The sequence below is a fragment of the Microvirga sp. HS2 genome (assembly GCF_055792805.1).
This window is the reverse complement of sequence record NZ_JBVVAJ010000001.1, coordinates 283,831-393,670: the sequence shown is the minus strand read 5'-3', so window position 1 is coordinate 393,670 and position 109,840 is coordinate 283,831. Positions and strand designations below refer to the sequence as shown.

Annotated in this window: 113 protein-coding genes (2 of these 113 running past the window's edge); 45 read left to right on the top strand and 68 right to left on the bottom strand. The window is 65.1% G+C overall.

All coding sequences use genetic code 11. The features are described from left to right. From ACS5Q0_RS01865 to leuD, 3 genes are all read right to left on the bottom strand, one after another. On the bottom strand, positions 1–69 hold the 5' end (the start) of the coding sequence (locus ACS5Q0_RS01865) for a LysE family translocator (RefSeq protein WP_473124890.1). The gene continues 555 nt to the left of window position 1, outside the view; the window shows 69 of its 624 coding nt (coding positions 1–69); its start codon is at positions 67–69; its stop codon lies beyond the left edge, outside the window. A 4-nt stretch (positions 70–73) separates the two neighbouring features. Next, complete coding sequence (locus tag ACS5Q0_RS01860) at positions 74–1,264, bottom strand: lytic murein transglycosylase (protein ID WP_473124889.1); 1,191 nt, start codon at positions 1,262–1,264, stop codon at positions 74–76. 209 nt (positions 1,265–1,473) lie between these two features. Then, complete coding sequence (gene leuD / locus ACS5Q0_RS01855; RefSeq protein WP_473124888.1) at positions 1,474–2,076, bottom strand: 3-isopropylmalate dehydratase small subunit; 603 nt, start codon at positions 2,074–2,076, stop codon at positions 1,474–1,476. Between the two features lie 288 nt (positions 2,077–2,364). Here leuD and ACS5Q0_RS01850 point away from each other — a divergent pair, with 288 nt between their 5' ends. Then, positions 2,365–2,538 (top strand): hypothetical protein, encoded by a 174-nt coding sequence (locus tag ACS5Q0_RS01850; RefSeq protein ID WP_473124887.1) that lies wholly within the window; start codon positions 2,365–2,367, stop codon positions 2,536–2,538. Here ACS5Q0_RS01850 and ACS5Q0_RS01845 read toward each other — a convergent pair. Beyond that, on the bottom strand, positions 2,533–2,940 hold the full coding sequence (locus tag ACS5Q0_RS01845; RefSeq protein WP_473124886.1) for a metallopeptidase family protein: 408 nt from the start codon (positions 2,938–2,940) through the stop codon (positions 2,533–2,535). The genes ACS5Q0_RS01850 and ACS5Q0_RS01845 overlap by 6 nt on opposite strands. A gap of 4 nt (positions 2,941–2,944) precedes the next feature. After that, a complete protein-coding gene (locus ACS5Q0_RS01840) occupies positions 2,945–3,208 on the bottom strand; it encodes a hypothetical protein (protein WP_473124885.1) in 264 nt (87 codons plus the stop codon). 123 nt (positions 3,209–3,331) lie between these two features. Between ACS5Q0_RS01840 and ACS5Q0_RS01835 the strand changes: the two genes are divergently transcribed. Continuing rightward, on the top strand, positions 3,332–3,625 hold the full coding sequence (locus ACS5Q0_RS01835) for a hypothetical protein (protein WP_473124884.1): 294 nt from the start codon (positions 3,332–3,334) through the stop codon (positions 3,623–3,625). A gap of 78 nt (positions 3,626–3,703) precedes the next feature. Here the strand turns inward: ACS5Q0_RS01835 and leuC are convergent, their stop codons facing one another. The 4 genes from leuC to ACS5Q0_RS01815 form a co-directional block, all read right to left on the bottom strand. Continuing rightward, complete coding sequence (leuC, locus tag ACS5Q0_RS01830; protein WP_473124883.1) at positions 3,704–5,110, bottom strand: 3-isopropylmalate dehydratase large subunit; 1,407 nt, start codon at positions 5,108–5,110, stop codon at positions 3,704–3,706. Between the two features lie 228 nt (positions 5,111–5,338). Next, a complete protein-coding gene (gene rplS, locus ACS5Q0_RS01825; protein WP_473124882.1) occupies positions 5,339–5,722 on the bottom strand; it encodes a 50S ribosomal protein L19 in 384 nt (127 codons plus the stop codon). Positions 5,723–5,929: 207 nt separating this feature from the next. Then, on the bottom strand, positions 5,930–6,256 hold the full coding sequence (locus ACS5Q0_RS01820; protein ID WP_473124881.1) for a hypothetical protein: 327 nt from the start codon (positions 6,254–6,256) through the stop codon (positions 5,930–5,932). Positions 6,257–6,306: 50 nt separating this feature from the next. Then, entirely contained in the window at positions 6,307–6,984 is a 678-nt protein-coding gene (locus tag ACS5Q0_RS01815; RefSeq protein WP_473124880.1) for a winged helix-turn-helix transcriptional regulator, read from the bottom strand. A gap of 113 nt (positions 6,985–7,097) precedes the next feature. On the opposite strand from ACS5Q0_RS01815, the gene ACS5Q0_RS01810 reads away from it, so the two are divergent. Further along, positions 7,098–8,051: a PLP-dependent cysteine synthase family protein gene (locus ACS5Q0_RS01810; RefSeq protein ID WP_473124879.1), complete on the top strand. Its 954-nt coding sequence runs from the start codon at positions 7,098–7,100 to the stop codon at positions 8,049–8,051. A 6-nt stretch (positions 8,052–8,057) separates the two neighbouring features. On the opposite strand, the gene trmD is transcribed toward ACS5Q0_RS01810, so the two are convergent. From trmD to ACS5Q0_RS01780, 6 genes are all read right to left on the bottom strand, one after another. Further along, positions 8,058–8,741: a tRNA (guanosine(37)-N1)-methyltransferase TrmD gene (trmD, locus tag ACS5Q0_RS01805; protein ID WP_473124999.1), complete on the bottom strand. Its 684-nt coding sequence runs from the start codon at positions 8,739–8,741 to the stop codon at positions 8,058–8,060. Next, positions 8,741–9,172: a hypothetical protein gene (locus ACS5Q0_RS01800; protein WP_473124878.1), complete on the bottom strand. Its 432-nt coding sequence runs from the start codon at positions 9,170–9,172 to the stop codon at positions 8,741–8,743. The genes trmD and ACS5Q0_RS01800 overlap by 1 nt, the downstream gene beginning before the upstream one ends. A 3-nt stretch (positions 9,173–9,175) precedes the next feature. Next, a complete protein-coding gene (gene rimM / locus ACS5Q0_RS01795; protein ID WP_473124877.1) occupies positions 9,176–9,883 on the bottom strand; it encodes a ribosome maturation factor RimM in 708 nt (235 codons plus the stop codon). 5 nt (positions 9,884–9,888) lie between these two features. Then, positions 9,889–10,242, bottom strand: a complete 354-nt coding sequence (rpsP, locus tag ACS5Q0_RS01790) for a 30S ribosomal protein S16 (RefSeq protein WP_473124876.1) — start codon at positions 10,240–10,242, stop codon at positions 9,889–9,891. A gap of 67 nt (positions 10,243–10,309) precedes the next feature. Continuing rightward, positions 10,310–11,857: a signal recognition particle protein gene (gene ffh, locus ACS5Q0_RS01785; protein WP_473124875.1), complete on the bottom strand. Its 1,548-nt coding sequence runs from the start codon at positions 11,855–11,857 to the stop codon at positions 10,310–10,312. 2 nt (positions 11,858–11,859) lie between these two features. Next, complete coding sequence (locus tag ACS5Q0_RS01780; protein ID WP_473124874.1) at positions 11,860–12,075, bottom strand: glutathione S-transferase; 216 nt, start codon at positions 12,073–12,075, stop codon at positions 11,860–11,862. 345 nt (positions 12,076–12,420) lie between these two features. Between ACS5Q0_RS01780 and ACS5Q0_RS01775 the strand changes: the two genes are divergently transcribed. Next, the gene (locus ACS5Q0_RS01775) at positions 12,421–13,485 is read left to right on the top strand and encodes an MBL fold metallo-hydrolase (protein WP_473124873.1); all 1,065 of its coding nucleotides are present in this window, start codon (positions 12,421–12,423) and stop codon (positions 13,483–13,485) included. On the opposite strand, the gene ACS5Q0_RS01770 is transcribed toward ACS5Q0_RS01775, so the two are convergent. Both ACS5Q0_RS01770 and ACS5Q0_RS01765 read right to left on the bottom strand, forming a co-directional pair. Further along, positions 13,442–14,113 (bottom strand): HAD family hydrolase, encoded by a 672-nt coding sequence (locus ACS5Q0_RS01770; RefSeq protein ID WP_473124872.1) that lies wholly within the window; start codon positions 14,111–14,113, stop codon positions 13,442–13,444. The two genes, ACS5Q0_RS01775 and ACS5Q0_RS01770, sit on opposite strands and share 44 nt — an antisense overlap. Positions 14,114–14,122: 9 nt before the next feature. Next, a complete protein-coding gene (locus ACS5Q0_RS01765; RefSeq protein ID WP_473124871.1) occupies positions 14,123–14,920 on the bottom strand; it encodes a GyrI-like domain-containing protein in 798 nt (265 codons plus the stop codon). 186 nt (positions 14,921–15,106) lie between these two features. Here ACS5Q0_RS01765 and dapF point away from each other — a divergent pair, with 186 nt between their 5' ends. After that, a complete protein-coding gene (gene dapF / locus ACS5Q0_RS01760) occupies positions 15,107–15,991 on the top strand; it encodes a diaminopimelate epimerase (protein WP_473124870.1) in 885 nt (294 codons plus the stop codon). After that, positions 15,991–17,244: a tRNA (N(6)-L-threonylcarbamoyladenosine(37)-C(2))-methylthiotransferase MtaB gene (gene mtaB / locus ACS5Q0_RS01755; protein WP_473124869.1), complete on the top strand. Its 1,254-nt coding sequence runs from the start codon at positions 15,991–15,993 to the stop codon at positions 17,242–17,244. The genes dapF and mtaB overlap by 1 nt, the downstream gene beginning before the upstream one ends. Before the next feature lie 128 nt (positions 17,245–17,372). Here the strand turns inward: mtaB and ACS5Q0_RS01750 are convergent, their stop codons facing one another. Next, positions 17,373–18,074: an RluA family pseudouridine synthase gene (locus ACS5Q0_RS01750; protein ID WP_473124868.1), complete on the bottom strand. Its 702-nt coding sequence runs from the start codon at positions 18,072–18,074 to the stop codon at positions 17,373–17,375. 179 nt (positions 18,075–18,253) lie between these two features. Here ACS5Q0_RS01750 and ftsY point away from each other — a divergent pair, with 179 nt between their 5' ends. Together ftsY and ACS5Q0_RS01740 are read left to right on the top strand one after the other, a co-directional pair. Further along, entirely contained in the window at positions 18,254–19,618 is a 1,365-nt protein-coding gene (gene ftsY, locus ACS5Q0_RS01745) for a signal recognition particle-docking protein FtsY (RefSeq protein WP_473124867.1), read from the top strand. Next, positions 19,615–20,211: a septation protein A gene (locus ACS5Q0_RS01740; RefSeq protein ID WP_473124866.1), complete on the top strand. Its 597-nt coding sequence runs from the start codon at positions 19,615–19,617 to the stop codon at positions 20,209–20,211. Before ftsY ends, ACS5Q0_RS01740 begins: the two co-directional genes overlap by 4 nt. Here the strand turns inward: ACS5Q0_RS01740 and ACS5Q0_RS01735 are convergent. Further along, positions 20,208–21,548, bottom strand: coding sequence for an adenylate/guanylate cyclase domain-containing protein (locus ACS5Q0_RS01735; RefSeq protein ID WP_473124865.1), 1,341 nt, complete (start codon positions 21,546–21,548; stop codon positions 20,208–20,210). The genes ACS5Q0_RS01740 and ACS5Q0_RS01735 overlap by 4 nt on opposite strands. A 100-nt stretch (positions 21,549–21,648) precedes the next feature. Between ACS5Q0_RS01735 and ACS5Q0_RS01730 the strand changes: the two genes are divergently transcribed. Continuing rightward, positions 21,649–22,137 (top strand): YaiI/YqxD family protein, encoded by a 489-nt coding sequence (locus tag ACS5Q0_RS01730; protein WP_473124864.1) that lies wholly within the window; start codon positions 21,649–21,651, stop codon positions 22,135–22,137. Here the strand turns inward: ACS5Q0_RS01730 and ACS5Q0_RS01725 are convergent. From ACS5Q0_RS01725 to ACS5Q0_RS01715, 3 genes are read right to left on the bottom strand one after another with little or no spacing between them, the layout of a single operon-like run. Further along, complete coding sequence (locus tag ACS5Q0_RS01725) at positions 22,103–22,678, bottom strand: DsbE family thiol:disulfide interchange protein (RefSeq protein ID WP_473124863.1); 576 nt, start codon at positions 22,676–22,678, stop codon at positions 22,103–22,105. The genes ACS5Q0_RS01730 and ACS5Q0_RS01725 overlap by 35 nt on opposite strands. Beyond that, complete coding sequence (gene ccmD, locus ACS5Q0_RS01720) at positions 22,671–22,826, bottom strand: heme exporter protein CcmD (protein ID WP_473124862.1); 156 nt, start codon at positions 22,824–22,826, stop codon at positions 22,671–22,673. The genes ACS5Q0_RS01725 and ccmD overlap by 8 nt, the downstream gene beginning before the upstream one ends. Beyond that, the gene (locus tag ACS5Q0_RS01715) at positions 22,826–23,566 is read right to left on the bottom strand and encodes a heme ABC transporter permease (protein WP_473124998.1); all 741 of its coding nucleotides are present in this window, start codon (positions 23,564–23,566) and stop codon (positions 22,826–22,828) included. The genes ccmD and ACS5Q0_RS01715 overlap by 1 nt, the downstream gene beginning before the upstream one ends. A gap of 481 nt (positions 23,567–24,047) precedes the next feature. Between ACS5Q0_RS01715 and ACS5Q0_RS01710 the strand changes: the two genes are divergently transcribed. Further along, the gene (locus ACS5Q0_RS01710; RefSeq protein WP_473124861.1) at positions 24,048–25,040 is read left to right on the top strand and encodes a M23 family metallopeptidase; all 993 of its coding nucleotides are present in this window, start codon (positions 24,048–24,050) and stop codon (positions 25,038–25,040) included. On the opposite strand, the gene ccmB is transcribed toward ACS5Q0_RS01710, so the two are convergent. Continuing rightward, positions 25,041–25,709, bottom strand: a complete 669-nt coding sequence (gene ccmB, locus ACS5Q0_RS01705; RefSeq protein ID WP_473124860.1) for a heme exporter protein CcmB — start codon at positions 25,707–25,709, stop codon at positions 25,041–25,043. Beyond that, positions 25,709–26,332 (bottom strand): heme ABC exporter ATP-binding protein CcmA, encoded by a 624-nt coding sequence (gene ccmA, locus ACS5Q0_RS01700; protein ID WP_473124859.1) that lies wholly within the window; start codon positions 26,330–26,332, stop codon positions 25,709–25,711. The genes ccmB and ccmA overlap by 1 nt, the downstream gene beginning before the upstream one ends. Before the next feature lie 229 nt (positions 26,333–26,561). Between ccmA and acnA the strand changes: the two genes are divergently transcribed. Further along, a complete protein-coding gene (gene acnA, locus ACS5Q0_RS01695) occupies positions 26,562–29,267 on the top strand; it encodes an aconitate hydratase AcnA (protein WP_473124858.1) in 2,706 nt (901 codons plus the stop codon). A 182-nt stretch (positions 29,268–29,449) separates the two neighbouring features. Here acnA and ACS5Q0_RS01690 read toward each other — a convergent pair whose 3' ends face one another. After that, positions 29,450–31,672, bottom strand: a complete 2,223-nt coding sequence (locus tag ACS5Q0_RS01690; RefSeq protein WP_473124857.1) for a calcium-binding protein — start codon at positions 31,670–31,672, stop codon at positions 29,450–29,452. A gap of 333 nt (positions 31,673–32,005) precedes the next feature. On the opposite strand from ACS5Q0_RS01690, the gene ACS5Q0_RS01685 reads away from it, so the two are divergent. Both ACS5Q0_RS01685 and ppa read left to right on the top strand, forming a co-directional pair. Further along, entirely contained in the window at positions 32,006–32,512 is a 507-nt protein-coding gene (locus tag ACS5Q0_RS01685) for a GNAT family N-acetyltransferase (RefSeq protein WP_473124856.1), read from the top strand. Positions 32,513–32,700: 188 nt separating this feature from the next. Continuing rightward, positions 32,701–33,231, top strand: coding sequence for an inorganic diphosphatase (gene ppa, locus ACS5Q0_RS01680; RefSeq protein ID WP_473124855.1), 531 nt, complete (start codon positions 32,701–32,703; stop codon positions 33,229–33,231). Positions 33,232–33,325: 94 nt separating this feature from the next. Here ppa and ACS5Q0_RS01675 read toward each other — a convergent pair whose 3' ends face one another. Both ACS5Q0_RS01675 and ACS5Q0_RS01670 read right to left on the bottom strand, forming a co-directional pair. Continuing rightward, positions 33,326–35,791 carry a hypothetical protein gene (locus ACS5Q0_RS01675; RefSeq protein WP_473124854.1) on the bottom strand — a complete coding sequence of 822 codons (2,466 nt, stop codon included), beginning with the start codon at positions 35,789–35,791 and terminating at the stop codon, positions 33,326–33,328. Positions 35,792–36,000: 209 nt separating this feature from the next. Continuing rightward, positions 36,001–37,263 (bottom strand): ubiquinone biosynthesis hydroxylase, encoded by a 1,263-nt coding sequence (locus ACS5Q0_RS01670; RefSeq protein ID WP_473124853.1) that lies wholly within the window; start codon positions 37,261–37,263, stop codon positions 36,001–36,003. A 168-nt stretch (positions 37,264–37,431) separates the two neighbouring features. On the opposite strand from ACS5Q0_RS01670, the gene tesB reads away from it, so the two are divergent. The 3 genes from tesB (at position 37,432) to ACS5Q0_RS01655 (ending at position 40,517) form a co-directional block, all read left to right on the top strand. After that, entirely contained in the window at positions 37,432–38,292 is an 861-nt protein-coding gene (gene tesB / locus ACS5Q0_RS01665; RefSeq protein ID WP_473124852.1) for an acyl-CoA thioesterase II, read from the top strand. Positions 38,293–38,800: 508 nt separating this feature from the next. Beyond that, positions 38,801–39,139: a P-II family nitrogen regulator gene (locus ACS5Q0_RS01660; RefSeq protein WP_473124851.1), complete on the top strand. Its 339-nt coding sequence runs from the start codon at positions 38,801–38,803 to the stop codon at positions 39,137–39,139. A 37-nt stretch (positions 39,140–39,176) separates the two neighbouring features. After that, positions 39,177–40,517: an ammonium transporter gene (locus ACS5Q0_RS01655; protein ID WP_473124850.1), complete on the top strand. Its 1,341-nt coding sequence runs from the start codon at positions 39,177–39,179 to the stop codon at positions 40,515–40,517. A gap of 190 nt (positions 40,518–40,707) precedes the next feature. On the opposite strand, the gene ACS5Q0_RS01650 is transcribed toward ACS5Q0_RS01655, so the two are convergent. From ACS5Q0_RS01650 to ACS5Q0_RS01640, 3 genes are read right to left on the bottom strand one after another with little or no spacing between them, the layout of a single operon-like run. After that, positions 40,708–41,304 carry an SCO family protein gene (locus tag ACS5Q0_RS01650; RefSeq protein ID WP_473124849.1) on the bottom strand — a complete coding sequence of 199 codons (597 nt, stop codon included), beginning with the start codon at positions 41,302–41,304 and terminating at the stop codon, positions 40,708–40,710. Between the two features lie 12 nt (positions 41,305–41,316). Beyond that, positions 41,317–42,264, bottom strand: a complete 948-nt coding sequence (locus ACS5Q0_RS01645) for a copper chaperone PCu(A)C domain-containing protein (RefSeq protein WP_473124848.1) — start codon at positions 42,262–42,264, stop codon at positions 41,317–41,319. 45 nt (positions 42,265–42,309) lie between these two features. Beyond that, the gene (locus tag ACS5Q0_RS01640; RefSeq protein ID WP_473124847.1) at positions 42,310–42,855 is read right to left on the bottom strand and encodes a hypothetical protein; all 546 of its coding nucleotides are present in this window, start codon (positions 42,853–42,855) and stop codon (positions 42,310–42,312) included. An 18-nt stretch (positions 42,856–42,873) separates the two neighbouring features. Between ACS5Q0_RS01640 and ACS5Q0_RS01635 the strand changes: the two genes are divergently transcribed. The 4 genes from ACS5Q0_RS01635 (at position 42,874) to ACS5Q0_RS01620 (ending at position 49,693) form a co-directional block, all read left to right on the top strand. Then, positions 42,874–45,465: a DNA translocase FtsK gene (locus ACS5Q0_RS01635; RefSeq protein WP_473124846.1), complete on the top strand. Its 2,592-nt coding sequence runs from the start codon at positions 42,874–42,876 to the stop codon at positions 45,463–45,465. 96 nt (positions 45,466–45,561) lie between these two features. Further along, on the top strand, positions 45,562–46,494 hold the full coding sequence (locus ACS5Q0_RS01630; protein ID WP_473124845.1) for an outer-membrane lipoprotein carrier protein LolA: 933 nt from the start codon (positions 45,562–45,564) through the stop codon (positions 46,492–46,494). A gap of 218 nt (positions 46,495–46,712) precedes the next feature. Next, on the top strand, positions 46,713–47,528 hold the full coding sequence (gene xth, locus ACS5Q0_RS01625; RefSeq protein ID WP_473124844.1) for an exodeoxyribonuclease III: 816 nt from the start codon (positions 46,713–46,715) through the stop codon (positions 47,526–47,528). Positions 47,529–47,611: 83 nt separating this feature from the next. Further along, positions 47,612–49,693 carry a methyl-accepting chemotaxis protein gene (locus ACS5Q0_RS01620; protein ID WP_473124843.1) on the top strand — a complete coding sequence of 694 codons (2,082 nt, stop codon included), beginning with the start codon at positions 47,612–47,614 and terminating at the stop codon, positions 49,691–49,693. A 43-nt stretch (positions 49,694–49,736) separates the two neighbouring features. Here ACS5Q0_RS01620 and ACS5Q0_RS01615 read toward each other — a convergent pair whose 3' ends face one another. After that, positions 49,737–50,228, bottom strand: a complete 492-nt coding sequence (locus ACS5Q0_RS01615) for a cyclic nucleotide-binding domain-containing protein (protein WP_473124842.1) — start codon at positions 50,226–50,228, stop codon at positions 49,737–49,739. Positions 50,229–50,234: 6 nt separating this feature from the next. Next, positions 50,235–50,921, bottom strand: coding sequence for a response regulator transcription factor (locus ACS5Q0_RS01610; protein ID WP_473124841.1), 687 nt, complete (start codon positions 50,919–50,921; stop codon positions 50,235–50,237). A gap of 217 nt (positions 50,922–51,138) precedes the next feature. On the opposite strand from ACS5Q0_RS01610, the gene ACS5Q0_RS01605 reads away from it, so the two are divergent. Continuing rightward, a complete protein-coding gene (locus tag ACS5Q0_RS01605) occupies positions 51,139–51,672 on the top strand; it encodes a L,D-transpeptidase family protein (RefSeq protein ID WP_473124840.1) in 534 nt (177 codons plus the stop codon). Positions 51,673–51,940: 268 nt separating this feature from the next. On the opposite strand, the gene ACS5Q0_RS01600 is transcribed toward ACS5Q0_RS01605, so the two are convergent. Beyond that, positions 51,941–52,891 (bottom strand): DNA-methyltransferase, encoded by a 951-nt coding sequence (locus ACS5Q0_RS01600; protein ID WP_473124997.1) that lies wholly within the window; start codon positions 52,889–52,891, stop codon positions 51,941–51,943. Between the two features lie 95 nt (positions 52,892–52,986). After that, positions 52,987–53,670 (bottom strand): YggS family pyridoxal phosphate-dependent enzyme, encoded by a 684-nt coding sequence (locus ACS5Q0_RS01595; protein ID WP_473124839.1) that lies wholly within the window; start codon positions 53,668–53,670, stop codon positions 52,987–52,989. A gap of 127 nt (positions 53,671–53,797) precedes the next feature. Between ACS5Q0_RS01595 and leuS the strand changes: the two genes are divergently transcribed. Genes leuS through holA form a run of 3 tightly spaced genes read left to right on the top strand, consistent with a single transcriptional unit; the run spans position 53,798 to position 57,966 of the window. After that, a complete protein-coding gene (leuS, locus tag ACS5Q0_RS01590; protein WP_473124838.1) occupies positions 53,798–56,419 on the top strand; it encodes a leucine--tRNA ligase in 2,622 nt (873 codons plus the stop codon). After that, positions 56,406–56,942 (top strand): LPS assembly lipoprotein LptE, encoded by a 537-nt coding sequence (lptE, locus tag ACS5Q0_RS01585; RefSeq protein WP_473124837.1) that lies wholly within the window; start codon positions 56,406–56,408, stop codon positions 56,940–56,942. The genes leuS and lptE overlap by 14 nt, the downstream gene beginning before the upstream one ends. Positions 56,943–56,946: 4 nt before the next feature. Beyond that, positions 56,947–57,966 carry a DNA polymerase III subunit delta gene (gene holA / locus ACS5Q0_RS01580; protein ID WP_473124836.1) on the top strand — a complete coding sequence of 340 codons (1,020 nt, stop codon included), beginning with the start codon at positions 56,947–56,949 and terminating at the stop codon, positions 57,964–57,966. A gap of 198 nt (positions 57,967–58,164) precedes the next feature. Here holA and ACS5Q0_RS01575 read toward each other — a convergent pair whose 3' ends face one another. The 5 genes from ACS5Q0_RS01575 to mnmE all read right to left on the bottom strand — a co-directional run bounded on the left by ACS5Q0_RS01575 (position 58,165) and on the right by mnmE (position 64,180). Next, positions 58,165–59,043, bottom strand: coding sequence for a ParB/RepB/Spo0J family partition protein (locus ACS5Q0_RS01575; protein ID WP_473124835.1), 879 nt, complete (start codon positions 59,041–59,043; stop codon positions 58,165–58,167). A gap of 18 nt (positions 59,044–59,061) precedes the next feature. Continuing rightward, the gene (locus tag ACS5Q0_RS01570; RefSeq protein WP_473124996.1) at positions 59,062–59,898 is read right to left on the bottom strand and encodes a ParA family protein; all 837 of its coding nucleotides are present in this window, start codon (positions 59,896–59,898) and stop codon (positions 59,062–59,064) included. After that, positions 59,898–60,524 (bottom strand): 16S rRNA (guanine(527)-N(7))-methyltransferase RsmG, encoded by a 627-nt coding sequence (gene rsmG / locus ACS5Q0_RS01565; RefSeq protein WP_473124834.1) that lies wholly within the window; start codon positions 60,522–60,524, stop codon positions 59,898–59,900. Before rsmG ends, ACS5Q0_RS01570 begins: the two co-directional genes overlap by 1 nt. Then, complete coding sequence (gene mnmG / locus ACS5Q0_RS01560) at positions 60,521–62,422, bottom strand: tRNA uridine-5-carboxymethylaminomethyl(34) synthesis enzyme MnmG (RefSeq protein ID WP_473124833.1); 1,902 nt, start codon at positions 62,420–62,422, stop codon at positions 60,521–60,523. The genes rsmG and mnmG overlap by 4 nt, the downstream gene beginning before the upstream one ends. Before the next feature lie 447 nt (positions 62,423–62,869). Further along, entirely contained in the window at positions 62,870–64,180 is a 1,311-nt protein-coding gene (gene mnmE / locus ACS5Q0_RS01555; RefSeq protein ID WP_473124832.1) for a tRNA uridine-5-carboxymethylaminomethyl(34) synthesis GTPase MnmE, read from the bottom strand. Between the two features lie 133 nt (positions 64,181–64,313). Between mnmE and ACS5Q0_RS01550 the strand changes: the two genes are divergently transcribed. Next, a complete protein-coding gene (locus tag ACS5Q0_RS01550; RefSeq protein ID WP_473124831.1) occupies positions 64,314–66,338 on the top strand; it encodes a thioredoxin domain-containing protein in 2,025 nt (674 codons plus the stop codon). Positions 66,339–66,344: 6 nt separating this feature from the next. Here ACS5Q0_RS01550 and ACS5Q0_RS01545 read toward each other — a convergent pair whose 3' ends face one another. After that, complete coding sequence (locus ACS5Q0_RS01545; protein WP_473124830.1) at positions 66,345–66,854, bottom strand: Lrp/AsnC family transcriptional regulator; 510 nt, start codon at positions 66,852–66,854, stop codon at positions 66,345–66,347. 126 nt (positions 66,855–66,980) lie between these two features. Between ACS5Q0_RS01545 and ACS5Q0_RS01540 the strand changes: the two genes are divergently transcribed. Continuing rightward, positions 66,981–67,910, top strand: coding sequence for a DMT family transporter (locus ACS5Q0_RS01540; RefSeq protein ID WP_473124829.1), 930 nt, complete (start codon positions 66,981–66,983; stop codon positions 67,908–67,910). A gap of 198 nt (positions 67,911–68,108) precedes the next feature. On the opposite strand, the gene rho is transcribed toward ACS5Q0_RS01540, so the two are convergent. From rho to hemE, 4 genes are all read right to left on the bottom strand, one after another. Beyond that, positions 68,109–69,374 (bottom strand): transcription termination factor Rho, encoded by a 1,266-nt coding sequence (rho, locus tag ACS5Q0_RS01535; RefSeq protein ID WP_473124828.1) that lies wholly within the window; start codon positions 69,372–69,374, stop codon positions 68,109–68,111. Positions 69,375–69,586: 212 nt separating this feature from the next. Continuing rightward, the gene (locus ACS5Q0_RS01530; RefSeq protein WP_473124827.1) at positions 69,587–70,315 is read right to left on the bottom strand and encodes a hypothetical protein; all 729 of its coding nucleotides are present in this window, start codon (positions 70,313–70,315) and stop codon (positions 69,587–69,589) included. A 12-nt stretch (positions 70,316–70,327) separates the two neighbouring features. Continuing rightward, entirely contained in the window at positions 70,328–70,750 is a 423-nt protein-coding gene (hemJ, locus tag ACS5Q0_RS01525; RefSeq protein ID WP_473124995.1) for a protoporphyrinogen oxidase HemJ, read from the bottom strand. A 7-nt stretch (positions 70,751–70,757) separates the two neighbouring features. Then, on the bottom strand, positions 70,758–71,795 hold the full coding sequence (gene hemE / locus ACS5Q0_RS01520; RefSeq protein ID WP_473124826.1) for a uroporphyrinogen decarboxylase: 1,038 nt from the start codon (positions 71,793–71,795) through the stop codon (positions 70,758–70,760). Between the two features lie 379 nt (positions 71,796–72,174). Here hemE and ACS5Q0_RS01515 point away from each other — a divergent pair, with 379 nt between their 5' ends. From ACS5Q0_RS01515 to dnaQ, 5 genes are read left to right on the top strand one after another with little or no spacing between them, the layout of a single operon-like run. Further along, positions 72,175–73,008, top strand: a complete 834-nt coding sequence (locus ACS5Q0_RS01515; protein WP_473124825.1) for a pyruvate, water dikinase regulatory protein — start codon at positions 72,175–72,177, stop codon at positions 73,006–73,008. 3 nt (positions 73,009–73,011) lie between these two features. Then, complete coding sequence (locus ACS5Q0_RS01510; RefSeq protein WP_473124824.1) at positions 73,012–73,629, top strand: Maf family protein; 618 nt, start codon at positions 73,012–73,014, stop codon at positions 73,627–73,629. Positions 73,630–73,641: 12 nt separating this feature from the next. Next, positions 73,642–74,490, top strand: coding sequence for a shikimate dehydrogenase (locus ACS5Q0_RS01505; protein ID WP_473124823.1), 849 nt, complete (start codon positions 73,642–73,644; stop codon positions 74,488–74,490). After that, on the top strand, positions 74,487–75,101 hold the full coding sequence (coaE, locus tag ACS5Q0_RS01500) for a dephospho-CoA kinase (protein ID WP_473124822.1): 615 nt from the start codon (positions 74,487–74,489) through the stop codon (positions 75,099–75,101). The genes ACS5Q0_RS01505 and coaE overlap by 4 nt, the downstream gene beginning before the upstream one ends. Before the next feature lie 2 nt (positions 75,102–75,103). After that, positions 75,104–75,829: a DNA polymerase III subunit epsilon gene (gene dnaQ / locus ACS5Q0_RS01495; protein WP_473124821.1), complete on the top strand. Its 726-nt coding sequence runs from the start codon at positions 75,104–75,106 to the stop codon at positions 75,827–75,829. Positions 75,830–75,899: 70 nt separating this feature from the next. Here dnaQ and secB read toward each other — a convergent pair whose 3' ends face one another. After that, positions 75,900–76,385 (bottom strand): protein-export chaperone SecB, encoded by a 486-nt coding sequence (secB, locus tag ACS5Q0_RS01490; protein WP_473124820.1) that lies wholly within the window; start codon positions 76,383–76,385, stop codon positions 75,900–75,902. Positions 76,386–76,648: 263 nt separating this feature from the next. Between secB and ACS5Q0_RS01485 the strand changes: the two genes are divergently transcribed. From ACS5Q0_RS01485 to ACS5Q0_RS01465, 5 genes are all read left to right on the top strand, one after another. After that, positions 76,649–77,371, top strand: coding sequence for a Tim44/TimA family putative adaptor protein (locus ACS5Q0_RS01485; protein WP_473124819.1), 723 nt, complete (start codon positions 76,649–76,651; stop codon positions 77,369–77,371). 50 nt (positions 77,372–77,421) lie between these two features. Continuing rightward, the gene (gene mltA / locus ACS5Q0_RS01480) at positions 77,422–78,534 is read left to right on the top strand and encodes a murein transglycosylase A (RefSeq protein WP_473124818.1); all 1,113 of its coding nucleotides are present in this window, start codon (positions 77,422–77,424) and stop codon (positions 78,532–78,534) included. A gap of 10 nt (positions 78,535–78,544) precedes the next feature. Next, the gene (locus ACS5Q0_RS01475; RefSeq protein ID WP_473124817.1) at positions 78,545–79,120 is read left to right on the top strand and encodes a Smr/MutS family protein; all 576 of its coding nucleotides are present in this window, start codon (positions 78,545–78,547) and stop codon (positions 79,118–79,120) included. A gap of 4 nt (positions 79,121–79,124) precedes the next feature. Then, the gene (locus tag ACS5Q0_RS01470; protein WP_473124816.1) at positions 79,125–79,532 is read left to right on the top strand and encodes a helix-turn-helix domain-containing protein; all 408 of its coding nucleotides are present in this window, start codon (positions 79,125–79,127) and stop codon (positions 79,530–79,532) included. 71 nt (positions 79,533–79,603) lie between these two features. Next, positions 79,604–80,605 (top strand): adenosine kinase, encoded by a 1,002-nt coding sequence (locus tag ACS5Q0_RS01465; RefSeq protein ID WP_473124815.1) that lies wholly within the window; start codon positions 79,604–79,606, stop codon positions 80,603–80,605. A gap of 116 nt (positions 80,606–80,721) precedes the next feature. Here the strand turns inward: ACS5Q0_RS01465 and ACS5Q0_RS01460 are convergent, their stop codons facing one another. After that, positions 80,722–81,240 (bottom strand): YidH family protein, encoded by a 519-nt coding sequence (locus ACS5Q0_RS01460; protein ID WP_473124814.1) that lies wholly within the window; start codon positions 81,238–81,240, stop codon positions 80,722–80,724. A gap of 116 nt (positions 81,241–81,356) precedes the next feature. Between ACS5Q0_RS01460 and ACS5Q0_RS01455 the strand changes: the two genes are divergently transcribed. Beyond that, a complete protein-coding gene (locus ACS5Q0_RS01455; RefSeq protein ID WP_473124813.1) occupies positions 81,357–81,857 on the top strand; it encodes a hypothetical protein in 501 nt (166 codons plus the stop codon). Positions 81,858–81,866: 9 nt separating this feature from the next. On the opposite strand, the gene coaA is transcribed toward ACS5Q0_RS01455, so the two are convergent. From coaA to hisB, 8 genes are all read right to left on the bottom strand, one after another. Further along, complete coding sequence (gene coaA / locus ACS5Q0_RS01450) at positions 81,867–82,841, bottom strand: type I pantothenate kinase (RefSeq protein ID WP_473124812.1); 975 nt, start codon at positions 82,839–82,841, stop codon at positions 81,867–81,869. 33 nt (positions 82,842–82,874) lie between these two features. Beyond that, complete coding sequence (locus tag ACS5Q0_RS01445) at positions 82,875–83,195, bottom strand: phosphoribosyl-ATP diphosphatase (RefSeq protein WP_473124811.1); 321 nt, start codon at positions 83,193–83,195, stop codon at positions 82,875–82,877. 7 nt (positions 83,196–83,202) lie between these two features. Then, positions 83,203–83,952, bottom strand: coding sequence for a type I methionyl aminopeptidase (gene map / locus ACS5Q0_RS01440; RefSeq protein ID WP_473124810.1), 750 nt, complete (start codon positions 83,950–83,952; stop codon positions 83,203–83,205). Positions 83,953–84,001: 49 nt separating this feature from the next. Then, on the bottom strand, positions 84,002–84,805 hold the full coding sequence (gene hisF, locus ACS5Q0_RS01435) for an imidazole glycerol phosphate synthase subunit HisF (RefSeq protein ID WP_473124809.1): 804 nt from the start codon (positions 84,803–84,805) through the stop codon (positions 84,002–84,004). Further along, the gene (hisA, locus tag ACS5Q0_RS01430; RefSeq protein ID WP_473124808.1) at positions 84,805–85,557 is read right to left on the bottom strand and encodes a 1-(5-phosphoribosyl)-5-[(5-phosphoribosylamino)methylideneamino]imidazole-4-carboxamide isomerase; all 753 of its coding nucleotides are present in this window, start codon (positions 85,555–85,557) and stop codon (positions 84,805–84,807) included. Before hisA ends, hisF begins: the two co-directional genes overlap by 1 nt. Continuing rightward, complete coding sequence (gene hisH, locus ACS5Q0_RS01425; protein WP_473124807.1) at positions 85,545–86,195, bottom strand: imidazole glycerol phosphate synthase subunit HisH; 651 nt, start codon at positions 86,193–86,195, stop codon at positions 85,545–85,547. Before hisH ends, hisA begins: the two co-directional genes overlap by 13 nt. After that, on the bottom strand, positions 86,192–86,686 hold the full coding sequence (locus ACS5Q0_RS01420) for a DUF2628 domain-containing protein (RefSeq protein WP_473124806.1): 495 nt from the start codon (positions 86,684–86,686) through the stop codon (positions 86,192–86,194). The genes hisH and ACS5Q0_RS01420 overlap by 4 nt, the downstream gene beginning before the upstream one ends. A 135-nt stretch (positions 86,687–86,821) precedes the next feature. Next, positions 86,822–87,409, bottom strand: a complete 588-nt coding sequence (hisB, locus tag ACS5Q0_RS01415; protein ID WP_473124994.1) for an imidazoleglycerol-phosphate dehydratase HisB — start codon at positions 87,407–87,409, stop codon at positions 86,822–86,824. A gap of 164 nt (positions 87,410–87,573) precedes the next feature. On the opposite strand from hisB, the gene hslV reads away from it, so the two are divergent. The 4 genes from hslV (at position 87,574) to ACS5Q0_RS01395 (ending at position 90,930) form a co-directional block, all read left to right on the top strand. Then, positions 87,574–88,104 (top strand): ATP-dependent protease subunit HslV, encoded by a 531-nt coding sequence (gene hslV / locus ACS5Q0_RS01410; RefSeq protein WP_370439231.1) that lies wholly within the window; start codon positions 87,574–87,576, stop codon positions 88,102–88,104. Between the two features lie 92 nt (positions 88,105–88,196). After that, positions 88,197–89,507 (top strand): ATP-dependent protease ATPase subunit HslU, encoded by a 1,311-nt coding sequence (hslU, locus tag ACS5Q0_RS01405; protein ID WP_473124805.1) that lies wholly within the window; start codon positions 88,197–88,199, stop codon positions 89,505–89,507. Between the two features lie 110 nt (positions 89,508–89,617). After that, entirely contained in the window at positions 89,618–90,358 is a 741-nt protein-coding gene (locus ACS5Q0_RS01400) for an endonuclease III domain-containing protein (RefSeq protein ID WP_473124804.1), read from the top strand. Between the two features lie 110 nt (positions 90,359–90,468). Further along, positions 90,469–90,930: a BA14K family protein gene (locus ACS5Q0_RS01395; protein WP_473124803.1), complete on the top strand. Its 462-nt coding sequence runs from the start codon at positions 90,469–90,471 to the stop codon at positions 90,928–90,930. A gap of 94 nt (positions 90,931–91,024) precedes the next feature. Here the strand turns inward: ACS5Q0_RS01395 and ACS5Q0_RS01390 are convergent, their stop codons facing one another. Beyond that, positions 91,025–92,446: a M10 family metallopeptidase gene (locus tag ACS5Q0_RS01390; RefSeq protein WP_473124802.1), complete on the bottom strand. Its 1,422-nt coding sequence runs from the start codon at positions 92,444–92,446 to the stop codon at positions 91,025–91,027. A 93-nt stretch (positions 92,447–92,539) separates the two neighbouring features. Continuing rightward, positions 92,540–92,890: a RidA family protein gene (locus tag ACS5Q0_RS01385; RefSeq protein ID WP_473124801.1), complete on the bottom strand. Its 351-nt coding sequence runs from the start codon at positions 92,888–92,890 to the stop codon at positions 92,540–92,542. Between the two features lie 183 nt (positions 92,891–93,073). Between ACS5Q0_RS01385 and ACS5Q0_RS01380 the strand changes: the two genes are divergently transcribed. Further along, positions 93,074–93,577, top strand: coding sequence for a DUF4142 domain-containing protein (locus ACS5Q0_RS01380; protein ID WP_473124800.1), 504 nt, complete (start codon positions 93,074–93,076; stop codon positions 93,575–93,577). Positions 93,578–93,587: 10 nt separating this feature from the next. Here the strand turns inward: ACS5Q0_RS01380 and ACS5Q0_RS01375 are convergent, their stop codons facing one another. Beyond that, positions 93,588–94,202 carry a pyridoxamine 5'-phosphate oxidase family protein gene (locus tag ACS5Q0_RS01375; RefSeq protein ID WP_473124799.1) on the bottom strand — a complete coding sequence of 205 codons (615 nt, stop codon included), beginning with the start codon at positions 94,200–94,202 and terminating at the stop codon, positions 93,588–93,590. A gap of 200 nt (positions 94,203–94,402) precedes the next feature. On the opposite strand from ACS5Q0_RS01375, the gene ACS5Q0_RS01370 reads away from it, so the two are divergent. Continuing rightward, positions 94,403–95,335, top strand: coding sequence for a DMT family transporter (locus ACS5Q0_RS01370; RefSeq protein WP_473124798.1), 933 nt, complete (start codon positions 94,403–94,405; stop codon positions 95,333–95,335). Between the two features lie 304 nt (positions 95,336–95,639). Here the strand turns inward: ACS5Q0_RS01370 and mbfA are convergent, their stop codons facing one another. From mbfA to rpsO, 4 genes are all read right to left on the bottom strand, one after another. Further along, the gene (gene mbfA, locus ACS5Q0_RS01365; protein WP_473124797.1) at positions 95,640–96,623 is read right to left on the bottom strand and encodes an iron exporter MbfA; all 984 of its coding nucleotides are present in this window, start codon (positions 96,621–96,623) and stop codon (positions 95,640–95,642) included. A gap of 404 nt (positions 96,624–97,027) precedes the next feature. After that, positions 97,028–97,420, bottom strand: coding sequence for a hypothetical protein (locus tag ACS5Q0_RS01360; RefSeq protein WP_473124796.1), 393 nt, complete (start codon positions 97,418–97,420; stop codon positions 97,028–97,030). An 88-nt stretch (positions 97,421–97,508) separates the two neighbouring features. Continuing rightward, entirely contained in the window at positions 97,509–99,683 is a 2,175-nt protein-coding gene (pnp, locus tag ACS5Q0_RS01355; RefSeq protein ID WP_473124795.1) for a polyribonucleotide nucleotidyltransferase, read from the bottom strand. A gap of 289 nt (positions 99,684–99,972) precedes the next feature. Then, positions 99,973–100,242 carry a 30S ribosomal protein S15 gene (gene rpsO / locus ACS5Q0_RS01350; protein WP_473124794.1) on the bottom strand — a complete coding sequence of 90 codons (270 nt, stop codon included), beginning with the start codon at positions 100,240–100,242 and terminating at the stop codon, positions 99,973–99,975. A gap of 297 nt (positions 100,243–100,539) precedes the next feature. Between rpsO and ACS5Q0_RS01345 the strand changes: the two genes are divergently transcribed. Continuing rightward, positions 100,540–101,085, top strand: coding sequence for a ferritin-like domain-containing protein (locus ACS5Q0_RS01345; protein ID WP_473124793.1), 546 nt, complete (start codon positions 100,540–100,542; stop codon positions 101,083–101,085). A gap of 121 nt (positions 101,086–101,206) precedes the next feature. On the opposite strand, the gene truB is transcribed toward ACS5Q0_RS01345, so the two are convergent. The 7 genes from truB to rimP all read right to left on the bottom strand — a co-directional run bounded on the left by truB (position 101,207) and on the right by rimP (position 109,196). Then, on the bottom strand, positions 101,207–102,139 hold the full coding sequence (truB, locus tag ACS5Q0_RS01340) for a tRNA pseudouridine(55) synthase TruB (RefSeq protein ID WP_473124792.1): 933 nt from the start codon (positions 102,137–102,139) through the stop codon (positions 101,207–101,209). Positions 102,140–102,146: 7 nt separating this feature from the next. Beyond that, positions 102,147–102,578, bottom strand: coding sequence for a 30S ribosome-binding factor RbfA (rbfA, locus tag ACS5Q0_RS01335; protein WP_473124791.1), 432 nt, complete (start codon positions 102,576–102,578; stop codon positions 102,147–102,149). Beyond that, a complete protein-coding gene (locus ACS5Q0_RS01330) occupies positions 102,571–103,140 on the bottom strand; it encodes a YcxB family protein (protein WP_473124790.1) in 570 nt (189 codons plus the stop codon). The genes rbfA and ACS5Q0_RS01330 overlap by 8 nt, the downstream gene beginning before the upstream one ends. Positions 103,141–103,247: 107 nt before the next feature. Continuing rightward, on the bottom strand, positions 103,248–106,241 hold the full coding sequence (gene infB, locus ACS5Q0_RS01325) for a translation initiation factor IF-2 (protein WP_473124789.1): 2,994 nt from the start codon (positions 106,239–106,241) through the stop codon (positions 103,248–103,250). After that, complete coding sequence (locus tag ACS5Q0_RS01320; RefSeq protein WP_473124788.1) at positions 106,238–106,909, bottom strand: RNA-binding protein; 672 nt, start codon at positions 106,907–106,909, stop codon at positions 106,238–106,240. Before ACS5Q0_RS01320 ends, infB begins: the two co-directional genes overlap by 4 nt. 31 nt (positions 106,910–106,940) lie before the next feature. After that, positions 106,941–108,560 carry a transcription termination factor NusA gene (nusA, locus tag ACS5Q0_RS01315; protein ID WP_473124787.1) on the bottom strand — a complete coding sequence of 540 codons (1,620 nt, stop codon included), beginning with the start codon at positions 108,558–108,560 and terminating at the stop codon, positions 106,941–106,943. A 12-nt stretch (positions 108,561–108,572) separates the two neighbouring features. Next, the gene (gene rimP, locus ACS5Q0_RS01310) at positions 108,573–109,196 is read right to left on the bottom strand and encodes a ribosome maturation factor RimP (RefSeq protein WP_473124786.1); all 624 of its coding nucleotides are present in this window, start codon (positions 109,194–109,196) and stop codon (positions 108,573–108,575) included. Between the two features lie 230 nt (positions 109,197–109,426). Here rimP and ACS5Q0_RS01305 point away from each other — a divergent pair, with 230 nt between their 5' ends. After that, positions 109,427–109,840: the beginning of an efflux RND transporter periplasmic adaptor subunit gene (locus ACS5Q0_RS01305; protein ID WP_473124785.1), read on the top strand. Its footprint extends 585 nt past the window's final position; 414 of the gene's 999 nt are visible here — the first part of the coding sequence; its start codon is at positions 109,427–109,429; its stop codon lies off the right edge, out of view.

Sequence of the window (109,840 nt, the reverse complement as noted above, 5' to 3'; positions counted from 1 at the left end):
GTTGGGCCCGAACGCCATGTTGAGCGCGAAGCACGCGGGAACGAACAGCAGCAAGGCCCCCGGCGTCACGGCTTCATCCCCTCAGTGCTTCCAGCACCTTGCCGCCGGGACGTCCGCGCGGCTCGAGACCGATCCGGCGCTCCACGTCCTTGATGGCCTCGCGGGTCTTGGAGCCGATCTTGCCGTCCACCTCGCCGATGTCGTAGCCGCGGGCGGCGAGCAGACTCTGCAGCTCGCGGCGCTGGGCGCGGGAGAGCGGCGGATCGTCCGTCGGCCACGTGGCCTGGATCCCCGGCAGGCCCTTCAGACGGTCGCCCAGGAGCGCGATGGCGAGCCCGTAGGATTCGGCGGCGTTGTAGGAATAGACCGCATCGAAGTTCTTGGTGACGAGGAAGGCCGGGCCGTTGACGCCCGCCGGAATGATGATGCCGGCCTGGTAACTGCCCGAGAGCGGGCGTCCGTCGATACGGGTCACGCCCATGGAGGCCCAGGAGGACAATGGGCGCTTGCTCTTGCGGCCGGCGAGCTTCGGGTTGAAGTTCTGCGGCAGGCGCACCTCGTAGCCCCAGGGAAGGCCCTTCACCCAGCCCGCCTTCTTGAGGAAGTTGGCGGTGGAGTGAACCGCGTCCGGCACCGAGGCCATGATGTCGCGCCGGCCGTCGCCGTCGCCGTCGACGGCAAGGCGCTGGAAGGTGGACGGCATGAACTGCGTATGGCCGAAGGCCCCGGCCCAGGAGCCGCGTAAGAGCGCGGGATCCATGTCCCCGTCCTGCACGATCTTGAGCGTCGCCATCAGCTCGCCCTTGAAATACTCGTTCCGCCTCGGCGCGTAGCAGACGAGGGTCGAGAGCGACTGCACGAGGGGACGCCCGCCGATGTCCTTGCCGAAATTGGATTCGACGCCCCACACACCCGCGATCGCATGGCGGTCGACGCCGAAGCGCGCCTCGGCCGAGGCCAGGGCCTGTCCCCATTGCCGCATGGCGGCCTTGCCGTCCTGCACGCGCTCGTCGTCCACGAGGGCGGAAAGGTAGTCCCAGATCGGCGTCTTGAACTCCGGCTGGTTGCTCATCAGGTCGAGGATCGACAGGTCCGGCTCAATGCCGCGGGTCGCGACGTCGAAGGCCTGGCCCGAAATGCCCTTGGCGGCGGCCTGGGAGCGCAGGGACGACAGGCACGAGCGGAAATCAGACTGGGCCGAGGCCGATGAAGCGGCGGCCAGCGACAGCACGCCGAGGATCGCGGAAGTCAGGATTCGTTTCATGCCCGCGACCTTGCAGGCAATTTGGTTAAACTTATGGAAACGGGGCCGAGGCCGCCGCGATGTCATCCCGGTTCCTGCCCGTCATCCCCGGCCTTGTGCCGGGGATCCCCGTCTTTGACCCGGTGCGGCTCGTGAAGACGTGGATGGCCGGGTCAAGCCCGGCCATGACGGGAGAAGGCCATGACGAGGGAAGACGGAATGCGGGACCCTCAGGCCCAGGCGCGCTCGGCGAGCTTCTGTTCGAAGCTGTCGATCGTCGAGGCCTTTTCGAGGGTCAGGCCGATGCCGTCGAGGCCGTTGAGCATGCAGTGCTTCTTGAAGGCGTCGATATCGAACTTGATCGATCCGCCGTCGGGGCCGCGGATCTCCTGGTTCTCGAGATCGACCGTGAGCGTGGCGTTGGCGCCGCGGCTGGCGTCGTCGAAGAGCTTTTCGAGATCCTCGGGGCTCACCTTGATCGGCAGGATGCCGTTCTGGAAGCAGTTGTTGTAGAAGATATCGGCGAAGCTGGTGGAGATCACGCAGCGGATGCCGAAATCGAGCAGCGCCCAGGGAGCATGCTCACGCGACGAGCCGCAGCCGAAATTGTCGCCGGCGATCAGGATCTGGGCGTTGCGGTAGGCGGGCTGGTTGAGCACGAAATCCGGGTTCTCGGAACCGTCCTCGCGGTAACGCATCTCGGAGAAGAGCCCCGTGCCGAGACCTGTGCGCTTGATGGTCTTCAGGTACTGCTTGGGGATGATCATATCGGTGTCGATATTGATGATCCGCAGCGGCGCCGCGACGCTTTCCAGCACGGTGAACTTTTCCATGGTCTAAAACTTCCTTCAGGCGGCAAAGGGCTATTGTGAAGTGCCTCTTAGCAAAGGCGTCGCGAAACGACTAGCCTCGCGATGGTCGCGCTGGGCAAACATTTTGTCGTCGGGCGGGTGCTGGGCGCAATGTTCTGACAGAGACCGAAAAGCGGGCGGGACATCCGTCCCTCGTTCGCGCTTGCTTCGAAGCCCTCTGTTTGCAATGTTATTTCGATTAAGTCGTGCTTGAGCAGAATCCTTTCCGCTGTCCTGGAGGAGATCGCTGTCCGGTTGATCGGGATAACCATGCTTTTCACATGGCTCCTGGCGCTCGGCCTGGCGGGAAAGTGCTTTCCGCTCTTCGCGCCGCAGTCGCTTTTCCTTTCCCTCATGAGTGTCGCCGCACTTGCCCTGGCCGCCCCGGTTCTTGCGCTCTGGCGATACCTGCAGAAGGAATCCTCTAAAAATTCGGGCTCATGAAGCCTCCGCCTCGATGGCCTCCATGTCCTCGTCCGAGAGGCCGAAATGGTGGCCGATCTCGTGCACCAGCACATGGGTGACCAGCGCCCCGAGGCTCTCTTCGTGCTCGGCCCAGTAATCGAGGATCGGGCGGCGGTAGAGCCAGACCATGTTGGGGAACTGGCCCGTCTGCATCATCGCGCCTCCCTGGGCGAGGCCGATTCCGCGAAAGAGGCCCAGAAGATCGAAGGGTGTTTCGCAGCCCATCTCTTCCAGCGTCTCGTCGTCGGGAAAATCCTCGACCCGGATGACGAGGCCTTCGCACAGCGCGCGGAATTCCCGCGGCAGGCGGGCATAGGCCGCTTCGGCCAGAGTCTCGAGTTCAGCGAGGGAGGGAGCGTGGAGGGAAGCCCAATCGGTCATGGGATCAGATCATGCCAAGCTGGATCAGAAGCCACAAGCCGAGCACGACGACGCCGACCAGCGACAGCGCGCGGCCGATGCGCCGCCCCCAGAGTTCGATGGGATCCGTGCCGCCGTCCTCGCCGGCCCCGATGGCATCGCGGCCGCTGAAATGCTCCTGCGCCTGCCGGCTCATGCGGGCGAGCGCCGAGGAGCCCACGGATTCCGTGTCGCGGCGTACGCGCTCCAGGGCCTCCCGGGCTTCGCGCTGGCGCTCCTCATCGTTCATGACCGGTCCTTTCCGAGGTAATAATTCCGAAACCATAAGCTCAGGTGCGGCTCCCCTCAATGGAACGCCTTGTGGGCTTTGCCGTTGATGCTCTCGGAATAGGTAACTCGAAACGAGGCAACAATGGGTAAGTTTCTCGGTATCCTGGCCGTGGCCGGGCTGACGGTCCTCGGCGCCGGTACGGCATCGGCTCAGGGAGTTGGCGTGCATGTCGGCCCATCCGGCGTTCACCTGACCCAGGACCGTCCGGTCTATCGCGAGCGCGTGGTCGAGCGCCGCTACGTGCGTCCCGCCCGCGCCCGGACCGTCTGCCGCACGGAATACCGTGAGCGCGTGCGTCCCAACGGCGTCGTGGTGCGCCGCCCGGTGGAGATCTGCCGCCGCGTGGTCGGTGGCCGCCGGGTCTATGTCGATTAAGCGTCCCGCTCACCGGGCATGAAGAAGGCGGCGGACCGCAGGGCCCGCCGCCTTTTCTTTGACCTTGAGAAATCGCTGTCAGCCGAAAGTGCGGATATCCACGAACCGGCCCGCGATCGCCGCCGCCGCCGCCATGGCGGGGGAGACCAGATGCGTGCGGCCCTTGAAGCCCTGACGGCCTTCGAAGTTGCGGTTCGACGTGGACGCGCAGCGCTCGCCGGGAGCGAGGCGGTCCGCGTTCATGGCCAAGCACATGGAGCAGCCGGGCTCGCGCCAGTCGAAGCCCGCCGCCCTGAAGATCTTGTCCAAACCCTCGGCCTCGGCCTGCATCTTCACGATGCCGGAGCCGGGCACGATCATGGCGTTGACGCGCTCGTGCACCGTCTTGCCCTCGACCACCTTCGCCACGGCGCGCAGGTCCTCGATGCGGCCGTTGGTGCAGGAGCCGATGAACACGCGGTCGAGCTCGATGTCGGTGATCTTCGTGCCGGGGGTGAGGCCCATATATTCCAGCGCGCGCCACTTGGAGAGACGCTTGTTCTCGTCCTGGATGTCGTCCGGATTCGGAACGACGCCGGCGACCGAGATCACGTCCTCAGGGCTCGTGCCCCAGGTCACGATGGGCGGGAGATTGGCGGCGTCGAGCCTGATCTCGGTGTCGAAGAAGGCGCCTTCGTCCGTGCGCAGGGAATCCCAGTAGCGCACGGCGGCGTCCCAGGCCTCGCCCTTCGGGGATTTGGGGCGGTCCTTCAGATAGGCGTAGGTCTTCTCGTCCGGCGCGACCATGCCCGCGCGCGCGCCGCCCTCGATGGTCATGTTGCAGACCGTCATCCGCCCTTCCATCGACAGGGAGCGGATCGCCTCGCCGGCAAATTCGATCACGTGGCCGGTGCCGCCCGCCGTGCCGATCTCGCCGATGATGGCGAGGATGATGTCCTTCGCCGTGACGCCGGGGGGCAGCTGCCCGTCCACCATCACGCGCATGTTCTTGGCCTTCTTCTGGATCAGCGTCTGTGTGGCGAGCACGTGCTCGACCTCAGACGTGCCGATGCCGTGGGCGAGCGACCCGAAGGCGCCGTGAGTGGAGGTGTGGCTGTCGCCGCAGACGATGGTCATGCCCGGCAGGGTGAAGCCCTGCTCCGGGCCCACCACGTGGACGATGCCCTGGCGGGTGTCGAGCTCGTTATAATATTCGACGCCGAATTCCTCGGCGTTCTGGGCGAGGGTCGCGACCTGGGTCGCGGATTCGGGATCCTCGATGCCTTGCGAACGGTCCGAGGTCGGCACGTTGTGGTCGACCACCGCGAGGGTCTTCTGCGGCTGGCGCACCGTGCGGCCGGCCGTGCGCAGTCCCTCGAAGGCCTGCGGGCTCGTTACCTCGTGGACGAGGTGACGGTCGATGTAGAGAAGGCACGTCCCGTCATCCTGCTGATCGACGACGTGGTCGTCCCAGATCTTGTCATAGAGGGTGCGGGCTTTGGCCATGGGTATCTTCCAGCAATGAAAAAGGTCTTTGAGCGTCTTCTAACGGCACCCGCGCGGGAGGAAAAGGTGTCCCGAACGCACACCGCTTTGAAAGTATCGCATAGCTGATTGGCCGCGCTGCGCAATAATATTTTTGACTATGCGCTCGCCACAGCAAGGGCTCGTCGCCATAAACAAAAAGCGCGGCTTTGACACCGCGCCTTTCTCAAAACGTACTGAACGGAAGCCTTACTCGGCGGCAGCCGGGGCTTCGGTCTTCTTCTCGGCGCGCTCGGCGATACGGGCCGACTTACCGCGACGGTCGCGCAGGTAGTAGAGCTTGGCGCGGCGGACGGCGCCGCGGCGCACGACCTTGATGGAATCGACGTTCGGCGAATAGATCGGGAACACGCGCTCCACGCCTTCGCCGTAGGAAATCTTGCGGACCGTGAAGCTCTCCTGGAGGCCGCCGCCGGAACGGGCGATGCAGACGCCCTCATAGGCCTGCACGCGGCTGCGCTCGCCTTCCTTCACCTTCACGTTGACGATGACGGTATCGCCAGGCTGGAAGTCCGGGATGTTCTTGCCGAGCTTGGCGATCTGCTCCTGCTCGAGCTGCTGGATGATGTTCATCGATCTTACTCCTGCCGTTGCATGACCTCGGGGCTCGCCCCGGACCTGCGGGATTTCGGCGTCCTGTTTTAAGTTGAGGCGGGCGCTATACAGCAGTTTTGGGAAATTGTCGAGCGCCGCAAGCCTTGGTGGCCTCATCTGACGGGGCAACGCGCCGCCGTGACCGTGAACGGGTCACGGCGGCGTTCACGGACGCGATCCATCGGGTTACTTGGTGGCAGGCGGAGCCATGGCACCGATTCTGGTCGCCATGTCCATGCATTCGGCTTCTTTTCCCTGCTGATCCAATTGCTTGGCCTGCTCGATCATCTGTATGGCCTGACGGTCGCTTTGGCTGCGAGCCGTGACGTTCACGCCCTGCCCCTGGGTTATGGCTCCCGTCGTCGCAGGGGTGTCCACCGCGGGCCCGCCCCCCTCCTGCTTCGCCAGAAAGGATTTCTCCAGAGAGGCGAGCCGCTCCGTGCAGGGCCCGGCGAAGCTCGGGCTGGACAGAATGAGTGCAAGCGCTGTGCCGAGAAGGATTTTGCCGACCATCTCGATCTCCTATGATCGAAGGCCCCGCCCTATCAACCCGCCCGTTCGGATCAACGTTCCGCCTGCGCGGCCGGGTCGATATGAGCGAAGAGATATCGGTCGAACCAGGTCGGAAAGGCCCGCGCGAGCTCCTTCGGGCCTTCGACGGTCAAACCCATCCGCTGGGCCTCGGCAAAGCTGACATCGCCTCGCCACCAAGCGGCCAGGACCGGCAGACCGGCCCTGACGCGGAGGGGTTCGGGAAAGCCTGGATTATGCGTGCACAGGGCGGTTTCTCCTGCCTTCAGCAGCATGAAATGCGGCTTCGGCTGACCGGCGATGTCGACGCGCACCACCATGGGCTCCTCGGGCAGAGCCTCTGACCGGACGCGCCGCTGCATGTCGACGAGCAGAGGCTCCGGGTCGAGATCCTCGGATTGCGCCTGCCGCGGCAGCCAGCGCTGGCCCCAGCTTCCCAGGGCGCTCACGAGGCCCGCGAGGTCCCGGCCGGCTTCGGTCAGGTGATATTCGGGCCCGTGCTCCCCGTCCATCCGCTCCACGGCGCCGACATGGACGAGCTCCTGCAGCCGTTCCGAGAGCATGGTGCGGGAAATGCGCGGAATGCCGCGGCGGATATCGTTGAAGCGCCGGCTGCCGCACAGAAGCTCGCGTACCACGAGCAGAGTCCAGCGACCGCCGATGGCTTCGTGGGCGCGCGCAACCGAACAGAACTGACCATAGCCGGACATGCCTGAGCGCTAGCACGACCTCGGGCGAGAGAGAAGTCCGGATTCTGGACCGGACAGACGGAACGCCTTGGACTATTCATGGCGTCAGAGCCCATGACGACATGAGACTGGCCATGAACGAGACGCAGCGGAGCATTCTGGACCGCATCGGCAACACCTCCCTCATCGCCTTGCGGAAGGTGGTGCCCGCGAACGGCGCGCGGATCCTGTTGAAGCTCGAAAACGAGAACCCCACGGGAAGCATGAAGGACCGCATGGCGCTCGCCATGATCGAGGCGGCGGAAGCGGACGGGCGCCTCCCGGACGGAGGCTCCGTCGTCGAATATACCGGCGGCAGCACGGGCGTGTCCCTGGCGCTCGTCTGCGCCGTGAAGGGGCATCCTCTCCATGTCGTGACGTCGGATGCCTTCGCGAGGGAGAAGCTCGATCACATGAGGATTCTCGGCGCGACGCTGCAGGTTCTCGTCAGCGACAGCGGGCGCATGACGGAAAAGCTCACCAAGGACATGATCGAGGCGGCGGGTGTCGTCGCTCGCGAGACCGGGGCCTTCTGGACCGACCAGATGAAGAACCGGGACCAGCTCGCAGCCTATCACCGGATGGCCGATGAAATCTGGGTCCAGACCGGCGGCGGGATCGACGGCTTCGTGCAGAGCGTGGGCACGGCGGCTTCCCTGCGCGGCATCGCGGAAGGGCTGCGGCTGCACGGGAAAAGCATTCGCATCGCCGCCGTGGAGCCCGCCGAATCCGCCGTGCTCTCGGGCGGGCCGACAGGCGCGCACAAGATCGACGGAATCGGCGCGGGCTATGTGGTGCCGCTCTGGCGGACGGACATCGCCGACGAGATCGAACGGGTTTCGACAAAGGACGCCATGGAGATGGCCTTCCGGCTGGCGCGCGAGGAAGGCCTCTTCGCCGGAACGTCCACGGGAGCCAACGTCATCGCCGCCCTGCGGCTCGCCGAGCGCTTGGGGCCTCACGCCACCATCGTCACCGTGATGTGCGACACGGGCATGAAATATCTCAGGACATATGGAGCAAAGCTCGACGAAAACGCCACGTTCTGAGCGCCCTTACGTACGCTCCAGAAGATCCGGCCTTCTCTCGCGCGTGATGCGCTCCGATTCCTCCCGCCGCCACCGCTCGATGGCGGCGTGGTTGCCCGAGAGCAGCACGTCGGGAATGGTGCGGCCCTCCCATTCGCGGGGGCGCGTGTAATGCGGGTATTCGAGACGGTTCGTCTCGAAGCTCTCCTCCGTCCCCGAGGCCTCCTTGCCCATGACGCCCGGGAGCAGGCGCACGCAGGAATCGAGCACGATCATCGCCGCCATCTCGCCGCCGGAGAGCACGTAATCGCCGATGGAGACTTCCCTGAGGCCGCGCGCCTCGATCACGCGTTCGTCCACGCCTTCGAAGCGGCCGCAGACGATCACGACGCCCGGACCGGCCGCGAGTTCGCGCGCATAGGCTTGCGTGAGCGGCTTGCCGCGCGGGCTCATGAGAAGTTTCGGACGCGGATCGTCAGGCCTTACGGCGGCGTCGATGGCCTGGCCCAGCACGTCGCAGCGGATCACCATGCCCGGTCCGCCGCCGGCGGGCGTATCGTCGACCGCGCGGTGACGGCCGAGGCCATGATCGCGGATGTTCCTGGCCTCCAACGACCACACGCCTCGCGCCAGCGCATCGCCGGAGAGCGACAGGCCCAAGGGTCCTGGGAACATCTCGGGGTAAAGGGTGAGGATGGTGGCGGAGAACATCACGAGACAAGCCTTTTCACCCGGAGCCCTCGCCACAGAAGACGCGGAATCCATTTAGGGCGACGCTTCAATGGTCCCGGTGAGACGGTCACCTGCCACAGGTCAGAGTTATAGAAAGAGAAAGAGACCGTTCGAGGATCAACGATGCGAAGGTCGTGCAGGCGACCTGTCGCATAGGGACGTGCAATAGACTTCACATCCAGTAAACATCCCGTTGAGGAGAGAAGAATAATGTTCAGCCCCTCTTCATAAGGACGATCATCCGTCGAGAGAACGAGATAATCTCCATCCGAAGAGCGAAAGGCCGCTTCGGGCCATGCACCAGGCAGCCACGGGTTGATCACCTCGCCCGCTAAAGCGATCTGCATGATCGGCTGTTGATCAGCTCCGTCGATCCGCTGAACCAAGTCCGGGGTGCCGAGCCGATCCATGGGCTAGGCCTCGTCAGGTTCGGGCTTGCCAACTTCGAAGAAGTCGTCGGGAAGCGCCGCCACGACGCGCTTTCCGGAGATGTCGACCACGGGCACGAAAGCCTTCGTGAAGGGCAGAAACGCCGTCGGGCCCTTTTGCGCGGGCGCGATTTCGAGAAGATCGCCGCCGCCGTAATTCGGTACGGCAACGACAGTACCGACGATCTCGCCCTCCTCCGTCTGGACGGTAAGCCCGATCAGATCCGCGAGCAGGAACTCGTCTTCCTCGTCAGGCGGCGAAAGCCTGTCGCGCTCGACATGGAGCTGCACGCGGTTGAGGGCTTCGGACGCCTCGCGCGTGGTGATGCCCTCGACGATGGCGATCAGGAGATCCGGCGCGCCGCCGGGAGCAGGACGGACGGATTTGAGGGAATAGCTTTTGCCGTTCGATCCGAGGAGCGGCCTGTAATCGGCGATCGCCCGGGGATCGCCGGTATGGGCTTTCAGCCGCACCTCGCCTTTCAGGCCATGGGCGCGCCCGAACTCGCCCACGAGGACGAGGTCGTTTCTGACAGGTGCTGCCCTGCCCTCCTCCCCCTTGTGGGGAGGAGATGGAGGTGGGGGTGTAAGCGCACCCTTAGGCTGGCTTGCGCTGGCACCCCCACCCCTACCCTTCTCGTTTTTTGAGAAGGGAGAAGTGGAGCGCTGGTTGAAGCGCTCCTTCTTCGTCATGGTGCTTACGCAGCCTCGCCTTCACCGGCAGCGGCAGCCTTCTCGGCGGCACGCTCCTGGGCCTTCTTGCCCGGAACCGCCTTCTGCGGGTTGTTGCGGGCCGGACGCTTCAGGAGGCCGGCGGCGTCGAGGAAGCGCAGGACGCGGTCGGTCGGCTGGGCGCCCTTGGCGAGCCAGGCCTGGATCTTCTCGACCTCGAGAATGACGCGGCCGGCATCGTCCTTCGGCTTCATCGGGTCGTAGGTGCCGACCTTCTCGATGAAGCGGCCATCGCGCGGGGAGCGCGAATCGGCCACGACGATGCGGTAGTAGGGACGCTTCTTCGCACCACCACGGGTGAGACGGATCTTCAGGGACATGGGGAACTCCTTGTTGTGTCCTGTGATCAAACCTTGCGCTGGTCCGGACCGGCCGGACCGGCGAAACCTATTTCTTCTTCCCGAACGGGAAGCCTCCGAGGCCGGGAAGGCCCGGGACCTTGCCGGCGCCGAGACCCGGCAGGCCCTTCGGCATCGGAGGCAGAGCGCCGCCTGCGCCGCCCGGGAAATCGGGGAGCTTGCCGCCCATCTGCTTCTGCAGCGCCTCGATCTGCTCCGGCGTCGGCTGAGGCATGCCGCCAGCTCCGCCGCCCAGCCCGAACATCTTGCCGAGCGCGCCCGCCATGCCCTTGCCCTTGCCGCCGCCCATCATCTTCATGACGTCGGCCATCTGGCGGTGCATCTTGAGGAGCTTGTTGATGTCCTCGACCTTCGCGCCGGAACCGGCCGCGATGCGCTTCTTGCGCGACGCCTTCAGGATATCCGGATTGCGGCGCTCGGCGGGGGTCATGGAATCGATGATGGCGCGCTGGCGCTTGATGACCTTGTCGTCGATATTCGCGTTCTCGAGCTGCGACTTCATCTTGGCGATGCCGGGCAGCATGCCGAGCATGCCGCCGATGCCGCCGATCTTCTCCATCTGGGCGAGCTGGTCGCGCAGGTCTTCGAGGTCGAACTTGCCCTTGCGCATCTTGTCAGCCATGCGCTGGGCTTTTTCGGCATCGAAATTCTCGGCGGCCTTCTCCACGAGCGAGACGATGTCGCCCATGCCGAGGATGCGGTTGGCGACACGCGAGGGATGGAATTCCTCCAGCGCGTCGACCTTTTCGCCCGTGCCGATGAGCTTGATCGGCTTGCCGGTCACGGCGCGCATCGACAGGGCCGCGCCGCCGCGCGCATCGCCGTCCATGCGGGTCAGCACGATGCCGGTGACGCCGAGACGCTGGTCGAAGGCGCGGGCGGTGTTGACCGCGTCCTGGCCGGTGAGCGCGTCGGCGACGAGCAGGACCTCGTGCGGGTTGGTGGCGGCGCGCACTTCGGCGGCTTCCACCATGAGCGACTCGTCCACGGTCACGCGGCCCGCGGTGTCGAGCATCACCACGTCGTAGCCGCCGAGCCGTGCGGCCTCCATGGCGCGCCGGGCGATCTGCACCGCCGTCTGGCCCGCCACGATGGGAAGCGTATCGACGCCCACCTGCTTGCCCAGCACCGCGAGCTGCTCCATCGCAGCCGGACGGCGGGTATCGAGCGAGGCCATGAGGACGCGGCGGTTTTCGCGGTCCTTCAGACGCCGGGCGATCTTGGCGGTCGTCGTCGTCTTACCAGAGCCCTGGAGACCGACCATGAGGATGCCGACGGGCGGAACCGCGTTGAGGCTGATCACCTCCGCGTCCGAGCCCAGCATCTCCACGAGCTGGTCGTGGACGATCTTCACCACCTGCTGGCCGGGAGAGACCGACTTGACGACCTCCGCGCCGACCGCGCGGGCGCGCACCTTGTCCGTGAAGGAGCGCACGACCTCGAGCGCCACGTCGGCCTCGAGCAGCGCCCGGCGGACTTCACGCAGGGCGGCGTTCACGTCCTCTTCCGTCAGCGCGCCCCGGCGCGTGAGCGAATTGAGGATCGTGGAGAGCTTGTCGGAAAGGCCTTCGAACATGATCAATCAATTCCTTTTGCGATGAGAGGAACATCGCGATCCGCAATGGCCTTTTCAAAGTGATGGATTGCCGCCTCGAACTTGTCGCGGCAGCCGGGATTGCAGAAGCCGACGACTTCTCCGCGATAGAGGGTGAGCGAATCCGCCGCGATCGGCTTTCCCGACCACGGGCAGGTCTCGTTGACCGCGTCCTCGATGCGCAATGCGTCTTCCGACATCCATCCATCCTCATTCGTCGCGACCAGGCTTGAATGACGGCCATCCAGCTCCTTCAAGCACGAGGCGAAGGCGTGGATGGCCGGAACAAGCCCGGCCATGACGGGCGAGAGAAAGACCCAAAGAGAAACGCGCCCGAGGGCGCATCGCGCTGTCGGACGTTGACCTCCAGCCTCTCGGGCTGGTCGGCGGCTCAAAGGGCTCGCTCTACAGATTTGCGGTCAGGCGATAGAGGAAAGGGAGCGCAGAGTCAAGAAAAGAGCAGAAAAGCCCTGGTTCCGGCAGGACTTGCCGCAGGAAATCTCGATCCCCATGCTTTAAGAGCTCCGCCTGCATCAAAGATGATCATGAATCGCCGCAGCCTGCTGAGAACATTGAGCGTCCCCGCCCTCGCGGCCTCCGGGATCGTCGGCTGGATGACGGCGGCCCGCGCCACGAACCGCTATTACCAGGGACCCGTCACCGACCATTTTGACGGGGTGCGGTTCTTCTCGCCCAGCCAGCCTCAGGACAAGGGCTTCGTCGAATTGCTGCGCTGGCAGCTCGGCGGCGGCAGGAAGGAATGGCCGGAGACCTTTCCGAGCCCCTTTCGGGACCAGCCTCCCGCCGCGGTCAAAGGCCTGCGGACGGTCCTCATCGGCCATGCCTCGTTCCTGATCCAGGTGGCGGGCCTGAACATTCTCATCGATCCGGTCTTCTCGGAGCGGGCGAGCCCGGTTTCCTTCTCGGGGCCGAAACGGGTCAATCCGCCCGGCATCGCGTTCGAGGATCTGCCGCAGATTCACGCGGTGCTGATCACCCACAATCATTACGACCATCTCGACATCGACGCTCTCGGACGGCTCTGGCACCGTCACCGGCCCCGCTTCGTCGCGCCGCTCGGCAACGATGCGGTGATCCGGGCGGGCCATCCGGAGATCGTCGTCGAGACCCGGGATTGGGGCGGGTCGGTGGATCTCGGCCATGGCGTTGTCGCGCATCTGGAGCCCGCCTATCACTGGTCGGCGCGCGGCATCAACGATCGCCGCATGGCGCTCTGGTGCGCCTATCTGCTCACGACGCCCGAGGGCACGATCTACCATATTGGCGACACGGGCTTCGGCGACGGCCGGATCTTCCACGCGGTCCGCGAGCGTTTCGGCCGCATTCGCCTCGCCCATTTGCCCATCGGCGCCTATGAGCCGCGCTGGTTCATGGAGCCGCAGCACATGAATCCCGAGGACGCGGTGAAGGTATTCCGGATCATCGAGCCGAACCAGGCGTTCGGCCACCATTGGGGCACCTTCCGCCTCACCAACGAGGGCATCGACGAGCCGCCGCAGGAACTGGCGGCGGCTTTGCGGGCGGTGGAGCTTCCCGAGGATCGGTTCAGGCCTCTTCGGCCCGGCGAGGCGTGGATTCCATCAGGGTGACGATCGCCTCTTCGAGATCTCCCGGCTCGTCCACCAGGCGGGCAACTCCGGCCTTGAGCAGCTCCTGCCGCGATCCATAGCCCCAGGTGACGCCGATGGCCGGAATACCGTTGCTCCGCGCGCCGATGGCATCGTGCTCGCGATCGCCGATCATGACCGCTTCCGCTGGCTCGAAACGCTCCCTGTCGAGGATGTGCCGGATCAGGTCACGCTTGTCGGCGTTGCGGTTGTCGAGTTCGGAGCCGTAAATTTCGCAAAAGAACCGCGACAGCCCGAAATGCTCCGCGATCCGCCTTGCGAAGACATGGGGCTTGGATGTGGCGACGAAGAGACGGATGCCCGCATCCCGGAGCACCTCGAGCGCGGCCGGGATGCCTGGATAGACCTCGTTCTCGAACAGCCCGACATCGCTGAAGCGCTCGCGATAGAGACGCAAAGCCTCGGGAGCCTCCTCGGCTCCGCCGAGAAGCGTCGTGAAGCCGGATATCAGCGGCGGCCCGATCATCCATGTCAGCGCATCCGCTTCGGGAACGGGGCGCCCCAGCCTTTCGAGCGCATATTGGATGGAGCGGGTAATGCCTGCCTTAGGATCGGTCAGGGTCCCGTCCAGATCGAAAAGAGCGATCATCGATAGCAATCACTTCGGCTGAACGTAGATGTTCACCTCGAAATCAGTGTTCTGCGCGTCCGTGAAATCGCTCACGTATTCCTCGATGAAGGCGTCCTTGGCGACGATTTCCTTGATGTCGAGATAGGCCGTGATCGTCTCGTAGGTGCCGTCGATCTCATCATAGGCGTCCTTGTGCACGAAGCGGAGCGCCTTGCCCTCCGGCGTCTTGCCGAACTTGATCTCGGGGGTCAGCTCGGCCTTGCCCTCCGGGGCCTGGGCGATCGGGATCATGGCCTCGTATTTGAAGCCATTGTCGTCCGTGTCGATGAAGATCGCGATGGGGCGGCCTGCGGGCGCGATTCCGGCCTTCTTCAGTTCGCCGTCGAGCTTGGCCACGGCGTTCTTGAGATTGGTGAAGGCCTCGTCCCACGTGCTGGTGCCGGACAGCACCACCGCGGGCTTGGCGACCAGAACGCCCTCTTCCACGCCCGTGGCGTCGCTCGGATTGGGGAAGAGCGTCGTGCGGGCCGCCTGCTGGGCCGGTGCGGGCGCAGACGGGCTCGCCGGAGCCGGCGTGGGCGCAGGTTGCGCCGTTGCGGGGGGCTGAGGCTGAGCCGGCGTTTCCGGGGCGGGGGCGGCCGGAGCGGCTTGAGGAGCCGGGCTCGCGGGCGCCGTCTCTGGCTTCGCGGGGGCCGCGGGAGCCGCGGGAGCCGCCGGGGCGGGGGCCGGATCGGCCGAAGGCGTGCTCGCGGGCGGCGTCTGCGCCAGAGCCACGCCCGAGCAGAGGGCAAGCACGAGAACGATGGTGGAGGAGCGCAGCCGCATGGGAAAGTGCCTTAAGCCTCGAATCACGAAGGGATCACGAGCTGGAGCATAGGAGGGTTTTGGTCCGGTCGCGAGAGCGTCCGGAGGCCTCTGTGGAGGACGGATGGTAGCAGCCCGATATCCCCCTCTCGCGGTTTTCCGCGTTTTCAGCCATATACGGCCCATGAGCGTCCGCATGAGTGTCCCATGAGCCCCCTCGCGAACCACCGCTTCCTGAAGATGAACGGTCTCGGCAACGAGATCACCGTGCTGGATCTGCGCGGCTCGGCCCATGTGGTCAGGGCGGCGGAAGCTCGCGCGATTGCGGCCGATCCGCGCTCGCATTTCGACCAACTCATGGTGCTCCACGATCCGGTTTCCCCTGGAACGGACGCGTATATGCGCATCTACAACACGGACGGCTCGGAATCCGGCGCCTGCGGGAACGGCACCCGCTGCGTCGCCTGGGCCATGCTGACCGATCCGATCATGAACCGCCCGGCGGACAGGGGGCTGGTGCTCGAAACCAAGGCGGGCCTTCTGCCCGTGACGCAGGTTTCCGAGACGGTGTTTACCGTCGACATGGGCCCGCCGCGCCTCGACTGGACCGAGATTCCCCTGCGCGACCCTTATCCCGATACCCGCGCCATCGCGGTGGACGCGCATCTGCCGGGACACCCCGAGCTCAAGACCCCCTCGGCCGTCGGCATGGGCAACCCGCACGCCATCTTCTGGGTCGAGGATGCCGCAGCCTACGATCTCGCCGCCATCGGCCCGATCCTGGAGCACGACCCGGTCTTCCCGGAGCGCGCCAACATCTCCCTCGCCCAGGTGGTGAGCCCGGACCATGTGATCCTGCGCGTGTGGGAGCGCGGCACGGGCGCGACCCGCGCCTGCGGCTCCGCCGCCTGCGCCACCCTCGTAGCGGGAGCCCGCAAGGGCCTGACGGGCCGCAAGGCCACGATCTCCCTTCCCGGTGGGGATCTCGTGATCGAATGGCGCGAGGAAGACGACCATGTGCTCATGACCGGCGATACGGAGCTCGAGCACGAAGGCTTTTTCTCCCCTGCCCTCTTCGCGGGAGCCGCCTGATGAGCGTCGAGGTCGTCACCTTCGGCTGCCGCCTCAACACCTATGAGTCGGAGGCGATGCAGCGCCATGCGGAGGATGCGGGCTTAGGCGAGGTCATCATCGTCAATACCTGCGCCGTCACGTCCGAGGCGACGCGCCAGGCGCGCCAGTCGATCCGCAAGATCGCCCGCGAGAAGCCCGACGCGCGCATCATCGTGACGGGCTGCGCCGCGCAGGTAGAGCCCGAGACCTTCGCGGCCATGCCGGAGGTGTCCCAGGTCGTCGGCAACCACGAGAAGATGAAGGCCGAAACCTGGACCGGCATGCGCGATTTCGGCGTCGGCGCATCCGAAAAGGTTCTCGTCAACGACATCATGGCGGTGACGGAAACCGCCGTGCATCTCATCGACGGCATGCGCGGGCGCACCCGCGCCTTCGTGCAGGTGCAGAACGGCTGCGACCACCGCTGCACCTTCTGCATCATCCCCTACGGCCGCGGCAATTCGCGCTCCGTCCCCATGGGCGCGGTGGTGGAGCAGGTGCGCACCCTGGTGGAGCACGGCTCGCGCGAAGTGGTGCTCACCGGCGTCGACATCACGAGCTACGGCAAGGACCTTCCCGGCGAGCCGAAGCTCGGCACGATGGTGAAAAGCCTGTTGCGCCACGTGCCGGAGCTGGAGCGCCTGCGCATCTCCTCGATCGATTCGGTGGAGGCGGACGACGACCTGCTCGACGCCATCGCCAACGAGAGCCGCCTGATGCCGCATCTGCACCTCTCGCTCCAGGCGGGCGACGACATGATCCTGAAGCGCATGAAGCGCCGCCATCTCAGACGCGACGCCATCGCCTTCTGCGAGCAGGTGAAGCGGCTGCGCCCCGACATGGTGTTCGGCGCCGACATCATCGCGGGCTTTCCGACGGAAACGGAAGAGATGTTCTCCCGCTCCCTCGACATCGTCGAGGAATGCGGCCTCACGCATCTCCACGTCTTCCCCTTCTCGCCCCGTCCCGGCACGCCCGCCGCACGCATGCCGCAGGTTCAGCGCGATCTCGTGAAGGACCGCGCCCGCCGCTTGCGCGAGAAGGGCGAGGCTGCGCTGCTCAAGCATCTCGGTGAAGAAGTCGGCGCGCGCCGCAACGTGCTGATCGAAACCGACCAGCTCGGCCGCACGGAAGGATTCACCCTCGTGCGTTTCACAGACGAGGTGAAGCCCGGAGAGATCGTTCCCGTCACCATCGCGGGCCATGACGGCAAGGAATTGCTGGCGGCGTGATTTTGGTTCTTTCGACTCCAGCGTCTCCTGTCATGGCCGGTCTCGTCCCGGCCATCCCTGTCTTGAGAACCGCAGCGGAATGAAAAACGTGGGTCCCCGGCACAAGGCCGGGGATGACGTGAAAGGCATTATTCCGGATCGGCCCCGCCGTCCGGGACGACGCCGCAGAGCCTCACCCGCTCGCGCATATGCTCCGGCACCGGCGCCTCCACGACGATCGGCGGCTTCTTCGGATAGAGCGGCACGCTCACGCTGCGGGCGTGGAGATGCAGGCCCGGGCCGTGGAAGCGCGGGGCCGTGCCGTAGATCGGATCGCCCAGGATCGGGAAGTTCATGGCCGCGCAATGGACGCGAAGCTGGTGGGTGCGGCCCGTGACGGGGCGCAGTTCGAGCAGGGCGAGCCCTTCCGCGCGCCCCAGCACCCGCCACTTGGTCAACGAAGGCTGGCCCTTCGGGTCCACCTTCATCCACCAGCCGCGATCCGGCGATTTCGGGGCCAGTGGGAGATCGATCTCGCCCTCCTCCGCCTCGGGCCCGCCCTCGACGACGGCCCAATAGACCTTGTCGACTTCGTTCTTGCGAAAAAGCTCATTGAGGCGGGCGACGGCCTTCGGGTGCCGCCCCAGGATGAGGCAGCCGGAGGTGTCCTTGTCGAGGCGGTGCGCGGCTTCCGGGCGGCGGGGCAGGCCGAAGCGGAGGGCGTCGAGGTGACGAAACAAAGTTTCCCCGCCCTTCGGGCCGGGATGCACCGGCAGACCGGCGGGTTTGTCGATCACGAGCATCAAGGCATCGCGATACAGCAAACGGCTCACTATCTCTTCCGCATTCATGATGCCTCGGCTAGAGCATCGGACCCAAAAGTGGAACCCACTTTTGGGATTGATCCGATGCTTACGCTTCATGTTGGCGCATCGTTCGGGGCGGAAAACCGAATCCACTTTTCCGCACGATGCGCTAAGGAGGCAAAGGCACTAAATCAAGCACAGCATTCACGAGGCAGCTCAGACCCATGGCCGAAACGAAGCCCGACAAGCCCGGATTTTTCTCCCGTCTCTTCGGGCGTAAAGGCGAAACCGCCCCTGAGGCCGCGCCGCAAACGCCCCAGGCCGGGGGCGAGCCCGAGGCCATGCCCTCCCCGCCCGCGACGGGGGCGGATGATTTGACGGCGGCTCCGCCCACGGTCACCACGGCCTCTCCGGACACTCCCGAAGAGAACAAGACCGCCCCAGAACTTGCCGGAGCCGATCTGCAGCCTGTCGAGACGGTGGAGCCCGAGGGCGGCAATCCGAAGGAGCCGATCCCGCGCATCGAAACCGAGGCGGGTCCCGAACCCCGGCCGGACGTGGTGGAGGCGGAAGCTGACAGGCCTGCCCCGACCCCTCTCGTTGAAGCCAAGCCTGTCGAATCCATGCCGGCCCCGGCGGAGAACATGCCCGCCCCAGTCGAGAAGCGCGGCTGGTGGCAGCGCCTGACGGAGGGCATGCGCCGCACCTCCTCGTCCCTGTCGGACAGCGTCACGGGTCTTTTCACCAAGCGCAAGCTGGACGATGCGACCCTGCAGGATCTCGAGGACGCGCTCATCCAGGCCGATCTCGGCGTACCGACCGCCATGCGGATCACCGAAGCGATCTCGGCGGGCCGCTACAACAAGGAGATCTCACCGCAGGAGGTGAAGACGATCCTGGCGAGCGAAGTCGAGAAGACGCTGCAGCCCGTCGCACGGGCTCTCGATATCGACCGCGCGAAGAAACCCTTCGTGATCCTCATGGTCGGCGTGAACGGCGCCGGCAAGACCACAACCATCGGCAAGCTCTCCCAGAAGTTCCGGCAACAGGGCCTCAAGGTGATGCTGGCGGCGGGCGACACCTTCCGCGCGGCCGCCATTGAGCAGCTCAAGGTCTGGGGCGAGCGGGTCGGCGCCCCGGTTCTCGCCCGCGAGCAGGGCTCGGACGCGGCGGGCCTCGCCTTCGACGCACTCCAGGAGGCCAAGGCCAACGGCACGGACGTGCTGCTCATCGACACGGCGGGCCGGCTGCAGAACAAGGCCGGGCTCATGGCCGAGCTGGAGAAGATCGTGCGCGTGGTCAGGAAGTTCGACGAGAGCGCGCCCCATGCCACCCTCCTCGTGCTCGACGCCACCGTAGGCCAGAACGCGGTGAGCCAGGTCGAGCTGTTCCAGAAGGCGGCGGGCGTGACCGGCCTCGTAATGACCAAGCTCGACGGCACGGCGCGCGGCGGCATTCTGGTGGCCCTTGCCGCCAAGTTCGGCCTGCCGGTCCACTTCATCGGCGTCGGCGAAGGCGTGGAGGACCTGGAGCCTTTCACCGCAGGGGATTTCGCAAAAGCCATCGCCGGGATAGAAGCAACCTCATGACCGACGAAAAGCGCCTCCCGCCTCTTCTCAAGCTCGCCCTCGAAATGGGGCCGCTCGCCCTTTTCTTCGTCGCGAACGCCTATGCGGACAAGTTCGGCTTTTTGGAGAGCCAGCGCATCTTCGTGGCGACCGCCCTCTTCATCGCCGCGACAATCGTCGCGCTTGGCGTTTCCTATGCGCTTCTGCGCAAGCTGCCCATCATGCCCCTGGTGTCGGGCGTCGTGGTGGTGGTGTTCGGCGGGCTGACGCTCTTCCTGCACGACGAAACCTTCATCAAGCTCAAGCCGACCATCGTGAACACGATGTTCGGCCTGATCCTTCTGGGCGGGCTTTATTTCCGCAAGCCGCTGCTCGAGATCGTCCTCGACAGCATGTTCGAGCTGACGGAGGAGGGCTGGCGCAAGCTTACCTTGCGCTGGGCGCTCTTCTTCTTCGCGCTCGCCGCGCTCAACGAGATCGTCTGGCGCACCCAGACCACGGATTTCTGGGTGAGCTTCAAGGTCTTCGGCATCATGCCGCTGACCATCGCCTTCGCGCTGGCCCAGACGCCGCTGCTGTTGAAGCACGAGGTCAAGAAGGCCGAAGAGGCTTAAACAGGCCTCATCAGAACCACGTTGCGGGTGACGCCGGGCAAGGGCTCGTGCGCGATCTCGGCCCAGAGGACTTCCTCCCCCGCCTCCCGCACCGTCTCGATGGAGGCCAGCATGTCACAGCCCGCATTCTTCGTGGCCTGCTCGATGCGGGACGCGATGTTGACCGTCTCGCCCACGACGGTGAATTCCAGGCGGCTTTCATCGCCCACGACGCCGCAGAAGACCTCGCCCGAGTGAATGCCGATCCCGACGCGCACGGGCGGGTCGAAGCGCCGCTTGGCGTTCCAGCGTTCGATCAGCTCCAGCAAGGTGCGCCCGCAGGCGAGCGCCCGTCCCGCGTCACCGTCCTGCGCGCCCGGCACACCGAACAGGATCAGCGCGCCGTCGCCGGTGAATTTGTCGATCACGCCGCCATGACGGCTCGCGGCCCGCAGCACGCGCCGGCGGAACGAGGTGATGAACACGGCCAGCCGCGTCGGATCCATGGTCTCGCCGAACGAGGTGGAGGCGCGCATGTCGACGAACAGCACGGTGATGCGGGTGCGCCGCCCCTGTCTCAAGGATGCGAAGGATTCCTCGGTCAGAACGGGCGCGAGCTCGCGCGGCAGGTAGCGGGTGAGATTGAGGCGAAGGGTGGTCTCGCGCACCGCCCGTTCCAGGAGCACCCGGCTCTGCCGCGCCACGAGAATCAGGATCATCGCGAGCGACAGCACCATGGCGATGCGCACCATGTTGGCCTGCTCGGAGAACAGCCCGGAGAGTTCCGACAGGTCCCGCTGGCGCTGCGCGGGGGTGAGAGAGCCGCCGCCATAGGCGAGGAGCGACAGGCCGGTGACGTAGATCAAGGCCACGAAAGCCTGAAGGCGCGGCTGATAATGAATGGCCGCCGCCGAGATGGTGATGGGCACCACCCAGGCGGCTGGAAAGGCCGCGAAGAGGTTGCCGGGAATGCCCAATCCCCAATGGCTGTAGGCGAGATTGCCGAGGATCAGCAGGGCGTCGAGCACGGCCGTGATGATGGGCAGCCTGTCCACGGCGATCCGCCTGGACGCGAGCCAGGCTCCGCACCATCCGAGCGTCCCGAACAGAGTCAAGGTGAGCTCCGCGATCCAGATCTGCCTGACCGCGACGGGATTGGTGACCTCGATGCCGCCGGTCACGGCGATGACGGTCAGGAGCAGCAATCCCGCCACCACCATGCGCACCAGTCCGGCCCGCTGGAGGGCTCCGGCATCGGCCTCGCGGATCAGCCGGTGAGTGGTCTCGCTCAGCTCCCGCGATCTCCGGCGGTTGCGGAACGAGACCCAGGCGGAGCGGAAGCGCGAAGGTTGGTCCACGGGTTCTCTTCGTCCGATCTCGGGGTTATCAACGGCAAGCCCGGAAGAGCGGATCGGTTCGCCCTTTCAGAACAGATCATGCCGAAGGAATAAATGGCTCATGACCGAGACCTCTCAAGCCATCGCGATCTATGTGGATGCGGATGCCTGCCCGGTGAAGAACGAGGTCTACAAGGTCGCGGAACGCCACCACGTCAAGGTCTTCGTGGTGTCGAACAGCTTTCTCATGGTGCCGCAGAGCCCCCTGTTCGAACGCGTGGTGGTGAGCGCCGGTTTCGACGCGGCGGACGATTGGATCGCCGAGCGCGCGGACCGCGGCGCCATCGTGATCACCGCCGACATCCCGCTCGCCCATCGCTGCGTGACGGCGGGCGCGACCGTGATCGGCCCGACCGGCAAGCCGTTCACGGAAGCCTCCATCGGCATGGCGCTCGCCACGCGCAACCTGATGGAGGACCTGCGCGCCATGGGCGACGTCACCGGCGGGCCGAAGCCGTTCTCGCAGAAGGACAGGTCGGCGTTTCTCTCGGCGCTGGACGTGGCGATCAACCGCCTCAAGCGCGCGGGATTTGGCGGAGCTTCTCCTTGAAGCTCTCGAGATTCTCAGGCGTCAGCGGCCCGATATGCTTGTGGCGGATCATGCCATCCGGCCCCACGATGAAGGTTTCCGGCACGCCGTAGACGCCCCAGTCGATGGAGGCGCGGCCTTTCGGATCGACGCCGACGGCGGAATAGGGATTGCCGAGCGCGCCGAGAAAGCGGCGGGCGTTGTCGGGGTCGTCCTTCTGGTTGATGCCCACCAGCCGCACGGACGGATCCTTCGCCAGCTCCACCAGGAGCGGATGTTCCTGGCGGCAGGGAGCACACCAGGAGGCGAAGACGTTCACGATGGTGACGCGGCCCTTCAGGTCCTCGTTGGAGAAGCCCGGCACGGGCTTGCCCTCGGCGACGAGGCCCTCCAGCGGCGCGAGATTGAAGGTGGGCACGGGCTTGTTGATGAGGGCGGAGGGCAGGTCCGACGGGTTCCGGCCCGAGGTGAGCTGCAGGAAGAACAGCACCGCCAGCACGACGAAGACGAGAACAGGCAGGATGAAGATCAGCCGCGGGCGCGGCGCGGTTGCCTCAGCCACGGCGCGACCTCCTGCCGATGCCGCGGGATTCGAGCTCGGCCAAGGCGCGGACCTGGGCGCGGTGATCGATCACGGCGCGAAGAACGAGGCCCGCGACCACCAGGGCCGTGACCGCATAGGAAAAGGCGATGAAGAAGGTGTGCGTCATCAGGCGGCCTGTGCATCGAGGCGCTCGGCCTCGAGAAGGTTGAGCGTGCGCACGCGGCGGCGCAGGATTTCCGTGCGGATGCCCGAAAGATGCAGCGCCACGCCCACGAGCGTGAAGGCGACCGCCATGACGAGCAGCGGCACGAGCATGGAAGGATGGATCGTCGGCCCGCCGAGGCGGAACACGGAGGCCGGCTGATGGAGCGTGTTCCACCAATCGACGGAAAACTTCACGATCGGCACGTTCACCGCCCCCACGAGGGTGAGGATCGACACGGCGCGGGCGGCCCGGTTCGGCTCCTCGATGGCGCGCCAGAGAGCCAGAATGCCGAGATAGATGAGCAGCATCACCAGCATCGAGGTGAGGCGCGCGTCCCATTGCCAGTAGGTGCCCCACATGGGCTTGCCCCAGAGCGAGCCGGTGACGAGGCAGATCAGCGTGAAGGCCGCGCCGATGGGAGCCGCCGCCTTCTGCGACACGTCCGCCAGCGGATGCCGCCAGACGAGGGTGCCGAGCGCGGAACTCGCCATGATCACGTAGAAGAACAGGGACAGCCAGGCCGCCGGCACGTGGATGTACATGATCTTCACCGTCTCGCCCTGCTGGTAGTCGGCGGGCGCTACGAACCAGACCAGGTAGAGGCCGATGGCGAGCGACAGCACGGCCAAGCCCGTCACCCAGGGCAGCAGGCTGCCGCTGTAGCTCATGAAACGGGACGGGTTGGCAAGCTCACGGATCATACGCACGATGTAGCGGCCTTCGCTCACGCCTGCAACGAGGAGCGGCTTTTCCGCTCAATAACGATTTCGCCAGGGCGGCCGTTCTCTAGCGGCGAAAAGGACGGCCCGGCACTCCGATATTGTCCGTAAGACACCATTGTCCGCAACACAACTCGGACTTCGTCGCGCCTTGTCCCGTCCCCTCGCGGGCAGGGATGGTGCGACCACGTGAGACCTCAAACCCGTGGAGCGCCGACTCGACCTCTCCCTGCGGGAGAGGTCGGACCCATAGGTTCGGGTGAGGGGTTACAGCCATCTCCGGAAAGGTCTCACCCCCCTCACCCCCGCTGCGCTCGACCTCTCCCCGGCGGGGAGACGTGACCCTCACCCCCGCTGCGCTCGACCTCTCCCCGGCGGGGAGACGTGAGAGGTGGAGCCGCCGCGCCTTTCAATCGCCATGGGAGGGATTATGGTGATGCGCATCTTTGTTGCGGAGCAAGCCATGCGCCTTCCTGCCCTCCTCCTGATTGCCCTCGGCCTGTCCGGGGCCACCTCCGCGCAGGAGATGTCTCTCCGCCTGCCCGTCGCCTGCGAGATCGGGCGCACCTGCTTCGTCCAGCACTATGTGGACCATGATTCCACGCCGGAGGCCCACGATTATCAATGCGGGACTCTGACCTATGACGGGCATGACGGAACGGATATCCGCATTTCGACCATGGCGGCGCAGAAGGCCGGCGTCGATGTGATCGCTGCGGCGGACGGCAAGGTCCTGCGCACCCGGGACGGGATGGAGGACATCTCTGTCGCGGGCCAGGGCCGCGGCAGCGTGGCCAATGCCGAATGCGGCAACGGGGCGGTCGTCGATCACGGCAACGGCTGGCAGACGCAATATTGCCACATGGCCAAGGGCAGCCTGTCCGTGAAGCCGGGCGACGTTCTCAAGGCGGGCGACAGGATCGGTCGCGTCGGCCTGTCGGGCATGACGGAATTCCCGCATCTGCACTTCACCGTCCGCAAGGACGGAAAGGTCGTCGATCCGTTCACCTCCGGCCCTGCGACCCAGGCCTGCGGCACGAAGCAGACGGCCTCCCTCTGGGAGCCGTCCACGTTTCGCGGTCTCGGCTACGCGGCGGGCAGCGTGCTGAACAAGGGTTTCGCGCCCGGGCCCGTCACGATGGAAGCCATCGAATCGGGCGCCGCGGAACAGAACCCGCCCGCGACCACCTCCCCCGCCCTCGTGGCCTATGTGCGGGCCATCGGGCTCAAAGGCGGCGATGTTCAGACGCTCACCCTGTTCGACGCGGACGGAAAGCCGGTGGCCCGGAACACGGCTCCGCCCCTCGACCGCGACAAGGCGCAATGGATGATGTTCGCCGGGATCAAGCAGCCCACGGGCGGCTTCCGCCCCGGCCTCTACCGCGCGATCTATCGTGTCGAGCGGGAGGGCAAGCCCGCCATCGAGCAGGCCTTCGGGGTGAGCCTGAGGCCGTGATCATTCCCCCGACCGCAGGGCCGCCGCCGCTCCGACCGTGCCGACCACGGCGGCGATGAGCGACAGAGCGATGAGGATGAGGAAGGGCGTCGCGAAGGGAATCGTGCCGCCGAGCGCCGCATTCGCCGCCGAGACCCCGAAGATGAGCGTGGGGATCATGAAAGGCAGCACCAGGATCGCGAGGATCAGGCCGCCGCGCCGCAGCGAGGCGGTGAGCGCCGCCCCCACCGCGCCGATGAAGGTGAGCGCGGGCGTGCCGACGAGAAGGGTCGCCACCATGGCGAGCATGCCCTCCGGCGAAAGCGCGACGAGGAGCCCAAAGAGCGGCGTCGCGATGGCGAGCGGCAGGCCGGTGGTCAGCCAATAAGCCAGCACCTTGGCGAGCACGATGACTTCGAGGGGCGCGGGCGAAAGCCGGAGAAGCTCCAGGGAGCCGTCCTCCTGGTCCGCCTGGAACAGGCGGTCGAGGCCGATGAGGGTCGCGAGCAGGGCCGCGATCCAGAGGATGGCCGGGCCGATTCGCGACAAAAGGTTGAGATCGGGACCGAGCGCAAAGGGAATCAGCGTCACGATCATCAGAAAGAAGATGAGCCCCATGACGCCCGAGCCGCCCACGCGGGCGGCGAGCTTCAGGTCGCGGATCAGGAGCGCGCGAAAGGAGCGGAACATCACGCGGCCCCCCAGGCACGAAGAGAGGCGCGCTCGATCCGGATTTCCTTCGGTTCGGACAGGAACAGGGGCGAGTGGGTCGTGGCGGCGATCATGCCGCCCTTGGCGCGATGATCCTCCAGGAGCCGGCGCAGGGTCTCCTGAGAGGCGGCGTCCAGCGCCGAGGTCGGCTCGTCGAGAAGCCAGAGAGGGCGATGGGCCACGAGCAGGCGGGCGAGCGCCACGCGATGGCGCTGCCCCGCCGAGAGATAACCCACCGGCAGCCGGGCCGCATGGGCGAGCCCCACCGCCTCCAGCGCCTCGGCGGCGGACAAGGCCGGTTGTCCGAGAAAGTCGCGCGCGAAGTCCAGATTCTCCTGCGCCGTCAGCGCGCTTTTGAGCGCATCCCGGTGGCCGACATAATGGAGGCACTCGGGCAGGCTGCGCTCGCCGGCCCCCTCCCACAGGATCTTTCCGCCAGCGGGCGTCAGCCGTCCGGCGAGGAGTTCGAGCAGGGTCGATTTTCCGGCTCCGTTGCGGCCGGTGATCACTAAGGCCTCGCCGGATTGCAGCGTGAAGGACACGCCGTCGAAGATCCGGCGGCCGCCCCGCTCGCATGCCAAATCGTTAACGCTCAGACGCAAACCTTGCCCCAAACTCGGCCCCTGCCCTCATTGCACCCCAGAATGGTTCTAAACCGTGTAGCGGGATGGTTGGAAATGATCTATAGCACCCTCGGCTGCGCCGCGCGCCAAGGCGTCCAATCCGCCTCGCGCGCTTTTCCCCTGTCCGGGCGCCCCCGGAGCGGCGCGCGCTTATCGCGCTTTCGGCCGAACAACCTGTTCGTAACCCAAATGCACGCGAGGATTCGCCGTGACGCTCACCAACAGCTTCAACGCCCGCCAGACCCTTAAGGTCGGCGACAAGACCTATACCTATTACTCCCTCGCCGAGGCCGAGAAGAACGGTCTCAAAGGAGCCTCGAAGCTGCCCTTCTCCATGAAGGTGCTGCTCGAGAACCTGCTCCGCTACGAGGACGGCCGCACGGTCACCAAGGCCGATATCGAGGCCGTGGCCGCCTGGCTCGACAACAAGGGCAAGGACGAGAAGGAAATCGCCTATCGCCCCGCCCGCGTCCTGATGCAGGACTTCACCGGCGTTCCGGCCGTGGTGGATCTCGCCGCCATGCGCGACGCCATGAAGAACCTCGGCGGCGACCCGCGCAAGATCAACCCGCTGGTGCCCGTCGATCTCGTGATCGACCACTCGGTGATCGTGGACGAGTTCGGCACGCCGAAGGCCTTCGACCGCAACGTCGAGCTGGAATACCAGCGCAACGGCGAGCGCTACCGCTTCCTGAAATGGGGCCAGACCGCGTTCGAGAACTTCTCGGTCGTTCCTCCCGGCACCGGCATCTGCCACCAGGTGAACCTGGAATTCCTCTCCCAGACCGTCTGGACCCGCAAGGACGCGGCTTCGGGCACGGAAGTGGCCTATCCCGACACCCTCGTCGGCACCGATTCGCACACCACCATGGTCAACGGCCTCGCCGTTCTCGGCTGGGGCGTGGGCGGCATCGAGGCCGAGGCCGCCATGCTCGGCCAGCCGATCTCCATGCTGATCCCCGAAGTCATCGGCTTCAAGCTCACCGGCAAGCTGAAGGAAGGCATGACCGCCACCGACCTGGTGCTCACCGTCACCCAGATGCTGCGCAAGAAGGGCGTGGTCGGCAAGTTCGTGGAATTCTACGGCCCCGGCCTCACCGACATGTCCGTGGCCGACCGCGCCACGATCGGCAACATGGCTCCCGAATACGGCGCCACCTGCGGCTTCTTCCCGATCGACCAGAAGACCGTCGACTACCTCAAGACCACCAGCCGCACCGACGAGCGCGTGGCCCTCGTCGAGGCCTATGCCAAGGCGCAAGGCATGTGGCGCACGGCCGACACGCCGGACCCGGTCTTCACCGACTCCCTCGAGCTCGACCTCGGCGACGTGGTTCCCTCGCTCGCGGGCCCCAAGCGTCCGCAGGACCGCGTGACCCTCGACACTTCCAAGACCTCCTTCGCCGACGCCATGGAGAAGGAATTCCGCAAGGCTGGTGAAACGGCCAAGCGCGTGAAGGTGGAGAACGCCAATTTCGATCTCGGCCACGGCGACGTGGTGATCGCGGCGATCACCTCCTGCACCAACACCTCGAACCCCAGCGTGATGATCGGCGCAGGGCTCCTCGCCCGCAACGCGGTGAAGAAGGGCCTCAAGTCCAAGCCATGGGTGAAGACCTCGCTCGCGCCCGGATCGCAGATAGTCGAGGAATACTTCAAGAAGGCCGGCCTCCAGGAGAGCCTGGATGCGCTGGGCTTCAACCTCGTCGGCTTCGGCTGCACGACCTGCATCGGCAATTCGGGCCCGCTGCCCGAGAACGTGTCGAAGGCGATCAACGACAACGACCTCGTGGCCGTGTCGGTGCTCTCCGGCAACCGCAACTTCGAAGGCCGCGTGAACCCGGACGTGCGCGCGAACTATCTCGCTTCGCCTCCGCTCGTGGTGGCCTACGCGCTCGCAGGCTCGATGCTGGTGGACCTGACGAAGGATCCGCTCGGCACGGGTTCGGACGGCCAGCCGGTCTATCTGAAGGACATCTGGCCCTCCTCGGCGGAAGTGCAGGAGTTCATCGACCGCACGATCACCAGCGAGCTGTTCAAGAGCCGCTACTCCGACGTGTTCGCGGGCGACGAGAACTGGAAGAAGGTCACCTTCGAGCCGGGCCTCACCTATGAGTGGCCGGCCGGTTCGACCTATGTGCAGAACCCGCCTTACTTCGAGGGTATGACCAAGGAGCCGCAGCCGGTCACGGACATCGTGAACGCCCGCATCCTCGGCCTCTTCCAGGACTCGATCACCACCGATCACATCTCGCCCGCAGGCAATATCCGCGCCGCTTCGCCGGCCGGTGAATACCTGCAGTCGCATCAGGTGCGCGTCGCCGACTTCAACCAGTACGGTACCCGTCGCGGCAACCACGAGGTCATGATGCGCGGCACCTTCGCCAATATCCGCATCAAGAACCAGATGGTGAAGGACGAGAGCGGGCACGTGGTCGAGGGCGGCTACACCATCCACCAGCCGAGCGGAGAGCGGATGTACATCTACGACGCCGCCATGCGCTACAAGGCCGAGGGCGTTCCGCTGATCGTTCTCGCCGGCAAGGAATACGGCACCGGCTCGTCCCGCGACTGGGCGGCCAAGGGCACGAACCTGCTGGGCGTCCGCGCCGTCGTCGCGGAGAGCTTCGAGCGCATTCACCGCTCGAACCTGGTCGGCATGGGCGTCGCCCCCTTCGTGTTCCAGGGCGAGGATTCCTGGGCGTCTCTGGGCCTGAAGGGCGACGAGACCATCACCATCAAAGGCTTGTCCGGCGACCTGAAGCCGCGTCAGCGCATGGAGATGGAGGTCACCTCCCCCGACGGTTCGGTGAAGCGCATTCCGGTGCTCTGCCGTATCGATACGCTGGAAGAGGTTGAATACTTCCGCAACGGCGGCATCCTCCAATACGTGCTGCGCCAGCTCGCGGCTTAAGGCGAAAGCAAAACACCCGCTCTTCGTTGGAAGAGCAGGGTCAGCCTGGCGAAAGAAGCCTGGGCGATGGATCCATCGCCCAGGCTTTCTGCTGAATGGGGTGCTTCACGCCATGGGAGAGAGGAGTCGCAGCGGAGTTGTGAGCGAAAGCCGCATTGTCGGCTGCGGCTGCTCGCCCCTCCTCAGACGATGATGAACTCCGCGTAGGTGAGCGCGGCCTTGTTGGTGAACTGGGCGATGAGCACCGGGGCGCCCGCGCCCGAACCGTCCGCATCGTAGTAGAGCTTGCCTGTCGAGCGGTCGTAGATCAGGTGATCGTTGGCATCCAGTGCCTTGGGGCCCACGACGAATTTGGAGCTGCTCAGGCGGTCCGCCGCCCCCAGCTTCGCCATGTACCTGTTGTCGAGCTGGATCGTGTCGTAGGTCTTGTTGTAATCGGTGATCTTGTCCACGTTGCCGGTCTTGCTCAGGCGGTCCTTGAACACGAAGATATCCCGGCCCGAGCCGCCCGTGAGGATGTCGTTGGCGTAGCCGCCATCGAGCGTATCGTTGCCGGAGCCTCCGTTGAGCGTGTCGTTCCCCGACCCGCCCGTGATCCTGTCGTTGCCGGAATTTCCAGAAAGCCTGTCTCTGCCGCTGCCGCCAACGAAGGTGTCATTGCCAGCAGTGCCTGAGGTGACTTCGGCTGCGACATTGCCGACTTGAATGACGATGTTCTTGATGACGGTCAGGCCACCTGAATCCTTGGCCTCCACCTGAATGGTATGGGAGCGAAGCTGCTCGTAATCGAGCAACGTGCCTTTGGCGACCAGGATGGACCTGCCGTCGGCGCTGAGCTTGAAGCGGCCTCCTGCATCGTCGAGAAGCGTGTAAGTGAATGTATCGCCCTGATTGATGTCGGTCGTCATGAGATCGCCGACCTTGGTGTCAGTGGCGGCCAGTTCAGCGGCCGTGAACCGATCGAGGGTCACATCTGTCGGCGCTCGGTTGACGTTCACCTCGATGACAGCATTGGTCCGCCGTCCTCCCGCGTCCGCCACGGAGAGGTCGATCGTGCGGATCCCACCTTCGCTTTCACCGCTGCTGGTGTACGTCAGGGCGCGGATGAGCCGTTCGACACGTGCGGTGGTTGCATCCTGGTTGAACGCGATGAACAGGACGGAATCGTCAAAGCCGGTCGAATTGGTTGCGCCGATTTCGACACCGTCGACACTGATGCTGCGCTGGCCGGAATCCGACGGGGGAGACAGCGCGATTCCTGTCGATGTGTCGATCCCAATCAACTCCTGGGCGGTTCCCTGTCGAATGGATACGAACAGGCTCCTCATCAGGCCTTCGTCGGACTCCAGCACCGCGTCCTGGCCGGAATCGAGGAACACCGTATCTCCAACATTGACCGCAACCCGAGCTTCTCCGAAGGCCGTGATTTCCGGTGCCGTGTGGACCGTCGTCACGCCGCCTGCTGTGACTTTGTCGATGCCCTGTCGATGGAGGGCCAATCGCTGCTCGGGCGTCAGCGCGCCGGTGACGAAGATGAGTTCGTCGTTTGCAGCCGCCTCACCATGGATCAGGTTGGCGAGTGCCAGGTCATTGTTGTCGGCCGCATCTTGTAGCGTGATCAGAGCTCCGTCCGTGGAGAATTCGATGCGGACAATGCTTGTGATCGTCTTGCCCCTGAAATCGAAATGGCCTCCCGTCAGTCTCAGCTGGTCGTAGCCACCGCCCCCGTCGAAATGCGTTACGCCAGCCCATTGGCTCGCCCCGATGATGATCGTGTCCGACGCGCTGCTGCCCCGGATCGTCTCGATGCCGGCAAGCTGCGCCATCTGATCCAGGTCGAATTGACCGCCGCCGGTCAGCGCGAGCGTATCGTCACCGATGCCGCCGTCCAAGACATCGCCCCAGCCGATAAGATCTTCGGATACGGTAAAGGTGTCGCTGCCGTCCGTGCCCTGGACGTTGTCGCCGATGGGAAGGTCGACCCAGTCTGCCTGGTCGCCTGTGTCATCCAAACGGAGCCCCAGGGCCCGGTCTTGGGAGAACCCGGTTCCGATGAACAGGTCTTTGCAGGTCAACGCGCGGATGAGGGTCTCCACATGCTCGGGCGTGGCCGCGGCATTGAAGGAAAAGAGGAGCTGGGATGAGATGTTCGCCCCCGCAACCGTTCCGATGTGAAGTCCGCCGACCATGATTCTCGCGCCCGCGACCAGGCCGTCAGGCAGCTCGACACCGCCTTGCTGGACACGCACCCCGAGTTCGACCGTGTTTCCGCGGGCGTAAAATGAGAGGGACTGGAGCGGGTGGTCACCCGGCAGCACCTGCGCGTTTTGATCTCCGTCGATGAGGGCTTCCTGGTTGGGGATTCTTGTGAAGGAGCTCAGGTTCAGGATCTGTGGGCCGGCCATTCCGCACCGCCTTTGTGTGATGAAATATTATATCATGCTACAGAGAGGCATGCTTTCCTTCAAGGGCTCCGGACACCCGCAGTGCGGCCGACACGTCTCCAGACACGGACGACACTCCAGCCCGTTCCCCGGAGCCTCCGACGATCATGGGATTTGATCTGCGCCGCTCCAATCGGGCCCAAGCGTTGCGGCGTTTTGCCCATGCCGCACGGCTCCCGGGTGGCCTAAAGAAGCCCATGCCTTGCCGGAGCGGTTTCTCGCGCCCGTTAACGGCTCATTAACCATAACCCGGCGAAGCTCCTGTCATTGCTTCCAAAGACATTGCCGAAAGCCATGAGCGACCTTCTCGTCAGTATCCGTCACGCCAAGCCCGATGATGCCCCCGCCTTGTCCAGGGTGTTCGACGCCGCCTGGCGCGAGGCCTATCTCGGCATCATTCCCGGGGTGACCCTGGACAAGATGTTCGCCCGCCGGGGCGAGCGCTGGTGGCGCTCCACGGTGACGCGGGGCCGTCCTCTCGTGGTGCTGGATATCGGCCAGGGGATCGCCGGCTATGCATCCTACGGCCGCTGCCGGGACCGCTCGCTTCCGGCGGAGGGCGAGATCGACGAGATCTACCTGCTGCCGGAATACCAGGGGATCGGATTGGGACGTCGCCTGTTCAAGGCCGTTCTCAACGACCTGCGCCACAGCGACATGCCGCGGGTGGCCGTGTGGGCCCTGGCCGAGAACGCCCGCGCCTGCGCGTTCTACGAAAGCCTCGGCGGACGCAGCATCGCCCGCGTCGAGGAACGCATCGGCGGCACACCACTGGCGAAAGTTGCCTATCTCTTTCGCTGAAAACCGATTTTTGGTTCTTGTTGCGGACGCCCAGTCCGGCTAGTGAAGCGCCAAAGCCTTGCAGGGCGGTCCGGCGAGCCATCCGGCTCCGGCCGTTCGAGAAGGCTTCATTTTGCTGCATTGATCGGTGAAACAGCCCTATCTTCACCGAGGTCGATGCCTCAAGCCTTGTTCCGGAGAACAGCTCTATGCGCCTTGACGCGATTCCGACTGGAAAGAACCCGCCTGAGGACGTGAACGTCGTCATCGAAGTGCCGCTCGGCGGCGAGCCCATCAAGTACGAGATGGACAAGGAGTCGGGTGCTCTCTTCGTCGACCGGTTCCTGTATACCGCCATGCGGTATCCCGGGAATTACGGCTTCATCCCCCATACCCTGTCCGGCGACGGCGACCCCTGCGACGTTCTCGTCGCCAACACCCGCGCCATCGCGCCGGGCGCGGTCATGAACGTGCGCCCCGTGGGCGTGCTCGTGATGGAGGATGACGGCGGCCAGGACGAGAAGATCATCGCGGTCCCGTCGAGCAAGCTGACCCAGCGCTACGACCGGGTGCAGAACTATACCGACCTGCCCGAAATCACCCTCAAGCAGATCGAGCACTTCTTCGAGCACTACAAGGATCTCGAGCCCGGCAAATGGGCCAAGATCATCCGCTGGGGCGATGCGGCGGACGCTCGCCGCCTGATCAATGAAGGCATCGAGCGGGCCAAGCAGAAATAAGCCTGCGCCTCGACAGAATCGGCTGGAGGAGCCCTCCGACCGTCGTGGTTGGAAAGCCCGGCTCACACGAGCCGGGCTTTTTGTTTCGGCTTCGTCAGAAGATAATGAAGTCGTTGTAGGTCAGGCTCAGGTTCTTGCCGATGATGGCGAACTGAACCGCTTTTTCCTTGCCGGTTCCATCCGGATCGTAGAACAGGGCGCCGGCCGATTTGTAGTAGATGATCCGATCATACTTGTCCTTCACCTGGTTGCCCACCACGAAGGCGTTGGACGACAGGGTACCCCGCGCGATCTTGGAGAAGATCGCATGCGACAGCCTGATCGTGTCGTCGGAAGGCTTGAAGTCGGCGATGAAATCCATGTTCGAACCCGCCGGAGACGCGTTGAACACGAAGCTGTCCCTGCCGGTGCCGCCGTAAAGGGTATCGTTGCCGGTGCCGCCATAGAGGATGTCGTCGCCGTCGCCGCCATGGAGCGTGTCGTTGCCGGCGCCGCCATAGAGCGTGTCTTTGCCGGTTTCGGTCAACCCAGCGCCGGACGTTCCATCACCGCCGATGACGAAATCATTTCCGGCGCCGCCATCGAGGAGATCGTTGCCTTTGCGGCCGAAGACCTGGTCGTTTCCGCCGAGACCATAGACCCTGTCGTCGCCGTATTCGCCGACGACCTGCTCGCCCGCATTCGTTCCGCTGCGGATGACGGCCGCATCCTCGTATTCGTTGACGATCGTGACCACCACGTCTCTCGTGGCGGTGCCCGTCGTGGCGCCGTCGCTGAGGTTCTTGAGGCCGTCGCTCACCGTCACATGGAGCGTGTAGGTGGCGGTCAGGTGGCCGTTGCTCAGGGTTTCGAAGTTCAGAAGGTCCTTGTTCTTGACGCGAATGGTCTTGCCGTCGTCATCGAGCTTGAAGAGGTCGTTCTCCTGCAGGCTGAAGGTCAGCGCATCGCCGTCGGCATCGATTGCGGAGAGAACGCCGACGACGGCGCCGTTGGCGCTGTTCTCCCGGATGCCGGTGCCCGAAATGCTCACCATGGTCGGAGCCGCGGAATTGGTGAGGGCGTAGATCTCGTCGTCGGTGGTGATGGTGTCATTGCCGAGGAACTTCAGCAGGCGGATGCCCTTGAGGCTGTCCTCGCCACCCGTTCCGCCCTCGACCGTATCGTTGACGGTATAGGACGTCTCTTCCGTGCCGGTCGTCACCGAGACGAGATAATTGTTCCTGGAGCCCGAGAAGACCGCCATGTCGTTGCCGTCTCCACCTTCCAGCGTATCGTTGCCGTCGCCGCCCCAGAGGGTGTCGTTGCCGGCATCGCCGACGAGTTTATCCGTGCCCGCGCCGCCAACGAGGCTGTCATGCCCAAGGCCGCCATTGAGGCTGTCGTTGTCCGCGCCGCCGTCGAGCGTGTCGTTGCCGTCCCCACCTTCGAGCGCGTCGGCGCCGCCATGGCCAGCGAGGCTGTCGTTGCCGGCCCAGCCCCAGATCTTGTTGGCGCCGTCGCTGCCGTCGATGGTGTCCCAGTTGCTGCCGCCGTTGACATTCTCGATGTCCTTCAACGTCTCCCAGCCGGAGCCGAAAGTGTTCTGGGACACACCGTTGAGCCTGAGGTCGACCTTGACCGCGGCCGTTCCGAAGTAATTGGCCGTATCTTCGCCCTCGCCGCCGTCGAGCGTATCGTTCCCAGCGCCTCCTTCGAGCGTGTCGCTCCCGGCGCCGCCCTGAAGCACGTTGTCGGCGCTGTTGCCCTTGATCCAATCGTTGTTGCCGCCGCCGACGATGTTCTCGATATTCGTCAGCGTATTGGGGTCGAAGCCGCCGCCGATGAACTGTTGGCCCGTCTGCGACAGGTCGACGGTGATGCCGCCCGTCGTGCCGCCCGGAGGAGACGAGTAATCGACTGTGTCGCTGCCCGCGCCACCATCGTAGAAATCATTTCCCTTTCCGCCGACGAAGACTTCGGAACCCGCGCCGCCATAGGCCCTGTCGTTGCCGTCGCCGAGCACGATCTTGCCGATGGTCGTGCCGCCGCTGCCATCGTAGATGTCGTCGCCGTTCCCTAAGTCGATCGCGACTCCCTCAGCGCCCGTGGAGCGGATCAGGCCGGCATTGACGACTTTGTCGCCGGCGGCACCGCTCACGATGGCTGCTCCAGAGGTGATGATCGTGCCCGTGTTCAGCACCTCGAGCTTGCCATCGGCATCCATCTTGACGCCGTTGACGCCGGTGATGGTGCTCTGGTTGGTGACGAGGCCGTCCCCGCCGGCGGAGAAATGGATCGCAGCGCCCGCGACGGAGGAGATGAAGCCGCCGCCGTTGAAGATCCGGTTCGGTTTGGTCTCGGAGCCGGTCGCCGCAAAATTGATGCCGTCGTTCTGGCCGAAGATGGTCACCCCGGGAATGACGGTGATGTCCTGGGCCCCGATGGCGTTGATCGCATTGTTGCCTGCGGTGCGATTGCTGATCGTCACGCCGACGAAGGCGGTCCCCAGATCCAGGGTTACGCTCCCGTCGGTGCCGATGGTCGGGAGATTGTTCGGATCAAAATAATAGTTTTCGGCCATGAGTCTCTTCCAAAGAGCAAGGGATCGATAGCCGAATTCGATACGTTATTTCGTCAAAAACGAAAAGGGTCCGCATCGGATATTTACGCCGCCTCTCCGCAGAGGGATTGCGACGAGCCGGAAAAACCGCTCCTGCGCGTTAACAGAGGGTTAAACGACCCTCTCCCCTTGAACGCCCAGCCCGCCTTTGGACGAGCGGCCCTTGCCCTTCAGAGCGCCTCGCCCCTGAGAAGCCGCGGTGCGTCGTCTCGCCTCAGGCCTGCCGCCTCGCGGATGAAGAACCGCTTCAGGCCCGGCATCCGGTCGACCAGGCCGAGGCCGAGATCGCGGATCAGGCGCACCGGCAGCATGTCGTTGGAGAACAGCCGGTTCAGGCCGTCGGTCATGATCCCCATGGCGGTAATGTCCGCCCGCCGGGCGCGCTCGTATTGCATGAGCACGTCGGCGCTGCCCGGATCCATGCCGAGCCGCATCGAATCGGCGATGATTTCCGCCAGGACCGCCACGTCGTGGAGGCCGAGATTGAGGCCCTGACCGGCGATCGGGTGGATGAGATGGGCCGCGTCGCCCAAGAGCGCGAGGCGCTCGCCCACGAAGGAGCGCGCCACGCCGAAAGCCAGGGGATAGGCCTGGGGCTTCGTCTCGAAGGCGATCTTGCCGAGTTGCAGGCCGAAGCGCTTCTCGAGCTCGGCCAGCAGATCCTCCGGATGGGATTCGAGCAGGGCGGGCACGTTCTCGCTGCGCTCGCTCCAGACGATGGAGGAGCGGTGCTGCACGGACCCGTCGGCCCGGACCTCGTCCTTCAGGGGCAGGATCGCGAAGGGGCCCGCGGGAAGGAAATGCTCCACCGCCCTGCCCTCGTGGTCGCGCTCATGCGCGATCGTGGCGACGATGCCGGATTGATTGTAGGGCCAGGAGATCCAGCCGATGCCCGCCTGCTCCCGCAGGCGCGAGCGCGCGCCGTCGGCGGCGACGAGAAGCGCGGCGGAGAGCGTCTCGCCGCCGGTCAGCGCGACGTCGGTATGCCCGCCCTGCGCGGAAAAGCCCTTCACGCCTTCCGGCCTTAAGCTCACGCCGCCGGACCGGCAGGCGTCGACGAGGACCCCCGTCAGGTCGCCCGAGGTGACCATGTGGGCGAAGGGTTCGCCATCCACCGCGCCCTCGAAGGTCAGGAACGTCGGTCGCACCGGGTCCTGCAGGCTGGAATCGGTGATCACCATGTCGAGGATCGGCTGCGCCTTGGCGGCCACTTCCTCCCAGAGCCCCAGCGCCTCGAACATCCTTCGCGCCGCCGCGGCGATCGCGAAGGAGCGCCGATCCCCGTGCGGATCGCGGGCCAGCGCCGGGTCGCACATGACCACGTCGACCCCGTCGGCCAGGGCGCGCTTGAGCGCCAGCGCGAGGGACAGCCCCGCCAGCCCGCCGCCTGCGATGACAATCCGCGACCGCTCCGTGCCCGCTGCTGCTGCCATGGGGTTCTCCTCTGCTTCTCGAAAACGGCCTGTGGGCGCACCGCTTCGCCGTCCGCTGCGTTGACCCTATTCATGTGGGTGTCAGCGATCCATCCGCCAGCGTCAAGCTTGACCTTCGCGCGGCCCTCGCCGATGGATGATGCTTTCCCGTTGGAGGACGACCGATTCATGTCCCGCGCCGTGACAGACCTTCTCTCCATTCTCGACCTCGAACAGCTCGAGGTGAACCTGTTTCGCGGCCAGAGCCCGAAGAGCGGCTGGCAGCGGGTCTTCGGCGGGCAGGTGATCGGCCAATCCCTGGTCGCCGCCACCCGCACGGCGGACGGGCGCCATCCCCATTCCCTCCATTGCTACTTCATGCTGCCGGGCGACCCCAAGGTCCCGATCATCTATGAGGTGGACCGGATCCGTGACGGCAAGAGCTTCACGACCCGCCGCGTGGTGGCCACCCAGCACGGGCAGGCGATCTTCGCCATGTCGGCTTCGTTCCAGGTCGATGAGGGCGGGTTCGGGCACCAGGCCGAGATGCCGAAAGTGCCCGGCCCCGACGAGCTTCCCTCGGAGGAGGAGGTGAAAGGCGGCCTGCTGCTGCAGATGCCCGAACCCATGCGCACCTATTACGAGCGCGAGCGCCCTCTCGAGATCCGCCCCGTGGAGATCAAGCGCTACACCTCGCGAGAGCCGGGCGAGCCGCGCTTCCATGTCTGGATCAAGACCACGGGCCAGCTGCCGGACGATCCCGCCATCCACCAATGCGTTCTCGCCTATGCGTCGGACATGACGCTGCTCGACACGTCGCTCATTCCCCATGGCCGGACGGTGTTCGATCCGACGATCCAGGCGGCGAGCCTCGACCATGCCATGTGGTTCCACCGCCCGTTCCGGGCCGACGAGTGGCTGCTCTACGCGCAGGACACGCCCAACGCCTCGGGCGCGCGCGGCTTCTCCCGCGGCCTGATCTTCAAGCAGGATGGCACCCTCGTGGCCTCGGTCGCCCAGGAAGGCCTCATCCGCGACCGCAGCGCTTGACGGGTGGCCTCGAAACAGAGCGCAGCTTCCCTCCCTTTTGCGGGAAGGGAGCAAGGATGGTGTACGCCAGGTCAAAGGGTGAGTGACTTCGGAAGGCACAACAACCATAATACGACGTCATGGCCGGGCTCGACCCGGCCATCTCCGTTTTCGGAACCACAGCGCCGATAAGACGTGGGGTCCCCGGCACAGGGCCGGGGATGACGTGAGAGCAGTGAGTTAGGCTCCCTCTCACCCGCCTATCCTCGGGGCTCGGGGAGAAGAAGGCTGCCCGCGCCTTTCGAAAGCGCCTCAGGCTCCTGCCCAAGAGTTCATCAATCAGAACGTTTTCTGACCATTTCACGGCTGCCCAGGGAAGAGGCAGGACGGCTGCGCCCTGCCGCGCGGACGCGGCACGAAACTTGGCACGATAATTGCTTAACCCCTTCCGACACCTGCCTTGAGAGGCGGGTTCGTTTCGAAACCATGGCCCGAGACACCGGGCCGGCGTCTCAAAGGGGGCCAACCCATGAAAATCGTGATGGCGGTCATCAAGCCATTCAAGCTGGAGGAGGTGCGCGATGCACTCACCGCCCTCGGCGTGCACGGTCTCACCGTGACGGAAGTGAAGGGATACGGGCGGCAGAAGGGCCACACGGAAATCTATCGCGGCGCGGAATACGCCGTGAGCTTCCTGCCGAAGCTCAAGATCGAGGTGGCCGTGGCGTCCGAGCTGGTCGCCCAGGTGATCGACGCGATCACCGCGGCCGCGCGCACGGGCCAGATCGGCGACGGCAAGATCTTCGTCACGTCGCTCGAGAAAGCGGTCCGCATCCGCACGGGCGAGACCGATGCCGACGCCCTCTGATTCCCATTTTCCAGCCGTTTTCCGGAGTTCTGATCCGATGAAGTTCCGTCATCTCCTTCCGCCCGCACTCGGTGCGCTGGCTCTCGGCCTCGCCGCCGCACCCGCTCTCGCCCAGGGCGCGGCCGCCGCTCCCACCGTCGACAAGGGCGACACGGCCTGGATGCTCGTGTCGACGATCCTCGTGATCCTCATGACGATTCCGGGCCTCGCGCTGTTCTATGGCGGCCTCGTGCGCACCAAGAACATGCTGTCCGTGCTCACGCAGGTCTTCGCGGTGTTCAGCCTCGTGGCCATCCTGTGGGTGACCTACGGCTATTCGCTCGCCTTCACCTCCGGCGGCGAAGGCGCGCTCGGCGCCGTCATCGGCGGCTTCTCCAAGGCCTTCCTGGCCGGCGTGAACGGCGATTCCACCGCCGACACCTTCACCAAGGGCGTGGCGATTCCGGAATTCACCTTCATCGCCTTCCAGCTCACCTTCGCAGCCATCACCCCCGCGCTGATCGTCGGCGCCTTCGCCGAGCGCATCAAGTTCCCGGCCGTCATGCTGTTCACCAGCCTCTGGCTGACCTTCGTCTACCTGCCGATCGCCCACATGGTGTGGTTTTCGGAAGGCTATCTCTTCGGCCTCGGTGCCCTGGACTTCGCCGGCGGCACCGTGGTGCACATCAATTCCGGCGTCGCCGGCCTCGTCGGCGCGCTCCTCGTCGGAAAGCGCATCGGCTATGGCCGCGACCTGATGGCCCCGCACTCGCTCACTCTTACCTTCGTCGGCGCCTGCCTCCTGTGGGTCGGCTGGTTCGGCTTCAACGCCGGCTCCAACCTCGAAGCCACCGGCGGCGCGGCCCTGGCGCTTCTCAACACCATCGTGGCGCCCGCCGCGGCAGGCCTGGCCTGGATGACCGTCGAGGCCATGGGCAAGGGCAAGGCCTCGCTACTCGGCATCGCCTCGGGCGCGGTCGCCGGTCTCGTCGCCATCACGCCGGCCGCCGGTCTCGCGGGCCCCATGGGCTCCATCGTGCTCGGCCTCGTGGCCGGGGCGGTCTGCTACTTCGCCGTGACGGCCGTGAAGAACGCCCTCGGCTATGACGATGCGCTCGACGTCTTCGGCATCCACGGAGTCGGCGGCATCGTCGGCGCCGTCGGCACCGGCATCGTCGCGGCTCCCTCGCTCGGCGGCACAGGCGCAGCCGATTTCAGCATCGGGGGCCAGCTCGTCACTCAGGTCGTCGCAGTCATCATCACCCTGGTGTGGACCGGCATCGGCTCCGTGGTCCTCTTCAAGGTCACGGACATGATCACCGGACTGCGCGTGACGCAGGATGCCGAGCGCGAGGGCCTCGATCTCGCCGATCACGGTGAGCGCGCCTACAATTACTGAGCCGATAACCCGCATCGCCCGGCGGAAACCTGGCCGCTGGGCGATGCGACAACGAAGCCTTCCAGAGGCTCGAAAAGAAAAGCCCCGGTCCTGAAAAGGCCGGGGCTTTTCTCATTGAAGCGAATTGCCTTCACGCTCTCCGCCGTCATCCCCGAATCAAGTCCGGGGATGGTCATGACGAAGACAGGTATTACCCGTTCTTGATCAGCTGCTTCAGCTTGGAGCGTCTGATCTCGGCGCTCTCCTGGAAGTTCGAGGTTCCGTAGAAGTCGCCCTTGCTGTCCATGAGAAGGATCGTGGCCGAGTGATCCATCGTGTAGCCGGTATCGGTGGGCACCTTGCGGTAATAGATCTTGTACGCCTTTGCGACGGCGGCGATCTCCTCCGCGGTTCCGGTGAGGCCGACGATGCGCGGATCGAAAGACGAGAGATAGGTCTTCATCAGCTCCGGCGTATCCTGCTCGGGATCGACCGTGATGAAGGCGACGCGCAGCCGGTCCGCGTCGCTCCCCAGGGATTCCAGATCCTGCGAGAGATCGTAGAGGGTCGTCGGGCACACCTCCGGACAATGGGTGAAGCCGAAAAACACCGCGAAGGGCTTGCCCTTCAGGTCCGCGTCCGTGAACGGCTTGCCCTCGTGCGACGTCAGCCGGAACGGCCCGCCGATGGGCACGCGCGAGGCGTTCTGCTGCTGCGGCTGGAAGATGAACAGAGCGGTGACGAGAAGAACGCAAAGGCCGGTGAGGAACACCGCCAGCGGGATAAGAAGGGAGCGCTTGAGAGCCATCGTTCAGCCTCCTCAGTGCTTGTGCTCGACGGGGGCCGGCGCGTCGCCGCCGAGGCCGCGCACGGCGTATTCGACCTCGACCTTTCCGGCCCTTTCGAACGTGAGCGTGCCCTTCACGGTCTGACCTTCCTTAAGGGGCTCCTTCAGATCCATGAACATGAGATGATAGCCGCCGGGCTTCAGTTCGACCGTGGCGCCCGGCTTGATCTCGAGCCCACCCTGGACCGGCTTCATGCGCATGATGTCGCCGTCCATCGTCATCTCGTGCACCTCGACGCGCGACGCGCCCGGGAAGGTGCCGCCGGTCAGGCGGTCCGCCTCCGGCCCGCTATTGGTGATGCGCACATAGCCGCCGCCCACCTTGGCGCCGCCCGGGGTGGCGCGCGACCAGGGCTGGTCGATGGTGAGCGTTCCGATCTTCTGCGCGACGGGCGAGGCATTTGCGGCCGCCACGATCTTCACGCCCGGCGCGGGCGCGGCGAGACCCTGGGGATCTTCGCCGGCGGCGGGGACCTGCACCCATTCCTGGGTGCCCTTGTCGCATTCCTGCACCACGGGGAAATACACGACCGCGCCCGGTTGGAAGGCATCGGTGAAGCGCGCCTGGAAGACGAACTCGTCATAGAAGGAATCGTCGAGCGAGCCCGACCACACGATATCGGTCACGCCTTCCGAGACGGTCTCGCCGTTCACCTTGTAGGCGCGCACATAGGAGCCCTTGGCGGTCTCCAGCTTCCAGCCTGCCTTCGGCATGGGCTTGACGGCCACGACGCCCTCGGGAATGCGCACGCGCACCTTCAGGGTCGGCTGGCCGTTGCAGCCGTGTGACACACGCAGGACCGCCTTGTAGGTCGCGTTGGGAATGGTCTGGGCCGTCTCGAACGAGACATGGGCGAAGGCGGGCGTGGAAACGGCGAGAAGAACGGCGGCGAGCGCACCGCGTGGGTATAACGACGACATAGGTCGGATTCCTATCGAGAGTTCGGTTGATCGGCGAAGGAGCAATCAGCCGAGGTGCGGCGGCGCGCGCGACCCGACGGGAAGGACGTTCGAGAAGCGATGCGCGGCCGAAGAAACGATCGGGGTGTCCCGGGCAGGCATGACGGGCGGACGGCGCTCGATCGATACGACATCGGGCGCGGGTCCCGCCGGTCCCTTGCCGTGGCAGGTCAACGTGCAGCACAGCCCGTCATGGGCTTTGGCCGGGGCCTGATCGGGCCGGGAGGAGCTGCCCGGAAGGCAGAGCACGCCCTGTGCTCCGGCGAAATCAGCGGCATGGGCGGCCGTGCCGAGGGAGGCGAGCAGGGTCTGCAGCGCGAGCGCATAGGCCATCAGCGCCGTCAGAACGGCGCGCTTCCAGCCGGTGATGGAGGCCCTGCGCATCATGGCCGGGACACTGGTCCGTCCGGCCTGATCCGTCAACAGCGCAAAATGCCCGGAACCCGGAGCCTCCGGTGGAGCGGTGGGCTCCCTTCCCCGCTCTCCCGTCAGGGTTAATGGGCCCTTAACCCGCGCCTCATACATTCCGGGCACGATAGTCTCGATCGACATGGTTTTCAGAGTGGTTTGATGCGCACCGCACGCCGTTCCTCCTCTTCCGCCTATGACGGCCTCTTCAGCGGCTTGCGCGCGTTTCTCGCCCGCCGGACGCAGGAGCTGACGGGTCTTTGCCTGATCGCGGTCGCGGGTGCGATGGCCGTGGCGCTCGCCACCTGGTCGGTGGACGATCCGAGCCTCAACAACGCCACGGACCTGCCCGTGCACAACATGCTGGGATGGCCCGGCGCCATCGTCGCGGACCTGCTGATGCAATTGCTGGGCCTCGGGGCCATCGCGGCCCTGCTTCCCCTCGCGCTCTGGGGCTGGCGGCTCATGAAATCGGGCGAGCTCGGTCGCCTGCAGCTGCGGTTCGCGCTCTGGGTGATCGGCACGGGCGCCGCGACGGCGCTCGCCAGCGCCATGCCCGCCACCGACCGCTGGCCCCTGCCGACGGGACTCGGAGGCGTCGCCGGCGACGCGGTCCTCACGGGCGCCAAGGCCGTCACGGGTCTCTCCAGCGGCTCGGCCAGCGCCGTTCTGGGCTTCCTGTTCGCCGGCATTGCCATCCTGAGCCTCACCGCGGCCTGTGGCCTCAGCCCCAACGAGGAGCGCGCCTACGAGGAACTGGAGGAAGAAGAGGCGTCCCGCCCGGCGAGACGCCGCCAGATCGCCGATCCTGACGAAGCCGAGGACGCCACTCACGACGAGCCGGGCTGGGGCATCGTGTCCCTCGGCGCGCTCGCGCACGGCCTCATGAGCCTTCGCGCGACCGCGCAGCGCTGGCGCGAGGGACGCCGTGCTCCCGAGGAGGACGAGGATCTCGAACCCTCCCCGCAGCCCCGACGGACCGGCCGGACCGGCGGCGGCGTACGCCGCGAGCCGGTGCTCGATTCTCCCCCGGCCCGCCCGTCGCGGACGGTCGCCGCGCCGGCCTACGACGACGAGGACGAGGCCTACGAGGACGAGCCCATGGCGCAGCCGGTGCCCCGCGCCGCGATGCGGCCGGAGCCGGTCTCACCGCGCGTCGGACCCGCGCCCGCCGCGCCGAAGCCCGGCAGGCGCATGGCGCGCGAATCGCAGCCTTCGCTGCTCGACGGCGACAAGTACCAGCTGCCGCAGCTGAATCTCCTCGCCGAGCCGAAGAAATCGGCCGTTCCCCTGATCTCGTCGGAAGCGCTCGAACAGAACGCCAATCTGCTCGAGAGCACGCTGGAGGATTTCGGCGTGCGCGGCGCGATCACCAAGGTCAGCCCCGGCCCCGTCGTGACGCTGTACGAGCTGGAGCCCGCCCCCGGGACGAAGTCGTCGCGCGTGATTTCGCTCGCCGACGACATCGCTCGTTCCATGAGCGCGGTTTCCGCCCGCGTCGCCGTGGTCCAGGGCCGCAACGCGATCGGCATCGAGCTGCCCAACCACAAGCGCGAGACCGTGTACCTGCGCGAGCTTCTCGCCTCGCAGGATTTCGAGACCACCAAGCAGAAGCTCGCCCTGTGCCTCGGCAAGACCATCGGCGGCGAGCCGGTGATCGCCGATCTCGCCCGCATGCCGCACCTGCTGGTCGCCGGCACCACCGGCTCGGGCAAGTCGGTGGCGATCAACACCATGATTCTCTCCCTCGTGTACCGGCTCACCCCCGCCGAGTGCCGCCTGATCATGGTCGATCCCAAGATGCTCGAACTCTCCGTCTATGACGGCATTCCGCACCTGCTCACCCCCGTGGTCACCGACCCCAAGAAGGCGGTGGTGGCGCTCAAATGGGCGGTGCGCGAGATGGAGGACCGCTATCGCAAGATGTCGAAGCTCGGGGTCCGCAACATCGACGGCTTCAACGCCCGCGTGAGCGAAGCCCAGGCCAGGGGCGAGACCATCACGCGGACCGTGCAGACCGGCTTCGACCGCGAGACCGGCGAGGCGATCTACGAAGACGAGGTGATGGATCTCGAACCGTTGCCCTACATCGTGGTGATCGTGGACGAGATGGCCGACCTGATGATGGTGGCGGGCAAGGATATCGAAGGAGCGATCCAGCGTCTGGCCCAGATGGCGCGCGCCGCCGGCATCCACGTGATCCTGGCCACGCAACGCCCCTCCGTGGACGTGATCACCGGCACGATCAAGGCGAACTTCCCGACCCGCATCTCGTTCCAGGTCACCTCCAAGATCGACAGCCGCACGATCCTGGGCGAGATGGGCGCCGAGCAGCTCTTGGGCCAGGGCGACATGCTCTACATGGCCGGCGGCGGGCGCATCACCCGCGTCCACGGCCCCTTCTGCTCCGACGAGGAAGTGGAGCACGTGGTGGCGCATCTGAAGCGCCAGGGCCGCCCGCAATATCTGGAAGCGGTCACCGCCGAGGAGGACGAGGGTTCGGGTTCCGATACGGCGGTCTTCGACCAGGGCGAGTTCGGCTCGCCCAGCGGAGATCTGTACGACCAAGCGGTGGCGGTGGTTCTGCGCGACAAGAAGGCGTCGACGAGCTATATCCAGCGCCGGCTGCAGATCGGCTACAACCGCGCCGCCTCGCTCATGGAGCGCATGGAGCAGGAGGGCATCGTCGGGCCCGCCAATCACGCCGGCAAACGCGAGATCCTGCTTGAAAGTCCTCACGGAGGAGAGGATTAGCGCATAAGCGGAACCTTAACCGCAGCCCCGCGTCATTCCTGGGCGCTTTGGAAAAAGCGCGGCTGCGGTCATACTGGTTCCGAAAGGATGGTTTCGATGCGCCCTGTCAGCATGGTCGGTCTGGTGACCGTGGTGTCCGCTCTCGCGGGCCCGCTTCCGGCTGCCGCGCAGGTGCTGCCCATGGACATGATCCTGCCGCCCAAGCACCCGACCACGGAGGGATTCGCCGCCTCGGCGCGATCGCTGCCGACCTCGTTCTTCCATCTGGCCTCGACCGCCGCTCCCGCCGAGGCTGAGGCGCAGCCGGCCCGTCCCGCCGCCCGGCCGGTCAACGCCGAGCAGGTCCTGGCGGCGACCGCGCCCCTCCCTCCCGCCCGGCCGACGATGGCCGAGGCGCCGAAGTCCGACGAAGCGAATCCGGTCGAGATCGCGCCCAAGCCCATCGTCACGGCCGCGATGGGGCCGGTCGGCCAGGGACAGCCCCTGCCGAACAGCGCGATCGTGGAGCGGGCGAACGCCTATTTCACCAATCTCAACACGCTCGTCGCCGATTTCACGCAAGTGGGCGGGGACGGGCGGCGGATGGGCGGCACGCTCTATCTCCAGCGCCCCGGCAAGGTGCGCTTCGAATACGATCCCCCGGCAACCCTCCAGGTGATCGCCGACGGCCGCTCCGTCGCCGTGCGCGACCGCAACCTCGCCACCCAGGACCTCTATTCGATCTCGCAGACGCCCCTGAAGTTCCTGCTGCGCGAGCGGGTCAATCTCGGCCAGGACATCAAGATCACCGGTATCTCGAGCGAACCCAACGCGGTCCGCATCAATCTGGAAGACACCAGCACGCTCGGCGGCACGTCGCGGATCACCCTGTTCTTCGACCCGGAGGTGCAGAACCTCAATCAATGGCGCATCCTGGATGCCCAGGGGTTTCAGACCGTGGTCGTGCTGAACCAGGTCCAGAAGGGCCGCCGGATCGACCAGGACATGTTCCGGATCCAGTACGAAGAGCTCCGAGACAACAACAGGTAGCTTTCAGGACCTCTCGTGGCTCCGGCCATTCCTTTGCCGGAACGGTCTTACGCCCTTCCCTCCGGCGAGAATCTGTCGTAGCCCGGAACGGTCTGAGCATCGGCCCCGAAAGTGGCCTCCACTCTCGGGATCCGCCGCTGCTCCACTTTCTTCAAGGAGCGCATCGTTCATGCGGCCCTTTCGGGTCCGCAGGATGCGCTGTCGAGGGGCTGTTTTCCGTGAAACTCACCGTCTCCACCTGGAACATCAATTCCGTCCGCCTGCGCATCGACCAGGTCGCCCGCTTCCTGAAGGACCGGCGTCCCGATATCCTGTGCCTGCAGGAGACCAAATGCCCCAACGACAAACTGCCCCTGAAGGAGCTGCAATCCTTCGGCTATCCCTTCGTCGTTCATATGGGCCAGAAGGGCTATAACGGCGTGGCCGTGCTCTCGCGCTACCCCTTCTCGGAAACGAGCGTGATGGAGATGTGCGACCGCCAGGACGCCCGCCACATCACCGTGACCCTGAGCCCGCAGGCGAAAGCCGCGTCCGGCATCACGATCCATAATTTCTACGTGCCCGCGGGCGGCGACATTCCCGACGCGGAGCTTAACGAGAAATTCCGCCACAAGCTGGATTTTCTGGCAGAGATGCGCGCCTGGGGCGCGAAGGCGAAGCCCACCTCCGGCCCCGCGATCCTCGTGGGCGATCTCAACGTCGCCCCGCTCGAGCACGACGTGTGGAGCCACAAGCAGCTCCTCGACGTGGTGAGCCACACGCCGGTCGAAACGGCGGCCCTGGAGGAGCTGCGCCAGGAGGCGGGCTGGACCGACGCCATGCGCCATCTCCGCCCGGAGCCCGAAAAGATCTATTCCTGGTGGAGCTACCGCTCTCCCGACTGGGCGGCCGCCGACAAGGGCCGCAGGCTCGACCACATCTGGGTCTCGGACGGATTGAGGGATTCGTTGCGCTCCGTCGACGTGACACGTGACACCCGCAGCTGGGAGCGCCCCTCCGACCACGCGCCGGTGACGGTGGAGCTGGAGCTTTGACCCCCTGAGCCGATCGCAAGCCAGGCACAAGCCAGCCGTCGTAGAGGCGAGGAGACTCAACTCGCCATGCCTCGGGGGCACGAATGGTTCTTAAACTGCGTTCGATCAAAAGCCGCGTCCTGCTGCTGGCAGGGGCGGGTTTCATAGGCGCCTGCACGATCCTGACCTTTGCGGGCACCCAGATCATGATGAGCTCGGGGCGCAGCGAAGCCATCGATACCGCGAAAGCCATGCTCAACGAGTACAAGGGACTCGTGCAGGCGGAGATCGGCCGGGCTGTCTCGGCCGCGGCGATCACGCGGTCGACGGCGGAAGCCATCGTTTACGACTACAAGGTGGAGCGCGGCGAGCTTGCGGAGATCCTCGCCAGATCCGTGGAGAGCCAGCCCAGCCTCATCGGCATGACCCTCGCCTTCGAGCCGGATGCCATGGACCGGCAGGACAAGAGCTATCTGGCCGACACCTATTCGGACCCGAGTGGCCGTTTCGCTCCCTATTTCTACTGGACCAAGGACAGAAAGGTCGCTGTCGAGCCGATCGACCTGACCAGCAAGCCTGAGACGATCGCGAACTGGTACACCAAGCCGCTGCGCGACAACCGCGATCAGATCGTTCCCGCCTACAATTACCAGATCGAGGGCGAGGACGTTCTGCTGTCCACCGTGAGCGCCGTCATCCGCCGCGACACCGTGCCCGTCGGCATCGTCACCGCCGATATGCGCCTCGACTCGATCTCAAAGCGGATCGGCGCGCTCAGGCCCTTCGGCGCAGGAACCGTGAGCCTCGTCGGCGCGGGGGGATTGTGGGTCGCCAACCAGAACGCGGAACTGCTCGGAAAGCCCGCCGATGACAAGATCATCGCCGAACTGAAGGCGAAGGCCGAAGCCTCGCAGGACGATTTCGCGGATTCGATGATCGAGGACGCTCGCGGCGGGACCATCTATCGCGCCGTCGTTCCGGTCGCCTTCCCGGGCATCCAGGAACCCTGGCTCCTGGCCATCTCGGTTCCCGCCGATGCGATGATCGCGCAGGTCATCGAGGCGCGCAATCTGATGCTGGCCGTGGCGGCCGGTCTTCTCATCCTCGCGCTGATCGGCGCCTGGTGGGCGGCCCGTTCCCTGGCCACGCCGATCTCGCGCATGACGGCGACCATGAAGACCCTGGCTCAGGGCGATACGAGCGTTCAGGTCACCGATACTGACCGCGCCGACGAGATCGGCGCGATGGCCGGCGCTGTGCAGATCTTCAAGGAAGCGCTGATCGCCAAGCGCGAAGCCGATGAGGCTGCCGCCGTCGAAGCGGATGCGAAGATGCGCCGCGCGCAGGTCCTCGACCAGCTCACCAGGCAGTTCGAGGCCAATGTCTCCGTGCTCACCAGCAGCCTTTCCGCTGCGGCGACCGAGATGGAATCGACCGCGCAGTCGATGGCGTCCGTGGCCGATCAGACCACGAACCAATCGGTGAGCGTCGCCTCCGCCGCGGAGCAGACCTCCGCCAACGTGCAGACGGTGGCCGCCGCGACGGAGGAACTGTCGATCTCCATCCGCGAGATCGCGGCCCAAGTGGGCCAGTCCTCGCGCATCGCCGAGCAGGCGGTGTCGGACGCCCAGCACACCAACGAGACGGTGCAGGCCCTCGCGGCCTCCGCCGAACGCATCGGCGACGTGGTGCAGCTCATCAACACCATCGCTTCGCAGACGAACCTCCTGGCGCTCAACGCCACCATCGAGGCGGCGCGCGCCGGCGAGGCCGGCAAGGGCTTCGCAGTCGTGGCCTCCGAGGTGAAGAACCTCGCGACGCAGACCTCGAAGGCCACCGAGGAAATCTCGACCCAGATCGGCTCGGTGCAGCAGGCGACCGCCGAAGCGGTGCAGGCGATCCAGAACATCGCCCGCACCATCGGCGAGATGTCGCAGATCTCGGTGTCGATCTCGGCGGCCATGGAGGAGCAGGGCGCGGCGACGGCCGAAATCTCGCGCAACGTGCAGGAAGCCGCGCGCGGCACGGAAGCCGTGACCGGCAACATCAACGACGTCCGCCAGGGCGCGGGCGAAACCGGCACGGCGGCCTCGCAGGTGCTCAGCTCGGCGCAGGAGCTGGCCCGTCATTCCGACACGCTCACCCGCGAGGTCAGCTCGTTCCTCTCGGGCGTGAAGGCGGCGTAAGGCCAAAAAGCCTAAACGAAAGCGGGGCGAGGGCGCGAAGCCCTCACTCGCTGTCGGGCTTCTTTGCCGGGCTCTCGCCGTCGATGGCGATGAGTTTCTGGCGCACCTGCTCCAGACCTTGCGTCAGTCGGTCGAGCTCTGCGGCCATGGCCTCGTGCATGGCGGCTGCGGCGGCGGGGAATTCCTCCAGGACGCGGCGCATGAGGCTCGGCGTCACGCGGATCACCGTGGAGGCCTCCTGCGCCTTCGCGGTCGCGGGCCGGACGATGCGGGCGAAAAGGGCGGCCTGCCCGATCAGGGACCCGGGCCCGGCCACGAAGGCCGCCGGCGAGCCGTCGTCGTTGGCGTCGAGCGCAATCGCTCCCCGGCTGACCACATAGCCTCCGTCCGAACGGTCCCCCTTGCGGAAGAGCACGTCGCCCTCGCGGAGGGACCGGCTTTCCGAGGCGAAGGCCACGAGACGCAGGGCGTCCCGCTCAAGCAGGTTGAACAGGGGAGCCTGGGAGAGAACTGCGATGTCGTCGTCGAGCGCCATGGGGTTTTACGGGATCAGCTTGTAGCCGCCCGGCTCCGTGACGAGGATGCGGGCATTGGACGGGTCCGCCTCGATCTTCTGGCGCAGGCGGTAGATGTGCGTCTCCAGCGTATGCGTCGTCACGTTGGAATTGTAGCCCCAGACCTCGGTAAGGAGCGTGTCGCGCCCTACCACCGCCTGACCGGCCCGGTAGAGATAGCGCAGGATCGCTGTTTCCTTTTCCGTCAGCTTGAGCTTCGAGCCCTTCTCGTTGGTGAGCAGCTTCGAGCCCGGACGGAAGGTGTAGGGGCCGATCTGGAACACCGCGTCCTCGCTCGCCTCGTATTGGCGCAGCTGCGCACGGATGCGGGCGAGCAGCACGGCGAACTTGAAGGGTTTCACCACGTAATCGTTGGCGCCCGCTTCCAGACCCATCACGGTGTCGCTGTCGGACCCCTGCGCGGTGAGCATGATAATCGGACTGCGGAAGCCGTTCTGGCGCATGACCTTCACCGCCTCGCGCCCGTCCATGTCGGGCAGGCCCACATCCATGATGGCGAGATCGATCCGGTCGCCCTTGACCGCGTCGATCGCGGCCCCGGCCGTGTCCACGGTCGTCACTTGGAATTCCTCGTGCAGCCCCAGCTGCTCGGCCAGGGTGTCGCGCAGGTCCTGATCGTCGTCCACGACGAGGAGGCGGCTGGCATTCGACATCTCAAACCCTTCAAACGGTGAACAGCAAAGCAATGGGGCGGATTTCAGGAGGCGGAACCACGATCTCCTCCTTGTTTCGCGCATGATCGTCAAGTCGAGCGGCCGGATTCTTCAGGTCCGGCCGAAGCCCGGCCTCCTACTTTCGGATCACGCCCGTTGCTTTAGAGTAGTCATTCCCAGCTTGACAACAAGGGGCAGTCCCTACCCTTCCACGGCTATGAAACGGACCAGCGTCGATGTCATCCGCGTCCATCGCTCCCCGCTCGACCACCGGCGGGGATGGCTGAAGGCCGGCAATCTCACCCTGCCCTGCGCCCTCGGGCGCTCGGGGACGCGCCACGCGAAGCGCGAAGGCGACGGCGCTTCCCCCATCGGACGCTTTCGCCTCCTGCAGGCCTTCTACCGGGCCGATCACGGTCCCCGCCCCCGCACGGGCCTGACGCTGAGACCGATCCGTCGCCACGACGGCTGGTCGGATGACATTCGCGACCGGCGCTACAACCGCCTCGTGCCGCTCCCCTGCCCGACGAGCCACGAGACCCTCTGGCGGGACGACCGTCTCTACGACGTGGTGATCGACATCGCCTGGAACCGGGGCCCCATCGTCAAAGGCCGGGGCAGCGCCATCTTCCTCCACCTCGCCCGCCCGGACTTTTCACCGACCGAAGGTTGCGTGGCGGTGGAGCCGCGCATGATCCGCCGCCTCCTGGAACGGATCGGACCGAAGACGCGCATCGAGATCGTGGGATAGGGAGGAAAGTCGTCCCCTCACTTCGTGGGGATCGAACCCAACATCGAGGACGAGGTGGTCTCCCAGCGCGCAGAGACGCGCGAGATGTCCTTGCAGCTCGCTCTTCGCCGTCGCCCTATTGCGCCCGATCAGTAACAGCATTGCGCCGATCAGTGATCGACTCGTCATTGAACCAAGTCCCCCATTGAAGAGGCAGGATGGTTCTCCTCTCCGCTGGCCCGGCGCGACCCGTTTTCTGTGACGAAGTTGCAAAAAATGGCAACAAGGCTCAGCCCTCGTCCCGCAGCCGCCTCCGGGCCGTCTCCACATAGGCCCTGTCGGCCTCGAAGCCGATGAAGCGGCGGCCCAGCTCTCTGGCGGCGACCAGGGTCGTGCCGCTGCCGCAGAAGGGATCGAGCACGATCTGGCCTTCCTGCGTGGTGAGTTCGATCAGCGCCCGCATCAGGCGAACGGGCTTCTGGGTCGGGTGCAGACCGCCCTCCTTCGGCAGGAAGCCCAGGTCGAGCACGTTCTCAGGGTTGGAGACGTATTTCATGAGCGCCTCCTGGTTGTAGGCCCCGACCCCGTGGATCAGCGCGTTGTCGGCCAGCGTCGCGCCGATCCTGTAGGGCTTGGTGAGCCACAGGATCGGCTCGAAGGTCGGGCGCAGGTTGCCGACGCGCCAGCCGTCCCAGGCGTTTGCCGCACCCGCATCGCCGCGCCGTTCGTACACGGCGCTCAGGCGCTGCGCCCGGTGCGGCGCGCGGGCGCGCATCCAGGCGAGCATGTCTTTGTAGGAGAAGCCCGAATCCTCCATCGCCGCGATGCAGCGATGGGCGAGGCGGCGGCCGGCGAAGACGAGGGCCGAGCCTCCGGGCTTCAGGACGCGCAGCCATTCCGGCGCCCATGTGAGGCACCATTCGTAATATTCGCGCGGAATGGCGCGGTCGGCCTCCGACCAGCCGTTGATGGGCTTGCCGCGCTTCTTGAACACCGCGCCCGCCTTCGTCTGCGCGGGGCTGGCGCCGAGATAGGCGGAGTTGGTGTTGGTGTGCAGCACGTCCCAATCCTCCGCGCCGATGCCGTAGGGGATGTCGCTGAGGATCAGATGCACGCTCTCGGACGGCAGGGATTTGACCCGTTCGACCGAGTCGCCGGCGAGCACGTCGTCGAGCGGCAGCGCGCGTTCCTCGGCCGTCTCGACCGGAACAATGCGGCGGCGATTGGCTGTTCTGTGCATCACGTCAAACCACTTCGGACCCGACCGAAGCCTACGGAAGCGGGACAGATGCCGAAAGCGCGGAACGGCGTTCGCCCTCTCCGCTCCACATCATTTCAATCCTTGGGCTTCGCCCGCCCCCCGAAGATTGCGCTTCCCACCCGCACATGGGTCGCGCCGAGCTGGATCGCCTCGTCGAAATCCGCGCTCATGCCCATGGAAAGCATTGTCAGGCCGTGCCGCTTCGCGATGGTGTTGAGGAGCGCGAAATGGGGGGACGGCGGGTCATCGGCCGGGGGAATGCACATGAGGCCCTCGATCTCCAGGCCGTATGTGGTGCGGCAGGCCTCCAGGAAGGCGTCGATCTCACTCGGGATCACCCCGCCCTTCTGCGGCTCCTCGCCCGTATTGACCTGGACGAGCAGGCGCGGCTTTCGGCCCTGCTTAGCAATCTCTTTGGCGAGCGCCTGGGCGAGGGACGGCCGGTCGAGGGTATGGATCACGTCGAAGAGCTCCACCGCGTCCTTCGCCTTGTTGGACTGGAGCGGCCCGATCATGTGAAGCTCCACGTCCGGATAGCGCTGCTGCAGCTCCGGCCACTTGGCCTTCGCCTCCTGGACGTAGTTTTCGCCGAAAACGCGCTGTCCCGCGGCCAGAACCGGCTCGATGGCCTCTGCCGGGAAGGTCTTGGAGACGGCCACAAGGATGACCTCCGAGGGGTCGCGCCCGTAATCCGAAGCGGCGCGGCGGATTGCCTCCCGCACCTCTCTCAGGCCTTCGACCGCATTGTTCTCGCTCATGGGACCCTCTCAAAGCCGTCTTCGCGTGCGCGAGACCGTTGACCGCGCGGGAGAGCTGTGTCCTAGTCCGCCGCAACGTGGCGGCGCAAGCCGCTTGAATCTCCAAACCACGGATGACTTAGGAAAAATGAGGCCCGAGCGCTACAACGCCAAGGAAGCCGAGCTGAAATGGCGGAAGGTCTGGAACGACCGCAACCTGTTCAAGACCGACAACGACGACCCGCGTCCGAAATACTACGTGCTTGAGATGTTCCCCTACCCGTCCGGGCGCATCCACATGGGTCACGTGCGCAACTACACCATGGGCGACGTGGTGGCGCGCTACAAGCGGGCCAGGGGCTTCAACGTCCTCCATCCGATGGGCTGGGACGCCTTCGGCATGCCGGCCGAGAACGCGGCCATGCAGAACAAGGTCCACCCGAAGGAATGGACCTACGCCAACATCGCCACCATGCGCTCGCAGCTGCAATCCATGGGCCTGTCGCTCGACTGGAGCCGCGAGATCGCCACCTGCGATCCCAGCTACTACAAGCATCAGCAGCGTATGTTCCTCGATTTCCTCGAGGCGGGTCTCGTCGACCGCAAGACCGCCAAGGTGAACTGGGACCCGGTGGACCATACGGTGCTCGCCAACGAACAGGTGATCGACGGGCGCGGCTGGCGCTCCGGCGCCCTCGTGGAGAGCCGCGAGCTGACCCAGTGGTTCCTGAAGATCACGGATTTCGCGCAGGATCTCGACGACAAGCTCGCCACCCTCGACCGCTGGCCGGAGAAGGTGCGCCTGATGCAGCACAACTGGATCGGCCGCTCGGAAGGTCTGCTGGTGCGCTTCGCCCTGAAGCCGGAGACCGCCCCTAACGGCGAGACCGAGCTCGAGATCTACACCACCCGTCCGGACACGCTCTTCGGCGCCAAGTTCATGGCAGTCGCCCCCGACCACCGGCTGGCGAAGGCCGCTGCTGCGAAGAATCCCGAACTCGCCGCGTTCATCGAAGAATGCAAGCGCGTCGGCACGGCGCAGGAGGCCATCGAGAAGGCCGAGAAGCTCGGCTTCGACACGCGCGCGCGCGCGGTGCATCCGTTCGATCCGAACTGGACGCTGCCGGTTTACGTCGCCAACTTCATCCTGATGGAATACGGCACCGGCGCGATTTTCGGCTGCCCGGCGCACGACCAGCGCGACCTGGACTTCGTCAACAAATACGGCCTGGGCAACACGCCGGTCGTCTGCCCGCCGGATCAGGACCCGGCCTCCTTCGTCATCACCGACGAGGCCTATGACGGCGAAGGCCGGATGATCAATTCCCGCTTCCTCGATGGCCTCACCATCGCACAGGCGAAGGAAGAGGTGGCCAAGCGCCTCGAAGCGGAGACCCGCAGCAACCGTCCGGTGGCCGAGCGCAAGGTGAATTTCCGCCTTCGCGACTGGGGCATCTCGCGCCAGCGCTACTGGGGCTGCCCGATCCCGATCATCCATTGCGACGATTGCGGCGTGGTGGGCGTGCCGAAGGACCAGCTGCCCGTCGTGCTGCCGGATGACGTCTCCTTCGACGTGCCGGGCAATCCGCTCGACCGCCACCCCACCTGGAAGCACGTGGATTGCCCGAAATGCGGCAAGGCGGCCCGCCGCGAGACGGACACCATGGACACCTTCGTGGATTCGTCCTGGTATTTCGCCCGCTTCACGGACCCGACCCTCGAAGACAAGCCGACCGACCGCGCCACGGTCGATTCCTGGCTGCCGGTCGATCAATATATCGGCGGCATCGAGCACGCGATTCTGCACCTGCTCTATTCGCGCTTCTTCACCCGCGCGATGAAGAAGACGGGACACGCAGGCCTGGACGAGCCTTTCGCGGGCCTGTTCACGCAAGGCATGGTGGTCCACGAGACCTATAAGGATGCCAACGGCGCCTGGGTGCTGCCGAGCGACGTGCGCTTCGAGACGCAGGGCAACGCCCGCAAGGCCTTCCATGTGGAAAGCGGGGCGCCCATCGCGATCGGCTCGATCGAGAAGATGTCGAAGTCGAAGAAGAACACAGTCGATCCGGACGAGATCATCGCGTCCTACGGCGCGGATACCGCCCGCTGGTTCATGCTCTCCGACTCCCCGCCCGAGCGCGACGTGATCTGGACCGAGGAGGGCGTGCAGGGCGCGGGCCGATTCGTGCAGCGCGTCTGGCGCCTCGTGGGCGAGATCGCCGACCGCATCGGCAGCGGCGACGGCGCGGCCTCGCAGGGACCGATCGGCCTTGCCGTCCGCAAGGCGGCGCACAAGGCGCTCGCCGCCGTCGAGGACGACGTGGAACGCCTGCGCTTCAACCGTTGCGTCGCGCATCTCTACGAGCTGGCCAACAGCCTGCAGGATCTGGCGAACCAGGCCAAGACCGCCAACGAGGCGGGACTGTCCACCGCTTTCACGGAGGCCGTCCGCATCTTCGTGCAGCTCCTGGCTCCGATGATGCCGCACCTAGCGGAGGAATGCTGGGAAGCCCTTGGCCAGCAAGGCCTTGTGACCGACACCGCCTGGCCGGCGCTCGACCGCTCGCTCCTGGTCGAGGACACGATCACCCTGCCCGTTCAGGTCAACGGCAAGAAGCGCGCCGACGTGACCGTGGCGCGGAATGCGGATCAGGCGGCGGTCGAGGCGGCTGTGCTCTCGCTTGAGGCCGTGCAAAAGGCTATGGAAGGAAAGCCTGCCCGCAAGATCATCGTCGTTCCGCAAAGGATCGTGAATGTCGTCGCTTAAGATCAAGAGCCTGGCCCGCCTCGCCGTCGTGGCGGGCCTTACCTTCGGCCTGTCCGCCTGCTTCAAGCCGCTCTACGGCCCCACGGCCTCCGGCGAATCGCTCCAGACGGTTCTTGCCGCCATCGACGTTCCCGAGATCAGCTGGCCGGACAACCAAGCGGTGATCGGCCATTACCTGCGCAGCGAGCTGATCTATGCCCTGAACGGCTCCGGCTCCGACACGCCCAAGCGCTACGTGCTGAAGCTCGCCCTCACCAAAACGCTCTCCACGCCCATCGTGGATACGGAAACCGGACGTGCGAGCTCGGCCATCGTGAGCGGCACGCTCACCTATACGCTGACGAATCTCGACGGCACGAAGATCCTGACCCAGGGATCGGCCACCTCCTCGACGAGCTACGACCGCTATCAGCAGCGTTTCGCCACCCTGCGCGCCGGCCGCGACGCGGAAATCAGGCTGGCCAGGGTCTTGGCCGAGCAGGTGAAAACCAGACTGGCGGCAACGCTCTCCGCCGGCAGCTGATCCGATGGTTGCCGTCAAGGCCGGCGATGTGGAAGGGGTGCTGCGCCGCCCCGATCCGCGCATCGGCATCTATCTGTTCTACGGTCCCGACATGGGCCTCATCAACGAACGGGCCCGCGCGGTGGCGGAACGCTCCGTGGACGACCCCTCCGATCCGTTTCAGCTCATCCGGATCGACGGCGACGACATCGCCTCCGATCCGGGGCGCCTGGCGGACGAGGCCGGCACCATGGGCCTGTTCGGCGGCAAACGGGCGATCTGGGTCAAATCCACCTCGCGCAACATCGCTCCCGCGGTCGATGCCGTGCTCAAGGGCATCCTGCAGGATACGGTGATTGTCATCGAAGGCGGTGACCTGCAGAAATCCTCTCCCTTACGCACCCTCTGCGAGCGTTCGCAGAAGGCCCTTGCCCTGCCCTGCTATGCCGATACGGGCCGCGATCTCGGGGCCGTTGTCGACGAGACCTTGAAAAGCAACGGGTTTTCGATCAGCCGCGATGCGCGGACGGCGCTGATCGCGAGCCTCGGCGGCGACCGTCTCGCAACCCGGGGCGAGCTCTCGAAGCTCATGCTCTACGCGCATGGGAAGAGAGAAATCACCCTTGAGGACGTCGATGCGATCATGAGCGATGTCTCGAGCCTTGCGATGGACGCAGTGGTCGACGCCGCTTTCGGCGGAGAAGGCACGAGCCTTGAAATCGGCTCACGCCGCTTGGCCGCCGAGGGCGTCCACGCTTCCGTGCTGCTGGGCGCCGCGCTCCGCCATGCCCTGATGCTGCTCACCGCGCGCCTTTCCGTGGAAGAGGGACGTCCGATTCCGGTCGTGATGGAGACCCTTCGCAGCCTGCATTTCCGCCGTAAGCCCCTGGTCGAGCGCCACCTTCAGCGCTGGACGAGCGAGAGCCTCAAGGCCGCGATCGCCATTCTCCAGGCGAGCCTCCTGGACACGCGCCGCCTGTCCGGTCTCGACGATGCGATCGCCGCCAAGGCCCTGCTCGATCTGGCCCGGATGGCGCGGCGGTAGCGCATCCCGTCCGTCGGGTCCACACCTCTTGTTGGCTCCTCGTCATGCCCGGCTCTAGAGCGACGATTGGACCCTGTGGAGAGCCGCAAACCAAATCCGGTGCCGGGCCATCCCCATCGTCCCGAACAGCGACCCGATGGAAACGCCATCACCAGCACGTCGCTGGTGATGGACTTAAGTTATTGAAGAATAGAGTGTTTACGGATTCAGCCGGCGGCAGAGCCCGTCGAGCTGCTCCAGGGTCTTGTAGCGGATGCGCAATTCGCCGCCATCGCCCTTGTGGTCGATGGTCACGGTGAGGCCCAGAACATCCTGGAGAACACGCTCCAAGGCGCGGGTATCCGGGTCTTTCTCCGGCTTGGGCTTGGCGGATTTGGTTTCGAGCTTGGACGGCGTGGCGCTTTCCGCCTGCGCGACAGCCTCGACCTGGCGCACGCTCATGCCGTGGTCGAGCACCTGCTGGGCCACGGCAACGGGATCCTTCACTGCCAGAAGCGCGCGACCGTGGCCGGCGGAGAGTTTGCGGTCCACGAGCAGCTTCTTCACCGGATCGGGCAGATCGGTGAGACGCATCATATTGGCGATATGGCTGCGGCTCTTGCCGATGATCTTGGAGAGGTTCTCCTGCGTATAGGAGAACTCGGCCATCAGCCGGCCATAGCCTTCCGCTTCCTCGATCGGATTGAGATCGGCCCGCTGGACGTTCTCGAGAATGGCGTATTCGAGGGAGGTCTTGTCGTCGATATCGACGACGACCACCGGGACCTCGTGGAGGCCGGCCTTCTGCGAGGCACGCCAGCGGCGCTCGCCGGCGACGATCTCGTAGGAATCGGACGCGTTCGGCACGGGACGAACGACGATGGGCTGAATAATGCCGCGATCCTTGACGGACTGCGTCAGCTCCTGAAGCTCCTCATCCTCGAAGACTTTCCGCGGGTTGCGCGGGTTCGGGCGCAGGAACTCGACAGGCACCTTCCTCGCGCCTCCCTTGTTGCTCTGCAGGGTGCCGATTTCGTCTCCGACCTCGCCGATCAACGCGGCCAAGCCCCGGCCGAGCGACTTTGCTTCTTTCGCCATTGCTCTTCTCAACTCTTGTTACGCGGCGCGCAGGGCGCGTTCACGCTGAATGATTTCCGATGCCAAACGAAGGTAGGCCTGCGAGCCCGTGCACTTGATGTCGTAGAGCAGAACCGGCTTGCCATGGGACGGCGCTTCGGACACGCGCACGTTTCGCGGGATCATGGTCTCGTAGACCTTTTCGCCCATGAACTGACGCACATCGGCGACCACCTGCCCCGACAGGTTGTTGCGTGGGTCGAACATGGTGAGGACCACGCCGTGGATCGTCAGCTTCGGATTGAGCGCCGTGCGGACCTGTTCGACCGTCTTGAGCAGCTGGCTGAGACCCTCCAGAGCAAAAAATTCGCATTGAAGGGGCACAAGGACCGCGTCGGAAGCCGTCAAGGCATTGATGGTCAGAAGGTTCAGCGAAGGTGGGCAATCGATCAGAATATAGGTAAAAGCTTCCGTTACCTCATCGTCCATCAAACCGTGAATCGCCGTGCGCAGCCGGTGAGCCCGGTTCCGCTCGTTCGCGATCTCCAATTCGACGCCAAGGAGGTCGAGGGTCGAGGGTGCGAGCCATAATCCCGGCACGACCGTCTCGGTGATGCTCTCGGACAGCGACGCTTCGCCGGCGAGAACGTGATAGGTCGAGACCGGACGGTTCTTGCGGTCGATGCCGAGACCCGTCGAGGCATTGCCCTGCGGGTCGAGATCGATGATGAGCACCCTCTCCCCGATGGCTGCCAGGGCCGTACCGAGATTGATGGCCGTCGTCGTCTTTCCGACACCGCCCTTCTGATTGGCAAGCACAAGAATGCGCGGCTTGGCACCACGCGCTCCAGCTTCGGATTCGCTGCGGTCGGTCATCATGAATGGCTCTCGATGGAAGTTATGCGAAGAATCCTGGCCTCGGAATCGGTACGGCTCGGCAGGATATCTGCCATGAATGTCCACTTTTTCCGAGCCTCGGTCAATTCGGACTCGGCATCCCGCCCTTTGGGAAAGAGGCCGATTGTCCCCGCTTTCAACATGGGCGCGGTCCATTCCAGCAGCTGGGACAGCGGGGCGAGAGCCCGGGCGGAGACCACGTCGACCTTGCCCACGAAACCGGGAATGACGGTTTCGAGGCGCGCCTCATGCACGGTCGCAGATGCTCCAGTGAGACGAGCGATCTGACGAAGGAACGCGCATTTGCGGGAATTGCTCTCGACGAGATGCACCTTCAACCCCCTCTCCTGCCCTGCGATGGCAAGCACGAGACCGGGGAATCCAGCACCCGAGCCGAGATCGACCCAGGTCTTGGCGTCGGGCGCGAGAGCGAGAAGCTGGAGGGAATCGGCAATATGCCGGTCCCAGATATGGTCGAGCGTCGCGGGTCCGACGAGGTTCTTGATCGGCTGCCAGCGGCGCAGCTCGCGCTCCAGCAACTCGAGCTTGTTGAGTGTTTCACGTGAAACATCCAGTCCAGCACGGATTGGGGAAGAAGCACTCACGACGCCATTCCCTCAACAATCCTGCTGCCACGTGACGGGCCCTTCCTCGCATAAGCCGCCAGAAGGGTCAGCGCCGCGGGGGTGATCCCCTCGATACGCGCTGCTTGCCCTAGAGTCCTTGGCCGCACGAATTCGAGCTTGGCCTTGATCTCGTTCGACAGACCCGGAAGCCCGCGGAAGTCGAGCGTCTCATCCAGAACGATCTCCTCGTCCCGGCGATAGGCGGCGATATCGGCCTGCTGCCGGTCGAGATAGACTGCGTAGGTCGCGTCGGTCTCCAGCCGCTCCCGTACCTGAGCCGACACGGACGCCAGGTCCGGCCACGCCCTCGCGAGATCGCTCCAACCGATCGCCGGATAGGACAGGAGCTGGTACGCGCTGCGGCGGATGCCGTCCTGGTTGAGGCCGAACCCATGGCGGGCCGCCTCCTGAGGCGTCAGGTTCAGGGTCTGGAGCCGGGCGCGAACGGCCTGGATCTCCGCCTGCGACGCACGGAAATGGGCCCCTCGCGCGGAACCCACGCATCCTATCTCCAGTCCCTTCCCGGTCAGGCGCTCGTCCACATTGTCGATCCGCAGGCTCAGGCGGTACTCCGAGCGGGAGGTGAACATCCGGTACGGTTCACTGACGCCCCGTGTGATCAGGTCGTCGATCAGCACGCCGATATAGGACTCCGCCCGGTCGAAGACGACGCTCTCCTGCCCCGCTGCCCGCCGGGCGGCGTTAATTCCGGCCACGAGCCCTTGAGCGCCCGCTTCCTCATAGCCGGTCGTGCCGTTGATCTGGCCGGCCAGGAAGAGTCCCGTCACAGCCTTGGTCTCGAGCCCTGCGGTCAGGTTCCTTGGGTCCACATAATCGTATTCGATCGCATAAGCGGGCTGAAGCATCCGCACCTTCTCAAGGCCCGGGATGTGCTTCAGGACTTCGAGCTGCACGTCTTCTGGGAGCGAGGTCGAGATACCATTGGGATAGACGGTGAAGTCGTCCAGGCCCTCGGGCTCCAGGAAGATCTGGTGCCCGTCCCGATCGCCGAACCGCACCACCTTGTCCTCGATCGACGGGCAGTAGCGCGGGCCCGTGCCCTGAATATCGCCGGAATACATAGCCGAACGGTGCAGGTTGCCCCGGATCAGCTCATGGACCTTGGCCGTCGTGCGGGTGATGCCGCATTCGATCTGGGGGGTCCTGATCCTGTCCGTCAAGAGCGAGAAGGGCACCGGATCGTCATCCGCAGCCTGCTTGTCGACGCCCGCCCAGTCGATGGTGCGTCCGTCGAGACGCGGCGGCGTGCCTGTCTTCAGGCGTCCAAGCGTAAAGCCGAGCCGGGCAAAGGTCTTCGGGAGACCCAAGGACGGACGCTCACCCATGCGGCCGGCCGGGATCTTCTTTTCACCGATATGGATGAGCCCGGACAGAAAGGTGCCTGTGGTGATGACCACGGCGCCCGCCGAGAGACGCCGTCCGTCGCTCAAAAGAAGACCGGCGACGCGCCCGTCCTGAACGAGGAGATCGTCCGCCTCCCCTTCGACGATGGTGAGACTGGCAGTCTGGAGCAGCTCGGCCTGGATCGCCCGCGCATAGATCTTGCGGTCGGCTTGGGTTCTGGGGCCGCGCACGGCAGGCCCTTTGCGACGGTTCAGGAGCCGGAACTGAATCCCTGCCCTGTCGGCCATACGGCCCATGACGCCGTCGAGAGCATCGATCTCGCGGACCAGGTGGCCCTTGCCCAGTCCCCCGATGGCCGGGTTGCAGGACATGGCGCCGATCGTCGAGCGCTTATGCGTCACGAGCGCCGTCCGCGCACCCGTCCGCGCGGACGCGGCGGCTGCTTCGGCGCCCGCATGGCCGCCGCCGACCACGACCACATCGTATGTGTCACGCGCTGAAAGCTGGCTCACGGGAACTCCATCTCCATGCCTGGGATCTCACGCATCGCGCGGACCCGAAGAGCCGCGCCAGCGGAATGTGGTCCGGTCTGGTGCTGAACCGATGCGTCCCTTTCTGAGGAAAGCACCGGATCGATGCCGGAAGCAGTGTCCGCTGTTGCGTCCGATGCTTTAGGACCTCGCAACGCAGAGGTCAAAAGGGCAAAATGTTTCACGTGAAACATCCACTCCCATCACCAATTCTGCACACGATTCCCACACCTTGTGCAGAGAGGATTCAGCATCATTGAACCGATTCGTGAACAGGCTTTCGCACGAGTCGCACCGATTCGCGGTGCCCATTCCGGCCAGAGTATCGCACCCAAAAGTGAACTTCCGCTTTCGGGACTGAACCGATGCCGCACTCTCTTGAAGAGCGCATCGTCCACGTGGCCTGCTGGGTCAGCGCAATACGAGAGGCTATTTGCCAATGCAGAAGCTGGAAAACAGGCGGTCCAGCACGTCCTCCACATCGACCCTTCCGGTGATTTCCCCGACCGCGCGCGCCGCGAGGCGAACCTCCTCGGCGGCAAGTTCAAGCGGTCCGCGGGTCACCAACAACTCGCGTCCCGCCTCCAGGGAGCGATGGGCCCGCTCCAGGGCCTTGCGGTGGCGCTCCCGCGTCAGGATCGCATCCCCCTGGCCCAACGCCGATTCGGCTTCGCGCTCGAGGGCGGCGATCAACTCCGGCAGGCCTTCCCCTGACGAGGCCGAGATCAGAAGATCGCAGTCGGGACGGCTCCGGTTCAGATCGGCCTTGGTTCCGACCTTGAGGAGATTGCGGGCTGGCGGCGCATCCGTCTCCTCCCCTTCCGGCGGCACGAGCCAGAGCACGAGGTCCGCATCCTGGGCGCGGGCGCGGGCGCGGGAGACACCCTCCTGCTCGATCACGTCGCCGCTCTCGCGCAGCCCTGCCGTATCCACGATGATCACGGGCAATCCGCCCAGATCGCAATGAACCTCGATCACGTCCCGGGTGGTCCCCGCGATTGGAGACACGATGGCCACGTCCCTCCGGGCCAGCGCATTGAGCAAAGTGGATTTGCCCGCGTTCGGCGGACCGGCGAGCACAACGGTGAAGCCCTCGCGCAGGCGCTCGCCGCTGCGGTTCGAGAGCGCCTGCCCGATCTCCCTTTGAAGGCCCTCCAGCCTGTGCAGGATGTCGGCCTCCAGATCATCCGGCACATCGCCTTCATCGGAAAAGTCGAGACTCGCTTCGAGAAGGGCGAGAGCCTGCAGAATGCCCTCCCGCCAATCCTCGGCGGCATTGCCGAGCCGGCCTTCGAGCTGGAGCATGGCCTGTCGGCGCTGGGCCTCGGTTTCGGCATCGATCACATCGGCGAGACCCTCCACCTGGGAGAGATCCATCCGCCCGTTGAGAAAGGCCCGGCGCGTGAACTCGCCCGCTTCTGCCGGGCGGCAATCGGGGATCGCGCCGAGCGCCTTCAAGACGGCTGCGCGAGTGGCCAGTCCGCCATGGATGTGGAGTTCCGCCTGGTCCTCCCCCGTGAAGCTGCGCGGCCCCGGCATCCAGAGAACCAGCGCCTGATCGAGGGGCTCTCCCGATGCAGGATCCCCCAGCACCCGCACGGCGGCGCGGCGAGGCTCGGGCACATTGCCGCCCAACGTCTCGAGAATGGTCCAGCTCTGCGGCCCACTGATCCGGACTATGCACACGGCCGCGCGGCCATGGCCGGACGCAGTGGCGAAGATGGTATCATCCGAACGCATGGGCATGGACCTCCGACGGTACGAGAGACTTGAACATGTGAAGCGGTAATGCGCGGCGCAAAGCAAGGATCGGTTCGACCCCGAAGGATCCGCTCCATCCCCGCATGAGCCCGCCCCTTTCGGAGCAGAATCCATGAACCGCCTCAGGAATGCCAGTTCCCCTTATCTCCTGCAGCACAAGACCAATCCTGTCCATTGGTGGGAATGGGGACCGGAGGCATTGGCGGAGGCGGAAAGGCTCGACAGGCCGATCCTGCTCTCCATCGGCTATGCCGCCTGCCACTGGTGTCACGTGATGGCTCACGAGAGCTTCGAGGATCCGGACGTCGCCGCGGTGATGAACGAGCTCTACGTGAACATCAAGGTCGACCGGGAGGAGCGCCCGGACGTGGACCATGTCTATATGAGCGCCCTGCACCTCCTGGGCGAACAGGGCGGCTGGCCGCTGACCATGTTCCTGACGCCGCGGGCCGAGCCTTTCTGGGGCGGCACCTACTTCCCGAAGGAGCCGCGCTTCGGTCGACCCGGCTTCGTCCAGGTCCTGAAGGAGATCAGCCGCCTCTACCACGCGGAACCGGACCGCATCCTCAAGAACCGGGATGTTCTGAAAGCCCACTTGTCCAAGGGGGCGGAATCCGACGGCGGCAGCCTCAGCCTCGCCGATCTCGACGGCATGGGCCAGCGGCTGACGGAACTGATCGACACGGAGCATGGCGGTCTTCAGGGCGCACCGAAATTCCCCAACCCGCCGATTCTCGAATATCTCCTTCGCTACGCGCGGCGCACCGGCGACCCGGAGGCCCACCGTCGCTTCCTCCTCACCATGGAGCAGATGGCGCTCGGCGGAATCCGCGATCACCTCGGCGGAGGCTTCGCCCGCTATGCGGTGGATGAGCGCTGGCTGGTGCCGCATTTCGAGAAGATGCTCTACGACAACGCCCAGTTGCTGGAGCTCTATGCGCTTGCCTATGCAGAGACCGGACGCGCGCTGTTCAGGGAGGCGGCCGAGGGGATCGTCGCCTGGCTGGAACGGGAAATGGTGACGCCGGAAGGCGCCTTCGCGTCGAGCCTCGATGCCGATTCGGAAGGCGAGGAAGGCCGCTTCTATGTCTGGAGCCTCGCCGAGATCCGCGAGGTGCTGGGCGAAGCGGACGCCGCGTTCTTCGCCAAGGTCTACGACATCACCGAGGAGGGGAACTTCGAGGGCCTGAACATCCCGAACCGGCTGATCACCGGCGAGGCACCCTCCCCCGTGGAACAGCGGCTCGCCCCCATGCGCGAGCGGCTGCTGGAGCGCCGGGCTACCCGGGTCAGGCCCGGACTCGACGACAAGGTTCTGGCCGACTGGAACGGGCTCATGATGGCAAGCCTCGTGCGGGCGGCACCCCTGCTGGAGCGCCCGGAATGGATCGCACTGGCGCAGCGCGCCTACCGCTTCATCCAGTTTTCGATGAACCGGGATGGACGGCTCGGACATTCATGGCGCGCCGATTCGCTCATCTTCCCGGGCTTCGCCCTGGACCATGGCGCCATGATGCGCGCGGCCCTCGCCCTTTACGAGGTGACCAACGACGATGCCTATCTGACGGACGCCCGAACCTGGCGCGACGTTCTGCTGGAGGACTTCCTGATCGACGAGACCGGGTGCCTCGCCATGACGGCCAGGGAGGCCGATCCTCTCGTCGTCAGGCCTCAACCCACCCATGACGAGGCGGTGCCCAATGCCAACGGAGTGTTCGCGGAAGCGCTCGTGAGGCTTTCCCAGATTACGGAAACCGAAGAGGATCATCGGCAGGCAACGGATCACCTCGCCCGCCTCGTCGGCGTCGCCCGCTCGTCCCCGCTCGGGCACAGCTCGATCCTCAACGCCCTCGATCTGCATCTCAGGGGCCTGAGCATCGTCGTCACGGGAAACCATGCGGAAGCTCTTCATGAGGCGGCCTTGCGCGTACCCTATCTCGACCGCAGCGTGCGGCTGCTGCGGCCCGGCGAGTCCCTCGATGAAGACCATCCCGCGATAACCCTCGCCTCCTCCGGGCAGGACGCGCAGGCCCTCGTCTGCGCCGGCATGCGCTGCTCGCTCCCGGTCACGACGCCGGAAGCGTTGAGCGATCAGGTACGGGAGATGTCGGCCGGTCCTCCTTCGCCCCGGCCGTAAAGGTCTTCAGCCATCCGACTTCACCGAGGCGGGTTCCCGCTTGAGATGGTCCAGCGGGAGGGGCGCATCGGACTTCACGCGCGACAGGGCGAAGTTCGAACGGATATCGCCGACCATCGGCAAGACGAGTAGTTTCTCCGACAGGAGACGCTCATAGGCCTTGAGGCTCGTGACCACGATCTCGACGATGAAATCGGCCGTGCCGGAGACCATATGGCAGGCCACCACCTCCGGCATGGCGGCGAGCGCCTCCTGGAGGGCCGTGGCATTGTTGCGGGAATGCTTCTCGACCTTGATATCCACGAAGACCGTCAGCCCAAGTCCCACCGATTCCCGGTCCAGCACGGCCCGATAATTCCGAATGAAGCCGTCGCGTTCGAGGCGACGGACACGCCTCAGGCAGGGTGACGGCGACAGGCCGACCTGATCGGCGAGTTCCTGATTGGTCAGGCGTCCGTCCGCCTGCAAAGCCCTGAGGATCCGCAGATCGATGGCATCGAGATTGATATAGGGCATGATCTCACACAGATCGTGGCTCTCGCGCAATATTCTGCCAAGAAACGGGCATCGGCAAGCTAAACTTCGCAAGGACATGCCTGGCCTTGATAGGCCATGCTGAAGGAGCTTCGACGGAGAATCGCCATGTCCGAGATCCTTCACGCTCTGCCCCGCCCCACTATCAGACCCTCTGTGGTCGGCTGGCTCGCCGCGTTCGCCGCGGTCGTGATCTGGGCGGTCTGGGTCGTGGGAACCCGCCACGCGGTGACGCATCAGCTTCCGCCCGCGGCCGTCGGCCTGCTCCGGTTCGGCGTGCCGGCTTTCCTGCTCGCCCCGATCACCTGGCGGATCGGTCTGTTCCCGGAAGGGCTGACGCTGACGAAGGGTCTGGGACTATTGGGATCCGGCGCACCTTTTTTTCTCACCGTGGCGCTCGGCATGCAGTTCGCGCCCGCGGCCGAGATCGGCCCCCTCCTGCCCGGCACCATGCCGCTCTTCGTCGCCCTGATCGGATGGATCGTTTTCGGCGAACGCCTGGAGCGCCTGCGGATCCTGGGATTCGTGCTCGTCCTGATCGGAGCCGTCTGCATCGGCGGCTACGGATTGCTGCTCGCCGGCACCGGGGCATGGCGCGGCCATGGGCTGCTGCTCGGCGGCGCCTGTCTCTGGGGAATCTACACCCATGCCTATCGCCGCAGCGGATTGTCGGCCCTGCAGGCGGCCGCCATCGTCGGCCTCTGGTCCTTCCTGATCCTGATCCCGTTCGGCGTCCCCTCCCTGATCCATGCCCTTGGGGAAGGCCTAGGCTCCTCCATCGTCCTGCAGGCGCTTCTCCAGGGCTTTCTGTCGGGCGTCGTCGGCCTCGTGCTTTATGGGATCGCCGTCGACCGGCTCGGCGCCTCGCGCGCGGCCGCCGTCTCGCCCCTGTCCATCGTGCTGGCTGCGCTGATCGCCATTCCGGCCCTCGGCGAAATACCCGGTCCCGCAGCTCTCGTGGGAATCGTTTTGGCGACTCTGGGCGTTGTGCTGGCGAGCGGCATTCTCGCACGGGCCTCTTCCGTCGCAGGATCCTGACGAAACCGGAGAATGGGCGCGAGAGGCCGATGTTCTTTTTCTTCTCCAATCGGGTCGGCTGCCTGGGCTCGCTCCTGATTTCCGCCGGCCTGACCCTGCTCATCCTGTTCCTGATGGGCGTGCTTCCCAGATCATAAAAAAACCCCACCCTCTCGCCGAGAGGATGGGGCTCGTCGTTGCAGGCGGACGTGTTCCGCCTCAGGTGTTCATCGAATCGAAGAAGTCCTGGTTCGACTTGGTCTGACGCAGCTTGTCGAGGAGGAACTCGATGGCGTCCACCGTGCCCATCGGGTTGAGGATGCGGCGCAGCACATACATCTTCTTGAGGGTGTCGGTCGGAACCAGCAGCTCTTCCTTGCGGGTGCCGGAACGGGTGATGTCGATGGCCGGGAAGGTGCGCTTGTCGGCGACCTTGCGGTCGAGAATGATTTCCGAGTTGCCGGTGCCCTTGAACTCTTCGAAGATCACCTCGTCCATGCGCGAGCCGGTATCGATCAGCGCGGTGGCGATGATGGTGAGCGAACCGCCCTCCTCGATGTTGCGTGCGGCACCGAAGAAGCGCTTCGGCCGCTGGAGCGCATTGGCGTCCACGCCGCCGGTGAGCACCTTGCCGGAGGACGGCACCACCGTGTTGTAGGCGCGGCCCAGACGCGTGATCGAGTCGAGCAGGATGACGACGTCGCGGCCATGCTCCACGAGGCGCTTGGCCTTCTCGATCACCATCTCGGCGACCTGCACGTGACGGGTGGCCGGCTCGTCGAAGGTGGAGGCCACGACCTCGCCCTTCACGGAGCGCTGCATGTCGGTCACTTCCTCCGGGCGCTCGTCAATGAGCAGCACGATGAGGTAGCACTCGGGGTGATTCGTGGTGATCGACTGCGCCACGTTCTGCATGAGCACCGTCTTACCGGTGCGCGGCGGGGCGACGATCAGAGCGCGCTGGCCCTTGCCGATGGGCGAGACGATGTCGATGATGCGCGGCGAGAAATCTTTCCGGGTCGGATCGTCGATCTCGAGCTTGAAGCGCTCGTGCGGGAAGAGCGGCGTCAGGTTGTCGAAATGAACCTTGTGCCGGATCTTCTCGGGATCCTCGAAATTGATGGTGTTCACTTTCAGCAGGGCGAAATAGCGCTCGCCCTCCTTCGGACCCCGGATCGGGCCGTCCACCGTGTCGCCGGTGCGCAGGCCGAAGCGGCGGATCTGGCTCGGGCTGACATAGATGTCGTCCGGTCCCGGCAGGTAATTCGAATCGGCCGAGCGGAGGAAGCCGAAGCCGTCCTGCAGCACCTCGACCACGCCTGCGCCGATGATCTCCACCTCCCGCGCGGCGAGCTGCTTGAGGATGGCGAACATGAGCTCCTGCTTGCGCATCGTGCTCGCGTTCTCGACCTCGAGCTCCTCGGCGAAGGCAATGAGTTCGGTAGGCGTCTTGGATTTCAGGTCTTGAAGTTTGATTTCCCTCATCGGGGAACACTCTCGGGGTAAAATGCGCGGATGCAAAAGCTGCGCAGGGGAAGATCGCGGAATGGTCGACAGGGCCGCTCAGTTCACGAGGGCGACTTGAGAGAGCCCTGGGGGCCCGTGCAGCGCAACCTGTCTTTTATGGAAGAGGGGTTCTTTATAACCGGGTTCGCGGATTTTCTCAAGGGTTGTTTCAATAAGCCTTTCGGGGAGGTTCACTCTCGAGAATCTTCCCGAATCCAGATGCGGAGAGGGCCGATCAGCTCAAAGCCGTTCCGGCAGGCTGCCACAAGACTCGGCCCCTGCTCGTATCCCACGAGCGGCATTCCTGGAAATTGCCTGGCCGCGAGAGCGATCATCCGCCGCCAGACCACATCCGTAAAACCCGGATTGGCAAAGACGTTGGAGATGCCGATCACCCCGCCTCCACCATTGAGGATTCCTCCGCCTGCCATCACACCATCGCAGGTGACGGACGCGAAGATCATCTCGGAATTGCCCAGAAGCACCGGACTGAAAGGACTGGCCTCGGCAGGATCCTCATGGCCGGCCCAGGCCCTTTCCCAAAGCGCCAGATCGTTTTCTCTTTCCACGATGTCGGCAGGGCTTTGAATTCCACCCTCGCGCGGGCTCTCCAGGAAGAGCCAGTTTGCATCGAACAGCGTTCTGAAACCCAGTCCCGCCAGATCCAATCGGCTGAAGCTGTCCTTGATGGCCCAGCCGCGTTGCGGGTGCGAGGCGACGAGATCGGCCAAGGTGCCGACGATCTCGGAATCCTCGGCACCCTCCGATAACGTCACCGCATCGGGGTAGAAGCGGGGCGAGCCGTTTCTATTGAGCCAAAGCCTTTCGTGAAACTCGCCCGGCTTTCCGTTGGCCCGGCAGATCGCATCGCACCAGAGAGCATTGTTGTACGCAGCCCAAGCGACAGGATCAGCCTTCATGGAACGATCGGCTCAGAACGGCTTCACGATCACCAGGATCACGATGCCGATCATGAGCACCGTCGGCACCTCGTTGAGGATGCGGTAGTATTTTGCGGGCCTCGTGTTCTTGTCCGCGGCGAAGTCCTTCAGGCGGCGCACATAGACCCCGTGCAGGCCCGAGAGGATCAGCACGAGAAGAACCTTCGCGTGCAGCCAACCGGATTTGTACCAGCCGCCGTCCCAGATCATGTAGAGCCCGAGCACCCAGGTCACGATCATCGCGGGATTGATGATCGCCTTGAGGAGACGGCGTTCCATGATCTTGAAGGTCTCGGACTGGATCGAGCCCTTGGGCGCATCGCAGTGATAGACGAAGAGGCGCGGCAGGTAGAGCATGCCCGCCATCCAGGCGATGACGGCAATGACGTGAAACGCCTTGATCCAGAGATACAGCATTCTTTTAACCTTCCCGAACGCGGGCGATCATCCGCTCGACATGAGCGATCGGCGTTTCCGGCAGGATGCCGTGGCCGAGATTGAAGATGTGCGGGCGGCCCCGCACGCTTTTCAGGATATGGTCGATCCCCTGCTCCATCGCGGTACCGCCGGCGATCAGCGCCAGCGGATCGAGATTGCCCTGGGTCGCGAGAGTGCTCGGCAGGGTCGGGAGCACAACGGCCGGATCGAGGGTCCAGTCCAGCGCCAGCGCATCGCCGATCCCGGCCGAGGCGAAGCGGTGAAGGTTCCCACCGCCTCCCCGCACGAACACGATCGCCTTGGCCTGGGGACGCGCGGCTTTCAAGCCCTCGACGATCCGGCTGATCGGGTTCAGGGACAGCCGGTCGAAAAGGGCGGGCGGCAGGGCCGATCCGAAGCTCTCGAAGATCTGAACCGCCTCGGCACCCGCATCGATCTGGCGGATGAGATAGGCGGTGGAGGCCCGCACCAGCCGGTCGATGAGCGCATCCATGAAGGCCGGATCGCGATAGGCGGTCAGGCGCGCGGGAGCCTGATCGGGAGTGCCCTTGCCGGCGATCATGTAGCTCGCCACCGTCCAGGGCGCGCCGCAGAAGCCCAGAAGGGTGGTTTCCTTCGGCAGGCTCTTAGCGAGCCGGTCCAGGGTCTCGAAGACCGGATCGAGACGTCCCAGCGGCAGCTCCTCGGCCAGCCTGGAAAAGTCCGTCTCCGACGTGACCGGATCGAGCTTGGGCCCTTCGTTCTCGACGAAGCGCACGTCCTGGCCCAGGGCATGGGGGATGACCAGGATGTCGGAGAACAGGATCGAGGCGTCGAAGCCGAAACGCCGGATGGGCTGAAGGGTGACTTCCTCGGCAAGCCTCGGGTTGTAGCAGAGATCGAGGAAGGAGCCCGCCTGTTTCCGGGTCTCCCGATATTCCGGCAGATAACGGCCGGCCTGGCGCATGATCCAGATCGGCAGAGGCCAGACCGGTTCTCCGTTCAGCACGCGGAGGATCGCTTTGGTGGAACGCTCGCTCACAGGCCCTCTCTAAATAAGAATAATCTTTGAATCTAAGAATCTGATGTTTCTCTTGGGCCGTGAATCGCAAAGCCGCAACCCCGTCCACAACCCTTCCACACGGGCCGGCCCGTTAAGTGTTCATTAACGGATGAGGCAGGCCCGCCTCAATCCTTTCCGGATTCTTAAACCTTAACAGCTCGTTAAGGAATTTGAACGGAACGTTAACGTCGGCCTCCGGGGTGATTCGTGCCGGATTCTCCCAAATGGGGGATTTCAGACTCGCACACCGAGCTGGACTGTTGATGGTTGTCGCAGCAGATCACAGCCCCCTGCCCTGGACCTCGGAATCGAGCCGTTCTATCCACATCTATCGACTCCTTCTTCCGGGAGATCCGCTTTGCCGGGACGCAGCTACTTCCATCTTCATCTGGTCTCCGATTCCACGGGCGAGACCCTGATCACCGTCGCCCGCGCCGTGGTGGCGCAATACGAAGGCGTGGCCGCCATCGAGCATGTCTACCCCCTGGTGCGCTCCACCACGCAGCTCGAGCGCGTGCTCACCGAGATCGAGACCGCTCCCGGGATCGTGCTCTACACCCTTGTGGACAAGGACCTGACGAGCCGTCTGGAGGAGGTCTGCCGCGCCACGGGCTCTCCCTATCTCTCGGTGCTCGAACCCGTGCACCAGATGATCTCGTCCTATCTGGGGACCCATTCCACCGCCCGGCCCGGCGCTCAGCACATGCTGAACGCGGAATATTTCAAGCGCATCGACGCCATGAACTTCACCCTCCTCCATGACGACGGGCACTTGCCCGACGATCTGGACGAGGCGGATGTGATTCTCATGGGCGTGAGCCGCACCTCGAAGACTCCGACAGCGGTTTATCTCGCCAATCGCGGATTGAAGACGGCCAATTTCCCGCTCGTTCCCGGCATGCCTCTGCCGCCCAAGCTCCAGGAGGCGAGAAAATCCCTCGTCGTCGGTCTGGTGGCGACGCCGGAACGCATCGTGCAGATCCGGCAGAACCGCCTGCTCAGCCTCAAGGCCGATGACGACACATCCTATGTGGACCGCGACGCGGTGGCGGAGGAAATCGCGGCCTCCCGGCGCTTGTTCGCACGCCATGGCTGGCCCGTGATCGACGTGACGCGCCGCTCCATCGAGGAGACGGCGGCCGCGATCATCGATCTCTACCGCGACCATCGCTTGAAATTCATCGCGGAATAAACAATGCCCGCTCTCTGGACCGCACCGGACAACCTGCTCCTCGCCTCGACCAGTGCGACCCGGCTCGCCCTGCTCGTGAGCGCCGGACTCTCCGTCGAGACGCAGGCCTCGAACGTGGACGAACGCCGGATCGAGGAGGCCGCCCGGGGCGAAGGCCTCTCGCCGCAGGCTCTCGCCGCCCGATTGGCCGCCGAGAAGGCGCTGTCCGTCAGCCGCCGCCATCCGGGGCGGATCGTGCTCGGAGCCGACCAGGTTCTCGCCGGCGGCTCGTCCGTGTTTCACAAGGTTGCGGATCGCCAGGCCGCCAAGCGCCAGCTGCAGGCTCTCGCCGGGAAACGGCACGAGCTCCATTCCGCCGGAGCGCTCGCCATCGGCGGCGCGGTGGTGGAGAGTTTCATCGCCACCGCCACGCTCACCATGCGGCCGCTCGCGGACGAGGTGATCGATCTCTATCTGGAACTCGCGGGTCCTGCCGTGCTCCACAGCGTCGGCGTCTATCATTATGAAGGCCTCGGCGTTCATCTGTTCGAATCGGTGGAAGGCGATCACTCCACCATTCTGGGGCTTCCCCTGCTCCCGCTTCTGTCGGCGTTGCGCCGCTTGGGATGTCTCGCACTCTAGGATTCCATCGTCATGACAAAGGCCTTCATCGTCGGCCATCCGATCAAGCATTCCCGCTCGCCGCTCATTCACGGCTACTGGTTGAAGCAATACGGGCTGAGCGGCTCCTATGAGCGCATCGATGTGGAGCCTGTGAATTTCGGGGCTTTTCTGAAGAGCTTTCCCGGGCAGGGCTTTGCTGGCGGCAACGTCACGATCCCGCACAAGGAAGCGGCCTTCGCGGGCGTCGTGCGCAGGACGGAACGGGCGGAGCGCCTGGGCGCGGTCAACACGCTCTGGGTCGAAAACGGCGTGCTGTGGGGCGACAACACGGATGTGCTCGGCTTCATGGCCAATCTCGACCTGAGCCTGGGGATAGACTGGGAACAGGATGTGGATAATGTGCTTGTTCTCGGCGCGGGCGGCGCGGCGCGCGGCATCGTCGCGGGCCTGCAGGACCGCCCGCTGAAGCGGATCCTCGTCGCAAACCGCACGCTCTCGAAAGCGCAGGATCTCGTGCGCGATCTCGAGCGATACAGCCCGGTGAGGCTTGAGGCTCTCGCCTGGGAGGATCTCGATTCCGCGCTTTCGGAATCCCAGCTCATCGTCAACACCACCTCCCTCGGCATGGCGGGCCAGCCGCCGCTCGCACTCGACCTCGCCAAGGCGCCTGCCGGGGCCATCGTCACGGACATCGTCTATGTTCCCTTGCGCACGCCGCTGCTCGCGGCCGCGGAGGCCCATGGCCTGCGGACGGTCGACGGGCTGGGCATGCTGCTGCATCAGGCGGTGCCCGGCTTCGAGCGCTGGTTCGGTGTCAGGCCCGGGGTGACGCCGGAACTGCGCGCGCTGATCGTCGCCGATATCGAGGCCGCACGATGACGTTCGTGCTCGGGCTGACGGGCTCCATCGGCATGGGAAAATCGGCCACGGCCGACATCTTCCGGCGCCTCGGCGTTCCCGTGCACGACGCGGATGCGGCTGTCCACGCGCTCTACCGCGGGCGCGCCGCCCCACTGATCGAGACGGCTTTTCCGGGGACCGTCGCCGATGGTGCGGTGGATCGCCGCAAGCTGGGTCAGGCGGTGCTCAACGATGCGGGGCGATTGAAACGACTGGAGAGCATCGTGCATCCTCTCGTGCGCGAGGAGGAGGATCATTTCCTGAGAGGAGTGTCCGGGACCGCACCTCTCGCGGTGCTCGACATCCCGCTTCTTCTTGAAACCGGCGGCGACAGCCGCTGCGATGCCGTTCTCGTCGTCACCGCTCCGTCCAATGTGCAGCGCGCGCGGGTGATGGCGCGGCCCGGCATGACGGAAGAGACCTTTAACGCGATCCTGTCTAAGCAGATGCCGGATGCGCAGAAGCGCGCCCGTGCACATTTTCTTGTCGATACGAGCCGGGGCTTCGCTTCCGCCGAGGCACAGGTTCGGTCCATCCTGGCCTGCCTGGCGGGACGTCCTGGCCGCCGCAACCTTGTGAAGAGTGTTTGACGATGCTGCGAGAGATCGTTCTCGATACCGAAACCACCGGCACCGACCACGCCAAGGGCGACCGGATCATCGAAATCGGCTGCGTCGAGCTCCTCAACCACATTCCGACGGGAAAGAGCTACCACGTCTACATCAAACCGGAATTCCCGGTCTCACCCGGCGCCTTCGCGGTGCACGGATTGAGCGACGAGTTCCTGGCCGACAAGCCGGTTTTCGCCGCCATCGTCGAGGAGTTCCACGAGTTCATCCGCGATGCGCGGCTCGTCATCCACAACGCGGCCTTCGATATCGGCTTCATCAATGCGGAATTCGCGCGCACCGGCCATCCGGCCATCGCTCTCGCCGATGTGGTCGATACGCTCATCATGGCGCGGCGCAAGCATCCGGGCGCGGCGAACAACCTCGATGCGCTCTGCTCGCGCTATGGTATCGACAATTCCAAGCGCACGAAGCACGGGGCGCTGCTCGACGCCGAGATCCTGGCCGAGGTCTATATCGAGCTGATCGGCGGCCGGCAGGTCGGTTTCGATCTCACCGCTCAACCCGCGAAGAACGGAGGCGGCGCTATCCGCACCGGTGCGGCTGCTCCGCGTGAGGCGAAGCCCCGCCCCATGATGTCCCGCCTGACGGATGCGGAGCGCGCCGCGCATGCGGCCTTCGTCGAGCAGCTCGGGGCGAATGCGGTCTGGCGCGAGTATATCGGCGAGGCTCAGCCGGAGGCTTCTTAAATCTCGGGCAAAGCAAAAGGCGGAACGGGCGACCGTTCCGCCTTCTTTCGTCTCGGAAAGAGTGTTCGTCTTACGACAGGGTCTGTCCGCCCTGCTGACCCTGAAGCTCGGACGCGCGCTGGCGGTAGAGAGCCACGAAATCGATCGGGTCGATGTACAGGGGCGGGAAGCCGCCGTTGCGCACCGCGTCCGCCACGATCTGACGCGCGAAGGGGAACAGCAGGCGCGGGCACTCGATCATCACCACGGGATGCAGTTGATCCTGCGGGATGTTCTGCACGCGGAACACGCCGGAATAGGTGAGCTCGAAGGCGAACAGCACGTCGTTGGCGACCTTGGCATTGCCCTCGAGGGTGAGGTCGACCTCGAAATCGGCCTCGGCCAGCTGCTTGGCATTCACGTTGACCTGCAGGTTGATCTGCGGACCTTCGGATTGCTGCTGCAGCGAACGGGGGGCATTGGGATTCTCGAACGAGAAATCCTTGCAGTACTGCGCAAGGGCGTTCAGCGCGGGCATACCGCCGGGCGCTCCGTTGTTTGCCGGGTTATCGGCCATGGTTCATGCTCCGAAGAGTGGTCAATCGGTTGACCCGGACGGGGCGCTTCACAGCGTGAAGGCACCTGATCGGCAACGGGCCACGGGTCCCCGCGCTACCATGTTCCGGGCACGGGAGGCAAGATTTGCCAGCCTCCTTGCGCTTGTCGCGGGGAGAGGTGGATGTTACGACCCCTGAACCCCATATGCAAAGAAACCATTCTTTCGCCTCGGGGTAACGCCCGGCGCCAGCCGGGTTCCGGCAGGCTGACAACGGATCGACGATGCAGGATTCCTTCGACATCACGACCCTTATTTTCATCGTTCTCGCCATCTTCGTGATCTGGCGCCTTCGTTCGGTGCTGGGGCAGAAGACGGGCAACGAACAGCCGCCCTTCGATCCGCTGGCCCGCCGCGATGCGCCCCTGCGTCCGGGCAATCCGCCGGCGGAGGCCGATCACAATGTGGTGCATCTTCCCGGCCCGAACGGGACCCGCCCTGCGGCCGAAGTCCAGACAGCGGAACGCTGGAAAGGCTTCGCCGAGCCCGGCACCCCCATGGCCACGGCCCTCGACAGCATCGTCCGCGCCGAGCCCGGCTTCGATCCGGCCAGCTTCCTGGAAGGGGCCAAGGCCGCCTACGAGATGATCGTCACCGGCTTTGCGACGGGAGACCGCAAGACCCTCAAGGACCTCCTCTCCCGCGAGGTCTACGAAGGGTTCGAACGCGCCATCACCGAGCGCGAGCAGCGCGGCGAGCGTGTGGAGACCACCTTCGTCTCCATCGACAAGGCCGAAATGGCGGGAGCCGAGGTCCTCGGCAAGACGGCGCAGATCGTCGTGCGCTTCGTCTCGCAGTTGATTACCGTGACCCGCGATGCTTCGGGCAATGTCGTGGACGGCAGCCCCGATCAGGTGGCCGAGGTCACCGACGTGTGGACCTTCGCCCGCCAGCTCGGCAGCCGCGATCCCAACTGGCAGCTCGTCGCGACCGAAGCGGGGCAATGAGGCATGCCGGGCGAGCCGTTCTCGCGTGCCTTTTCGCCTGGATTCTGACCATGCCGCAATCAGAGGCAGAATCGCGTCCGGCTCCGGCGCGGCTTGAAGCGCTGTCCTTCGGGGATCTCGATTCCTGGCAGGACGACGATCATGCGGCTGCCTTCAGGGCTTTTCTCCGTTCCTGTCGCGCACTCGACGCACAAGCCGCCGAATTGCGGCCGGCCCAGGCTCCCGAGCGCGACCTCCTCGCCGTCTGCCGGGTGGCTCTGAAGAGCCCGGATCTATCCCGTGCCGAGGCGCGACGTTTTTTCGAAACGCATTTCACGCCGTTCACCGTGGTCCCTCCGGCAGGCAACGGCTTTCTCACCGGCTATTACGAGCCCGAATTCCAGGGCTCGCGCAAACCCGATTCGCTCCACAAGGTTCCTCTCCTGGGAAGGCCCGAGGACCTCGTGACGGTCCCGCAGGGCGAAACCCTCCCCGGTCTCGCCAAGGGCCTCCAGGCCGCGCGGCGCACGGCGAAGGGTTTCGAACCCTATCCCGACCGCGCCGCGATCGAGGACGGCGCCCTCGGTCCGCTCGCAAAGCCCATCGTCCATCTGCGCGAGCCGGGGGAAGCATTCATCATCCATGTGCAGGGCTCGTCCCGCATCCGTCTCACCGACGGCTCGGTGATGCGGGTGGCCTATGCGGGCCGCAACGGACGCCCCTATACCTCCATCGGCCGCCTGCTGGTGCAGCAGGGAGAGATGGATCTCGAATCCATGACGCTCGCCAAGCTCATGGGCTGGCTGAAGGATCATCCCGGCCCCGCCCGGGAGCTGATGCGGCAGAACCAGTCCTACATCTTCTTTCGCGAGGCGGACGAGCTTTCGCCCGAGGATGGGCCCATTGGCGGAGCGGGCTTTCCGCTCGTGCCGGGCCGAAGCCTCGCCGTCGACCGCCAGCTCTGGGCCTATGGCCTGCCCTTCTGGCTCGAAGGCGATCTGCCCTTCACGCTCGAGCGATCCGAACCCTTGCGGCGCCTCATGATCGCGCACGACACCGGCTCGGCGATCGTCGGCCCCGCGCGGGGCGATTTCTTCTTCGGCAGCGGCGAGGAAGCGGGTATCCGTGCGGGACTGCTGCGCCACGCGACCCGCTTCGTGGTGCTCAAGCCCAACGCCCGATGAAAACGCCGTCATGACCAAGCGCCGCAGGACACGTCAGCTCAGCTCGGAGGAGCGGCGGCTCTGGTCGCATGTGGCCCGCAACGTCAAGCCCTTGAAGGGCAAGGCATTGCCGCCGGAGCCCGAACCGGAGGAGAACACATCCACGGCCCCTGCCCCGCAGATTCCGCTGAAGCCTCCGGCGTCGCTGCCCCCGCTTCCGCCCCAGCCGAAGAAGCCTTCGCTCCCGCCGCTGGCTCCGGTGGAGCGCAAGACGATGACCGCCCTGCGCCGGGGCCGCAAGGACGTGGACAGCGTCATCGATCTCCACGGCATGCGCCAGGAGGAGGCGCATTTCGCCCTCATCAGCTTCCTGCACCGGGCGCAGAATTCGGGCTTCAGCCTCGTCCTCGTCATCACCGGCAAGGGCGGTGCCGCCTCGGGCGGAGGCTTGGTCGAGGAGCGCGGGATCCTGCGCCGCATGGTGCCCCATTGGCTTCGCCTGGCCGAGCTGAGATCTCTTGTGATCGGCTTCGAGGAAGCCTCTCCTCAACACGGCGGTTCCGGTGCACTCTATGTCAGGCTCCGCCGCAGACGGAGCGCGGGATGATCACATGACCCCCTTTGGCGAACGGGTGCGGCAGCTGCGCCGCGAGCGCGGATTGATGTTGAAGGACATGGCGGCCCATCTGGGGGTGTCGAGCGCCTACCTCTCGGCTTTGGAGCGTGGCGAGCGCGGCAAACCCACCTGGGCTCTGATCCAGGGCGTGCTGCAATATTTCCACATTATCTGGGACGAGGCGGACGAGCTGACCCGGCTCGCCGATCTCTCCGACCCGCGGGTGAAGATCGACACTGCCGGGGCCGACCCCAGAGCGACCCTGCTCGCCAATCGCCTCGCCCGCGAGATCCGCGCCCTCTCGGAGGGCGACCTCGAGGACATGCTCGCCATTCTCGATCACGCGCAGGGTCGTGAGCGGCGCATGCCGGTGCCGATTCAGGCCGTTCAGGACGCCCTTTAAAGCCCAAAGTCTTGACCCCCGGGGCGCCCGATGCCAAAGCGCCCCGATACACTCCAACATCATGGTTGTTCATGTCCCAGACCCGCATCGACGTGCTCACGCTCGGCAACGCCATCGTTGACGTGCTCGCCCATACCGACGAAGCCTTCCTGATCGAGAAGAAGGTGCACAAGGGCGCCATGCAGCTCATCGACGAGACCCGCGCCGAAGAGCTCTACCGCGACATGGGACCCGCCATCATCGTGTCCGGCGGCTCGGGCGCCAACACGGCGGCGGGCGTCGCCGCCCTCGGCGTCAAGGCGGGCTTCATCGGCAAGGTGAAGAACGATGAGACCGGCAAGCTCTTCGCGCACGATCTGAGGGCCATCGACGTCCATTACGACGTGAAGCCCGCCGAGGACGGACCGGCGACGGCGCGCAGCTTCATTCTGGTGACGCCCGACGGCGAGCGCACCATGAACACCTATCTCGGCGCCTGCCAGAACCTCACTCCCGACGACGTGAAGCCGGAGACGGTGCGCGCGGCGAGCATCGTCTATCTCGAAGGCTATCTCTGGGATCCGCCGGCCGCGAAGGAAGCCTTCCGCAAGGCGGTGACGATCGCGCACGAGGCCGGCAACAAGGTGGCCCTCACCCTCTCCGACGCCTTCTGCGTCGACCGCTACCGGGACGAGTTCCTCGGCCTCATGCGTGACGGCAGCCTGGATATTCTCTTCGCCAACATCCACGAGCTGCAGAGCCTCTACGGCACGTCCTCGGCCGAGAGCGCGCTGGCGGCGCTTCGCGAAGAAAACCTGCTCGGCGTGATCACCCGCTCGGAAGACGGCGCGATGGTGGTGACCCGGGGCGAGACGCTCGCCGTTCCCGCCTTCCCGGTGGAGCGCGTGGTCGACACCACCGGCGCGGGCGATCTCTTCGCCTCCGGCTTCCTCGCGGGTCTCGTGCAGAACCTGGACCTGACCGATTGCGCCCGCCTCGGCGGCCTGGCCGCCGCCGAAATCATCAGCCATCTCGGCGCCCGCCCACAGGCGAACCTTCGCGAGCTCGCGCAGCAGGAAGGATTGCTGGCGTAAGGCGTTCTTCACGTCATGGCCGGGCTTGTCCCGGCCATCCCTATCCGAAAGGCACGGCGTTTCATGAAAGCGGGATCACCGGCACAGGGCCGGTGATGACGGCGGGGATTGCTGTTTCACCCACCCGTCCGCCCGAACCAGAGCCCGAACAGAGCCGCGAGGGAGACGAGCGCCAGGAATCCGTTGAAGATCACTAGCAGATACGGCGGAAGGCGCTGCACGTCCGGCTGCGGCGGCTGCGATCCCGTGAAAACCTGACGCCATACGGCGGCCGCGAAGCAGAAGGCGCTGAACAGCACCAGCACGGAGCCGGTGGAAACCATCATCCATCCCGGCACCACGCCTTCCAGGAGCTTCTGGGCGCCGATGCCGGAGGCGAGCGCGGCAAGACCGGTCCTCACCCAGGCCGCATAGGTGCGCTCGGCGGCGAAGACCGTGCGGTTGGCCGCCAGTTCCGTGCGCCGGTCGGCGCTGTCCTTGAGCTGAACGGTGGCCTTGGCCGTGGTCTTGGCCGCGACCTGCGTCTGCTCGGCGGCTTCCTGCGTGTTCTCGGCCGCTTCCTGTGTCTGCGAAGCCGCCTCCCTGGCGTGCTCGGCGCTGCGCTTGAGCTTGTCCTCGACCGGTGGGGTCACCATGGCTCCTCCATTGAACGGAGGGACAACGCTCAAGATTGGGGAAGGTTGAGCCCGCCGTCGAACCCTGCACCGTCACATGTTATGATGTGGCAAAGATGTGCAGGACAGGCTTTGCGATGAACAAACACGCCTCTTCGTCGTGGTTCCCGGAAGATGTTCCGAAGGGTGCAATCACACTCGAAGAAGGAAAGGCCCACCCGCCGGTCCTGTGCGACTGCTGTCGGACACGCTCCCTTCATGTGGTCGGGTTTCTTTCCCGAGCGGACTATGCCTGTGCGGTTTACCAAGCCAGCTGGACCGAAGGGCATGTCGCGGACGACGGGGTCAGAATGACCCTCAGCGTCGGCGGATGGGCTGGGTCCGATTATCCCCGTACCAGGATCGCCCTTCTCTGCTGGATAGAGGACGACTCTGTCAGCATGATGGTGCTCGATCCATTCGACGAGCATGGCAACCCTCGACATTGGAACGATGATAAGCCCTATTTCGGCCCGTTCGTCAGGCGTGACGAAGCTCTGCGACACCCCGACATGCCAGACATATTTCGCCTGGCGGGGCATGTCGTGTCCCACGACAAACGCGTGAACACGGCCTTGTTCGGCCATCAGGACGATTGATGTTCGAACTTACAGCCGTCTCAGCGCCACGGTCTCGATCCGGTGGCTCGCGCCTTTGGTCAGGATCAGGCTGGCGCGCTGGCGGGTGGGCACGATGTTTTCGCGCAGGTTCAAAAGGTTGATCCGGTTCCAGAGCCCGTCCGCGATCGACATGGCTTCCGCCTCCGGCAGCTCCGCATAGCGGCGGAAATAGGACAGCGGATCGCGGAAGGCCGTGTGGCGCAGACTCAGGAAGCGGTTCACGTACCAGCGATGGAGATCGTCTTCGTCAGCATCGATGTAGACGGAGAAATCGAAATAGTCCGAAACGAACGGAATGGCTTCGCCGTCCTTCGGCAGGCGCGCGGGCTGGAGCACGTTGAGGCCTTCGACGATGAGAATGTCCGGCCGGTCCACATTCGTTTCCTCGCCCGGCACCACGTCATAGACGAGGTGCGAATAGAGCGGCGCCTTCACGTTGCGCTTGCCCGCCTTGATGTCGGCCAGGAAGCGCAGGAGCTTGCCGGTGTCGTAGCTCTCCGGAAAACCCTTTCGCTCCATCAGGTTGAGCCGGGTCAGCTCGGCGTTGGGGAGCAGGAAGCCGTCCGTCGTGATGAGGTCCACCTTCGGCGTGTTGGGCCAGCGGGCCAGAAGGGCCTTCAGCACGCGCGCGGTCGTGGATTTGCCCACCGCCACGGAGCCCGCCACGCCGATGATATAGGGCACCTTCTCCTCCTGCTCCGCGAGCAGGAAGCGCTGGGTCGCCCTGAACAGGCCTTGCGTCGCCGCCACATAGAGCGAGAGCAGGCGCGAGAGCGGCAGATAGATCGCCGCCACCTCGTCGAGGGAGATCGGGTCGTTCAGGGATTGAAGCCGCAGCACCTCGTCGGCGGTCAGCGTCATGGGCGCGTCGGCGCGCAACTTCGCCCATTCGTCCCGCGTGAAGGTGCGGTACGGCGAGAGGCCGTCATCGGCCTGCGGCGAAAGCATGTTGGGCTGATCCATGCGAGCCCCCTGTTGTGACCTCGTGACGGCGGGTCACGACTTGCGCGCGGCTTTCTCGGCGAGCCCCGATTGCGCGGTGCGGCGCTCCAATTCTGCCAAGACGTCACTTAGCGGAATATGGGCGCCCTGCAACACGACCAAAAGATGATACAGCACGTCCGCCGCCTCGGCGGTGAGGTTCTGCCGGTCGCCCTGGACGGCGGCGAGCGCCGCCTCCACCGCCTCCTCGCCCAGCTTCTTGGCCGCTTTCGCCGGTCCCTCGCTGAGAAGTTTGGCGGTATAGGATTCGGTGACCGGCGCGGCGGCGCGCTGGGCCACGATGCGGGCGAGATCGTCGAGAGTGAAGGAGGTCATGGTTGAACTAACCCGGCAGCGTGACGACAAGAGGACCATTACGGGTGGCGACGACCGTATGCTCGTATTGGACCGTCGGAGCGCGCGGGTCGCTGAGCAGCGTCCAGTCATCGTCGCCGTCGGTGGCCCTTTTCGCACCCAGGGACAGGAAGGGCTCCACCGTGAAGACGAGCCCCTCGTTCATGATCCGCCGCTCGGAGCGGTCCGGCCAGGTGGGGATCTCCCCCGGCTCCTCATGAAGGGAATAGCCGATGCCGTGGCTCGCCAGGTTGCGAACCAGGGTATAGCCGTTCGTCTCGGCAAATTTCCCGATGGCCTGGCCGATTCCGGCGATCGGCTTGTCGGCGCCGACCTGGCGCAGGCCGACCCACATGGCGCGCCGGCCGTCCCGGCACAGCCGTTTGATGGCATTCGTCGTGGGCGGGACCGCGAAGGAAGCGCCCGTATCGGCATAGATTCCGTTCTTTTCCGCCGAGATATCGATGTTGACGAGGTCGCCCGCCTCGATCCGGCGGGATCCGGGAATGCCGTGGGCGACCTGCTCGTTCACGCTGATGCAAGTTGCGCCAGGAAAATTATACATCAGCTCCGGGCCAGGACGAGCGCCGGCTCCCTCGAGAAACTGCCGCCCGATCAGATCGAGCTCCGCCGTCGTCATTCCGGGCTCGAGCGCCGCAGCCATGGCCTCGAGAGTATTGGCGACGATCCTGCCGATGTCCTGCAGCTTGTTCAGATCATCCTCGTTGGAGATCGTCATCCGCTAAATCCCTTTATCCGTCCGGGAGTGGTTGCCGTGAGAGCCGCGCTCAACGCCGATGTGCAGAGCCTTGCGCCGGCTCGTCCAACCGCATCTTGAGGCCCTTCCCGGCCATGTAGCTCTTTGCCTCGCCGATCGTATGCGTGCCGAAGTGGAAAATCGAGGCCGCGAGCACGGCGCTGGCATGGCCTTTCTCGACGCCGTCGACGAGGTGATCGAGATTGCCGACGCCGCCGGAGGCGATGACCGGGATCGGGACCGCATCGGCGATGGCGCGCACGAGGGCGAGATCGTAGCCGCCCTTGGTGCCGTCGCGGTCCATGGAGGTCACCAGAAGCTCCCCTGCCCCGAGCTCCGCCACCTGTTTGGCGAACGCGATGGCGTCGATGCCCGTGGCGTTGCGGCCGCCATGGGTGAAGATCTCCCAGCGCAGTTCCTCGCCTTCGCCCGAGACCTTCTTCGCGTCGATGGCGACGACGATGCATTGCGCGCCGAATTTCTCGGCGGCCTCGCGCACGAAATCCGGGTTCTTCACGGCGGCGGTGTTGATCGAGACCTTGTCGGCCCCGGCGAGCAGGAGCTTGCGGATATCCTCCACCGTGCGCACGCCGCCGCCGACGGTCAGCGGCATGAAGCAGGCTTCCGCCGTACGCTGCACCACGTCGAGCAGGATGCCGCGGGCTTCGTGGCTCGCGGTGATGTCGAGGAAGCAGAGTTCGTCCGCGCCGGCCGCATCATAGGCCTTCGCCGCTTCTACGGGATCGCCCGCGTCGACGAGATCGACGAACTGCACGCCCTTCACAACGCGCCCGTCCTTTACGTCGAGGCAGGGAATGAGACGGACTTTCAGCATCAGGCATTGTCCTTGCGTGCGGCGCGCAGCAGCGCCAGCGCTTCTTCCGGATCGATGCGCCCGTCATAGAGCGCACGGCCGGAAATGGCGCCGTCGAGCACGGCGCAATCGGGCTGCGTGAGACGCTCGATATCGGCCATGGAGGCGAGACCGCCCGAGGCGATGACGGGAATCGAGACCGCGCGGGCGAGGCCCAGCGTCATCGGGAAGTTGAGGCCTTTGAGGATGCCGTCCCGGGCGATGTCCGTGTAGATGATCGCAGCCACGCCCGCGTCCTCGAAACGGCGGCCGAGCTCCTCCGCCGACAGGGTCGAGGTCTGCGCCCAGCCCTCCACAGCCACGAGGCCGTCCTTCGCGTCGATGCCCACCGCGATTTTGCCCGGGTAAAGGCGCGCAGCCTCCCGCACGAAGGCGGGGTCGCGCACCGCCGCCGTGCCGATGATGACGCGGGTCACGCCCTTGGCGAGCCAGCCCTCCACGGTCTTCATGTCGCGGATGCCGCCGCCGAGCTGCACCGGGATTTTGACGCGCTTGAGGATCTCTTCGACCGCGGAGGCATTCATCGGTTTGCCGGCGAAGGCCCCGTCGAGATCGACCACGTGCAGCCATTCGAAGCCCTGGCGCTCGAAGGTGGCGGCCTGATCGGCGGGATCGTCGTTGAAGACCGTGGCCTGGTCCATGTCGCCCTGGATCAGGCGAACGCAGCGGCCTTCCTTCAGATCGATTGCGGGATAAAGGATCACGGGCGCCACCTCAGGAAATTGGCGATGAGCTTGAGGCCGAGCGCCTGGCTCTTTTCGGGGTGAAACTGGGTTCCGACGATGTTGTCGCGTCCGACGATGGCCGTGACCGGCCCACCGTAATCGGTGGTGGCGACCACGTCGGACGGATCGGTCGGGGAGAGCGCATAGGAATGCACGAAATAGGCGTGCAGCCCGTTCGGCCCCGTCGGAATATCTTCCATCAGAGGGTGCGGCTTGAGCAGTTCGAGCGTGTTCCAGCCCATATGCGGGATCTTGAGCGAGGGATCCTTCGGTGTGATCGCCTTCACGTCGCCGTGGATCCAGTCCAGCCCATAGCTCGTGGTGTGCTCGAGGCCACGGGTCGCCATGAGCTGCATGCCCACGCAGATGCCGAGGAAGGGACGGCCCTCCTCCCGGACGACGCGCTGGAGCACCTCCACCATGCCGGGTACGGAAGCGAGGCCCCGGCGGCAATCGGCGAAGGCGCCGACGCCCGGCAGCACGACCCGGTCGGCTCGTCCGACAAGAGCTGGATCGGAGGTCACGGTGATGGTCTGGTCGAGGCCCGCCTCGCGGGAAGCGCGCTCGAAAGCCTTGGCGGCGGAGTGCAGGTTGCCCGAACCGTAATCGATAATGGCGACGCTCACCGGGGACGCTCCGCATCAGGGAAGAGGCCGATCACAGGGTCGGTCCTCTTGAGGGGGGATGGAACCGGCCCGGGGGCCGAGTTGCGCGCCGGAACCGGCGCGGGGCGCTGCGCGAGCCAGCGGGCATAGGTCTTGGCCTCGGCCTCGTCCTTGTCGGCGGCGGCGACCACGTCGACCATGGCCAGACCGCGGCGCGCGAGCGTCCAGCGCCTGAGGCTGTTCGCTTCGAGGCCGATCAGCGCCTGAAGAAGCAGGACCGCTACGGTGCCGGCGGCCTCGTGCACGTTCAGCAGCTCCAGGAGGCCGCCGAGGGCGAGGACGAGCACGAGCACGCCAAGGCCGGCGAGCCAGAGCCGGTGGAAGAAGAACCAGAGAAACGTGAAGAAGAAGGCGCCCCAGGAGAACGCATCCTTCACGAGCTCCGCCTCCTCCAAAGCAGCCGGATCACCCGGCCGCGCATCGCGCGGAACGTGCAGGGTATAGGTGGTCATGGCGTCGTTTCCTCAAGCCCTGCCCGGCGGGCCGACAACGGCTGCCGGGCAAGATGTCCCGTTGCTTGAAACTTACAGCACTTTTCAGTCGCATCTTTCCACGCAAAAGCGCGAAGCGCTCCTGCGTCCGATGCTCTAGAGCGTGCCCTTGGTGGAGGGAACGCGCCCCTCCTCCCTCGGATCCGTGGCGACGGCATGACGCAAGGCCCGTGCCAAACCCTTGAAGCAGCTCTCGGCGATATGGTGGCTGTTCTCCCCGTAGAGCGTCTCCACGTGAAGGGTCAGGCCCGCCTGCACCGCGAAGGCCTGAAAGAATTCGCGCACCAGCTCGGTATCGAAGACGCCGATCTTCTCCGTCGGGAAGGAGGTGCGGAAGACCAGGAACGGGCGACCGGAGATGTCGAGGGCGATCCGGGTCAGCGTCTCGTCCATGGGCAGATGGATGTCCGCATAGCGCGTGATGCCCTTTTTGTCGCCAAGCGCCTTGAGGATGGCCTGGCCCAGGGCGATGCCCGTATCTTCCGTCGTATGATGCTGATCCACATGCAGGTCGCCCGTCACCTTCACGGTCAGGTCGAACAGACCGTGGCGGGCAAAGAGTTCCAGCATATGGTCGAGGAAGCCGACTCCCGTGGAGATATCGGCCTTGCCGGTGCCGTCGAGGGCAATCGACACGGCCACATCGGTCTCGGCGGTGCGACGGCTGACGCTCGCGGAGCGCATCATGACAATCCTTTGCGGAGAATGAGACGAGGCCTTCTACCAAGACCGCGCGAGAAACGCTACCCGCGTTGCTTTTGCCCGGCGAGTGATTAAGTCAGGGGTGTCACTTCCCCTCCCCGTCCGCTGGAGTTCGCCTCGTGTCCGAAGACGCCGCCCCCCGCAGCATGCATGCCACCACGATCCTCATGGTCCGCAAAGGCGGCCGCGTCGTCATCGGCGGCGACGGGCAGGTCAGCCTGGGCCAGACCATCGTGAAGGGCAACGCGCGCAAGGTGCGCCGCCTGTCCAAGGGCGGGGTCATCGGCGGCTTCGCCGGTTCGACGGCCGATGCCTTCACCCTCTTCGAGCGGCTGGAGGCCAAGCTCGAGCAATATCCCGGCCAGCTCACCCGCGCCTGCGTGGAGCTCACCAAGGACTGGCGCACGGACCGGTATCTGCGCCGGCTCGAGGCCATGATGCTGGTGGCCGATAAGGAAGTGGGCCTGCTGCTCTCCGGCGCGGGCGACGTGCTGGAGCCGGAAAACGGCATCGCGGCCATCGGCTCCGGCGGCAATTACGCGCTCGCCGCTGCCCGCGCCCTCGCCGATTCCGGCATGGACGCGGAGGCCATCGTCCGCCGGTCTCTCGGGATCGCTGCCGAGATCTGCGTCTACACGAACTCGAACATCGTCATCGAAACGCTGGATGAAACCTGATCGCCCGTCATGCCGGGCTCGTCCCGGCCTGAAAGACGTGGATCCCCGGACGGTTCCGGGAAGGACGACATTTTGCTGAGCCAAGACATCTCATGACCACATTCTCCCCCCGTGAAATCGTTTCCGAACTCGACCGTTACATCGTCGGCCAGAATGATGCGAAGCGCGCGGTCGCCATCGCGCTGCGCAACCGCTGGCGGCGTCAGCAGCTCGAAGGCCATCTGCGCGAAGAGGTCGCGCCGAAGAACATCCTGATGATCGGCCCCACCGGCTGCGGCAAGACGGAGATCTCGCGCCGCCTCGCCAGGCTCGCCAATGCGCCCTTCATCAAGGTCGAGGCGACGAAATTCACGGAAGTGGGCTATGTGGGCCGCGACGTGGAGCAGATCGTGCGCGATCTCGTGGAGATCGGCATCGGCCTCGTGAAGGAGGAGCGCCGCCGCCAGGTGCAGGCGAAAGCGCACATCGCCGCGGAAGAACGCGTGCTCGACGCGCTCGTGGGGTCGACCGCCAGCGCCGCGACGCGCGACGCGTTCCGCCGCAAGCTGCGCAACAACGAGCTCGACGACAAGGAAATCGAGATCGAGCTGCAGCAATCGGGTGGCGGCGGCATGCCCATGCTCGAGATTCCCGGCATGCCGGGCGCGTCGGTCGGCGCGATCAATCTCTCGGACATGTTCGGCAAGGCCTTCGGCGGCCAGCGCAAGACGCGCCGCACCACCGTGCAGGAAGCCTATGAGCCCTTGGTCACGGAAGAAGCCGACAAGCTGCTCGACCAGGATGCCATCGTGCAGGAGGCCCTGCGCCAGGTGGAGAACAACGGCATCGTCTTCCTCGACGAGATCGACAAGATCTGCGCCCGCGAGGGCCGCTCCGGCGCGGACGTGTCGCGCGAGGGCGTGCAGCGCGATCTGCTGCCGCTCATCGAGGGCACGACCGTCTCGACGAAATACGGGCCCGTGAAGACGGACCATATCCTCTTCATCGCGTCGGGCGCCTTCCATGTGTCGAAACCGTCGGACCTGCTGCCGGAACTGCAGGGCCGCCTGCCGATTCGCGTGGAGCTCTCCCCGCTCAGCGTCGAGGATTTCAAGCGCATCCTCACCGAGACGGAAGCGAGCCTCATCAAGCAATCCGTTGCGCTCCTGCGCACGGAAGGGGTTGAGCTGGTGTTCACCGATGATGCCATCGACGCCTTGGCGCAGGTGGCCGTCGAGGTGAACAATACGGTCGAGAATATCGGCGCGCGCCGTCTGCAAACGGTGCTGGAGCGCGTGCTCGACGACGTGTCCTTCACGGCGCCCGACCGTTCGGGCGAGACGGTGACCATCGACGCGACTTACGTGCGCGGCGAGGTGGAGACGCTCGCCAAGAACACGGATCTCAGCCGGTTCATCCTCTGACGAAGGCCGTTGAGGAAGCCGTGGATCCCCGGACACATGGGTCCGGGGATGGCGACGGGGCGAGACGGCTCTCACCGGAACCGGAGAGTCCGGTCCCGACTTGAACCGGCATGAATCCGGAGCAGCAGGATCTGAAAGCAAAGGCGCTCGCCATCCACGAGCGCCTTTGTGCGGTTTATGGCTGCCCGATCGCCTATTTTCATTCCCTCGATCCGTTAAGCGAGCTGATCTCCTCGCTTCTCTCCCATCGCACCCGTAATGCGGATTCAGGCCGGGCCTTCAAGGCCTTGCGTGCACGCTACGCTGATTGGGGCGCGCTGATGATGGCGCCGGCTCCGGCGGTGGAGGAAACCATCCAAGGCGTGACCTGGCCCGAGCAGAAGGCGCCGCGGTTGCAGGGCGTGCTGCGGGCCATCGCCGAGCGCCACGGCGAACTTTCTCTCGATTTCCTGAAGGATATGCCGGTCGGTGAAGCCAGGGCCTGGCTCGAAAGCATTCCGGGCATCGGACCGAAAACGAGCGCGGCCGTCCTGTCCTTCTCCACCTTGCGCAAGGCGGCCCTGCCCGTCGACAGCCACCACCATCGCGTCGCCGTGCGCACCGGGCTGATTGCCCGCAGCGTGGCCGTAGGGCCGTCCCATGCGCTTCTCTTCGCTCTGCTCCCGCCCGAATGGGACGCGCAGGACGTCTATGACAATCATGAGGTGATGATGCTGCACGGGCAGCGCTGCTGCTACTTCCGCAACCCGGCCTGCGAGCGCTGCGCCATTCTCGATCTGTGCCCGACGGGGCAGGCGAGGGTCGCCGAGCCCTTCCTGACAAAGGCCGACGAGACCGGGCGGGCCCTTTAAAGGAGCCTCACCTTCTCGCGAGGGCAGCCGGACAAAAATCCCTGGCAGGGGAACGACCTCCTGCGTGAGGCGTTCGCTCCTCAACAGGACATGATTGGAAGGAGACCTCTATGCGAAAGATGCTCATGGCTCTGGCCGCGACGGCGGCTCTCGGCACTTTCGGGCTCAGTGCCCCCGCCTCGGCCGCTCCGGCTCAGACAGCGCCGGTGAACGAACTGGTTGCCGCTCTGCAGAAGGGCCAAGTGCAAGCCGATTACGTGCAGTACCGCCGTCGTTACGTGGAGCGACGCTATGGTGCGCCGCGCCACTACTCTGGCCGTTATTATGGCCGTCCCTATTACGGGCACCGCTATGGCTATTACCACCGCGACCGCGGCAACGCCCTCGCCGCCGGAGCCGTGGGTCTTGCGACCGGCGCCATCATCGGCGGCGCAATCGCCCAGTCGCAGGCTCAGGCCGCTCCGGTTTACGGCAGCAACACCTATGCCTATTGCGCGCAGCGCTTCAAGTCCTACGACCCGGCCTCGGGCACCTATCTGGGTTACGACGGCCTCCGTCACCCCTGCCCCTAAGGCGCGAAACCGACGCGCCTGATCAGAGGCTCAGTCACGCAAAGTCCCTCGATGCGATTGGCATCGAGGGACTTTCGCGCATGAAGGCTGCCCGTCAAATGACGTAGATGTCCGAAAATGCGAGGCTCGCCTTGTTGGTGAGATAGAGGATGAGCTGCTTGGCCGCCGAACCCGTGCCGTCCGGATCGTAATAGAGATAGCCCTTGGTCCTGTCGTAGATCAGGCAATCGTTGGCATCCTTGGCGCTTGTGCCGAGTACGAACTTGGAGCTGCTCAAGTGGCCTACGGAACCCAGTTTCGACATGTATCTGTTGTCGATCTTCAAATACGAGTCGGCGCTCCTGTTGAAGTCCGTGATCTTGTCATAATAGGTGCTGCCCGGCCGGTGGTCCTTGAAGACGAAGACATCGCCGCCTGTGCCGCCGGTGAGGACGTCACGGCCGGTTCCCCCGTCCAGGATATCGTTGCCGGAACTGCCGCTCAGGGTGTCGTTTCCCGCCTTCCCCGTCAAAGTGTTGCGGGTCACGTTTCCGGTGATTCGGTCATTGCCGCTGCCGCCGATGGCGTTCTCGATCAGTGAGCGGAGATCACCCTGGTACAGCCGCGCATTGGCAACGTTGCCGAGGGCAGGGCGGTAGGCGGCATTGCCATCGAGATCCGCGACCTGGGCTCCGCTGAAGGTGGAGAAGGCGCCCGGTTGAAGATTGATGGTGAGGTTGGTGCGGTAGGCGGACAGATCATAGGTATCGATCCCGTTGCCGTCCCAGACCGTCATGAAGATCGTGTTGTTGAGGGGTGTTCCCCAGTCCACGCCGTTGACGGTGAACTGGCCGCTCGTCGGGCTCCAGCGATAGGTCGTGTTGCCCGCGTTGGCGTTAAAATTGGCGCCGTACATGTATTGGAGAGCGGCGATGTCGTCCTGCATGTAGGTGGTCGGGTTGTCGCTCTCCACGTTGCCTTGAACGAAATCCGTCTGCGCCCCGGAATAGCTCCGGTACGTCATGAGGGAGTAGTTCCAGTTGTCTTCGGACGGTGCGAGGAAAACCGTATCGTCCGGATCTTCCGGATGCCCATGCTGCAGACCCAGAGCGTGGCCGAACTCGTGGAAAACGGTCGCGTAGCCCCAATTGCCGAGATCAGGGGTCAGGAATGTCGGACCCCCTTCGGGGTTCATCCACATGTCCCCGTCCTGGGCGCTCCCGCTCGGGAAATAGGCCCAGGCGGTTAACGGCACGGCGGACATGGCGAACCGAATGTGGGCCAGTTCGTTCGGCGCGCCTTCGGTGAAGGTCAGGTTGGTATAGAGCTCGACATAGAGGGCCGCGTCTCCGAGGGCAAAGCGCTGGGCCTCGTTGATGGGGCTGAAGCCGCTCGCGTTCTCTCCACGGGCATAATTGAGCCCGTAGCTGGCGGCATCTGTCGGGAAGGCGACGGTCAGCTGGTTCGTGTCCCATGCAAATCCCGACAGAAGTGCATCGATGGACCGGGTTCCGGTGAAAGCGACAGGTTGGGACACGATAACCTCACCTTTGAGTTCAGGGTAAGGTTATCATAATTCGTGCGGGCGCAAAGCTGCGTGTGCGCCCGCACATGGCTGCATTCTGGCGTCTTACTTCGCCGCGATGACCGCGATCTCGACCTTGAACTGAGGAGCGGCGAGCTTCGCCTCGACGGTGGCGCGGGCAGGGGTGTTGCCGGGGGAGACCCACGCGTCCCAGACGGCGTTCATTTCCTGGAAGGTGGCCATGTCGGTCAGCCAGATATTGGCCATCAGGATCTTCGACTTGTCGGTGCCGGCTTCGGACAGCAGCTTGTCGATGATCGTGAGGATTTCCTGCGTCTGGTCGGTGACGCTCTTGCCGGCGGCCTGGTTGGCAACCTGTCCCGCGAGATAGACTGTGTTGCCGTGAACGACGGCGCCGCTCATGCGGGGACCGGGATTGATGCGCTGAATCGTCATGGTGAGCCTCTTTCCAATCGGTGAGGCTGTTCTTTTGGCCGCTTGTTGGCTCACCGTAAAGAGCCGGGCGAAAAGTTCCGTGGACTGCCGGGCTCTTCAGCGGGAGGGAACCGGTCTGCCCAGCGACCGTTCACCGGGATCCGGTGCTGCGTATCCGATCCACTGATTCGAACGAGGTGCATCATGTCCAAGAGATTGATCGTCGGCCTGGCCGTTGCCGCGGCCCTGACGGCTTCGCCCTACGCCATGGCCCAGGACAGGGCCGACCATGCCTTCCTCAAGAAGGCCATCGAGGGAAATCTCGCGGAGGTGGCCGTCGGCAAGCTGGCGCAGGAAAAGGGCAACAGCGACGGCGTGAAGAATTTCGGCCGCCAGCTCGAGACGGACCATTCCGCCGCCAACCAGAAAGCCATGTCGGTCGCGACCTCGGTGAAAATGACGCCTCCCACGGAGCCCGACAAGCACCAGAAGGAGACCTATCAGAAACTCTCCAAGCTCTCGGGCGCCGCCTTCGACCGTGAGTTCATCAAGGACATGGTGGCGGATCATAAGAAGGATGTCGCGGAGTACGAAAAGGAGGCCAAGCGGCAGAACGATCCCGTCGCCTCCTACGCCAACGAGACACTTCCGACCCTGAAGAACCACCTGCAGACAGTCGAATCCCTTTCGACTGCGAAGACGCAATAGGGCAGGGGCTTCAGTAGAGCGTCGTCTTCTGTCGCTCAGGCAGGGCTTTGTCGTAGGCCTCTCCGTCGAAGCGGTCGGCGCTCAGCGACGCCAGGATCTGGCCAGCGCTCGGCAGCGCGCCCCGAGGCAGATGCCTTTGCGCATTCCAAAGCTCCGAGCGCAGGATGGCCCGCGCGCACTGGAAATAGATCACCTCGACCGTGATCACGATGACGGATTTCGGTGCTTTGCCGTCGACCGCGAAGCTCTCGAGCAGGGCTGGGTCCACGCCAATCCTCGCGCGCCCGTTGACTCGGATCGTCTCGCCGATTCCGGGAATGAGAAAAAGCAGCGCCACTTGCGGATCGCGCACGATGTTGCGAAGCGAATCGATGCGGTTGTTGCCACGCCGGTCCGGCATCAGCAGGGTTTTATCGTCCTTGATGCGCACGAAACCCGGTTCGTCTCCGCGCGGCGAGCAATCGAGGCCCTCAGGCCCGCATGTCGCCAGGGCGACGAAAGGCGCAGCCTCGATGAAGGCGCGGTATTCGGGGACGATGCGGTCCGTTTCCTTGAGGATGGAGGCCTCGGCAGGCTCGCCGTAGAGCGCTTCGAGTTCGGCAATGCTGGTGATCGTTGCCGGCATGAACCGCTTCTCCTCGAAATATGAATGAAGCCAAGGCTTAGAGCATCGGTCGCGAAAGTGGAATCCGCTTTTGAAACCTGTCCAATGCTTCAGACTTGAAGCCTCGCTTGTCGCGCCTTGACCGCAATGGGGGGATGCGTCGTGCAATCTTGTGCGTCGAAAGGCAGTGTGGAAGAGCTGCAAGGCTAAGGAACCCTGCCATGACCTCTCAGACGATCGCCGCCGACGCCAGACGCCCGCCCTATGCGGGCTATGCCATGGCGGCCATCGGGGCGGCGCTGTTCGCCTCGAAGGGCATTCTCATCAAGCTCGCCTATGCCCAAGGGATCGACGCGGAAACGACCTTGGCCCTACGCATGATCCTGGCCCTGCCGTTCTATCTCGTCATCGGCATCCACGCCCTTAGCGCCATGAAGGCCAAAGGCGAATCCATGCCGGATGCGAAGCTCTGGCTTCGCATCATCGGCGTCGGCCTCATTGGCTACTGGACGTCGAGCTATCTCGACTTCAAGGGCCTTGAATACATCTCGGCCCATTTCGAGCGGCTCATTCTGTTCACGTATCCGCTCTTCGTGGTGCTCTTCGGCGCCGCCTTCTTTCGCCAGCCCATCAAGCTCAAGGCGCTTCTGGCCTTCGCCGTCAGCTACGCCGGATTGGCGCTGCTCTTCGTGCAGAACATGGCGGCCTCCGGATCCGCCACGACCACGGGCACTCTCTACGTGCTGGCCGCCGCGGTGACCTTCGCGCTCTATCAGCTTCTCGCTAAGCCCCTGATCATGAAGATCGGTCCGCAGCTCTTCACCTGCATCGCCATGGGGGCGGCGGGGGTTGCCGTCATTCTCCAGTTTCTGGCGACGCATCCATTCGAGACCATTCTCGTCTCGCCTTCCCTGTGGGGCCTGGGCCTTGCGCTGGCCTTCGGCGCGACGGTGCTGCCGTCGTTTTTCCTGAGCGCCGCGCTCAGGCAGATCTCCGCCCAGGCCAACGCCACCATCGGCATGCTCAGCCCCGTGGTCACCATCGTGCTCGCCATGGCCGTGCTGGGCGACACGGTGCGGGGCTCCGAATGGATGGGCGCCGTCCTCGTGATCCTTGGAATCGGCTGGTTCACGCTGTCCGAGCGCAAGGGCTGATCCTGAGGGGTAGGCTCATGAAGGCGTGATGCGGGCTTCCCTCTCCGCAAGGGGGAGGAAAGCCCGCGCTTGATTGGGCCAGCTTCTGAGGATCGTCTAGAGCCGCTTCCACCTGCGTGGAAACGGCTCTTTTCTTTGGCTTGCCGCATTTTGGGCTGGCGAACCGGATCCACTTCGCCGAAAAATGCTCTAAAGCATCGGACCCAAAAGTGGACTCGCACTTTTGGGACCCATCCGATGCTTTCTCCTGAGACGAGAGCATCGTTCAGCGCGGAAAACCGGGTCCACTTTTCCGCACGATGCTCTAGGCATTCCCGATCAGAACGCCCGCTGCGAAGACCAAGGCGCCGCCGAGCACCACCTGGAAGGCGGCGCGCATGAAAGGCGTCTCCATATAGCGGTTCTGGATGAAGGCGATGGCCCAGAGCTCCACGAACACCACGGCGGCGGCGATGAGCGTCGCGGTCCAGAAATGCGGGATGAGGTAGGGCAGGGCGTGGCCGAGGCCGCCGATGGCCGTCATGATGCCGGAGGCCAGGCCCCGCTTGAGGGGCGAGCCGCGCCCAGAGAGCTTGCCGTCGTCGTGAGCGGCTTCGGTGAAGCCCATGGAAATGCCCGCGCCGACCGAGGCCGAAAGGCCGACGAGAAAGGTCTGCCAGGTATCCTGCGTGGCGAAGGCCGCCGCGAAGATCGGCGCGAGGGTCGAGACTGATCCGTCCATCAGGCCCGCGAGGCCGGGCTGCACGAAGGTGAGGATGAACTGCCGCCGCTCGGTCTGGCCCTCCTCCTCCTGCACCGATTCGGGCGTATAGGCGAGGCCGAGCCTGCGGGCGAGGGATTCGTGTCCCTGCTCCGCCGCCGCCAGATCCCCGAGGAGCTTGCGCGTGGAGGCGTCCGTGGTGCGCTTGGCGGCCTCCACATAGAAGCGGTGGGCCTGCGCCTCCATGTCTTCCGCGGCGGCGCGCACCTTCTCGATCCCCAGGGGGCGCACCAGCCAATCGGGCTTGCGCTCGTAATAACCGCGCACATGCTCGCGCCGGATCAGCGGAATGGTCTCGCCGAAACGCCGCTGGTGCAGCTCGATCAAAGCCGCGCGATGCCCGTCCTCCTCGACGGCCATCTCCTCGAAGACCTTGGCCGATTGCGGAAAATCGGCCCGCAGGCCCTCCGCATAGGAACGGTAAATCCGCGCATCGTCCTCTTCGGACGAGATGGCCAGCGCAAGGATTTCCTGTTCGGTGAGGGAATCGAAGGGGCGACGGTCGAAGCCGAAGAGGCGGGAGAGCATGGCGAGAACCTTGTTTAGAACGGTTCTAAATACTGGGCCATTTCCGGCACGTCAATTCCGCCGGATCTGCATAGGCAAATTGCCGAGCTATGCGCGAGGCTCAATTGTTCTTCGACCGAATGCGACCGGTGGCTTCCTTCATTGAGGCGCGGCCGACACACTGACCTTGAATAATTATGTCCAAAAACCTTTGCGGCATGCCGCCGACGGATTGCGGACGTGAAGCGTCCCTCCTCTGACGTGCGGTCTAAGCCGTGCTCCTCGGAGCCAGGAACTTCACCTTGCCGCCGCCCTCATTCCGTTGACACTGGAGAAGCGGAAAGACCGACAAACCGGCGTCCCGCATTTCATCATTCGGTGTCGAGTTCTCTTCAGGGTTTCCGGGACGACGAAGCCTGCGGGAGCTATCGGCTGAGTTCCGCCTGATGTTCTTTGAACTCGGCGATAAGCGCGTCACATTTGACTTTGGGTCCTCCACACCACGCTTCCAGGCGTAAGGAAATATTGCCGTCCTTTGTGACTGGTGTTTGGCAAAGGACGGCCGGAGAGGCCGGATGCGCGGCTTCCAGGAATGTCCAAAGGACACGATATTGCCCATCTGAAAATTGGACAGCCATGTCAGTGTCGCTGATCTTCTCGGTGCGGGGTCCGCGGACAACGTCGTCACGAAGTCGCTCGATCGATACCGCTTCTCGACCGCATAAAGTATCCGCATGGGCTTCGCCCATGCGAAATGGCAAAGCCAGCAGCAGCCCTAGCAAGAGCGGCTGAACCCCTGAAGACTGCGGCTTGCCCATACGCTCATGATCCTGTTGGCTGCATTGCAGCATAAAAAAAGCCCCGTATCATCGATACGGGGCTCAGGACTGTCAATTTTACGTAACGTTACTCACCTGCGGCCTTCTGCTGGTCGCGCTGGGCCTTTTCGGCTTCGCGCTCGGCCTTGAGCTGCTCGGTGATGTCCTCGCCGGTCTCCTGGTTGACCACCTTCATGGAGAGACGGACCTTGCCGCGCTCGTCCATGCCGAGGAACTTCACCTTCACCTTGTCGCCTTCCTTGACGACGTCGGTCACCTTGCCGACGCGGTTCTTGGCGAGCTCCGAGATGTGTACGAGGCCGTCGCGGGAACCGAAGAAGTTCACGAAGGCGCCGAACTCCATCACCTTCACGACCGTGCCGTCGTAGATCACGCCGACTTCCGGCTCCGCCACGATGGAGCGGATCCAGTTGTAGGCGGCCTTGATCGACTTGCCGTCAGCCGAGGCGATCTTGATGAGGCCGTCGTCGTTGATGTCGATCTTCGCGCCGGTCTTCTCCACGATCTCGCGGATGACCTTGCCGCCCGAACCGATGACTTCGCGGATCTTGTCGACCGGAATCTGCATCGTCTCGATGCGCGGCGCATGCTCGCCGAGCTCGGCGCGCGGCGCTGTCAGGGCCTTGTTCATCTCATCGAGGATGTGAGCGCGGCCTTCCTTGGCCTGGCTCAGCGCGACGCGCATGATTTCCTCGGTGATGCCGGCGATCTTGATGTCCATCTGGAGCGAGGTGATGCCCTGATCGGTGCCCGCCACCTTGAAGTCCATGTCGCCGAGGTGATCCTCGTCGCCGAGAATGTCGGAGAGAACCGCGAAGCGCTCACCTTCGAGGATGAGGCCCATGGCGATGCCCGCCACCGGACGGCGCAGGGGAACGCCCGCATCCATGAGCGCCAGCGAGGAGCCGCAGACGGTGGCCATGGAGGAGGAGCCGTTCGATTCCGTGATCTCCGACACGACGCGGATCGTGTAGGGGAACTCGTGGGAGGCCGGCAGCATCGGGTGAATGGCGCGCCAGGCGAGCTTGCCGTGGCCGATTTCGCGGCGGCCGGGCGAGCCCATGCGGCCCGTCTCGCCGACGGAGTAGGGCGGGAAGTTGTAGTGCAGCAGGAAGGTTTCCTTGCGGGTGCCTTCGAGCTCGTCGATGAACTGCTCGTCCTCGCCGGTGCCGAGCGTCGTCACGACGAGCGCCTGCGTCTCGCCGCGGGTGAAGATCGCCGAGCCGTGGGTGCGGGGCAGAACGCCCACTTCCGACAGGATCGGACGAACGGTCTTGAGGTCGCGGCCGTCGATGCGCTTGCCCTCGTCGAGGATGTTCCAGCGCACGATCTTGGCCTGCACTTCCTTGAAGACGGCCTTCACTTTCTCGGGATCGAACTTGGCTTCACCTTCGGCCGGGCAGAGCGCATCCATCACGCGCGCCTTCACGGCGTCGACGGCGGCGTAGCGGTCCTGCTTCTTGGTGATCTTGTAGGCCTCGCGCAGGTCCTTCTCGGCGATGTCGAGAACGGCCTTCTCCACATCCGAAACGTCGGCCGGCTGGAAATCGCGCGGCTCCTTGGCGGCCTTCTCGGCGAGGCGGATGATGGCCTCGATGACCGGCTGGAAGTGCTTGTGGCCGAACATCACGGCGCCGAGCATCACGTCCTCGGCCAGCTCCTTCGCCTCGGACTCGACCATGAGGACCGCGTCGGTGGTGCCGGCGACCACGAGATCGAGGGAGGTCTGGTCCATCTCCTGGAGCGGCGGGTTCAGCTTGTACTGGCCGTTGATGTAGCCGACGCGGGCTGCGCCCACCGGGCCCATGAAGGGAACGCCCGAAAGGGTTAGCGCGGCGGAGGCGGCCACCATGCCGACGATGTCGGGATCGTTCTCGAGGTCGTGCGAGAGCACGGTCACGATCACCTGGGTGTCGTTCTTGTAGCCGTCCACGAAGAGGGGACGGATCGGGCGGTCGATGAGACGGGAGACGAGGGTCTCCTTCTCGGTCGGACGGCCTTCGCGCTTGAAGTAGCCGCCCGGGATGCGACCGGCCGCATAGGCGCGTTCCTGGTAGTTTACCGTGAGGGGGAAGAAGTCGACGCCCGCCTTCGGCTCCTTGGCCGAAACGACGGTGGCGAGCACGGTGGTCTCGCCGTAGGTGGCGACCACGGCGCCGTCGGCCTGGCGGGCCATGTGGCCGGTTTCGAGCGTGAGCTTGCGTCCGCCCCAGATCAGTTCTTCGCGTTGAGTATCGAACATGTTTCGTCTTTCATGACAGCAGGAGCGGGGGCTCGATGCCATGAGCAAGACGGCAAGAGGCTCGTGAAGCGGGAAATCCCGCTCTTCCAAGCCCCTTGCGATCCTGCCATGGTCATCGCGTCATCCGTCTCCTCAAAGGGGCGCCGGGACTTGTCTGAAGCCTCTCCAGCGCCGGAGCGAAAGGTCGGATGGTCTCATCCGATCCGTTCGGGGGTTCCGGAAATGATCTTCGTGGATCTCTCCGGAAAAGCCGTCCGGAGCCGTGCTCCGGACGGACAAGGTCAAAAGCTTAGCGGCGGATGCCGAGCTTCTCGATCACGGTCTTGTAGCGGCTCTCGTCCTTCTTCTTCAGATAGTCTAGAAGCGAACGGCGCGACGAGACGAGCTTCAGGAGGCCACGACGGGAATGGTTGTCCTTCGTGTGGGTCTTGAAGTGACCGGTCAGGTTGTTGATCCGCTCGGTCAGAATGGCGATCTGCACCTCGGGGGAGCCCGTGTCGCCAGCCTTCTGCGCGAATTCCTTCACGAGCGCGTTCTTGCGCTCAGCAGTGATCGACATCGCATTTCCTTTCAGGTTTTCTTGTCGATAGGGGCCATGGCCTTGAAGGCTCAGAGCGGTGTTCGTCCGGGAAAGGCCGGGCCGGGATGTCGTCCAGCGCGGTCCGTCACCAGGACGGTCCTCGTGAAGGGTCAATCCTTCGAGGCGGGCGCACCATACACGAATTGTGAATAAGTGCCAGCGGAATCGTTTTTGCCAGGCCTGACAAGAGGATGGCCGGTGCAACTTTATCCACGGAACAAGTGTTCGCGGTTCCTGTTGGTGAACCAGACACCCTCCATATAGGAAGCCGACACCATGACCGCCAGCACCGCAGGCATGACGGACCTCGCGTCCAACGAAACCGTGAAGAACATCTTCATCACCGGCCTTCAGAACGCCCATTCGCTCGAGAAGGAGGCGCTGCAGCTGATGCAGCGTCAGGTGGAGCGCTTCGAGCATTACCCCGAGATGTCGGACCTGCTGCGCACCCATATCCGCGAGACGGAAGGGCAGATCCGCCGGGTCGACGAGATGCTGCACACCTTCGGCGAGGACCGATCGCTCCTGAAGGACATGGCGACGCAAGTGATGGCGAATATGGCCGCCGCCGGTCACATGCCGATGGCCGACGAGGTCCTGAAGAACACCTTCGCCAACCACGCCTTCGAGAATTTCGAGATCGCGTCCTACAAGTCCCTGATCGTGATGGCCGAGGCTGCCGGCCACCAGCGTTTCATCCCGGCCCTGGAAGAGACCCTGCGCGAGGAGGAGAAGACGGCTCAGGCGATCCGCGACATGATCGAGCCGATCACCCGGAAGTACCTGATGCGCGAGGCTGAAGGAAAGAAGGCGGATCGATAGGATTTGTCCCGAGATTCCTGATCGTCATGGCCGGACTTGATCCGGCCATCCACGTCTTGGAAGCCACAGCGGGACAAGACGTGGATCCCCGGGACAAGCCCGGGGATGACGTGGGGTGGCGTCAAGCACCCAGGTTGAACACCCGGTGCGGCACCAGTTCGCCGCGCTCGATGTCGCCGACGGCGACCAGAACGCCGTTGAAGGTGGCATAAGCTTTGCCGGTCAGCGGAGCGTCGCGGCCCCGCAGGATGATGGACTGGCCGCGCATCAGGCGCCCCGCCATGTCGCGGCTCACTGCGATCGACGGAATTTCGCTGAGCGCCGTCTCGACAGGACGCAGAGCCGCCGGATTGGTGGTGAGGTCGTCGACCGTGACGGCATCATGCTCGCTGAACGGCCCCACCCGCGTGCGGCGAAGCGCCGCGATGTGGCCGAGGCAGCCGAGCGCGCGGCCGAGATCGCGGGCGATGGCGCGCACATAGGTGCCCTTGCCGCAATCCGCCTCGATCACGGACCGGTTGCCGTCGTGATGGACCAGGGCGAGACGGTCGATCTCCACGGTACGGGCCTGTAGTTCCACCACCTCGCCGTCGCGAGCGAGATCATAGGCGCGCTCGCCCTGGATCTTGATGGCCGAGAAGCGCGGCGGCACCTGCTGGATGGATCCGGTGAAGCTGGGCAGCAGGGCTTCGATTTCCGAGGCCTCGGGCACCTTGTCGGTGCGCTCCACCACATCGCCCTCGGTGTCGTCCGTGTTGGTCTCGGCGCCCCAGGCGACGGTGAACACGTAGGACTTGCGTCCGTCCATGATGAACGGAACCGTCTTCGTGGCCTCGCCCAGTGCAATCGGGAGGATTCCGGAGGCGAGGGGGTCGAGCGTCCCCGCGTGGCCCGCCTTCTTGGCGGAGAAGCCGCGCTTGACCACCGCGACCGCATGGGTCGAGGTCATCCCGACGCCCTTGTCGAGAATGATCCAGCCGTTGATGTCGCGCTTCTTCGGGCGATCCCCGTGGGGGCGGCGGTGAGAGCGCTCTGCGGGACGGTCTTCGGTCATCGATCTCTCACTCATCGTTGTCTTTGTCGTCGGCCACGTCGGCATCGGCCTTGCCGATGTCGCGCGCCACGCGCTCGGAGCGCAGCAGCGCGTCGATGCGGGCCGCCTCGTCGAAGCTCTCGTCGCGGCGGAAGCGGAGATCAGGCGCGAATTTCAGGTTCACCCGGTGCGCGACTTCCTGGCGCAGAAACTTCTTGTTCTTCTCCAGCGCCTTGATCACCGCGTCCTCGTCCTTGCCGCCGAGCGGCATCACGTAGGCGGTCGCGAGCTTCAGGTCCGGGGACATGCGCACTTCCGGGATCGTGATGACGTGCCGGTTGAGCACGTCGTCCTGAAGATCGCCGCGGGAGAGCACCTCCGCCAATGCGTGGCGCACGAGTTCGGCCACGCGCTGCTGGCGCTGGGACGGGCCGGTGGTTTGTTCAAAGCGCTTAGCCATTCGCGCGCTCCTTTACATATCGGATAAGGTTGTCGAAGGCTTCTTTTGAGGCCAGTGCTCGTTGTGGAATGCCGATGGCCTCCATCTTGCTGACAAAAAGGAAAAGGTAGTCTTCGAAGGTGATGATTTTTCTCACTCTGTCCCAGGTGAACTCGCCCTTGAAGCCTTCGCTCGACCATGTGATCCCGCTGTCGTTGAACCAAAGGCTCAGCGGCTTATCGGCCATGGAATAGCGCCTGAAGACCCATGGGGTGAGAACTCTGTCGAATACCGCATCGACCAAGGCGACGAAGACGATCAGGCCCGCAAATGCAGGCAGAACGGTCGACAGAAAGTTCCAGGACAAAACCTGATCTGCGGTTAGGTTCTGATCGAGAACCGTGAAGGCGAGAACGGCAAGGCCGAAGCCTGAAATCCAGACATAACGCCATTTCCAAATGGCGTCGTCTATGGGGTTCAAGGCGCGTTTTGCTCGCCGCAGCGCATGATAGTCGGCCAGCCTGTAGGTATAGGCCGCATTGAACGCCGCAGGCTGCGAGTTCTGAATCAGATGATCGGACATTTATCACCTTCCGGGATTGGACCGGACGTTTGAAACAATCATGGCCGGGGCTGACCCGGCCATGATGGCAGATGTTTCAGGCCTTGAGATAAGGCTGAAGCAGCGCTTTACAGCGACCGCTTCACCTCTTCCACGCGGTAGCACTCGATCACGTCGCCGACGCGCATGTCCTGGTAGTTCTCGAAGGCCATACCGCATTCCTGGCCCGACGTGACCTCGCGGGCGTCGTCCTTGAAGCGCTTGAGCTGGGCGAGCTTGCCCTCATGGATGACCACGTTATCGCGGATGAGGCGGACATGGGCGCCGCGCTGCACCACGCCGTCGAGAACGCGGCAGCCCGCGATCTTGCCGACCTTCGACACGTTGAACACCTCGAGGATCTGCGCCTCGCCGAGCCGCTCCTCGCGCAGCGTCGGGGCGAGAAGACCCGACATTGCCGCCTTAACGTCATCCACGAGGTCGTAGATGATGTTGTAGTAGCGGATCTCGATGCCGGCCCGCTCTGCCGCCTCGCGCGCTTCCTTGTGGGCGCGCACGTTGAAGCCGAGGATGATCGCGCCGGATGCTTCCGCGAGGGTCACATCCGATTCGGAGATCGCGCCGACGCCGGCCTGGATGATCCGGGCGCCCACTTCCTCGTTGCCGACCTTCTCGAGAGCGCCGGCGATGGCTTCCGCCGAGCCCTGCACGTCCGCGCGGATCACGAGCGGGAACTCCTTGCGGCCGGCACCGGCCTTCAGGTCGCGCATCATGTCGACGAGCGTGCGTCCGGCCGAGCCCATGCGGGCCGCCTGACGCTCGCGCTTCTGACGGGCGCGGTACTCGGTGATCTCACGGGCCCGGGCTTCGGACTCGACCACCGCGACGCGGTCGCCCGCTTCCGGCGTGCCGTTGAAGCCCAGAATCTCGACCGGAACCGAGGGACCGGCCTGCTTCACGTTCGAGCCCAGATCGTTGATCAGCGCACGCACGCGGCCCCACTCGGCGCCCGCCACGACGATGTCGCCGGTGTGCAGCGTGCCGCGCTGGACGAGAACCGTCGCCACCGGGCCGCGGCCGCGATCGAGCTTGGCTTCGATCACGGTGCCCTCGGCCGAACGGTCCGGGTTCGCCTTCAGGTCGAGAATTTCGGCCTGGAGCTGGAGACCTTCGAGCAGCTCGTCGAGACCCTGGCCGGTCTTGGCCGAGACCTCGAATTCGAGGGTCTCGCCGCCCATGGATTCCACGACGATCGAGTGCTGGAGCAACTCGGTGCGGACCCGCTGCGGGTTCGCGTCGGGCTTGTCCACCTTGTTGATCGCCACGATCAGCGGCACGCCGGCCGCCTGCGCGTGGGTGATCGCCTCGACGGTCTGAGGCATGACGCCGTCATCGGCCGCCACCACCAGCACGACGATGTCCGTCACCTTGGCGCCGCGGGCGCGCATGGCGGTGAAGGCGGCGTGGCCGGGAGTGTCGATGAAGGTGATCTTGCCGCCGAGCGGCGAGGTCACCTGGTAGGCGCCGATATGCTGCGTGATGCCGCCGGCCTCGCCGGAGACCACGTTGGTCTTGCGGATCGCGTCGAGCAGTGAGGTTTTGCCGTGGTCGACGTGGCCCATGATGGTGACCACGGGCGGACGGGCCGAGAGGTTCTCGTCCGTGTCCGGCGTATCGAACAGGCCTTCCTCGACGTCCGATTCCGCGACGCGCTTCACCGTGTGGCCGAGCTCTTCCGCGACGAGCTGCGCGGTATCGGCATCGATCACGTCGGTGATCTTGTGCATCTGTCCCTGCTTCATCAGGAACTTGATCACGTCCACGGCGCGCTCCGACATGCGGTTGGCGAGCTCCTGGATGGTGATCGTCTCCGGAATCGTCACCTCGCGGGCGATCTTTTCCTTCTGCTCCACCTGACGGTGGCCCATCAGCCGCTGGTTGCGGCGACGGAAGGAGGCGAGCGAGCGGGTACGCTCGTCGTCGTCCGACGTCGCGGTGGCGAGCGTCAGGCGGCCGCGGCGGCGCTCCTCGCCGGGAGCGGTCTTCGTGGGCTTCGGAACGGCGGCAGGCTTCACAGCGCCGCCGGGGCGGCGGGCTGTGCGGGGTGCCTCGTCATCATCGATCTCGACGGCAGGACCACGAGCTGCGACCGGCGGAGCGGTGCGGGCATTGGGCTTGGCCGTTGCCGGATCCGGGATCGCCGGGGCGGCAGGGCGCGCCATGTGGTTGAGGCTCGGGGGACGGCCGCCGGAAGTGCCGCCGGTGACGCGCGGGCCACCGCCGAAGCCGCCGGAGCGACCTTCAGGGCGCGGACCGTCGGAGCGGAACCCGCCGGGGCGGCCTTCGCCACGCGGGCCATCCTGACGGAAGCCGGGGCGGCCTTCGCCGCGCGGACCGTCGGAGCGGAAGCCGCCGGGGCGACCTTCGCCACGCGGACCTTCCTGGCGGAATCCGCCCGGGCGGCCTTCGCGGCCCTCACGTCCTTCGCTGCGCGGACCTTCCTGGCGCGGGGCCGGACCCCGGTCGCGGGCCTGTGCGGGAGCGGGAGCTGCCGCCTCGCCAAGGCGGCGGCGGGCCTCGTCCTCGGCGCGGCGCTTGCGCTCCTCGTCCTGACGACGGCGATCCTCTTCCTCGCGCTTGCGGGCTTCGGCCGCTTCGCGGTCCTTCGCCTCGGCGGCCTCGCGCTCGGCGCGGCGGGCCGCTTCCTCGGCCTGGCGCTTGCGCTCTTCCTCTTCACGGCGGCGGGCATCGACCAGGGCGTTCATACGGGCATCGCGCTCCTGATCGGAGAGCGTCTGCAGCACCACGCCGGACCGGGGCGCATTGGAGGAGGGGCCGGAACGCTGCGGGCGTCCGCCCTGGGACGCCGCGGGCCGTCCCGTCGGCGCAGCCGGCTTCGGCGCGGCAGCGGGGGCTGCAGCCTGGGAAACGGCTGGCTTTTCGTCCTTCGCCCCACCGGGGCCAACGGCAGGGCGACGCTTCACAGTCTCGACCACGACCGCCTTCGACCGGCCATGGGAGAAGCTTTGGCGCACCGTGCCTTGTTCGACGGGGCGCTTCAGAGACAGCGTCTTGGACGACACGTGGAGAGTCTTGTCGCCCTGGTTTTTCGTATCACTCATTCCGCTAATGTTCCTGCGGGTTTCAAAATCGTGGGTTCGCCGGTCTCGTTTCCGAGGCCAGATGGATCGGCTCCGATGCCGCAGAAAGTGCGGTAACGATGCCAGCGGTTCAGAAAGCCGTCGCTCCCAGCGCCCGCGACGAGGGCAGCATGTATCACATGTGACCGGCCTAATGCCAAATCCAATTCGTCAATTGACAATACTTGGACGACCGGAAAGCTAGATATTGCCCCGCCGAGGCGTTTTCGCAACGGGTTCGCCAATTTTCTTCGCCCATCTTCGGCCGCCTCTGCGGCATGAATAAGGGCAACGATGGGCTTATCCGTGATGGCTGCCTCGACTTTCTGGAAGCCGGTGATGACGCAGCCCGCCTTGTTGGCGAGCGCCAGACCCTGCCGGAGATCGTTCCGGAGCAGGTCCGCGATGTCCCGGGAGAGGGTCTCCGGAGCTTTCGCCTCCGTCTTGAAGGCGCGAGAGAAGAGGCGGCGCTTGACCGCCTCGTCCACCATATCGGACCGGGCCGTCACCCAGACGCCCCGGCCGGGGAGCTTGTGCCTGAGGTCGGGCACGACCTGACGGTCGGGCCCGAGGACAAAGCGGATCAGTCCCGCGGGGCCTTGCGCCTCGCGGGTGACGATGCAGGTGCGCTCCGGTTCATGCCGCGGCACGTGTGCTGACCTCGCTTTGTCATCGCCGTGGTTAAGACGGCTGAGCCTCGGTCTCGGCCTCTTCGGCCGATCCCTCGGTCTCTACGGTTTCTTCAGGCTGCTCGATCCAGCCGGCTTTCACGCGGGCGGCCATGATCATGGCCTCCGCTTCGGTGCGGGACACGTCGAAGCCGTCGAGAGCGCCCTTGTAGCGGGTCGCCTCGGCGCCCTTGCCTTCCGTCCAGCCGGCGAGATCGTCGGTGGCGCAGCCGGCCAGGTCCTCGACCGTCTTGATGTCGTTCTCGCCCAGGGCCACCAGCATCGCCGTGGTGACGCCATCGATTTCCTTCAGCTCGTCGGCGACGCCCAGCTCCTTGCGGCGGGCCTCGTTCTCGGCCTCGATGCGGGCGATGTACTCGCGGGCGCGGTTCTGGATCTCGGCGGCGGTGTCCTCGTCGAAGCCCTCGATGGAGGCGACTTCGGCGGGGTCCACATAGGCGATTTCCTCGACCGAGCGGAAGCCTTCGGAGGCGAGCAGCTGGCCCACCACCTCGTCCACGTCGAGGGCGTTCATGAAGAGATCCGTGCGCTCGGCGAATTCCTTCTGACGGCGCTCCGATTCCTCGGCCTCGGTGAGAATGTCGATGTCCCAGCCGGTGAGCTGCGAGGCCAGACGCACGTTCTGGCCACGGCGTCCGATGGCGAGCGAGAGCTGGTCGTCCGGGACCACCACCTCGATGCGGTCGGCCTCCTCGTCGAGCACCACCTTGACCACTTCGGCCGGCTGCAGCGCGTTGACGATGAAGGTCGCCTGGTCGGGAGACCACGGAATGATGTCGATCTTCTCGCCCTGGAGCTCGCCGACGACCGCCTGGACGCGGGAGCCGCGCATGCCGACGCAGGCGCCGACCGGGTCGATGGACGAATCACGCGAGATCACGGCGATCTTGGCGCGGGAGCCCGGATCGCGGGCCACGGCCTGAACGGTGACGATGCCGTCGTAGATTTCCGGCACCTCGGAGGCGAAGAGCTTCGCCATGAACTGCGGGTGCGTGCGGGAGAGGAAGATCTGCGGACCGCGCGTCTCGCGGCGCACGTCGAACAGATAGGCGCGGATGCGGTCGCCCGGACGGAACGTCTCGCGCGGGATCAGCTCGTCGCGGCGGATGATCGCCTCGCCGCGGCCGAGATCGACGATGACGTTGCCGTATTCCACGCGCTTGACCGCGCCGTTCACGATCTCGCCGATACGGTCCTTGTATTCCTGGTACTGGCGGTCGCGCTCGGCGTCGCGCACCTTCTGCACGATCACCTGCTTGGCTGACTGGGCCGCGATGCGGCCGAAATCGAAGGGCGGCAGGGTGTCGGCGATCACGTCGCCCACCTGGGCCGCCGGATTGTGGCGGGACCGGGCTTCCGAGAGGCTGATCTCGCGGGAATCGTTCTCGATCGCCCCGTCCTCGACCACGAGGAGGTGGCGCGACAGGCGCAGCTCGCCGGTCTTCGGGTTGATCTCGGCGTGAATGTCGGTCTCGGCGCCGTAGCGCGAGCGCGCGGCCTTCGCGATGGCGTCCGCCATGGCGTCAAGCACGATCTGCTTGTCGATCACTTTCTCACGCGCGACCGCATCGGCGATCTGCAGAAGCTCAAGCCTGTTGGCGCTGACAGCCATCGAGGTCACTCCTTAATTCGGTTTTGTCTTGGACGGGCTGCGCGGCTCCGGCGCTTCCACCACATCCGTATCTTCATCCAGATCGTCCGTGGTCGGCGCGGTGCCCCGGCGCAGCGATTCACGGATCAGATCGTCCGTCAGGACGAGATGGGCCTCGCCCAGGTCGGTCAGAGGCAGACGCGCGATGGGCTCCAGGCCCTCCTTCACGTCCGGAAGCTCGACCACGAGCTTTCCGTCCTCCACGCCCCGGAGAAAGCCCCGGAAACGCTTGCGGCCGTCCAGGGGAACGGCCATCTCGATCTTCGCGTCGTGGCCGGTCCAGCGCTCGAAGTCGCTTGCGCGCACCAGCGGGCGGTCGATCCCCGGGGAGGAGACCTCGAGATAATACGCCGTCGAGATCGGATCTTCGAGGTCGAGAACCGGCGAAATCGCGCGGCTCACGGTCTCGCAATCGTCCACCGACATGGTGCCGTCCGGCCGCTCGGCCATGATCTGCACGGTGCAGCCGTTCGTGCCGGTGACCTTCACCCGCACGAGATTGAAGCCCAAATCCTCGATCACGGGCTCGACGATGGCGGCCACCCGGGCAGCAACGCCGTTCTCCGTAATCAGCCGCTTGTCGCGTTCGTTCGTCATAGCTCTCCGACGCTCCGGTATCCGAGCAATAAAAAAGAGCGGACCCGGCGGGGCCCACTCTCGACCAGCAGCTTGACGCTGCAACCAGAGCTGACGAGCGGAATATACGAGCGCAAGGCCCAAAATGCAAGCTCCCATGGGATGCGCCCTGCGCCGGCTCTCCGCAATAACCCCCAATCGCCCCATCTTCGAAGCTGTGCTAGAGGAAGCCGTTTTCTGGAGAGCCTGCCTTGAAGATCTCCCGCGTGCTTCTCGCCCTTGCGCTGCTTCTGGCGGCCGCCGCGGCGTATTGGCGCTTCACCCGGCCTCCGGAGGTCGCGACCGTCGCGCCCACGCGCGGCGACGCGGCGGAGATCGTCTATGCCACGGGCGTGGTGGAGCCGCGCACCTGGGCCAAGGTGACGCCGCTGCTGCGGGAGCGGATCGTGGAGCTGTGCAACTGCGAGGGCGAGGCCGTGGAGAAGGGCGCCGTTCTCGCCCGCCTCGACGACCGGCAGGCGCAGGCGACCCTCGCCGAGCTGCGCGCGCGGCAGAAATCCATTGCGGCGGATTACGACCGCATGGCCGCTCTCGTGGAGCGCAGGGTGGCCAGCGACCAGGCGCTCGACCGGGCCCGCAGCGATCTCGGCCAGGTCCAGGCCCTC

What these genes read in the sequence shown, in the direction of transcription:
- leuD (WP_473124888.1), bottom strand. Translation starts at nt 2,076, where the DNA reads ATGGAAAAGTTCACCGTGCTGGAAAGCGTCGCGGCGCCGCTGCGGATC.
- ACS5Q0_RS01655 (WP_473124850.1), top strand. Translation starts at nt 39,177, where the DNA reads ATGAAGTTCCGTCATCTCCTTCCGCCCGCACTCGGTGCGCTGGCTCTC.
- ccmB (WP_473124860.1), bottom strand. Translation starts at nt 25,709, where the DNA reads ATGTTCCGCTCCTTTCGCGCGCTCCTGATCCGCGACCTGAAGCTCGCC.
- rimP (WP_473124786.1), bottom strand. Translation starts at nt 109,196, where the DNA reads ATGACGAACGAACGCGACAAGCGGCTGATTACGGAGAACGGCGTTGCT.
- ACS5Q0_RS01690 (WP_473124857.1), bottom strand. Translation starts at nt 31,672, where the DNA reads ATGGCCGGCCCACAGATCCTGAACCTGAGCTCCTTCACAAGAATCCCC.
- rho (WP_473124828.1), bottom strand. Translation starts at nt 69,374, where the DNA reads ATGAGGGAAATCAAACTTCAAGACCTGAAATCCAAGACGCCTACCGAA.
- ACS5Q0_RS01645 (WP_473124848.1), bottom strand. Translation starts at nt 42,264, where the DNA reads ATGTCGTCGTTATACCCACGCGGTGCGCTCGCCGCCGTTCTTCTCGCC.
- ACS5Q0_RS01670 (WP_473124853.1), bottom strand. Translation starts at nt 37,263, where the DNA reads ATGGCAGCAGCAGCGGGCACGGAGCGGTCGCGGATTGTCATCGCAGGC.
- ACS5Q0_RS01575 (WP_473124835.1), bottom strand. Translation starts at nt 59,043, where the DNA reads ATGGCGAAAGAAGCAAAGTCGCTCGGCCGGGGCTTGGCCGCGTTGATC.
- ACS5Q0_RS01345 (WP_473124793.1), top strand. Translation starts at nt 100,540, where the DNA reads ATGACCGCCAGCACCGCAGGCATGACGGACCTCGCGTCCAACGAAACC.
- ACS5Q0_RS01445 (WP_473124811.1), bottom strand. Translation starts at nt 83,195, where the DNA reads ATGACCTCCTTCACTCTCGACGATCTCGCCCGCATCGTGGCCCAGCGC.
- rpsO (WP_473124794.1), bottom strand. Translation starts at nt 100,242, where the DNA reads ATGTCGATCACTGCTGAGCGCAAGAACGCGCTCGTGAAGGAATTCGCG.
- ACS5Q0_RS01545 (WP_473124830.1), bottom strand. Translation starts at nt 66,854, where the DNA reads ATGCCCTATATCAATCTCGATGCCATCGATCTGCGGATCCTCAGGGCT.
- tesB (WP_473124852.1), top strand. Translation starts at nt 37,432, where the DNA reads ATGTCCCGCGCCGTGACAGACCTTCTCTCCATTCTCGACCTCGAACAG.
- ACS5Q0_RS01465 (WP_473124815.1), top strand. Translation starts at nt 79,604, where the DNA reads ATGTCCCAGACCCGCATCGACGTGCTCACGCTCGGCAACGCCATCGTT.
- map (WP_473124810.1), bottom strand. Translation starts at nt 83,952, where the DNA reads ATGACGATCTCCAACGAGGATGATCTGAACAAGCTGCAGGACATCGGC.
- mtaB (WP_473124869.1), top strand. Translation starts at nt 15,991, where the DNA reads ATGAGCGTCGAGGTCGTCACCTTCGGCTGCCGCCTCAACACCTATGAG.
- ACS5Q0_RS01850 (WP_473124887.1), top strand. Translation starts at nt 2,365, where the DNA reads ATGCTTTTCACATGGCTCCTGGCGCTCGGCCTGGCGGGAAAGTGCTTT.
- infB (WP_473124789.1), bottom strand. Translation starts at nt 106,241, where the DNA reads ATGAGTGATACGAAAAACCAGGGCGACAAGACTCTCCACGTGTCGTCC.
- ACS5Q0_RS01730 (WP_473124864.1), top strand. Translation starts at nt 21,649, where the DNA reads ATGACCGAGACCTCTCAAGCCATCGCGATCTATGTGGATGCGGATGCC.
- ACS5Q0_RS01610 (WP_473124841.1), bottom strand. Translation starts at nt 50,921, where the DNA reads ATGTCGAATGCCAGCCGCCTCCTCGTCGTGGACGACGATCAGGACCTG.
- ACS5Q0_RS01775 (WP_473124873.1), top strand. Translation starts at nt 12,421, where the DNA reads ATGAATCGCCGCAGCCTGCTGAGAACATTGAGCGTCCCCGCCCTCGCG.
- ACS5Q0_RS01380 (WP_473124800.1), top strand. Translation starts at nt 93,074, where the DNA reads ATGTCCAAGAGATTGATCGTCGGCCTGGCCGTTGCCGCGGCCCTGACG.
- ACS5Q0_RS01650 (WP_473124849.1), bottom strand. Translation starts at nt 41,304, where the DNA reads ATGGCTCTCAAGCGCTCCCTTCTTATCCCGCTGGCGGTGTTCCTCACC.
- ACS5Q0_RS01460 (WP_473124814.1), bottom strand. Translation starts at nt 81,240, where the DNA reads ATGGTGACCCCACCGGTCGAGGACAAGCTCAAGCGCAGCGCCGAGCAC.
- ACS5Q0_RS01600 (WP_473124997.1), bottom strand. Translation starts at nt 52,891, where the DNA reads ATGCACAGAACAGCCAATCGCCGCCGCATTGTTCCGGTCGAGACGGCC.
- ACS5Q0_RS01375 (WP_473124799.1), bottom strand. Translation starts at nt 94,202, where the DNA reads ATGCCGGCAACGATCACCAGCATTGCCGAACTCGAAGCGCTCTACGGC.
- rpsP (WP_473124876.1), bottom strand. Translation starts at nt 10,242, where the DNA reads ATGTCCCTGAAGATCCGTCTCACCCGTGGTGGTGCGAAGAAGCGTCCC.
- dapF (WP_473124870.1), top strand. Translation starts at nt 15,107, where the DNA reads ATGAGCCCCCTCGCGAACCACCGCTTCCTGAAGATGAACGGTCTCGGC.
- ACS5Q0_RS01385 (WP_473124801.1), bottom strand. Translation starts at nt 92,890, where the DNA reads ATGACGATTCAGCGCATCAATCCCGGTCCCCGCATGAGCGGCGCCGTC.
- pnp (WP_473124795.1), bottom strand. Translation starts at nt 99,683, where the DNA reads ATGTTCGATACTCAACGCGAAGAACTGATCTGGGGCGGACGCAAGCTC.
- ACS5Q0_RS01485 (WP_473124819.1), top strand. Translation starts at nt 76,649, where the DNA reads ATGCAGGATTCCTTCGACATCACGACCCTTATTTTCATCGTTCTCGCC.
- ACS5Q0_RS01395 (WP_473124803.1), top strand. Translation starts at nt 90,469, where the DNA reads ATGCGAAAGATGCTCATGGCTCTGGCCGCGACGGCGGCTCTCGGCACT.
- ACS5Q0_RS01510 (WP_473124824.1), top strand. Translation starts at nt 73,012, where the DNA reads ATGCCCGCTCTCTGGACCGCACCGGACAACCTGCTCCTCGCCTCGACC.
- ffh (WP_473124875.1), bottom strand. Translation starts at nt 11,857, where the DNA reads ATGTTCGAAGGCCTTTCCGACAAGCTCTCCACGATCCTCAATTCGCTC.
- hisB (WP_473124994.1), bottom strand. Translation starts at nt 87,409, where the DNA reads ATGCGCTCCGCGAGCGTCAGCCGTCGCACCGCCGAGACCGATGTGGCC.
- rimM (WP_473124877.1), bottom strand. Translation starts at nt 9,883, where the DNA reads ATGACGAAGAAGGAGCGCTTCAACCAGCGCTCCACTTCTCCCTTCTCA.
- ACS5Q0_RS01360 (WP_473124796.1), bottom strand. Translation starts at nt 97,420, where the DNA reads ATGGGCAAGCCGCAGTCTTCAGGGGTTCAGCCGCTCTTGCTAGGGCTG.
- ACS5Q0_RS01400 (WP_473124804.1), top strand. Translation starts at nt 89,618, where the DNA reads ATGAATCCGGAGCAGCAGGATCTGAAAGCAAAGGCGCTCGCCATCCAC.
- dnaQ (WP_473124821.1), top strand. Translation starts at nt 75,104, where the DNA reads ATGCTGCGAGAGATCGTTCTCGATACCGAAACCACCGGCACCGACCAC.
- ACS5Q0_RS01710 (WP_473124861.1), top strand. Translation starts at nt 24,048, where the DNA reads ATGCGCCTTCCTGCCCTCCTCCTGATTGCCCTCGGCCTGTCCGGGGCC.
- ACS5Q0_RS01750 (WP_473124868.1), bottom strand. Translation starts at nt 18,074, where the DNA reads ATGAATGCGGAAGAGATAGTGAGCCGTTTGCTGTATCGCGATGCCTTG.
- ACS5Q0_RS01840 (WP_473124885.1), bottom strand. Translation starts at nt 3,208, where the DNA reads ATGAACGATGAGGAGCGCCAGCGCGAAGCCCGGGAGGCCCTGGAGCGC.
- ACS5Q0_RS01570 (WP_473124996.1), bottom strand. Translation starts at nt 59,898, where the DNA reads ATGACCGACCGCAGCGAATCCGAAGCTGGAGCGCGTGGTGCCAAGCCG.
- coaE (WP_473124822.1), top strand. Translation starts at nt 74,487, where the DNA reads ATGACGTTCGTGCTCGGGCTGACGGGCTCCATCGGCATGGGAAAATCG.
- secB (WP_473124820.1), bottom strand. Translation starts at nt 76,385, where the DNA reads ATGGCCGATAACCCGGCAAACAACGGAGCGCCCGGCGGTATGCCCGCG.
- ACS5Q0_RS01810 (WP_473124879.1), top strand. Translation starts at nt 7,098, where the DNA reads ATGAACGAGACGCAGCGGAGCATTCTGGACCGCATCGGCAACACCTCC.
- rbfA (WP_473124791.1), bottom strand. Translation starts at nt 102,578, where the DNA reads ATGGCTAAGCGCTTTGAACAAACCACCGGCCCGTCCCAGCGCCAGCAG.
- ACS5Q0_RS01550 (WP_473124831.1), top strand. Translation starts at nt 64,314, where the DNA reads ATGAACCGCCTCAGGAATGCCAGTTCCCCTTATCTCCTGCAGCACAAG.
- ACS5Q0_RS01835 (WP_473124884.1), top strand. Translation starts at nt 3,332, where the DNA reads ATGGGTAAGTTTCTCGGTATCCTGGCCGTGGCCGGGCTGACGGTCCTC.
- ACS5Q0_RS01715 (WP_473124998.1), bottom strand. Translation starts at nt 23,566, where the DNA reads ATGATCCGTGAGCTTGCCAACCCGTCCCGTTTCATGAGCTACAGCGGC.
- ACS5Q0_RS01615 (WP_473124842.1), bottom strand. Translation starts at nt 50,228, where the DNA reads ATGGCGCTCGACGACGACATCGCAGTTCTCTCCCAGGCTCCCCTGTTC.
- ftsY (WP_473124867.1), top strand. Translation starts at nt 18,254, where the DNA reads ATGGCCGAAACGAAGCCCGACAAGCCCGGATTTTTCTCCCGTCTCTTC.
- ACS5Q0_RS01640 (WP_473124847.1), bottom strand. Translation starts at nt 42,855, where the DNA reads ATGTCGATCGAGACTATCGTGCCCGGAATGTATGAGGCGCGGGTTAAG.
- ppa (WP_473124855.1), top strand. Translation starts at nt 32,701, where the DNA reads ATGCGCCTTGACGCGATTCCGACTGGAAAGAACCCGCCTGAGGACGTG.
- holA (WP_473124836.1), top strand. Translation starts at nt 56,947, where the DNA reads ATGGTTGCCGTCAAGGCCGGCGATGTGGAAGGGGTGCTGCGCCGCCCC.
- ACS5Q0_RS01770 (WP_473124872.1), bottom strand. Translation starts at nt 14,113, where the DNA reads ATGATCGCTCTTTTCGATCTGGACGGGACCCTGACCGATCCTAAGGCA.
- ACS5Q0_RS01420 (WP_473124806.1), bottom strand. Translation starts at nt 86,686, where the DNA reads ATGACCACCTATACCCTGCACGTTCCGCGCGATGCGCGGCCGGGTGAT.
- ACS5Q0_RS01815 (WP_473124880.1), bottom strand. Translation starts at nt 6,984, where the DNA reads ATGTCCGGCTATGGTCAGTTCTGTTCGGTTGCGCGCGCCCACGAAGCC.
- ACS5Q0_RS01455 (WP_473124813.1), top strand. Translation starts at nt 81,357, where the DNA reads ATGAACAAACACGCCTCTTCGTCGTGGTTCCCGGAAGATGTTCCGAAG.
- ACS5Q0_RS01605 (WP_473124840.1), top strand. Translation starts at nt 51,139, where the DNA reads ATGAAACGGACCAGCGTCGATGTCATCCGCGTCCATCGCTCCCCGCTC.
- coaA (WP_473124812.1), bottom strand. Translation starts at nt 82,841, where the DNA reads ATGGATCAGCCCAACATGCTTTCGCCGCAGGCCGATGACGGCCTCTCG.
- ACS5Q0_RS01860 (WP_473124889.1), bottom strand. Translation starts at nt 1,264, where the DNA reads ATGAAACGAATCCTGACTTCCGCGATCCTCGGCGTGCTGTCGCTGGCC.
- hisF (WP_473124809.1), bottom strand. Translation starts at nt 84,805, where the DNA reads ATGCTGAAAGTCCGTCTCATTCCCTGCCTCGACGTAAAGGACGGGCGC.
- leuC (WP_473124883.1), bottom strand. Translation starts at nt 5,110, where the DNA reads ATGGCCAAAGCCCGCACCCTCTATGACAAGATCTGGGACGACCACGTC.
- mltA (WP_473124818.1), top strand. Translation starts at nt 77,422, where the DNA reads ATGCCGCAATCAGAGGCAGAATCGCGTCCGGCTCCGGCGCGGCTTGAA.
- ACS5Q0_RS01620 (WP_473124843.1), top strand. Translation starts at nt 47,612, where the DNA reads ATGGTTCTTAAACTGCGTTCGATCAAAAGCCGCGTCCTGCTGCTGGCA.
- ACS5Q0_RS01635 (WP_473124846.1), top strand. Translation starts at nt 42,874, where the DNA reads ATGCGCACCGCACGCCGTTCCTCCTCTTCCGCCTATGACGGCCTCTTC.
- rplS (WP_473124882.1), bottom strand. Translation starts at nt 5,722, where the DNA reads ATGAACATCATCCAGCAGCTCGAGCAGGAGCAGATCGCCAAGCTCGGC.
- ACS5Q0_RS01660 (WP_473124851.1), top strand. Translation starts at nt 38,801, where the DNA reads ATGAAAATCGTGATGGCGGTCATCAAGCCATTCAAGCTGGAGGAGGTG.
- ACS5Q0_RS01530 (WP_473124827.1), bottom strand. Translation starts at nt 70,315, where the DNA reads ATGAAGGCTGATCCTGTCGCTTGGGCTGCGTACAACAATGCTCTCTGG.
- trmD (WP_473124999.1), bottom strand. Translation starts at nt 8,741, where the DNA reads ATGTTCTCCGCCACCATCCTCACCCTTTACCCCGAGATGTTCCCAGGA.
- ACS5Q0_RS01330 (WP_473124790.1), bottom strand. Translation starts at nt 103,140, where the DNA reads ATGTCCGATCATCTGATTCAGAACTCGCAGCCTGCGGCGTTCAATGCG.
- ACS5Q0_RS01505 (WP_473124823.1), top strand. Translation starts at nt 73,642, where the DNA reads ATGACAAAGGCCTTCATCGTCGGCCATCCGATCAAGCATTCCCGCTCG.
- ACS5Q0_RS01765 (WP_473124871.1), bottom strand. Translation starts at nt 14,920, where the DNA reads ATGCGGCTGCGCTCCTCCACCATCGTTCTCGTGCTTGCCCTCTGCTCG.
- ACS5Q0_RS01740 (WP_473124866.1), top strand. Translation starts at nt 19,615, where the DNA reads ATGACCGACGAAAAGCGCCTCCCGCCTCTTCTCAAGCTCGCCCTCGAA.
- hslU (WP_473124805.1), top strand. Translation starts at nt 88,197, where the DNA reads ATGACCACATTCTCCCCCCGTGAAATCGTTTCCGAACTCGACCGTTAC.
- ACS5Q0_RS01630 (WP_473124845.1), top strand. Translation starts at nt 45,562, where the DNA reads ATGCGCCCTGTCAGCATGGTCGGTCTGGTGACCGTGGTGTCCGCTCTC.
- ACS5Q0_RS01595 (WP_473124839.1), bottom strand. Translation starts at nt 53,670, where the DNA reads ATGAGCGAGAACAATGCGGTCGAAGGCCTGAGAGAGGTGCGGGAGGCA.
- nusA (WP_473124787.1), bottom strand. Translation starts at nt 108,560, where the DNA reads ATGGCTGTCAGCGCCAACAGGCTTGAGCTTCTGCAGATCGCCGATGCG.
- ACS5Q0_RS01470 (WP_473124816.1), top strand. Translation starts at nt 79,125, where the DNA reads ATGACCCCCTTTGGCGAACGGGTGCGGCAGCTGCGCCGCGAGCGCGGA.
- mbfA (WP_473124797.1), bottom strand. Translation starts at nt 96,623, where the DNA reads ATGCTCTCCCGCCTCTTCGGCTTCGACCGTCGCCCCTTCGATTCCCTC.
- ACS5Q0_RS01780 (WP_473124874.1), bottom strand. Translation starts at nt 12,075, where the DNA reads ATGTCGGAAGACGCATTGCGCATCGAGGACGCGGTCAACGAGACCTGC.
- ACS5Q0_RS01540 (WP_473124829.1), top strand. Translation starts at nt 66,981, where the DNA reads ATGTCCGAGATCCTTCACGCTCTGCCCCGCCCCACTATCAGACCCTCT.
- ACS5Q0_RS01800 (WP_473124878.1), bottom strand. Translation starts at nt 9,172, where the DNA reads ATGGATCGGCTCGGCACCCCGGACTTGGTTCAGCGGATCGACGGAGCT.
- mnmE (WP_473124832.1), bottom strand. Translation starts at nt 64,180, where the DNA reads ATGCGTTCGGATGATACCATCTTCGCCACTGCGTCCGGCCATGGCCGC.
- ACS5Q0_RS01675 (WP_473124854.1), bottom strand. Translation starts at nt 35,791, where the DNA reads ATGGCCGAAAACTATTATTTTGATCCGAACAATCTCCCGACCATCGGC.
- lptE (WP_473124837.1), top strand. Translation starts at nt 56,406, where the DNA reads ATGTCGTCGCTTAAGATCAAGAGCCTGGCCCGCCTCGCCGTCGTGGCG.
- ACS5Q0_RS01820 (WP_473124881.1), bottom strand. Translation starts at nt 6,256, where the DNA reads ATGGTCGGCAAAATCCTTCTCGGCACAGCGCTTGCACTCATTCTGTCC.
- ccmD (WP_473124862.1), bottom strand. Translation starts at nt 22,826, where the DNA reads ATGACGCACACCTTCTTCATCGCCTTTTCCTATGCGGTCACGGCCCTG.
- ACS5Q0_RS01685 (WP_473124856.1), top strand. Translation starts at nt 32,006, where the DNA reads ATGAGCGACCTTCTCGTCAGTATCCGTCACGCCAAGCCCGATGATGCC.
- truB (WP_473124792.1), bottom strand. Translation starts at nt 102,139, where the DNA reads ATGACCGAAGACCGTCCCGCAGAGCGCTCTCACCGCCGCCCCCACGGG.
- ACS5Q0_RS01475 (WP_473124817.1), top strand. Translation starts at nt 78,545, where the DNA reads ATGACCAAGCGCCGCAGGACACGTCAGCTCAGCTCGGAGGAGCGGCGG.
- ACS5Q0_RS01845 (WP_473124886.1), bottom strand. Translation starts at nt 2,940, where the DNA reads ATGACCGATTGGGCTTCCCTCCACGCTCCCTCCCTCGCTGAACTCGAG.
- leuS (WP_473124838.1), top strand. Translation starts at nt 53,798, where the DNA reads ATGAGGCCCGAGCGCTACAACGCCAAGGAAGCCGAGCTGAAATGGCGG.
- hslV (WP_370439231.1), top strand. Translation starts at nt 87,574, where the DNA reads ATGCATGCCACCACGATCCTCATGGTCCGCAAAGGCGGCCGCGTCGTC.
- ACS5Q0_RS01370 (WP_473124798.1), top strand. Translation starts at nt 94,403, where the DNA reads ATGACCTCTCAGACGATCGCCGCCGACGCCAGACGCCCGCCCTATGCG.